The organism is Streptomyces sp. RG80 (assembly GCF_040446465.1).
In the GTDB taxonomy this organism is placed as follows: domain Bacteria; phylum Actinomycetota; class Actinomycetes; order Streptomycetales; family Streptomycetaceae; genus Streptomyces.
Map to the genome: position 1 here is coordinate 1 of NZ_JBEAAJ010000005.1, position 110,137 is coordinate 110,137.

109 protein-coding genes and 13 pseudogenes (1 of these 122 cut by a window edge) are annotated in these 110,137 nt (G+C 70.9%); 64 read left to right on the plus strand and 58 right to left on the minus strand.

Translation table 11 applies throughout. From position 1 onward, the window contains the following. Positions 1-179: 179 nt before the first annotated feature. The 3 genes and pseudogenes from ABKA17_RS17590 to ABKA17_RS17600 form a co-directional block, all read right to left on the minus strand. A pseudogene (locus ABKA17_RS17590) lies at positions 180-530 on the minus strand (GNAT family N-acetyltransferase); the annotation flags it as partial. Between the two features lie 22 nt (positions 531-552). After that, positions 553-1,080: an aspartate carbamoyltransferase gene (locus tag ABKA17_RS17595; protein WP_353693027.1), complete on the minus strand. Its 528-nt coding sequence runs from the start codon at positions 1,078-1,080 to the stop codon at positions 553-555. Positions 1,081-1,250: 170 nt separating this feature from the next. Continuing rightward, the gene (locus ABKA17_RS17600; RefSeq protein ID WP_353693028.1) at positions 1,251-2,648 is read right to left on the minus strand and encodes an MFS transporter; all 1,398 of its coding nucleotides are present in this window, start codon (positions 2,646-2,648) and stop codon (positions 1,251-1,253) included. A gap of 105 nt (positions 2,649-2,753) precedes the next feature. Here ABKA17_RS17600 and ABKA17_RS17605 point away from each other — a divergent pair, with 105 nt between their 5' ends. After that, positions 2,754-3,371, plus strand: a complete 618-nt coding sequence (locus tag ABKA17_RS17605) for a TetR/AcrR family transcriptional regulator (RefSeq protein ID WP_353693029.1) — start codon at positions 2,754-2,756, stop codon at positions 3,369-3,371. A gap of 324 nt (positions 3,372-3,695) precedes the next feature. Further along, positions 3,696-4,652 carry a hypothetical protein gene (locus ABKA17_RS17610; RefSeq protein ID WP_353693030.1) on the plus strand — a complete coding sequence of 319 codons (957 nt, stop codon included), beginning with the start codon at positions 3,696-3,698 and terminating at the stop codon, positions 4,650-4,652. 15 nt (positions 4,653-4,667) lie between these two features. Here ABKA17_RS17610 and ABKA17_RS17615 read toward each other — a convergent pair whose 3' ends face one another. Next, on the minus strand, positions 4,668-5,030 hold the full coding sequence (locus ABKA17_RS17615; RefSeq protein WP_353693031.1) for a hypothetical protein: 363 nt from the start codon (positions 5,028-5,030) through the stop codon (positions 4,668-4,670). A gap of 117 nt (positions 5,031-5,147) precedes the next feature. Here ABKA17_RS17615 and ABKA17_RS17620 point away from each other — a divergent pair, with 117 nt between their 5' ends. After that, positions 5,148-5,333 (plus strand): KOW domain-containing RNA-binding protein, encoded by a 186-nt coding sequence (locus tag ABKA17_RS17620; RefSeq protein ID WP_353693032.1) that lies wholly within the window; start codon positions 5,148-5,150, stop codon positions 5,331-5,333. 84 nt (positions 5,334-5,417) lie between these two features. Here the strand turns inward: ABKA17_RS17620 and ABKA17_RS17625 are convergent, their stop codons facing one another. From ABKA17_RS17625 to ABKA17_RS17640, 4 genes are all read right to left on the minus strand, one after another. Next, complete coding sequence (locus ABKA17_RS17625) at positions 5,418-5,813, minus strand: ATP/GTP-binding protein (protein WP_353693033.1); 396 nt, start codon at positions 5,811-5,813, stop codon at positions 5,418-5,420. Between the two features lie 135 nt (positions 5,814-5,948). Further along, positions 5,949-6,434, minus strand: coding sequence for a GNAT family N-acetyltransferase (locus ABKA17_RS17630; RefSeq protein WP_353693606.1), 486 nt, complete (start codon positions 6,432-6,434; stop codon positions 5,949-5,951). Positions 6,435-6,566: 132 nt separating this feature from the next. Continuing rightward, positions 6,567-7,016: a hypothetical protein gene (locus ABKA17_RS17635; RefSeq protein ID WP_353693034.1), complete on the minus strand. Its 450-nt coding sequence runs from the start codon at positions 7,014-7,016 to the stop codon at positions 6,567-6,569. A gap of 118 nt (positions 7,017-7,134) precedes the next feature. Beyond that, on the minus strand, positions 7,135-7,368 hold the full coding sequence (locus ABKA17_RS17640; RefSeq protein WP_502994305.1) for a transposase: 234 nt from the start codon (positions 7,366-7,368) through the stop codon (positions 7,135-7,137). A gap of 184 nt (positions 7,369-7,552) precedes the next feature. On the opposite strand from ABKA17_RS17640, the pseudogene ABKA17_RS17645 reads away from it, so the two are divergent. Continuing rightward, positions 7,553-7,984, plus strand: a pseudogene (locus ABKA17_RS17645) (transposase); the annotation flags it as partial. On the opposite strand, the gene ABKA17_RS17650 reads toward ABKA17_RS17645, so the two are convergent. Continuing rightward, complete coding sequence (locus ABKA17_RS17650) at positions 7,968-8,630, minus strand: HAD family hydrolase (RefSeq protein ID WP_353693035.1); 663 nt, start codon at positions 8,628-8,630, stop codon at positions 7,968-7,970. The pseudogene ABKA17_RS17645 and the gene ABKA17_RS17650 overlap by 17 nt on opposite strands. 180 nt (positions 8,631-8,810) lie before the next feature. Here ABKA17_RS17650 and ABKA17_RS17655 point away from each other — a divergent pair. Beyond that, positions 8,811-9,121: pseudogene (locus tag ABKA17_RS17655) on the plus strand (transposase); the annotation flags it as partial. A 167-nt stretch (positions 9,122-9,288) separates the two neighbouring features. Here ABKA17_RS17655 and ABKA17_RS17660 read toward each other — a convergent pair. Beyond that, a complete protein-coding gene (locus ABKA17_RS17660; protein ID WP_502994272.1) occupies positions 9,289-10,119 on the minus strand; it encodes a helix-turn-helix transcriptional regulator in 831 nt (276 codons plus the stop codon). 227 nt (positions 10,120-10,346) lie between these two features. Here ABKA17_RS17660 and ABKA17_RS17665 point away from each other — a divergent pair, with 227 nt between their 5' ends. The 4 genes from ABKA17_RS17665 (at position 10,347) to ABKA17_RS17680 (ending at position 13,692) form a co-directional block, all read left to right on the plus strand. Continuing rightward, a complete protein-coding gene (locus tag ABKA17_RS17665) occupies positions 10,347-10,631 on the plus strand; it encodes an Atu4866 domain-containing protein (RefSeq protein WP_353693036.1) in 285 nt (94 codons plus the stop codon). A 210-nt stretch (positions 10,632-10,841) separates the two neighbouring features. After that, positions 10,842-11,891 carry an aldo/keto reductase gene (locus ABKA17_RS17670; protein ID WP_353693037.1) on the plus strand — a complete coding sequence of 350 codons (1,050 nt, stop codon included), beginning with the start codon at positions 10,842-10,844 and terminating at the stop codon, positions 11,889-11,891. A gap of 301 nt (positions 11,892-12,192) precedes the next feature. Further along, a complete protein-coding gene (locus ABKA17_RS17675; protein ID WP_353693038.1) occupies positions 12,193-13,176 on the plus strand; it encodes an SMP-30/gluconolactonase/LRE family protein in 984 nt (327 codons plus the stop codon). 195 nt (positions 13,177-13,371) lie between these two features. After that, entirely contained in the window at positions 13,372-13,692 is a 321-nt protein-coding gene (locus ABKA17_RS17680) for a transposase (RefSeq protein ID WP_353693039.1), read from the plus strand. 195 nt (positions 13,693-13,887) lie between these two features. Here the strand turns inward: ABKA17_RS17680 and ABKA17_RS17685 are convergent, their stop codons facing one another. Further along, complete coding sequence (locus tag ABKA17_RS17685; protein ID WP_353693040.1) at positions 13,888-14,013, minus strand: hypothetical protein; 126 nt, start codon at positions 14,011-14,013, stop codon at positions 13,888-13,890. Between the two features lie 124 nt (positions 14,014-14,137). Next, entirely contained in the window at positions 14,138-14,557 is a 420-nt protein-coding gene (locus tag ABKA17_RS17690) for a hypothetical protein (RefSeq protein WP_353693041.1), read from the minus strand. Between the two features lie 115 nt (positions 14,558-14,672). Between ABKA17_RS17690 and ABKA17_RS17695 the strand changes: the two genes are divergently transcribed. The 6 genes and pseudogenes from ABKA17_RS17695 to ABKA17_RS17720 all read left to right on the plus strand — a co-directional run bounded on the left by ABKA17_RS17695 (position 14,673) and on the right by ABKA17_RS17720 (position 20,783). Continuing rightward, a complete protein-coding gene (locus tag ABKA17_RS17695) occupies positions 14,673-15,728 on the plus strand; it encodes a protein TolB (protein WP_353693042.1) in 1,056 nt (351 codons plus the stop codon). Beyond that, entirely contained in the window at positions 15,728-17,779 is a 2,052-nt protein-coding gene (locus ABKA17_RS17700) for a hypothetical protein (protein ID WP_353693043.1), read from the plus strand. The genes ABKA17_RS17695 and ABKA17_RS17700 overlap by 1 nt, the downstream gene beginning before the upstream one ends. Positions 17,780-18,024: 245 nt before the next feature. Beyond that, positions 18,025-18,531: pseudogene (locus ABKA17_RS17705) on the plus strand (hypothetical protein); the annotation flags it as partial. Further along, a complete protein-coding gene (locus ABKA17_RS17710; RefSeq protein WP_353693044.1) occupies positions 18,528-18,878 on the plus strand; it encodes an ASCH domain-containing protein in 351 nt (116 codons plus the stop codon). The pseudogene ABKA17_RS17705 and the gene ABKA17_RS17710, both read left to right, overlap by 4 nt. Before the next feature lie 307 nt (positions 18,879-19,185). Next, a complete protein-coding gene (locus tag ABKA17_RS17715; protein WP_353693045.1) occupies positions 19,186-19,809 on the plus strand; it encodes a hypothetical protein in 624 nt (207 codons plus the stop codon). 371 nt (positions 19,810-20,180) lie between these two features. Further along, on the plus strand, positions 20,181-20,783 hold the full coding sequence (locus tag ABKA17_RS17720) for a hypothetical protein (protein WP_353693046.1): 603 nt from the start codon (positions 20,181-20,183) through the stop codon (positions 20,781-20,783). Positions 20,784-20,818: 35 nt separating this feature from the next. On the opposite strand, the gene ABKA17_RS17725 is transcribed toward ABKA17_RS17720, so the two are convergent. Beyond that, complete coding sequence (locus ABKA17_RS17725; RefSeq protein WP_353693047.1) at positions 20,819-22,024, minus strand: hypothetical protein; 1,206 nt, start codon at positions 22,022-22,024, stop codon at positions 20,819-20,821. 717 nt (positions 22,025-22,741) lie between these two features. On the opposite strand from ABKA17_RS17725, the gene ABKA17_RS17730 reads away from it, so the two are divergent. Further along, a complete protein-coding gene (locus ABKA17_RS17730) occupies positions 22,742-23,422 on the plus strand; it encodes a hypothetical protein (protein ID WP_353693048.1) in 681 nt (226 codons plus the stop codon). A gap of 301 nt (positions 23,423-23,723) precedes the next feature. On the opposite strand, the gene ABKA17_RS17735 is transcribed toward ABKA17_RS17730, so the two are convergent. From ABKA17_RS17735 to ABKA17_RS17750, 4 genes and pseudogenes are all read right to left on the minus strand, one after another. Continuing rightward, positions 23,724-23,972, minus strand: a complete 249-nt coding sequence (locus ABKA17_RS17735; protein WP_353693049.1) for a hypothetical protein — start codon at positions 23,970-23,972, stop codon at positions 23,724-23,726. A gap of 142 nt (positions 23,973-24,114) precedes the next feature. Continuing rightward, positions 24,115-24,336, minus strand: a complete 222-nt coding sequence (locus ABKA17_RS17740) for an integrase core domain-containing protein (protein ID WP_353693050.1) — start codon at positions 24,334-24,336, stop codon at positions 24,115-24,117. A 43-nt stretch (positions 24,337-24,379) separates the two neighbouring features. After that, the gene (locus tag ABKA17_RS17745; protein WP_353693051.1) at positions 24,380-25,012 is read right to left on the minus strand and encodes an HAD-IA family hydrolase; all 633 of its coding nucleotides are present in this window, start codon (positions 25,010-25,012) and stop codon (positions 24,380-24,382) included. Positions 25,013-25,220: 208 nt separating this feature from the next. Further along, positions 25,221-25,385: pseudogene (locus tag ABKA17_RS17750) on the minus strand (maleylpyruvate isomerase N-terminal domain-containing protein); the annotation flags it as partial. Positions 25,386-25,539: 154 nt separating this feature from the next. On the opposite strand from ABKA17_RS17750, the gene ABKA17_RS17755 reads away from it, so the two are divergent. Next, positions 25,540-26,442, plus strand: a complete 903-nt coding sequence (locus ABKA17_RS17755) for a hypothetical protein (protein WP_353693052.1) — start codon at positions 25,540-25,542, stop codon at positions 26,440-26,442. Between the two features lie 216 nt (positions 26,443-26,658). On the opposite strand, the gene ABKA17_RS17760 is transcribed toward ABKA17_RS17755, so the two are convergent. From ABKA17_RS17760 to ABKA17_RS17775, 4 genes are all read right to left on the minus strand, one after another. Further along, positions 26,659-27,549 (minus strand): MerR family transcriptional regulator, encoded by an 891-nt coding sequence (locus ABKA17_RS17760; protein ID WP_353693053.1) that lies wholly within the window; start codon positions 27,547-27,549, stop codon positions 26,659-26,661. 274 nt (positions 27,550-27,823) lie between these two features. After that, entirely contained in the window at positions 27,824-29,224 is a 1,401-nt protein-coding gene (locus ABKA17_RS17765; protein WP_353693054.1) for an NUDIX domain-containing protein, read from the minus strand. 79 nt (positions 29,225-29,303) lie between these two features. Beyond that, the gene (locus ABKA17_RS17770; protein ID WP_353693055.1) at positions 29,304-29,954 is read right to left on the minus strand and encodes a methyltransferase family protein; all 651 of its coding nucleotides are present in this window, start codon (positions 29,952-29,954) and stop codon (positions 29,304-29,306) included. 323 nt (positions 29,955-30,277) lie between these two features. Then, positions 30,278-30,556, minus strand: coding sequence for a hypothetical protein (locus tag ABKA17_RS17775; RefSeq protein ID WP_353693056.1), 279 nt, complete (start codon positions 30,554-30,556; stop codon positions 30,278-30,280). 187 nt (positions 30,557-30,743) lie between these two features. Here ABKA17_RS17775 and ABKA17_RS17780 point away from each other — a divergent pair, with 187 nt between their 5' ends. The 5 genes and pseudogenes from ABKA17_RS17780 (at position 30,744) to ABKA17_RS17800 (ending at position 35,414) form a co-directional block, all read left to right on the plus strand. Further along, positions 30,744-31,079, plus strand: a complete 336-nt coding sequence (locus tag ABKA17_RS17780; protein WP_353693057.1) for a hypothetical protein — start codon at positions 30,744-30,746, stop codon at positions 31,077-31,079. 181 nt (positions 31,080-31,260) lie between these two features. Beyond that, positions 31,261-32,523, plus strand: a pseudogene (locus ABKA17_RS17785) (IS701 family transposase). 328 nt (positions 32,524-32,851) lie between these two features. Beyond that, positions 32,852-33,367: an NfeD C-terminal domain-containing protein gene (locus tag ABKA17_RS17790; protein ID WP_353693058.1), complete on the plus strand. Its 516-nt coding sequence runs from the start codon at positions 32,852-32,854 to the stop codon at positions 33,365-33,367. A gap of 109 nt (positions 33,368-33,476) precedes the next feature. Next, the gene (locus ABKA17_RS17795) at positions 33,477-34,910 is read left to right on the plus strand and encodes a flotillin family protein (protein ID WP_353693059.1); all 1,434 of its coding nucleotides are present in this window, start codon (positions 33,477-33,479) and stop codon (positions 34,908-34,910) included. 150 nt (positions 34,911-35,060) lie between these two features. Further along, positions 35,061-35,414 carry a hypothetical protein gene (locus ABKA17_RS17800; RefSeq protein WP_353693060.1) on the plus strand — a complete coding sequence of 118 codons (354 nt, stop codon included), beginning with the start codon at positions 35,061-35,063 and terminating at the stop codon, positions 35,412-35,414. 208 nt (positions 35,415-35,622) lie between these two features. On the opposite strand, the gene ABKA17_RS17805 is transcribed toward ABKA17_RS17800, so the two are convergent. Further along, complete coding sequence (locus tag ABKA17_RS17805) at positions 35,623-35,955, minus strand: STAS domain-containing protein (protein ID WP_353693061.1); 333 nt, start codon at positions 35,953-35,955, stop codon at positions 35,623-35,625. Positions 35,956-36,235: 280 nt separating this feature from the next. Between ABKA17_RS17805 and ABKA17_RS17810 the strand changes: the two genes are divergently transcribed. The 5 genes from ABKA17_RS17810 (at position 36,236) to ABKA17_RS17830 (ending at position 40,704) form a co-directional block, all read left to right on the plus strand. Continuing rightward, the gene (locus ABKA17_RS17810; protein WP_353693062.1) at positions 36,236-37,318 is read left to right on the plus strand and encodes a PucR family transcriptional regulator; all 1,083 of its coding nucleotides are present in this window, start codon (positions 36,236-36,238) and stop codon (positions 37,316-37,318) included. 258 nt (positions 37,319-37,576) lie between these two features. Then, complete coding sequence (locus tag ABKA17_RS17815) at positions 37,577-38,326, plus strand: transposase family protein (RefSeq protein WP_353693063.1); 750 nt, start codon at positions 37,577-37,579, stop codon at positions 38,324-38,326. A gap of 92 nt (positions 38,327-38,418) precedes the next feature. Beyond that, positions 38,419-39,735 carry a Na+/H+ antiporter NhaA gene (gene nhaA / locus ABKA17_RS17820; RefSeq protein WP_353693064.1) on the plus strand — a complete coding sequence of 439 codons (1,317 nt, stop codon included), beginning with the start codon at positions 38,419-38,421 and terminating at the stop codon, positions 39,733-39,735. A gap of 79 nt (positions 39,736-39,814) precedes the next feature. After that, positions 39,815-40,051 carry a hypothetical protein gene (locus ABKA17_RS17825; RefSeq protein ID WP_353693065.1) on the plus strand — a complete coding sequence of 79 codons (237 nt, stop codon included), beginning with the start codon at positions 39,815-39,817 and terminating at the stop codon, positions 40,049-40,051. 446 nt (positions 40,052-40,497) lie between these two features. After that, positions 40,498-40,704 carry a hypothetical protein gene (locus ABKA17_RS17830; protein WP_353693066.1) on the plus strand — a complete coding sequence of 69 codons (207 nt, stop codon included), beginning with the start codon at positions 40,498-40,500 and terminating at the stop codon, positions 40,702-40,704. 39 nt (positions 40,705-40,743) lie between these two features. On the opposite strand, the pseudogene ABKA17_RS17835 reads toward ABKA17_RS17830, so the two are convergent. The 3 genes and pseudogenes from ABKA17_RS17835 to ABKA17_RS17845 form a co-directional block, all read right to left on the minus strand. After that, positions 40,744-41,996: pseudogene (locus ABKA17_RS17835) on the minus strand (cation:proton antiporter). A gap of 6 nt (positions 41,997-42,002) precedes the next feature. Then, positions 42,003-42,488 (minus strand): cation:proton antiporter regulatory subunit, encoded by a 486-nt coding sequence (locus ABKA17_RS17840; protein ID WP_353693067.1) that lies wholly within the window; start codon positions 42,486-42,488, stop codon positions 42,003-42,005. Between the two features lie 450 nt (positions 42,489-42,938). After that, positions 42,939-43,340 carry a MerR family transcriptional regulator gene (locus ABKA17_RS17845; RefSeq protein ID WP_353693608.1) on the minus strand — a complete coding sequence of 134 codons (402 nt, stop codon included), beginning with the start codon at positions 43,338-43,340 and terminating at the stop codon, positions 42,939-42,941. A gap of 459 nt (positions 43,341-43,799) precedes the next feature. Here ABKA17_RS17845 and ABKA17_RS17850 point away from each other — a divergent pair, with 459 nt between their 5' ends. The 3 genes from ABKA17_RS17850 (at position 43,800) to ABKA17_RS17860 (ending at position 46,855) form a co-directional block, all read left to right on the plus strand. Continuing rightward, positions 43,800-45,290 (plus strand): SulP family inorganic anion transporter, encoded by a 1,491-nt coding sequence (locus tag ABKA17_RS17850; protein WP_353693609.1) that lies wholly within the window; start codon positions 43,800-43,802, stop codon positions 45,288-45,290. 628 nt (positions 45,291-45,918) lie between these two features. Continuing rightward, positions 45,919-46,188, plus strand: coding sequence for a hypothetical protein (locus tag ABKA17_RS17855; protein WP_353693068.1), 270 nt, complete (start codon positions 45,919-45,921; stop codon positions 46,186-46,188). Positions 46,189-46,375: 187 nt separating this feature from the next. Then, positions 46,376-46,855, plus strand: a complete 480-nt coding sequence (locus tag ABKA17_RS17860) for a hypothetical protein (protein WP_353693069.1) — start codon at positions 46,376-46,378, stop codon at positions 46,853-46,855. 185 nt (positions 46,856-47,040) lie between these two features. On the opposite strand, the pseudogene ABKA17_RS17865 reads toward ABKA17_RS17860, so the two are convergent. The 5 genes and pseudogenes from ABKA17_RS17865 to ABKA17_RS17890 form a co-directional block, all read right to left on the minus strand. Next, positions 47,041-48,150, minus strand: a pseudogene (locus ABKA17_RS17865) (SPFH domain-containing protein). 29 nt (positions 48,151-48,179) lie between these two features. After that, a pseudogene (locus ABKA17_RS17870) lies at positions 48,180-48,407 on the minus strand (NfeD family protein); the annotation flags it as partial. Positions 48,408-49,081: 674 nt separating this feature from the next. Beyond that, positions 49,082-49,450: pseudogene (locus ABKA17_RS17880) on the minus strand (transposase); the annotation flags it as partial. Between the two features lie 4 nt (positions 49,451-49,454). After that, positions 49,455-49,859: a helix-turn-helix domain-containing protein gene (locus tag ABKA17_RS17885; protein ID WP_353693070.1), complete on the minus strand. Its 405-nt coding sequence runs from the start codon at positions 49,857-49,859 to the stop codon at positions 49,455-49,457. Between the two features lie 471 nt (positions 49,860-50,330). Continuing rightward, a complete protein-coding gene (locus ABKA17_RS17890) occupies positions 50,331-50,924 on the minus strand; it encodes a rhodanese-like domain-containing protein (RefSeq protein WP_353693071.1) in 594 nt (197 codons plus the stop codon). Positions 50,925-51,005: 81 nt separating this feature from the next. Here ABKA17_RS17890 and ABKA17_RS17895 point away from each other — a divergent pair, with 81 nt between their 5' ends. Beyond that, the gene (locus ABKA17_RS17895; protein ID WP_353693072.1) at positions 51,006-51,293 is read left to right on the plus strand and encodes a metal-sensitive transcriptional regulator; all 288 of its coding nucleotides are present in this window, start codon (positions 51,006-51,008) and stop codon (positions 51,291-51,293) included. 21 nt (positions 51,294-51,314) lie between these two features. Here the strand turns inward: ABKA17_RS17895 and ABKA17_RS17900 are convergent, their stop codons facing one another. The 3 genes from ABKA17_RS17900 to ABKA17_RS17910 form a co-directional block, all read right to left on the minus strand. Further along, on the minus strand, positions 51,315-52,061 hold the full coding sequence (locus ABKA17_RS17900) for a sulfite exporter TauE/SafE family protein (protein WP_353693073.1): 747 nt from the start codon (positions 52,059-52,061) through the stop codon (positions 51,315-51,317). Then, positions 52,058-52,447: a rhodanese-like domain-containing protein gene (locus ABKA17_RS17905; protein ID WP_353693074.1), complete on the minus strand. Its 390-nt coding sequence runs from the start codon at positions 52,445-52,447 to the stop codon at positions 52,058-52,060. The genes ABKA17_RS17900 and ABKA17_RS17905 overlap by 4 nt, the downstream gene beginning before the upstream one ends. Positions 52,448-52,516: 69 nt before the next feature. Next, entirely contained in the window at positions 52,517-53,884 is a 1,368-nt protein-coding gene (locus ABKA17_RS17910) for an MBL fold metallo-hydrolase (protein ID WP_353693075.1), read from the minus strand. A 175-nt stretch (positions 53,885-54,059) separates the two neighbouring features. Between ABKA17_RS17910 and ABKA17_RS17915 the strand changes: the two genes are divergently transcribed. Beyond that, positions 54,060-54,464: a DUF302 domain-containing protein gene (locus ABKA17_RS17915; protein WP_353693076.1), complete on the plus strand. Its 405-nt coding sequence runs from the start codon at positions 54,060-54,062 to the stop codon at positions 54,462-54,464. Positions 54,465-54,743: 279 nt separating this feature from the next. Here ABKA17_RS17915 and ABKA17_RS17920 read toward each other — a convergent pair whose 3' ends face one another. Then, the gene (locus ABKA17_RS17920) at positions 54,744-56,252 is read right to left on the minus strand and encodes a sensor histidine kinase (RefSeq protein ID WP_353693077.1); all 1,509 of its coding nucleotides are present in this window, start codon (positions 56,250-56,252) and stop codon (positions 54,744-54,746) included. After that, complete coding sequence (locus ABKA17_RS17925) at positions 56,249-56,998, minus strand: response regulator transcription factor (protein ID WP_353693078.1); 750 nt, start codon at positions 56,996-56,998, stop codon at positions 56,249-56,251. The genes ABKA17_RS17920 and ABKA17_RS17925 overlap by 4 nt, the downstream gene beginning before the upstream one ends. Before the next feature lie 231 nt (positions 56,999-57,229). Here ABKA17_RS17925 and ABKA17_RS17930 point away from each other — a divergent pair, with 231 nt between their 5' ends. The 3 genes from ABKA17_RS17930 to ABKA17_RS17940 all read left to right on the plus strand — a co-directional run bounded on the left by ABKA17_RS17930 (position 57,230) and on the right by ABKA17_RS17940 (position 59,291). Continuing rightward, the gene (locus ABKA17_RS17930; protein ID WP_353693079.1) at positions 57,230-58,582 is read left to right on the plus strand and encodes a ferredoxin reductase family protein; all 1,353 of its coding nucleotides are present in this window, start codon (positions 57,230-57,232) and stop codon (positions 58,580-58,582) included. Between the two features lie 7 nt (positions 58,583-58,589). Then, complete coding sequence (locus tag ABKA17_RS17935) at positions 58,590-59,045, plus strand: FMN-binding protein (protein ID WP_353693080.1); 456 nt, start codon at positions 58,590-58,592, stop codon at positions 59,043-59,045. Between the two features lie 123 nt (positions 59,046-59,168). Continuing rightward, on the plus strand, positions 59,169-59,291 hold the full coding sequence (locus ABKA17_RS17940; RefSeq protein ID WP_353693645.1) for a hypothetical protein: 123 nt from the start codon (positions 59,169-59,171) through the stop codon (positions 59,289-59,291). Here ABKA17_RS17940 and ABKA17_RS17945 read toward each other — a convergent pair. The 5 genes and pseudogenes from ABKA17_RS17945 to ABKA17_RS17965 form a co-directional block, all read right to left on the minus strand. Continuing rightward, a pseudogene (locus ABKA17_RS17945) lies at positions 59,253-59,417 on the minus strand (glyceraldehyde 3-phosphate dehydrogenase NAD-binding domain-containing protein); the annotation flags it as partial. The gene ABKA17_RS17940 and the pseudogene ABKA17_RS17945 overlap by 39 nt on opposite strands. Before the next feature lie 321 nt (positions 59,418-59,738). After that, positions 59,739-60,725, minus strand: coding sequence for an ATP-grasp domain-containing protein (locus tag ABKA17_RS17950; RefSeq protein ID WP_353693081.1), 987 nt, complete (start codon positions 60,723-60,725; stop codon positions 59,739-59,741). A 408-nt stretch (positions 60,726-61,133) separates the two neighbouring features. Then, positions 61,134-62,027 (minus strand): universal stress protein, encoded by an 894-nt coding sequence (locus ABKA17_RS17955; RefSeq protein WP_353693082.1) that lies wholly within the window; start codon positions 62,025-62,027, stop codon positions 61,134-61,136. 42 nt (positions 62,028-62,069) lie between these two features. After that, entirely contained in the window at positions 62,070-62,312 is a 243-nt protein-coding gene (locus tag ABKA17_RS17960) for a hypothetical protein (RefSeq protein WP_353693083.1), read from the minus strand. 643 nt (positions 62,313-62,955) lie between these two features. Further along, positions 62,956-63,855 carry a universal stress protein gene (locus ABKA17_RS17965; protein WP_353693084.1) on the minus strand — a complete coding sequence of 300 codons (900 nt, stop codon included), beginning with the start codon at positions 63,853-63,855 and terminating at the stop codon, positions 62,956-62,958. Positions 63,856-64,037: 182 nt separating this feature from the next. Between ABKA17_RS17965 and ABKA17_RS17970 the strand changes: the two genes are divergently transcribed. From ABKA17_RS17970 to hypE, 12 genes are all read left to right on the plus strand, one after another. Then, complete coding sequence (locus ABKA17_RS17970; protein ID WP_353693085.1) at positions 64,038-64,865, plus strand: universal stress protein; 828 nt, start codon at positions 64,038-64,040, stop codon at positions 64,863-64,865. A 110-nt stretch (positions 64,866-64,975) separates the two neighbouring features. After that, complete coding sequence (locus ABKA17_RS17975) at positions 64,976-65,470, plus strand: hydrogenase maturation protease (RefSeq protein WP_353693086.1); 495 nt, start codon at positions 64,976-64,978, stop codon at positions 65,468-65,470. Further along, complete coding sequence (hypF, locus tag ABKA17_RS17980) at positions 65,467-67,755, plus strand: carbamoyltransferase HypF (protein ID WP_353693087.1); 2,289 nt, start codon at positions 65,467-65,469, stop codon at positions 67,753-67,755. The genes ABKA17_RS17975 and hypF overlap by 4 nt, the downstream gene beginning before the upstream one ends. Before the next feature lie 6 nt (positions 67,756-67,761). Then, positions 67,762-68,019 carry a HypC/HybG/HupF family hydrogenase formation chaperone gene (locus tag ABKA17_RS17985; RefSeq protein WP_353693088.1) on the plus strand — a complete coding sequence of 86 codons (258 nt, stop codon included), beginning with the start codon at positions 67,762-67,764 and terminating at the stop codon, positions 68,017-68,019. 123 nt (positions 68,020-68,142) lie between these two features. After that, positions 68,143-69,279, plus strand: a complete 1,137-nt coding sequence (locus ABKA17_RS17990; protein WP_353693089.1) for a 4Fe-4S dicluster domain-containing protein — start codon at positions 68,143-68,145, stop codon at positions 69,277-69,279. Next, entirely contained in the window at positions 69,279-69,743 is a 465-nt protein-coding gene (locus tag ABKA17_RS17995; RefSeq protein ID WP_353693090.1) for a Crp/Fnr family transcriptional regulator, read from the plus strand. Before ABKA17_RS17990 ends, ABKA17_RS17995 begins: the two co-directional genes overlap by 1 nt. Beyond that, a complete protein-coding gene (locus ABKA17_RS18000) occupies positions 69,740-70,546 on the plus strand; it encodes an FAD/NAD(P)-binding protein (RefSeq protein ID WP_353693091.1) in 807 nt (268 codons plus the stop codon). The genes ABKA17_RS17995 and ABKA17_RS18000 overlap by 4 nt, the downstream gene beginning before the upstream one ends. A gap of 1 nt (position 70,547) precedes the next feature. Next, on the plus strand, positions 70,548-71,315 hold the full coding sequence (locus tag ABKA17_RS18005; protein ID WP_353693092.1) for an NADH-quinone oxidoreductase subunit B family protein: 768 nt from the start codon (positions 70,548-70,550) through the stop codon (positions 71,313-71,315). Then, a complete protein-coding gene (locus tag ABKA17_RS18010) occupies positions 71,312-72,673 on the plus strand; it encodes a Ni/Fe hydrogenase subunit alpha (protein ID WP_353693093.1) in 1,362 nt (453 codons plus the stop codon). Before ABKA17_RS18005 ends, ABKA17_RS18010 begins: the two co-directional genes overlap by 4 nt. Next, positions 72,666-73,304, plus strand: a complete 639-nt coding sequence (locus ABKA17_RS18015) for a CBS domain-containing protein (RefSeq protein ID WP_353693094.1) — start codon at positions 72,666-72,668, stop codon at positions 73,302-73,304. The genes ABKA17_RS18010 and ABKA17_RS18015 overlap by 8 nt, the downstream gene beginning before the upstream one ends. Further along, entirely contained in the window at positions 73,301-74,404 is a 1,104-nt protein-coding gene (gene hypD / locus ABKA17_RS18020; protein WP_353693095.1) for a hydrogenase formation protein HypD, read from the plus strand. The genes ABKA17_RS18015 and hypD overlap by 4 nt, the downstream gene beginning before the upstream one ends. Continuing rightward, on the plus strand, positions 74,401-75,444 hold the full coding sequence (gene hypE, locus ABKA17_RS18025; protein ID WP_353693096.1) for a hydrogenase expression/formation protein HypE: 1,044 nt from the start codon (positions 74,401-74,403) through the stop codon (positions 75,442-75,444). The genes hypD and hypE overlap by 4 nt, the downstream gene beginning before the upstream one ends. Before the next feature lie 244 nt (positions 75,445-75,688). Here the strand turns inward: hypE and ABKA17_RS18030 are convergent, their stop codons facing one another. From ABKA17_RS18030 to ABKA17_RS18075, 10 genes are all read right to left on the minus strand, one after another. After that, the gene (locus tag ABKA17_RS18030) at positions 75,689-76,111 is read right to left on the minus strand and encodes an Hsp20/alpha crystallin family protein (RefSeq protein WP_353693097.1); all 423 of its coding nucleotides are present in this window, start codon (positions 76,109-76,111) and stop codon (positions 75,689-75,691) included. 120 nt (positions 76,112-76,231) lie between these two features. Beyond that, positions 76,232-76,807 (minus strand): Rv1733c family protein, encoded by a 576-nt coding sequence (locus tag ABKA17_RS18035; RefSeq protein WP_353693098.1) that lies wholly within the window; start codon positions 76,805-76,807, stop codon positions 76,232-76,234. Continuing rightward, positions 76,804-77,802 carry an Acg family FMN-binding oxidoreductase gene (locus tag ABKA17_RS18040; protein ID WP_353693099.1) on the minus strand — a complete coding sequence of 333 codons (999 nt, stop codon included), beginning with the start codon at positions 77,800-77,802 and terminating at the stop codon, positions 76,804-76,806. The genes ABKA17_RS18035 and ABKA17_RS18040 overlap by 4 nt, the downstream gene beginning before the upstream one ends. A gap of 60 nt (positions 77,803-77,862) precedes the next feature. Further along, positions 77,863-78,369: a flavodoxin domain-containing protein gene (locus tag ABKA17_RS18045; RefSeq protein ID WP_353693100.1), complete on the minus strand. Its 507-nt coding sequence runs from the start codon at positions 78,367-78,369 to the stop codon at positions 77,863-77,865. Positions 78,370-78,390: 21 nt separating this feature from the next. Continuing rightward, a complete protein-coding gene (locus ABKA17_RS18050) occupies positions 78,391-79,122 on the minus strand; it encodes a CBS domain-containing protein (RefSeq protein WP_353693101.1) in 732 nt (243 codons plus the stop codon). 12 nt (positions 79,123-79,134) lie between these two features. After that, on the minus strand, positions 79,135-81,834 hold the full coding sequence (locus ABKA17_RS18055) for a bifunctional acetate--CoA ligase family protein/GNAT family N-acetyltransferase (RefSeq protein ID WP_353693102.1): 2,700 nt from the start codon (positions 81,832-81,834) through the stop codon (positions 79,135-79,137). A gap of 707 nt (positions 81,835-82,541) precedes the next feature. Further along, entirely contained in the window at positions 82,542-83,531 is a 990-nt protein-coding gene (locus tag ABKA17_RS18060) for an Acg family FMN-binding oxidoreductase (RefSeq protein ID WP_502994307.1), read from the minus strand. Positions 83,532-83,594: 63 nt separating this feature from the next. Further along, a complete protein-coding gene (locus ABKA17_RS18065) occupies positions 83,595-83,876 on the minus strand; it encodes an SHOCT domain-containing protein (RefSeq protein WP_353693104.1) in 282 nt (93 codons plus the stop codon). Positions 83,877-84,011: 135 nt separating this feature from the next. Next, positions 84,012-86,381, minus strand: a complete 2,370-nt coding sequence (locus tag ABKA17_RS18070) for a glycoside hydrolase family 65 protein (RefSeq protein ID WP_353693105.1) — start codon at positions 86,379-86,381, stop codon at positions 84,012-84,014. Further along, positions 86,378-87,154, minus strand: a complete 777-nt coding sequence (locus ABKA17_RS18075) for an HAD family hydrolase (RefSeq protein WP_353693610.1) — start codon at positions 87,152-87,154, stop codon at positions 86,378-86,380. Before ABKA17_RS18075 ends, ABKA17_RS18070 begins: the two co-directional genes overlap by 4 nt. 298 nt (positions 87,155-87,452) lie before the next feature. Here ABKA17_RS18075 and ABKA17_RS18080 point away from each other — a divergent pair, with 298 nt between their 5' ends. Both ABKA17_RS18080 and ABKA17_RS18085 read left to right on the plus strand, forming a co-directional pair. Further along, positions 87,453-87,674: a hypothetical protein gene (locus tag ABKA17_RS18080; protein ID WP_353693106.1), complete on the plus strand. Its 222-nt coding sequence runs from the start codon at positions 87,453-87,455 to the stop codon at positions 87,672-87,674. Between the two features lie 133 nt (positions 87,675-87,807). Continuing rightward, positions 87,808-88,185 (plus strand): hypothetical protein, encoded by a 378-nt coding sequence (locus ABKA17_RS18085; RefSeq protein WP_353693107.1) that lies wholly within the window; start codon positions 87,808-87,810, stop codon positions 88,183-88,185. Between the two features lie 148 nt (positions 88,186-88,333). On the opposite strand, the gene ABKA17_RS18090 is transcribed toward ABKA17_RS18085, so the two are convergent. Then, positions 88,334-88,531, minus strand: coding sequence for a hypothetical protein (locus ABKA17_RS18090; RefSeq protein ID WP_353693108.1), 198 nt, complete (start codon positions 88,529-88,531; stop codon positions 88,334-88,336). 462 nt (positions 88,532-88,993) lie between these two features. Here ABKA17_RS18090 and ABKA17_RS18095 point away from each other — a divergent pair, with 462 nt between their 5' ends. Beyond that, entirely contained in the window at positions 88,994-89,971 is a 978-nt protein-coding gene (locus tag ABKA17_RS18095) for a GerMN domain-containing protein (RefSeq protein ID WP_353693109.1), read from the plus strand. A 117-nt stretch (positions 89,972-90,088) separates the two neighbouring features. Here ABKA17_RS18095 and ABKA17_RS18100 read toward each other — a convergent pair whose 3' ends face one another. From ABKA17_RS18100 to ABKA17_RS18110, 3 genes and pseudogenes are all read right to left on the minus strand, one after another. Continuing rightward, positions 90,089-91,243, minus strand: a complete 1,155-nt coding sequence (locus tag ABKA17_RS18100) for an acyltransferase family protein (protein ID WP_353693611.1) — start codon at positions 91,241-91,243, stop codon at positions 90,089-90,091. Between the two features lie 87 nt (positions 91,244-91,330). Next, positions 91,331-93,478, minus strand: a pseudogene (locus ABKA17_RS18105) (bifunctional polysaccharide deacetylase/glycosyltransferase family 2 protein); the annotation flags it as partial. Between the two features lie 2 nt (positions 93,479-93,480). Continuing rightward, positions 93,481-94,191 (minus strand): hypothetical protein, encoded by a 711-nt coding sequence (locus tag ABKA17_RS18110; protein ID WP_353693110.1) that lies wholly within the window; start codon positions 94,189-94,191, stop codon positions 93,481-93,483. A gap of 155 nt (positions 94,192-94,346) precedes the next feature. On the opposite strand from ABKA17_RS18110, the gene ABKA17_RS18115 reads away from it, so the two are divergent. From ABKA17_RS18115 to ABKA17_RS18150, 8 genes are all read left to right on the plus strand, one after another. Then, positions 94,347-95,465, plus strand: coding sequence for an ABC transporter ATP-binding protein (locus ABKA17_RS18115; protein WP_353693111.1), 1,119 nt, complete (start codon positions 94,347-94,349; stop codon positions 95,463-95,465). Positions 95,466-95,629: 164 nt separating this feature from the next. Beyond that, positions 95,630-96,304: a DUF4389 domain-containing protein gene (locus tag ABKA17_RS18120; protein WP_353693112.1), complete on the plus strand. Its 675-nt coding sequence runs from the start codon at positions 95,630-95,632 to the stop codon at positions 96,302-96,304. Positions 96,305-96,542: 238 nt separating this feature from the next. After that, the gene (locus ABKA17_RS18125) at positions 96,543-97,028 is read left to right on the plus strand and encodes a CoA-binding protein (RefSeq protein ID WP_353693113.1); all 486 of its coding nucleotides are present in this window, start codon (positions 96,543-96,545) and stop codon (positions 97,026-97,028) included. Next, on the plus strand, positions 97,028-97,504 hold the full coding sequence (locus tag ABKA17_RS18130; protein ID WP_353693114.1) for a nitroreductase/quinone reductase family protein: 477 nt from the start codon (positions 97,028-97,030) through the stop codon (positions 97,502-97,504). Before ABKA17_RS18125 ends, ABKA17_RS18130 begins: the two co-directional genes overlap by 1 nt. A gap of 124 nt (positions 97,505-97,628) precedes the next feature. Next, complete coding sequence (locus ABKA17_RS18135) at positions 97,629-98,540, plus strand: ABC transporter ATP-binding protein (RefSeq protein WP_353693115.1); 912 nt, start codon at positions 97,629-97,631, stop codon at positions 98,538-98,540. Further along, a complete protein-coding gene (locus ABKA17_RS18140) occupies positions 98,537-100,129 on the plus strand; it encodes an ABC transporter permease (protein ID WP_353693116.1) in 1,593 nt (530 codons plus the stop codon). The genes ABKA17_RS18135 and ABKA17_RS18140 overlap by 4 nt, the downstream gene beginning before the upstream one ends. Before the next feature lie 115 nt (positions 100,130-100,244). Continuing rightward, the gene (locus ABKA17_RS18145; RefSeq protein ID WP_353693117.1) at positions 100,245-100,757 is read left to right on the plus strand and encodes a universal stress protein; all 513 of its coding nucleotides are present in this window, start codon (positions 100,245-100,247) and stop codon (positions 100,755-100,757) included. A 33-nt stretch (positions 100,758-100,790) separates the two neighbouring features. Next, positions 100,791-101,300 carry a flavodoxin domain-containing protein gene (locus ABKA17_RS18150; RefSeq protein ID WP_353693118.1) on the plus strand — a complete coding sequence of 170 codons (510 nt, stop codon included), beginning with the start codon at positions 100,791-100,793 and terminating at the stop codon, positions 101,298-101,300. Between the two features lie 81 nt (positions 101,301-101,381). On the opposite strand, the gene ABKA17_RS18155 is transcribed toward ABKA17_RS18150, so the two are convergent. From ABKA17_RS18155 to ABKA17_RS47960, 4 genes and pseudogenes are all read right to left on the minus strand, one after another. After that, entirely contained in the window at positions 101,382-102,257 is an 876-nt protein-coding gene (locus tag ABKA17_RS18155; RefSeq protein ID WP_353693119.1) for a universal stress protein, read from the minus strand. Positions 102,258-102,380: 123 nt separating this feature from the next. Continuing rightward, positions 102,381-102,578 (minus strand): hypothetical protein, encoded by a 198-nt coding sequence (locus tag ABKA17_RS18160; RefSeq protein ID WP_353693120.1) that lies wholly within the window; start codon positions 102,576-102,578, stop codon positions 102,381-102,383. 134 nt (positions 102,579-102,712) lie between these two features. After that, positions 102,713-104,134, minus strand: a complete 1,422-nt coding sequence (locus ABKA17_RS18165) for an MBL fold metallo-hydrolase RNA specificity domain-containing protein (RefSeq protein ID WP_353693121.1) — start codon at positions 104,132-104,134, stop codon at positions 102,713-102,715. Positions 104,135-104,461: 327 nt separating this feature from the next. Beyond that, positions 104,462-104,754: pseudogene (locus ABKA17_RS47960) on the minus strand (respiratory nitrate reductase subunit gamma); the annotation flags it as partial. A gap of 60 nt (positions 104,755-104,814) precedes the next feature. Here ABKA17_RS47960 and ABKA17_RS18175 point away from each other — a divergent pair. The 6 genes from ABKA17_RS18175 to ABKA17_RS18200 all read left to right on the plus strand — a co-directional run. After that, the gene (locus ABKA17_RS18175) at positions 104,815-105,339 is read left to right on the plus strand and encodes an MFS transporter (RefSeq protein ID WP_502994308.1); all 525 of its coding nucleotides are present in this window, start codon (positions 104,815-104,817) and stop codon (positions 105,337-105,339) included. Positions 105,340-105,477: 138 nt separating this feature from the next. Beyond that, entirely contained in the window at positions 105,478-106,371 is an 894-nt protein-coding gene (locus tag ABKA17_RS18180; protein WP_353693122.1) for a universal stress protein, read from the plus strand. 160 nt (positions 106,372-106,531) lie between these two features. After that, positions 106,532-107,107, plus strand: coding sequence for a 2-oxoacid:acceptor oxidoreductase family protein (locus ABKA17_RS18185; protein WP_353693123.1), 576 nt, complete (start codon positions 106,532-106,534; stop codon positions 107,105-107,107). After that, complete coding sequence (locus ABKA17_RS18190; RefSeq protein ID WP_353693124.1) at positions 107,091-108,332, plus strand: transketolase C-terminal domain-containing protein; 1,242 nt, start codon at positions 107,091-107,093, stop codon at positions 108,330-108,332. The genes ABKA17_RS18185 and ABKA17_RS18190 overlap by 17 nt, the downstream gene beginning before the upstream one ends. Beyond that, positions 108,329-109,336, plus strand: a complete 1,008-nt coding sequence (locus tag ABKA17_RS18195) for a thiamine pyrophosphate-dependent enzyme (RefSeq protein WP_353693125.1) — start codon at positions 108,329-108,331, stop codon at positions 109,334-109,336. The genes ABKA17_RS18190 and ABKA17_RS18195 overlap by 4 nt, the downstream gene beginning before the upstream one ends. Continuing rightward, positions 109,333-110,137: the start of an NAD(P)-binding protein gene (locus ABKA17_RS18200; protein ID WP_353693126.1), read on the plus strand. 836 nt of this gene lie beyond the right edge of the window; 805 of the gene's 1,641 nt are visible here — the first part of the coding sequence; the start codon lies at positions 109,333-109,335; its stop codon lies beyond the right edge, outside the window. Before ABKA17_RS18195 ends, ABKA17_RS18200 begins: the two co-directional genes overlap by 4 nt.

The window sequence follows — 110,137 nt, forward strand, 5'->3', positions numbered from 1 at the left end:
GCGACGCCGCCACCTGCAGAAGGACGGTATTTGCCTGGCTGGCCCGCTACAACACCCGCCGTCGACACTCCGCCAACGGCCACCTCAGCCCCAACGAATACGAACACCGACACCACACGGCTAAGCTCACGCTCGCCGCGTGATCAACGAAGCGTGTCCACCATCACGGGGGAAGGCCCGTAGGCGGTGGCGGGTGCCCGGCGCTCCAGTTCCTCGGTGAGGGCGGCCATAATGCGTTTACCGAGGCCGCGTCCCTGGTGTGCGGGGTGAATGCAGACGTCGACAATCTGGAACACCGTACCGCCGTCACCGATTACCCGCCCCATACCGACGGGCTCCCCTTCGTGGTGAACGACCACGCCGTGCCAGGTGTTGGGCAGGGCGAGTGCGACTGCTTCTGGGGCTTTGTCCGAGAGGCCGGCGTCGGTGCGCAGGCGGCGGAAGACCTCGACGGTGGGTACGCCCACGCTCAGCTCGTACGCGTCGTCCAAGCGTTCCACTCCGATCGTGTGTGTTGCGCCTGATGGCATGGCGTGCTGCTGGTGTCGTTGATCAGTGGCCTGGTTCGGCGTGGTCGCCATGGTCGCTGAGCTGTGCTTCGAACCAGTCGTGCAGGGCGTCGACCAGGGCAGGTTCTTCGGTCTCATAGGTGAGGGTGGCGCCGTCGGGCCGTTGCCGGTAGCGGACCTCGATGCGTTTGTAGCCGCCCTCCAGTTCCGTCAACCCCGGCATGCTGTCGCCGTGGATCTGCGCGGGGTCGCCGAAGTCTCCCTGGCTGAACGCTTTGGCCTCCTGCTGGAGGTGGGTGCGTATGAGGTTGACCTGCGTGGCATCGTCGGACTGGTCGGCGACGACGTCCTGGACGCCGCCCGTCTCGGTGGGGGTGAAGTGGTGGGTGGTCTGTTCGAGGTCGAAGGGCATCACGGTCCGACCGCGCTCGGCGACTGCCTCCTGCCGCCCTGTCCTTGCCTCGCCTCCGCCCTGCTGGGGGCCGCCGATCAGGAGGGCTGCGCCCAGTGCCGCGCCTACACCTGCCGCGGTGATGCCGACCGTCAGCAGCCGACGCTTGCCGTACTTCATCCAGTGCCTCCGTGAGCACGTCGAGGGCGTGCGGTACGCCCGTTTCCGTTGTGGGGATCGTTGTGATGCCGTGGCCGGCAGGGGTGCATGGGGCGGGTCTTCGGCTTCGGCTGCGCCGCGGCTGTTGACGCGCTGGGCGCGCCGACCCCTGCCGGCCTTTGGGCGTGGGCCTACTGCTGCTTGGCGGGGATCAGCCACATGACGATGACCGCGGAGACCGCGGCCATGCCGGTGGCGACGAGGAACGCGTCGTCGAAGCCGGAGGCACGCCGGGCACCGGTGTGGGCGGCGATGCTCGTAGCGGCGGCGCTGGAGACGGCCGCGGCGCCGGCCGAGGCACCGAACTCATGGAAGGTGCTGACGATGCCCGACGCCACACCGGCTTCATGGGGGGCAACGCTGGCGAGTGCGGTGGCGGAGGCGACGACGAACAGGGCGCCCAGTCCCGCCGCGGCGACGCTCATGCCGGTGACCATCGCCGCCGTTCCGGCCCACAGCACCGGAACAAGGAACCCGACGGCCGCGACGGCCAGGGCGAGCACAGCCAGCGGCCGAGCTCCCCAACGGCCGATCACGCGGCCGGAGGCTGCTGCAGCGGCCATGGTCAGCAGCGCCACCGGCAGGAACAACACGCCCGTCATCAGGGCACCATGGCCCTGGCGGTTCTGGAGGTAGAACGAGCCGAGGAAGAAGGCCCCCACCATCAGCGCCGTGGTGACGGCGATCACGAAAGTGCCCGCCATCACCGGGCGTCGGCCCAGCAGACGCAGATCCATCAGCGGTGCCGCCGCCCGGCGCTGCCAGAGAGCGAAAGCCGCATAGGCGGCTGCCGACGCGGAGACCAGAGCAACGGTGACGAAGTTCAGCCAGCCGTGGTCGCCGGCACGGATCAGAGCGTAAATCAGGGCGCCCGTCGCGGCGGCGACCAGAGCAGCACCGGGTACGTCGAGGGAGCCGGTGCCCGCGCGGGGCAGGCTCGGCAGGATCCGGGCGAGCGAGACGAGGACGGCCAGGCCGACGGGGACGTTGACGAAGAAGACCCAGGCCCAGCCCGGACCTGCAGTGATTAGCCCGCCCAGCAGTACGCCGAGGGCGGCGCCGCCGCCCCCGAGCGCCGACCAGATGCCCAGCGCGCGGTTGCGCTCGTCGCCGTCGAACAGCCGCACCACCACGGACAGCGCGGCGGGCGAGAGCATCGCGGCGCCCACCCCCTGGGCGATCCGTGCCGCCAGCAGCAGCGGGGCGCCGGTGGCGAGTCCAGCAGCCAGGGACGCGGTGGTGAATACCGCGAGCCCGGCCAGGACGACCCGCTTGGGGCCGAATAGGTCCGCGGCCCGGCCGCCGAGCAGCATCAGGCTGCCGAACGTAAGGGCGTATCCGCTGACCACCCAGGTCAAGGCCGCGCGGCCCAGGTCCAATTCGGCACCCATGTCGGGGAGGGCGATCGCGACGACGGTGATGTCGAGGATCAGCATCAGCTGGGCCAGCCCCAGCAGCCCCAGGGCTGTCCAGCGCAGCGGATGCGGTGCCTCCGCTGCGCGTGTCGTGGCGGTTTCCGTGTCGCTCATGACGCTCACCCCTCGCTCACTAAGTCGTACAAGGATGTTCACGTTATACGCCCGGGGGGTATAAACCAAACAGTGTTGTACGACTTGCTGGTGTACTGTGGGCGCATGGGCAGCAAGAACTCCACGGCGACCAAGCGCGCTGACGCGCTGCGCAGCATTGACGCGATCGTGCAGGCAGCGGCCGAATGCCTCGGACGCAACCCGGAGGCGAGCCTGAGCGAGATCGCGCGGGCTGCGGGCGTGGGCCGGGTGACGCTGTATGCGCACTTCAGCTCCCGGGCAGAGGTCGTCGACGCGGCGATGAGCCGCGCCATCGACCGGGGCAACGAAGTACTGGACGCGGTCGACCTGACCGGTGATCCGCTGCTCGCTCTGGCCCAGTACATCGAGGCCGGCTGGCACCTGGTGGACCAGGCACGCGCCCTGCTCGCCGCCGCTCAACGCGAACTTCCCGCAGGGCGCATCCGCGAACTGCATGCCGGGCCCGCCGCCCGGGTCGAGACGCTGGTCGCCCGAGGCCGCGCCGAGGCAGCCTTCCGTACGGACCTGCCGATCGCGTGGATGGTCAATGTCCTGCACACGGTCATGCACAGTGCGGCAGAGGAAATCCGCGCCGGCCGCCTCACCTCCGAGCACGCTAGCCACCACATCACCGCCACAGTGCTCGCCGCCTTCACACCCCCGGGCACACCGGTACCCGAGACCGACGGCGCCCCCCAGTAGCCACCGGACACGAGGATCTGCAACGCGCCGACGCCCAGATGCGTGATCAGGCGCTACGTCGCACAGTGGAATTGAGACAACTCACACCGCCGTCTCTTTAGGACCTCTCGAGCGTGGGTGCACCCGTGTGCGCTGCGAGGTGATTGCCAGCGCTGCCTCGGACGCCCCGCCGTTGAGCCTCCGGCGCACTGTGCGACGTGCGCGCACTTCGCGTGCCTGCCCCTACGCGCCCCCTGTCCCGCGCTGCCGTACGCGCCCTGCGGTGGCCGTGCTGTTGCGCAAGCAACCTCGCCGACTTCAGGAATTCAGGAAGGTCGAGCGCACATGAGTGCCTTTCCCAAACCCGTCATCGATGCCATGGCCGACCGCGCCATGCGCCTGCACCACATGCTGTGGCACCTGACACGGGACTCGTGGGCAGTTCTGACTCCGGCGGAGAAAGAAGTCTTCAGCGACCACGGCTGGGTGCCGCCCCGCGCGTCCCGCGGACCGAGGGACCCGGCAACCGGGAACAGGCCGGTGGAGCTCGACAACGGCTCGGGCGAGGACTTCCTGTACATGCATCGGGAGATGATCGCCGAGGTCAACCACATCCTGGCCGAGACGGGCGACCCTCAGCACCCCCATGTGCAGGGCTGGGCGACGATCCCGGCCTCCGGCGACCCCGCCTTTCCGGTCCCGCCGGCGTACGAGCTGCCGGGCGGCCCCGGCAGCACCCAGGGTCTCCTGGACGTCAAGTCGCAGGCGGGGTACGACCAGATCCACGCAGTGGAGACCCAGGTCACCGACCCGGCGGTCTTGCGCCAGATCACGCTCGGCCGCCTCGGCGCCGCCGTGGAGTTCTTCATCCACAACGCGCTGCACATGCGCTGGTCGGCACAGATGCCCGAATACCGGCCCGGCGGGGACGCGTTCAACGTCAATCCGAAATGGGACGACTCCGCCTACAACTGGCTCGGCGACACCTACTCCTCCCACGTGAACCCGCTCTTCTGGAACATCCACGGTTGGGTGGACGCCCGGATCGACGACTGGATGGCCGCCAACGACCTGCAGGGGCCGGTGCCATGGAGCTTCGACCCGCCCTGGAGCGGACCAGAGGGCGGGCACGGCCACGGACATCACCCCGTGGTCCATCTCGCGCTGCGGGCCCGGCCGGGCAGTGCTGAGGCCGATGAGTTGCAATCGAGTCTGAGTGCCATGGAGTCGACGGTCGAGGATCTGAAGCGGGCGGGCGTCCGGGAACCGGCCCGCTTCCCGATCCATCACGGCGAGCTCTGACCGCTCGGCGCCGGGTCAGGCGTCCCGCTTCACCGCGAGGAAACCGGCCGTCTGACCCGCCCGGGCCAAGCTGGCACCACTGCCGTGGTCCGCCGCGCGCAGCACGGTCCCGGCGAGCGTCATCCGCTGGTTGATGCCGTTCTCCCAGTGACGCAGAACCCTGCCGTCGTACTCATAGTGGGAGTCGGCGATGGAGGTGCCGGGCCGGCCTTTGCCGGTAGGAGTCAGCGTCACCGGCGAGTCACCCGACACCTGCCCGACCATGTCCATGCTCAAGGAGTTGGTGAACACCAACTCACCGCTGATCTCCCCATCGGCGCCGACCTCGAGCCTCAACTCCAGCTCCGCGAACTTCAGCTTGTTGAAATCCCCAACCATTTCTTGAGAACCGCACCCATCGCAGCCTGCCCCCAGCCCGCTCGGTGCTTACCGCCGAAGGTAGGTTGGCTTCTGTCAGCAATGGCTGATCGAAGTAGCAGTGCAAAGGGGGCTGGTGTGTCGCACGAGATGGACATCCAGGTCGGGACTGACGTGCGGATTACCGGGGGACCGTTCACAGATTTCACGAGCCCTGTCGTGGCTGTTGACCATGTTCGGGGCCGTGTCGAGTTGACGGTGGACATCTTCGGCGACGCGACCAGGATCGATATCCCCTTGACGGATGTCGTGAAGGTCACCTGATCTTGCTCCTCACGGTCTGATCCGGTCGCGTTCGCTCCCCGACCCGGGCCGGGGACGGTTGTGACCGTGGCTGGCGAACCGGGCTCAGGAGGTGAGGGCTTGGGCCTCGCCGACGGCGATGGTCTGCTCGCTGGTACGGGTCTCGGTCCACTCGCCCTGGTCGGTGATGGCGCCTTCGGCTTGCCAGGTGATGGTCCAGGTGGACGTCGCGGTCACGGTGTAGCGGTGGGAGGGCTCGCTGGTGGACGGGTGCTGGTAGAGGTGACCGCAGTCCGGGGACGCCGTTATGCCCAGGGAGGGCTGGTAGCCGGTGCCGGGGCCGTGGCAGACCACGGGGGCCTGACCGTCGCCCATGTCCCAGCGGATGGAGGTCACTTCGGCGGTGGCGGTGACTGTGACCGCGCCTGCGGTGGCCGTGGCGGTGGCCGGCCCGTAGGTGGTCTCGGTGGGCTCCACCCACATCCACGTCGGCATACCCACCACGTAGGTCCCTACGGGGCACGGACTGGCGACCTTCGGGCCGGTGAGTTTCATGGAGACCTGCGGTCCCGTTGCGGTCGACCAGGTCCGATGGGTTACGTGTCCGGTCGCATTCAGGCGACCGGAACGTGCCCCTTACGGCAGGGAGCGAGTGAGCCACACCAGTTCGCCACGGTCATCCGCCGAGACATGGTCGCGCTCGAACCCGAGCTTTTCGAGGACGCGAAACGATGGCGCGTTCCAGGGACGCACTGTCGACCAGAGCCGCCCCCGCCCAGTCGCGATCGCGGCGTCGAGCACGGCGGAGGCCGCCTCCGTTGCATAGCCCTGTCCGTGAACGCGCCGGAACAACTCGTACGCGATCTCGGGCTCGTCGACGGAAGCCCGACCGACGGTGAGCCCGCAATACCCGATGAAGTCGCCCCCATTGCGGCGGATGACGGCCAGCAGAGCAATTCCTGTCAGTGTTGACGCAGTGCGCTGCTCTTCGATCATCCGCCGGTTGTGCTCGATCGATGGCATGCCATCGCCCCGTTCGGAGACGAGCGTGCGATGGGCATCGACATCGGACTCGGTCCACGGCCGCAACGTCAATCGAGCGGTTTCGAGTTGGAGCGGCATCGGCGAGTACGGCACGGCAACACTCTATCGACGCTCTGCCCGCGCCCTCGAGTGACATCGAAACTCGGCTCTGGCACAGATCTTGGAGAGCGGTCGCGGAGCGTCACAAGGCAGGTCGCTTCGCGGCCGTGATCACACCTGCTCTTGGTAGACCCGGATTTCCCGGGGGTGAAAGTTGCGGACGATCGGCCAGAATTCCTGGCGGCCAAGGCAGACTGCCCAGGCGTCGAGTTCGTCGTCCGTGTCGTGGAAGAACCAGGTCTCGAAGTGTCCCAGAGCCCGAAGTTGAGGGACTGGCTCGTACCGCAGTTCGCAGTGGAGCTGGATGTAATGATCATGCTCGCCGGATGCGTCGTTGATCTCGAACTGTCGGACCAGGTCCAGCGTGAAGACCGGTGGTCCCTCAAAGGCGTGAGTCCCGTACTGGAAGAGAAGGCCATCAGCGTCCGGTGTGTCCGCGGTGTCGAAGCGCTGGGAGCCGAAGCGCACGAACCTGAGCCACACCTCGTCCAAGTCCATCTCGGTGAGGGGCTGCTGTCCACGGCTCAGCTCATGTTGAAGTCGCTCCTCGGCCCGGTCCATGGGCGCTCTCTCCGACATTTTATCCTTCGCGGCAGATGGAGTCTGTGGTCTCGCGATGATCTTCTCAGCCCACCACACTCGCTGACGTGACCAGGGGGCTGAAGAGTCGGGGCGCGACCTATTGGAGCAGAGTCATCTTGCGGAGCAATTCGAATCCGGCACGGCCGTAGACCTGCCTCTTGATCTTCTTGATGCGGTTCACGGCGCCCTCCGTGCCACCGGAGCTCCAGTGCAGGGTGAGTCCGGCGGTCACCGCATCAAGGTCTCGGAGCAGGTGGAGGGCAAAGTTGGTGAGGCCGGGCAGTTGGCTGGCATCGACGGCCTCGATCCATGCGGGGAGCGTGGGCCCCAGCCGGTGACCCGCCGCACGGTTGGCGGCGGGGGTGGTGCCTGCGGCGGTGCGGCGCGCAGGGTGGCAATGTAGGCGCGGACCATCTGATAGGTGACGGGCGCGTTCTCAGCGATCAGCTCGCGATGCAGGCGGGTGACGTTCGTGCATCCCGCAGCGAACCGACGCTTCAGATAGGGCTTGTAGGGCCGTCGAGCAGCGGCGAAAGCCCATGTCGATCGTCATCACCGCGGGGCAGCGAGGTGACTCCCCGCAGTTCGAGGTCGTCCTGGGTCGTGTCCGGGTTCCTCGCCTGGGGCCGGGCAGGCCCCGCTCCCGGCCGCTGCGGGTCCGTGCGGGCAGGGCGTACTCCTCCCGCGCCAACCGCGCCGACCTGCGGCGACGCGGCATCCTCTGCACCATCCCAGACAAGGCCGACCAGGCCCGCAACCGCAAGAAGCGCGGCTCCCGCGGCGGTCGGCCGCCGAAGTTCGACGCGGTCGACTACCGTGAGCGGCACGCGTTCGAATGCGGCATCAACCGTCTCAAAAGGCACCAGTCCGTGGCTACGAGGTACGACAAGTTCGCGGTTCGCTACGAAGCGACCGTCCTTGTCGCGGCCATCAACGAGTGGCTGTGACCAGGCGACTCAAGATGGGAAGCACGCCCCGCAAGTCGTCGTCGTCCACCGTGACGGTCGCCGCCTCGCGCGCTCCTGCCGATGCGTTGAACGCCACGCTCAACCCGACGGATGCGAACAGTGGCAGGTCGGAGCGGCTGTCTCCGACTGCCCCGCACGAGCGGGGAACCAGCCCCAGCTCTCGCGCCTGCGCGAGGGCGAAATCTCGTTTGCCGTACTCGTCGAAGTGACGGGCGACCCGCCCCGTGAACCGGCCGCCGACGGTCTCCAGCCGAGGTCCGCTGAACGCGTGGAAGCCGAAGCGGTCAGTGAGGTAGCTGCCAACTGGCGACCAGGCGAGGGTTGCCAGTACGGGCACCAACCCGTTTTGCCAGCACCAGGCCACGGTCTCCGTGATGCCCGAGACCAAGGGAAGACCGTCGAGCCAGCCAGAAACCTGGGCCTCGTGAACCCCGGCCCAGCCCGCAGCATCCAGCTCGGAGACCTGCCGATTGTCCACGGCGCCGGAGGCGTAGGCGTCCTCCGCCTTGGCCAACTCATCCCGATGGCCAAGGAAGCCAGCCAGATAGACCGACGAACTCGTACCTGGGACGAGGGTGCCATCGACATCAAAGAACACGGCGCCCGCATGATCGGATGAGAACACCGGCCAAGGATGCCACTACCGCGCGAAACGCCAGATCGGGGCGCCCCGCCTGCTTCCGCTACACGCCCTAGGAATCCCAGGTCAAGGAGTTCGTAGAGCAACCGGCAGGCACTCGCACACCTCACGGCCGCAGCCTGGACGGTGATTGGGCCCGGGTCAGGTTCGACATCGTGCTGCCCCCAGCTCGACACCGTCGCCGACATGCTCGGGCAGCCGTTTCCCAAGGTCAAAGCAACGCTGCTGGAGGCGAAGGAGGACCTCACCGCGTTCGCGGCTTCCCGCCCCGGCACTGGAAGAAGATCCGGTCGACGAACCCACTGGAACGGATCAACCGCGAGATCAAGTGCCGCACTGACGTCGTCCAGGGTCTTCCCCGACGACGACGCACTCCTGCTCCTTGTCACCGCCGTGCTCGTCGAGATGCACGATGAATGGATCGCCTTCCTCGCCGCTACGTCCCCGAAGGCAGCATGGACAAGCTCTACACCGAGCCCCCGAATGCGCCCCTGCGCTACCCAACACCACGCACGAGTCCGCCAGTTGATCCCCATCACCACGACGAGGGACACCATCTATGCACCTGGCTCGTACGCCTGCGCGTGGGGCTCGCGGAGGCGAGGCGGGCGGCCGTGCGGTCGTTCTGGAGATGACGGGCGGATCAGTTGGAGATCCAGCTGCCAATCAGTCGCAGCGCGTCGGCGGACGGGGAGCCGGGCTGGGCCGAGTAGGCGATCAGCTTCCAGTTGCCCGTCCCGGCCACGTCCACGGCCTCGTAGTGCAGGTCGAGCGGTCCTACCAGCGGGTGGTCGAGCCGGTAGCGGCCGTGCGACTTGTCGTTGACGTCCTGCTGCGCCCATAACTGGCGGAACTCCTGGCTGCGCAGGGACAACGTGCCGATGAGTTCGATGAGCTGCGGGTCGTCGGCGTGCCGGCCGGCGTTCAGGCGCAGGTAGGCGACGCTGTCGGCACACTTGCGCGGCAGGCTCTGCCCGAACAGCTGGCGGAAGGTCTGGTCGAGGAAGACCAGCCGGGCGGCGTTGCGTTCGGCTGCCGGCAGCGTGGGGAAGTCGGCGAACACGCCCCTGGCCAGGTCGTTCCAGGCGAGGAACTCCGCGCGCGGTCCCACGATGTAGGCCGGTCCGGCCAGGGTGTCAAGGAGCATCCGTAACGAGGCACGTACGCCGGCCACTGGCTCCTTCTGGACGCGGCTGCGCTCGGGACGGGCCAGGTTGCGCAGGTGGCGGGTCTCGTCGGCGCTGAGCCGCAGGGCCCGGGCGATCGCGTCGAGCACGTGCTCGGACACGTGGGGATTGCGTCCCTGCTCCAGTCGTACATAGTGATCGACGCTCACCCCGGCGAGGTGGGCGAGCTCCTCTCTGCGCAGGCCCGGCACCCGGCGCCGGCCGTGTGTGGCCAGCCCGACCTCCTGCGGCGTCACCCGGTCCCGCCGCGAGCGCAGGAACATGCTCAGCTCTGTCCGTCGATCCACACCCTCATTATGGGCGGATACCACCCCGCCAGGGTGGGGAGCTTTTCCCCAGGATGGGCCTGCCCTGGTACGGCTCGCGCGGCCCGGCCGACAGTGGTCGGCGTGAAGCACAAAGCCGTCGTGATCGCCGTCTTCATCGCCCTCACGGCCTGCAGCGCCGAGACCGGGACCCCGAGGGACGCGGCCACCCGGCCCCGACGTCAGCGGGCACGCCCGCGCAGAGCATCTTGGGCACGCCCCCGCGGAGCACCTCGGGCACGCCGGGGAGCAAGGGCATACCCGCCGCGCTTGTCGGCGCCTGGGCCAGTACGGACGGCGACCTCGTCCTGCGGCTCGACCGTGACCGCGCCTTCGAGGAGGACCTCAACGGCACCCGGGCGGCCTATAAGGGCAGTTATGTGGTCCGCGAGAAGAGCTTCCACCTGAGCGTCGACAACGGCGCCAAGGCCGAAGGCGGCATCGTCGGCAACTTTCATTACCTGGAACTCAGCGGCTACCAGCTGTGGCGCTGACGCGCTGCCAGCCGCACCTGCCACCCGGCCAGGTGCGGGCGCTCGGCGCCGAGGGCGGAGCGCTTGCCGTAACCGGGGTGGAACCACGTGTCATTCATCCGTCAGAGGGCGCGAGAACGCGGTCCAGGTCATGTGGCCGATCCGGCTGGAAGCCGTCCGGCATGCCGGGAATCCGCGGCCGTCCACTGCCGTGGAAAGAGAAGGAGAGCCATGCTTGCCAAGCAAACGCTGGGCCGTACCGGGATGGAGATCACCCGGGTGGGGTTCGGATCCTGGGTGGTGGCCGGGTCCGGCTGGAGGTTCAGCTGGGGCGACACCGACGACGTCGAGTCGATCGCGGCTGTCCGGCACGCGATCGCCTCGGGCGTGAACTGGATCGACACCGCCGCCGTGTACGGCCTCGGCCACGCGGAGGAGCTGGTCGGAAAGGCGATCGCGAACCTTTCCGAGAAGCCCTACGTCTTCACCAAGGCCGGCCTGGTGTGGGACCGGGACAACCCGTCGGCCGCGCCCCGGCGGATCATGAAGCCCGCCAGCTTGCGCCGCGAGGTCGAGGACTCGCTGCGGCGGCTGGGCGTGGAGCGGATCGACCTGTATCAAGTGCACTGGCCCGACACCGGCGAGTCCCTGGAGTACGCGGGGGACGGCTCCGGCGCGGTATCGCCCAACGCCACTGCGCTGGAGGAGTACTGGCAGGTCATGGCCGACCTGAAGGCCGAAGGCAAGGTCGGTGCGATCGGCCTGTCCAACCACGACGTGGCGCAGTTGGAGGCGGCCGAGAAGATCGCGCACGTGGACGCGATCCAGCCGCCGTTCTCGGCGATCAACCGGTCGGCCGCGCCCGAAGTCGCATGGGCAGCCGCCAACGGCACCGGCGTGATCGCCTACTCGCCGATGCAGTCCGGACTGCTGAGCGGCGCGTTCACCGCCGAGCGGGCGGCGTCGCTGGGCACCGAAGACTGGCGGTCCGCGCATGCCGACTTCACCACCGGGCTGGCCGCCAACCTCCAGCTCGCCGGCGCGCTGAGGCCGATCGCCGCGCGACACGGGGTGAGCGTGGCCGAGGTCGCCATTGCCTGGGTACTGGCCTGGCCGGGCATCAGCGGCGCCATCGTGGGCGCGCGCACGGCCTCCCAGGTCGACGGTTGGATCGGTGCGGGGGATCTGGAGGTGACCGCCGCCGACCTGGACGAGATCGGCGCCGCCATCACCGCCACCGGTGCGGGAACCGGCCCGGCCAAGGTTCGAAATGCAGGGTGAACCGCGCCTGTCGCACTGCCGGCGTCGGCCATCGGCGCCCTCGCCGACGCCATCGACACACCGGGGTCGAGGCGGCGGGGAAACTTCCGCGATCTCCGTCACCTACATGTCGTTCACTCTCCTATCAAGTCCCCTGGAACGACGGGGCGTCGGAGCCCCGCCGCCCGCCGGGCCATGACGACCTGGCCCCCACCGGCCGGCCACGAGCGTGCCCGGCCCCGACGAGACGGAGCATCTGATGGGACAACACCCTGTGTCACGGCGGAGGATGCTGACCGCCGCTTTCGGCACCGCAGCCGCGATGTCCGCAACGGCTTGGACCCGGACGTCGCCGACCAACGCGGCGGCCGGCGGCAGCGCGCCGCCCGGTCCCGGCCGGCTGCCGGCAAAGTACGTCCTTCCCGGGGACCGGGCCTTCCCCAGCGGACATGCCTACGACGCGCGCACCGGACACCTCTATGTCGGCAGCGCCGCGGACGGCACCCTCTACCGCGGTCACCTGACCCAGCCCGCGCTGCGCCCGTGGTCGGCCCATGGCACCGATGGCCGCAGCACCACGTCCGGGATGGCGATCGACTCCGCCCTACGACTCATCGTCGGCGGAGCGGACACCGCCACCGTGCGGGTGTACGACACCGAGCGCGGCGCACTGTTGGCCCTGCTGCACGGCATGGACGGCGGCTTCGTCAACGAGATCGCCGTCGCGCCGGACGGCAGCGCGTACGTCACCGACTCCTTCCGGCCCGTCGTCTACCGACTCACCGATTCCAGCAGCGGCCCACACCTCGAACGCTGGCTCGACGTCACCGCGACCCCCGTCGAATGGATCGCGGGCAAGCACAACCTCAACGGCATCACCTGCGTCGGCGGCCACTTACTGACCGTCAACAGCTCCACCGGACAGCTGTGGCGCATCGACCGGCACACCCGGCAGGCACTCCAGGTCGACCTCGGCGGCCACCGCCTCCCCAACGGCGACGGGCTGGCCTACCGCGACGGGCGGCTGTATGTGGTCCAGGGCAACATCAACAACATCCCCGGCCTCACCCCCCAGGTCACCATCGTCGCCATGTCCCCCAACCTGACCCAGGGCCGCTACACGAGCCGGCTGCTCGCACCCGGCGGCTTCTACCACCCAAGCTCCATCTCCCTCGCCCGTGACCGGGCACTGGTCGTCAACAGCCAGTACAACCGCTGGATCAACGGACTCCCGCCCGAGATACTCCCCTTCACCCTCTCCGCCGTGCCACTGAACGCAGCCGTCCCCGCCGAGCGGAACCCTTAACTCGACCCTGCCAGTGATCTTGGAGTCCTCCGGTGCGCCGCGGTGATCGGTGGGCGCGTGCTGGGGGTGTTCCACGAGCCCGTGCAGACGTCGAGGTGCCCGTTGTCGCTCCATCCTCGTTCCGGTGAGCAGGTCCCACTCCAGACAGTGCAGAGCGCACGGCTGGGCAACCCGGGTAGTACGACGGCGATGTGAGTGAGGGACCGCCTGGACGGGTTGCGGAGCGACGAGGACTTCGCCGGCTGCTACCCGCGCAACGGGCGCCCGGCCCTCTCGCCCGGCCAGCCCGTCACCGTGTGCGTGCCGCAGTTCATGCTCGGGCTGTCGGACCGGCAGGCCGCCGAGGCGGTGCGGGCCAGAATCGACTTCAAGTACGCCATGACCATGGAACTGGACGACCCCGGCTTCCACCACAGCGTGCTGGCCGACTTCCGCGACCGTCTCACCGAGGACAACCGGGCCGACCCCGCAGGTGCGGGAAGCAGGGCGACGTGGGGTACCGGGTCGGTGCCATAGGAAGGAACACGCCCCCCCGCGCGGGGGTGTTTCCAACCAAGCCCGCAAACGTCCCAAGAGAAGCCACCGCTCCCCACGCCCGCGAGGGTGGAACTCGGCGATATCCCGCAACCCGCACGCACCGCCGAGGATCTCGCCGTCCACCCGCACCCGCCGGCCACCGTCCCTCGTCGGGCGGATACACGACTACGGGCATCACAGAACCATCCGGCCCACGGCCTGCCCGTCCATCGCCGCCCGGTAGCGGGCGAGCAGCCCGGGGTCGTCCAGCAGCGGCAGGTCGCGCCGCCAGTCCTCGTGCGGGAGCAGCTGCTCGGACACCCACGTCATCAGGTCGGTCGCGGTGTGGGTCTGTAGTCCGCAGTTGACGTGTAGGGAACGGGTGCCCTGGTCGGCAGAGACCGCGTGCCACAACGGCGCGCGGCACGTACAGGACGTCGCCCGGTCACAGGACCAGGTCGGCGACCGGCTCGGTGGGCGCCTCGCCCGGGTCCTCGATGTCCCGGTAGAGCGGGAACGGGCGGGTAGTGCCGTAGATCCGCCACCGCTTGGCGCCGTCCAGCTGGACGATGACGGTGTCGTGGTCGCTGCTGCAGTGACGCTCTGCGACCGCTCCCCAAGATCTGTGCCAGAACCCACCAAGTACCGGCAGAACCAGCGCTACGACACCACCGAGGCCTGCTGGGTCCCGATGCCCGCCGACGACAGCCCGGAAGCCGACTGGCGAGCCGGTCCGGCGGCTCGACGAGATGCCCGCGTACCCCGGGTGGGACGGGTTGCGGACGATTCTCGGCCACGTACGGGCGTTCCTGGACGAGCCTCTTCTCGCGGACGCGTGACCTTCCGTCCGGGTTGTACGCAACAAGGCCGATTGACCCTGTGGTAGTTGGTGCGTTTGCCTCGAAGGGAGCCCTCGGCGCGGGGCCGGGGGTCATGCGTCAACGGGGAACACAAGGGGGAACATGTCCAAGGCTTCAGCCATGTCCGGCAGAGCTGTGACCGTGTCCGGCATTTCCTTATCGACGTCGCTGCTGCTCGCGTTCACCGGAACGACCGCCGGTGCCGCGCAGCACGCGCCCCGGGCGGAGCGGGTCAGCACCGCCGCCGACGGCACCCAGGGCGACGGCGCCTCCAGTGCGGTTGTCACCACGCCGAACGGCCGCTACATCGCGTTCCGTTCGTCGGCCACCAACCTGGTGCCCGAGGGGGTCAGCCGCCCGGGCACCTACTCCTACATCCGTGACCTGACAACCGGCGAGGTCACCAAGATCGAGAAGGCGCTGAGCACGCCCCGGCTCAGCGCCGACGGCCGCTGGGCCACGTACACCGACTGGGGCAGCCGCAACATCAACGTCTTTCTGTCCGACCTGAGCACGGGCACCAGAATCCGGGTCGGGGCCCCCGACGGCCGGGACACCGCGTCCTCGCCGACCATCAGCGAGGACGGTCGCTACATCGCCTACCGGTGGCTCGGGCACCCTGACTTCCCGACCCGCATCGACCTCTACGACCGTCTGACCGGCACCCGTGAGACCGTCAGCGCGGGCCCGCAGGACTCCAACCGGGACATGGACAGACCGTCGATCAGCGGCGACGGCCGCCGGGTCGCCTACCAGGACAACGGCACCGGTGACGTGTGGGTCGTCAACCGCGTCACCGGCGCGCAGACCGAGGCCGACGACGGCACGCCCTCGACCGTGGTCCAGCTGAGCGCCAACGGCCGAATCCTGGCGATGGATTCGGCCGACGGCTCCTATGTTCGGGACCTGCGCACGGGCCGCGTCCGGCACTTCCCCGGCGTCCGCGTCCTGGCCGTCAGCCCGGACGGGCAGCGACTGTTGACGCGGGACGCGGACGCGAACCTGACCCTGCGTGGCCTGCGCGGCGGACACGAGATCCCCGTCGGACACGGCAGCGCCACCGCGGGCTCGGTCTCCGCCCACGGCCGCTCCGTCGTCTACTCCACGGAGGACGCGGACGTCGTCCCCGATGACACCAACGGTCAGTACGACGTCTTCCAGTGGAGGTCACGCTGATGTTCCGCGCCTCAAGAGCCGTGCTCGGCACGGCAGTCGTGATCGCGCTCGCCTGGACGCCGACGGCCGCCGCACAGGACCGGCGTCACCAGGGGCCCGACGAGCCCCGTACCGTGCGGGTGAGCACGGCCGCCGACGGCGCTCAGGCCGACGGACCGTCGAGCGGGGCCTCGATCAGCGCCGACGGCCGCCAAGTCGCGTTCACGTCCACCGCGCCGAGCCTCGGCTGCGAGCGCCTCTCGCCGTGCCTGTTCCTGAAGGACCTGACCGACGGCGGCCTGACCAGGATCAACCTCGGCAGCGGCCACACCTACGACGCGCCGCTGTCCAGCGCCGACGGGAGCCGTGTCGCCTTCTCCGCCGGCACCCGCTTCCAGGCTCCTTACCTGTACGACAGCGCCACCGGCCGTTCGGAGCGGCTGTGGCCCCAAGACCCGCCCGGCTCCGCCGAGTTGGGCCGCGCCCAGTCGATCAGCCCCGACGGCAAGCACGTCGCGTACACCGTCGGCGGCCGCAACGGAGGGCAGACCGCGCGGCTGCTGTACGTCCGGGACACGCAGACCGGCACCGAGGAGCTGATCTCGACCGCCGACGAGGGCAACAAGAACAAGGCCTCGGTGAGCGGTGACGGCAATCGGGTCGCCTACTCGGTCCAGGGGGACGTCGAGGGCGACGACCCGAACGACGTCTTCGTCAAGGACCGGGCGACAGGCCAGCGCATCCACGTCGACGCGGACCTCGGTGTCGCCCACCTGATCCGGATCACGGCGGACGGCCGCCGGGTCCTCCTCAACGCCAACACCGGGGTGTACGTCCACGACCTGAGCACGGGCACATCGCGACGGGTGGCCGACGGAACCGCCTCCTCGGCCACGGCGGACGGCCGGTACGCCGTCGTCACGGGCACGGACGGCGTGCGGGTGCGTGACCTGCGGACGGGGCTGCGAGGGGCCACCCTCTCGTGGACCGCCACGGTGATGGGCGACTCGCTGGCCGCCAAGGGACGTGTGGTGGCGTTCAGTTCGACGGAGTCCCACCTGGTGCCGGGCGACACCAACCGGCAGTCGGACGTGTTCGCCTTCTCGGGCGGCCTCCGGAAGAACCCGGCCCCGATGCCGTCCGTCACCGAACGGCTCGGCGGATCGGCCGGGGCGTCCCACGACCCGGTGATGGGAGAGAACAAGGTCGTCACCTTCACCTCGGAGGGAGACGTCTTCATCAACGCGGCTGTCCGCGTCGTCCCGGTCAACTCCGACACGGAGAAGCCGTCGTCGGAGAGCACCCCCTGTTACAGCGGACGCATGGTGGGCTATATGGTCCCGTCCGTCGCCGACGGCGCCCCGGAGATCCACATCCGCAACCGCTCCGTCGGCAAGGTCACCACGCTGGACTCCTACCAGGGCGTCCGCTTCACCTGGATGGGGCGGCCCCAGATCAGCCCCACCTGCCAATGGATCACCTACGCGGCGACCCTGCCCGCCACCGACGCCGACCCGGACCCGCAACCCCGCGTCTACCGCTTCAAGTTCGACGGCGGCACCACGGACGTGGTCAGCGCGCCCTCGGGCAGTCCGGCGGGCAACCCGTCCATCGACTACGACGGCCGGTACATCGCCTTCGAGCAGGGCGGCGACCTCTACGTCCGTGACCTGGACACCGGCGACCTCTCGAAGGTCGCGGACAACGCCTCAGCCCCCTCCCTCAGCGCGAACGGCCGCACGATCGCCTTCCAGCAGGGCCGATACGTCTCTGTACGGGACCTCGACACCGGCACCACCACGGCCCGGATCAGGGGCACCGAGCCCTCGATCTCAGGGCACGGCACAGAGTTCGCCTACACCTCGGGCCGTTCCGTGTACCTCCTCGACATCGCCACGGGGAAGAGGCAGTTGGTCAGCGTCGATCGCAGGGGCGGCCGCAACGACCTCCCGGCCGAGCACCCCTCGGTCAACGCCGACGGCACGGTCGTCGCGTTCGAGTCGGTCTCACCCGATCTAGTGGAAGGGGACACGAACGGGGTGACGGACATCTTCCTGCGGACAGTGCAGTAGCAGGCCACAACCACCACGAACAACACGCAACACCACCACGGGGGACCACCATGCACAACACCAAGCGAGTCACCGCGCGCACGCGCACGCCAGTGAGGGCCCGCCGTCCTGATTTCTGCTGGTCGGCGGGGCTGGTGTGCCGTCTCGTTGGGGTATTCGTGCTGGACAGGGTAGAAACCGTAAGCACGTGATCATCCGTCAGGGGCGTGTTCTGGGCTTCCCGGGTGCGGGCCGCCCTGCGCCGTGCCGCAGTCTGCCTGCACCACGGCCCCTACCAGACCACCATCACCCCCACCTCCGGCCCCTACCTCGACCTGGCCACCCTGTACCGCAACCTCGTCAAGGAACTCGCCCTGACCAACCCCAAAGAAGGCGGCACCCTGCACGTCATGGTCAAAAGCGGCGACTGGGTCTTCGGCTCCCTCCTCATCGACGAAGCCCTCCAAGCCGCCCGCCTCGCCCGCACCCAGCTCCCCGCCCGCCTGTTCTGCCCCCAGATCGTCACCGACACCGGCGCGAAACTCTCCAAATCCCTCATCCGCGAAGGCCGCGCCACCTTGCCGGCAGGCGCTGCGCCCTGGATGCTCGACACCCGGCAATGGCCCGGCACCATCACCGACTACACCGACCAGCTACTGGCCCTGACCGCGATCGTGCTGTCCGACCCCCGCCACTTCTTCCGCTCGTACTCGGCCACCGAAATCAGCCGCCTCATGACCGCACCAGCCCCCAGGAGCGTTCCCTCCCCATGACCGACGCCCCCACCCGCGTCCGCCAACTCCACCTGTACCGCCAGTACTTCGACCTCGTCGCCGCCGGCACCAAAACCATCGAAGTCCGGGGGAAATACCCGCACCTCGCCGACCTCGGCCCGGGCGACACCATCCGCTTCCGCATCAAAGGCACCGACGAAACCTGCGACGTGACCGTCCTCCGGGTCACCGAATACACCGACTTCGAGACCCTCCTCGACAGCGAAGGAGCAGCCAACATCAACCCCACCGCCGCCCGCGACGAACAACTCGCCAACATCCGTGCCATCTACCCACCCGACAAGGAAACCCTCGGCGCCCTCGCCATCGAAATCGCGCTGCCCTAACTTGCGAGAGAAGAGCAGCCGGCTGGCCTGGATGGCCCGCCGGTGCGCCGTCGGGCTGTCGCACGCGCGGCTGCAGCGACGGGGCGGAAGCATCCGGCGGGGCGTGATCTCCCGGGCTGTGGCCGGTGGTCCTCCTCGCGAGCGCAGAGCAGGTACAGGTCGGCGGGCTGCGAGGATGCCACTTCCGCTCAACCCACAAGGGCCGGACGTCCTTCGACTGTCGCTGGACCCGCATCCTGATCGGCCAGCAACCGTGATCGCAAAATGCCGAAGCCCGTGGCCCCGAGCCGTTGTACTGTCAGGCGCCGTGAGTACGGACATCCACGGCGGTATCGAGTTTCGCCATCCCGGCGTCGGCACCGACTACTACGAGGGCGAACCCTGGGTCGGCGCCATGGATCTGTGGCCCCTGTACGACGAGACCGACTACGCGTCCTTCGGATGCCTCTTCGGGGTGCGAAACTACGCGGGCTACCCGCCCCTGGCCGCAGAACGCGGCTTGCCCGCCGACTTGTCGAGCGCCCTACGCGAGCGGCTGCAGCCTTGGGTGGCAGACGGCCACCTGACAGAGGCCACCTGGGTCAGCTGGGCCGAGATCGCGGGAATGGATCCAGCGACTGCTCCGGAACACTACATTGGCCGGCTCACGTGGTCGTCCCGGGCGCAGCCGGCACTGCTGCATCAGCAACTCGTGCCCGCCGATTGGCCCCCGGAGCTGGTTGCAGCGGTGGGTCCACGCCCGCGCGAACTGGAAGGACGCGACCACTACGTCGAGTGGCAGACCGGAGAGCTGCATTACCAGTACGAGTCCTTGACGGCGGGTTCCATCCTGGGCCCCAGGTCCCACTGGCCACACGTATTTGCCGTCATGAAAGCTCTGGCGGACCGTTTCGGTGAAGACGCCGTCCGACTCGTCGTGGCCTTCGACTGACCAAAAAACCCTCAACTGGTCGATCACGGAACTGCAGTCAAAACCAGTTGCACCGCCCAGCCCCACGGGCTCGTCATCATCGACGAAGCCCAGCGTAGGGCCACGCCGGACGACAGACTGGCTCCTGCCCTGGCCGAGGTCCTGCGCAAGGTGCCGCTGGTCGTGGTGTTCCTGATTGAACGCCAGATCATCCGTCCCGGCGAGGGCACCACCGTGGATGAACTGCGCGACCACGGAGTCAACCGTCCCGGCGCCTCCTCATGAGGTGCCGGGACCGCACGCCTCCCCTGTGCCGCGACGGGTTCGTTGCCTGCGCCGGACCGTCCTCGTCACACGGTACGGTCGCTCGTGATCGACAAAGGGGAGAACAGATGACCATCCAGAGGCCGGGACTGCCCGAGGATCTTCCGGCGCCCGAGATGTTGTGGGCCCGGTGGTCGCTCACAGCTGTTGTTTCGGCGACCACCAAGGCCGAGGAGGATACCGGTCACCGCGGCGGTACCTGGATCGACGACGAGGGACTGCACCTCGACGACGGCGGCTGCACCTGGTGGACGTTCTCCCGCTTGGGTCACGGCCGGTACGTGCTGTACGGCGAGGACGAGTCGAGCGGCTGCAAGTGGTACGAACCGCCGGTCGACATGCTGGCCGACGGCCCTGACTGGCTCCCCTACAAGGAGCTGCGCGACCGCCTCGCGGGCAACGAGCTGGGCTGCGTCTACTGGTACGACAACGGCGCCTGGGGCCGCGCCCGGTACCCCGAGGACCTGCAAGACGACGGCCTGGACTGCGGGATGAGCCGGTTCGTGGACCCGGACGAGGCCCGCAGGCTGCTGGACGAGTACGTCGGGTACGGCAAGCCCGGGCGTGCGGTCCTCATGGAGCACGCCGAGGGCGCCGTCGGCTCACACCTGAGCTGCTTGAGGAGCACGTCTCCCCGCTGGGCGGGGGCGCCCCGGACCTGCCGGCGATGACCAGGGCGCTGCGCCAAACAGGGCTGGATGCCGAGCTACAGCGGTAGGCGTCGAAGGTCTGTCTGAACTCCGGCTCCTGGCACCGCCGTCGGCCGTTCGGCCGCACCGCGCCTCACGACTCGTGTCGAGGCCGCGGCTTCGGTGGACGAAGTCGCCCTCGTCAGGCGGACGTGCGTCAGCAGCTCTCGTCGTCCTTGACCGCGTACAAAGTCACCGGCGTGTCGGTGGGATGCGTGCCGGCTTCGGGCTCCTGGCTGCACACCGTCCAGTTGCGGTCGTAGACCTGGAGGCGGCCCCGGGCAGGTGCGGCACAGCGGCCAGTCGAGGCAGGCCGGGCACAGATCCTCGCCGGGGGCGGTGCCGGGCCGGCCGCAGCCGGTGCATTCGACGAGCGCCCGGTACGTCAGGGCCTGGGTCACGCTGCGGGTGACGGATGGCGTGAAGGTCCGCGCGTCCGGCGGCGCCCACGACGCTGGTGCGTCGGGGACATCGTCGTGCCGGTGGTCGGCCGCGAGAGCGGGCGGCGGGTAGGCCTGGGCGGCGCGCAGGCGGGCGGCGATGATCGCGCCCACGGAGGTACGCACCGGCTGCGGCAAGGACCGTCCGGTGATGACGTGCCGCAGCTGCTCGCGGCTCCAACCGGCCTCCATCATCACCGTGCAGATGCGGCCCTGATCGGGCAACGCGTTCCCGGTCAGCAGGAGTTCGGGACAGCTCGCTGCGATCTCCAGCAGCAGGCGGATGCCGGCATGGAGTTCATCCCCCGGCAGAACGGGGGCGGGCGCGTCCGAGCCCGGTGTTCCGCTGGGGGTTCGTGCGGCGTCGCCGGGCTCGCACGGACGGAGGGGGCTGGTGTTCTGCTGAGTGGTCTTCTTTGGGTTGGTGTTCTTAGTGCGGCGATTACCCGACGTCGGATAATCCACTGGTGGAAAACCCGACATCGGTTGCGACCTGCTGCTTTCCAGGCCCGGCAGGTCCGTGATGACGTACGCGACCGGACCGAGGGTGCCGTCCTCGTTGCGGGCCCGTTCCCGCAGCAGAAAGCCATGCTGCTCCAGCTCCTTGAGGCCGCTTTTCACCGCCGCATCTCCGTCGCGGCCGCGGCGCGTCAGGTCCGTCACGGTCACCTGCCAGCCGTCCCGGTGCGTGCTGATCAGACCGAACAGCCCTTTCGCCTTGAACGACAGCCGCTCGTCACGGAAGAGAGCATTGGCGATCTGCGTGAACTGATCCGCCGCCATCACCCCACGCCGGATCCCCGCCCCGACGCGGCTCATCGCGATGCCTCAAGCGCCGTGCATCCGCGGCCGACGACGCTCCGTGGCCTATACGAGGGGGCACAGCGAACAGGGGCGTCGATTGAACAAACGGCGTGGGCTAGATCCATGCCGCAAGCTCACCCAGCGCCCCCGACCAGACGGCCGACCACCAGCCCCGACCAACGGTCACGATCCGACAACTCGCGCTGTGGACGGGCGTGGTACGGCCCATGGTCGGGCCGTACCACGCGTGTCGGCGTGGCTGCGCAATCCGTGCGCACGACCGACTGCGCAGCCGTGACCGGCGTCCTGCGCACCGGTGCGCAGATCCTGCGCAATCGGCGTGGGCGGGTGACTGCGCAGCCCGACCCGCGTCCTGCGCAGTCGGCTGCGCACTCCGCGAAGCGGTGCGCAGCCGGTCCGGTGTGGGGGCGCGCTCCTGATTGGCCGACTGCTTCGGATGGCTGCGCAGTGCGCATCTGCCGTCCCGGCAACCGCGTGCCGCCCCCTTCCGCGAGGCAGGGTGCCCGGTGCCGAAATGTCGTGGTCGGGTCTGTGGTCGGGGCGTACCACAGGCCAGACCACGGCTTCGTGTCCCTTTCGTGATCGTGGTCGGGCCTTCGTGGTCTGGGGTGCGGTCTGGGGCGGCGGGTTGTCTCGGGTCACAAGCAACGACTGACTCTGACCTGGGAGTTCGCAATGTCTCGTGCCAAACAGATGGCGCAGGAGCAGGCTGTTCCTGCGACTGCTGCGGGGGTTCGGCTGCAGCAGATGCGGCGCAGGGTCCGCCTGAGCCGGCTGAGCGTGTGGGCTGTGATGGCGGCCGGGCCTGTCGCACTGGCCGTGGCCGTGGCCAGTCCCGCAACCGTGGTCCGTGCCGTCCCCGCGACGAAGCCGACCCCCGTGAAGACGGCCGTGCCGGGCAACCCGGCCGGCTACGCCTCGGTGCTCCTGAATGCGTGGCTGCGCAGCCGCGCAGGCGATGAGAGCAGTGCGCAGGCCCGGCTTGCGCGGTCGATGGCCCCCGATGTTGATCTTCCCGAGGTGTCGGCTGCGCAGCCCGGGCCGCGGTCGGTCGTGGCGGTGCGCAGTGCGCAGCAGGCCGCGGATTCGTGGTCGGTGACGCTGGCTGCGCAGTACGCCGACGGACGCTTGCGCTACTTCGCGGTGCCGGTCCTCGCCGATCGCGCAGGGGCCTCGTTCACGGTGCCGACGGGCGGCGAGGTGTCGTCGACGGCCGGGGAGTTCCTTGCCACGCATTTGACCGGTGCCGGGGAGGTCGACCAGCTGGTCCTCGTGCTCCCTGCTCAGTCCCCAGTTGTGCCGGTCGATGAACGCGACAGGCCCCGAAGCTTGATGACCCGGTCTTCCGGCTCGTAGTCGTCGTCAGGCACTTCTTCGTACTCATCGTCGCTGCCTCGGGAGACGGGTCCGCTTAGCTCCCAGAACATGCCGTTGGCGACCTAGTTCATGCGCCGGGCATCCCGGTCGTAGGGCACGTAGCAGTACGCGGTGACGGGGTACAGGCTGCTCAGGAACTCGTGCCGGTTCGCCGACTCCGCTGCCACCGAGTGGTCAGGATCTGGTGCTGGGTGACGAACCGCCAGCCGATGGCCTTGATGTCAATCGCCAAGGCCATCCTCACGCTGGAGCGACAACGCTGAATAAGCTCAATGCTCTTCTACGTGTTGTTGATGGCGTGGACCAGAGCCCAGACGGATCCGTACAGGGCAAGACTCAAGTAGCCGGTGGCGCACAGGGCCAGCACACCCCACTTTTTGAAGCTCGGCTCCCCTGCCTTTTTGATCAGCCACGCGTTGTACGCAAACGCGACAATCCCGAAGAGCAGGAATCCGCCGGTGAGCCACACATGGGAGAAGGTGATGTCGTCCGGTCTTATGACTTCTTTTGCGTGCGAGCTAGCCATCATGGCCTCTCCCCCGTCAGCGGTCGCGCAGATCGATCGTCCACGTTGTTCCCCAGAAGGTCAGACCGTAGCCGGACCTGAACGGCTCCGGGTTCAGTGGAGGCTCCGGACTGCCCCGAGTTGGGTGGAGTCGAGTTGCTTGGTTTCAGGCTACTGGCGGGTTGCGAAGTTCGTACTCCACCGGGCTGAGCATGCCCAGCGCGGAGTGTCTGCGCTGTCGGTTATGGAAGATCTCCAGGCGCTCGAAGAGCGCGGTGGACAGCTCCAGCCGAGTCCGCCACCGTCTGCGGTTGAGTAGTTTGATCTGGACGCGTGCCCAGAAGGACTCCATCATCGCCTTGTCCACGCAGTCCCTGATGGAGCCCATTGAGGGCAGTCGACCCGCCCGAGCCCGCTCTATCTGCAGCGGCCTACGAACCAAGCAGGGGCGCGAGCGCCGTGTGCAGCTCCTCGAGCTGGCGGTAGTGCAGCGCCGCCATCCCCGCCTCGCGTGCGGCCGTGACATTGGCGACCGTGTCATCGACGAACAGACAGCGCTCAGCCGCGGCCCCGACACGTTCGGCGGCGATCCGGTAGACCTGCGGGTCGGGTTTCGCCACACCGATACGGGCAGTGTTCACCACGGCATCGGCGACACCGTCCAGACCCTGGCGGGCAAGGTCCTCTTCCAGCCGGGTCGTTCCGTTGGACACCAGAGCCACAGATACAACAGTACGGACCTGGACAAGCAGGGCCACCAATTCCCGGTTCACGACCGGGACAAGTGTCGACCAGGCGGTCACGGCAGCGCGGGCGCGTTCCTGCGATCCGCAGGAGACGGCGAGGTCGCAGGCCACTGCGGACCGCCACTGCTCATCGGTGATCTGCCCGGTGACGGCGGGGTGAACGCGGGCCGGGGCAAAGGCCGCAGCTGCGAGAGCACCGACGGGCAGCCCGTGAGCGTGCTCGATCTCATCGGCAGCCGGCCAGTGCCGCAGAACACCGTCAACGTCGCAGAGCACAGCCGCATACGGCAGGGAAGAGCGCGCGGAATGCTGGTCCATGTCCGCAGTCTGCAGCCCCAGACGGTGCAGGGAAGGCCCAACCGGCCAAAATGACGCCGCCAACGCGTGCATCATCCCGTTTCCGTGCGCCAGGGCTGCAGTGGTTGCAGGTCAGGAACGCCTGCGGGTCTTCGTAGGCCTGGAGGCGGGGGTTGGCGAGCAGCGCGCGTGGTTCGCGTTTGCCGAGGCAGGTCCCCGCGGAGCGGTCCTCCTGGGCACCGTCGTCGACGAAGGGGCCCGGCGACACCAGCGCCTTCTCCACCAGGACGTGGAAGGCGTCCGTGTCGGTCGCGGCCAGCAGCGCCGAATGGTCCGTCCAGGAGAGGTGCGCGATCTGGTGGGCGACGCTCCAGCCGTGCGCCGGGGTAGCGAGCGTATGGCAGCGCCGAATAGAACAAGCAAGCATGCTTGCATAATTGCGGCCGTTCGGTGTGCGACCCGGGGCGAGTGCTGCGCGGACCCTGTGTGCTCAATACACTCGGCGATCGCGCCCATCGGGCGCACACGCGCATATCGGGGGACGCACGATGAGCAACTGGAACCCGGGCGGACAGCCGCCCCAGGGACCGCAGCCCTACCAGCCGCAGCCACCTCAGCCCTATCCGCCCCAGCCCTACGTGCCGCCCCAGCCCCAGCCGCCCTACCCGGGGCCGCCGGGGCCGCCGCCGGGCGGGCCGATCACCCGGCTGCGGCGCCGGATCGGCCCCATCCACACCGCGCGCAGGGTCTTCACCCCGTCACGGCCGGGCATCGTCTCGGATCCTGAGGTGGCGCGGATGCGGAAGATCAGGACCCTGGTCGGCGTGGGCGCGTTCCTGTGGATGTCCTACGCCTACAAGCTCGCCCCCAAGCTCAGCGATGCGGCGGACGAGCAGGTCGACAAGTCGTGGACCAGCGCCCTCGTGCTGGCGGCGACCCTCCCCGTCGTCGTCGGCATCCTGTACGGCCTGGCCGCTCCGGCGGCGCGAGGGGACCTGCTGCGCCGGGCGGGGCGGTGCTTCGGCGCGATCGCGGCCATGATGGCGGCGGCCTCCGTCTTCCCGATCATCGTCCTCTCAGGGTTCTTCGAGGGCCAGGAACCCCTCGTGGAGGGCCACTTCACCGTGACGAAGGGCCTCATCCTCGCGTTCACCCTCTTCGTCCTCTTCTGGGTGACGCCGTTCGTCGTCTGGGGCGTGGGACTCGCCGTCCAGCACGTGTTCCGCACCGCGGACATCCACGAGACCGTACCGCCGCTGCTGATCATGGCGTTGGCATGGGAGACGGCACTGATCGACATGTTCACCGGCGCCCACCAGGGCGTGCCGACAGTGATCCGGTACGTGTTCATCCTGGGCGCCCCGCTCTCCGTCACGGCAGTGGGCCTGTGGGAGCTGCACCGGCTGCGCGTGCACTACGGGCTCGGGATGCGCGGACTGCTCATGCGCTAGAAACGGCGCCGCGCAGGATCTACCGGTGATCTGGTTTTGCCATCGTGGGTCGCCACGCGAGGCGTCCCCTCTGTCAGATCGCGGCTTCTGCTGCGGCGGGTCGCGCGCTCGCGCTGCGGAGGGGCGATACCCGGCTGGAACCTGTCGTGTTGCCGGAGGCCGAGCTGCTGACGCCGGAGAGCTGGGCCAAGCGCCGCTCCCCCAGGGCACAGGCGATCAGCTGTCCGCGGAGTGGGCGTCGGCAAGGGCCTCCCCGAAGAGCCATCCGGCGAGTTCCATACAGCGCGTCCGGGCAGGAGAGAAGTCGTAAGGCATCTTGGTGATCGCTGCGGCGGCACTCATCTCTGTGCCCTCCCCTCCTTTCAGGTCGGCATCGTAGATCTCGAAGATTTTCTCCTCGCCAGCGTCGAGACCAGCTGCCTCGATGGCCTGATTCAGGACCATCAGGTGAGCGCATCGCTGTACGGCGAGCTCTTCGACGCGCGGGTCGTCGGGTTCGACGCCGTCGTCGAGGGCGGCCTCGGCCGCCTCAAGACGGTCCTCCTCGGCCCGCAGGTCGGGGTGGGTGGCCAGCACGATGAACGTGCCGGCCTGAATGGCGGCGCCCAGCGGCCCGAAGATCCGTTCCGTGACCAGCAGGGCGTCCAGATCGGAGGGGCGCAACGCGCCCGGGGGCAGGTGGCTGAGCCGGTCCGTGACCAGTTCGGAGAGCAGCCCCAGCGGGCTGCCCACCGCCTGCAGGCGCTGGACAGCCGCACGCCGACGTTTAATGGCCGCCTCCTGCGCCGCCAAGGTTTCCTCGAGCCTGCTCAGGACCGACTCCATATCCGGGGCTTGGTCCAGGGCTTCGTCTACAGCTTCGTCCCGGGCTTCGCAGAAGGCGGTCCGCATGTCGTCCAGGCTGATACCGGCATCAGCCATCTTGCGGATCCACAGCAGGCGGGTCATGTCGTCATAGCCGTAGCGGCGGCGGCCGTCCCCGCCGCGCTCGGGCTCCGGCAGCAGACCGATCTCGTGGTAGTGGCGGATGGCGCGTGGGGTGATCCCGGCGAACGCAGCGGCATCACCGATCTTGACCTGCCGGGGAGGCGTGAGGGAGGGGTACATCGCAGACAGAGCCTTTCGTGCTGTGGTGCCCCGACCCCACCACATGCCGCTACGGCATGTGCAACAACCCCATCCGGGAGTGCAAATCTGACGGCCCTGTCTCACCCGTTCTCCAGGCCCGTCGGCGACCCAGAGAACGAAGGGACAGCTCCTGGCCCTGTGCCGCCTGGCGCCGCGCGTCGAGGGCGGGCTGAAGATGGGGGGATCACCTCACCCCGGTCCACCAAAAGTCCCCGGCCATCGCGGCGGGGCCCGATCCGCCCACCAGGTCCACTCAGGACAACGTTTCGCACAGCTGGTCCAAGCTGTCGACGAAGCGCAGCGCCCGATCCGTGAAATCGTCGGTGAAGTCACCGGCGTCGAACCCATTCATACGCGGGATGTCGTTCCAGCACGTGAGTACGGTCCTCTGGGCGTCGGAGAGCGGGGCGTTCTCGATGGTGCCGTCGAGTTCCGCCAGGGCGGCGCAGATGTCGCGGCGTACCTTTTCGACGATGTCGTACTCCGCCAGCAGTTCGTGATACCTCCTCTCTGCTGTGGGTTCGGTCCGGCGGGCGAGTAGGTCCTCCAGTTCCTTTCGATCCGGATACTCGGCGGCAAGCTTGAGTGTGCAGTAACTGTGCACCCCAGCGCGGAAGTCGCGGAATTCCTTCCGATCGATGTCGTAGTAATCGTTGACCATCTGGCTGGACGGGATCACCGCGCGGTGCATGGCGTACAGGAAGTCGGCCATGAAATCCTGCCCGGTTTCCCGGAGTCCGGCCGCCCACGCCACACCCATGATGTTGTTCCGTTTGACGCAGTTGTCGAAGTAGCCGGGGATGTCCAGGTGATCCCCGGCGAATCTCTTGGCCTGGGCACGGCTGAAGGTGAGGAGAGCGTCGGACATTGTTTCCGCATACGCGTCTCCGTACCTCTTGGCGAGGTCCTTGCGCAGCGACTCGACGGCTCCGGAAATGAGGGCAGTGACATACGGACGGCCGAAGTAGCGGTGTGCGGTTGGGAATCCATAGCGCTCATCGCGGGAGTCTCCGATGTCATCGATCATGGTGCAGAGTGCGATATATATTTCTCCGACCAGCGCGAATTCTCTGGCCCGATCACTCCTGTCCGACATGAGAAATGGAATAACTGATTTGAATTTACGCAGGGGAGTGCTCCTGATCAGCCAGGAGAAATCTGAAAGGTTCTCGATATTCAGCGTCTCGAGTACGGGGTCGAGATAGGAGTAGAACAGGTTGGAGAAGAGGTTGTCGACGATCGCCGAATACTCACTGACGCCCAGCTTCGCCGGGTTCTTCAGCCGGTGGTACGCAAGGGCCATGCCCGCTTCCAGCACGGTTCGCTCGGGAACCTCGTCGAGGGCGAAGAACCGGCACTCGACAATGCCCTTGTCGATACCCTGCTGGACCTGCCCGCCCACCGCTTGGGCCCGGTAGGCGGTGGCCCGTAGCCCCTTCCTGTTGACACTGCCGAACGGCGACTCGACGACGACCTCCAGACCGGTTTCACCCAGGACCTTCCGCACCACCGCCTCACGATCGGACTCCCCCGGCCGGAGCGCGCCACCCGGCAGCGACCAGAGGCCGGCCATGTGGTCGACGTGATCGGCCCGGCGCACCATCAGGACACGGTCGCGCGTGTCCATCACCATTCCGCCGACGAAATTCAGCATGATGGATCCTTCTGCGTTGTGGTTCGCTGAGAATTTGCGTTCTGCTCACCTGGCGTGCACTGATCAAAATGCCCGGAGGCTACGACTCGGTACTGACCTGACGGCCGGAGGTGTACCGGTCGTCTGCGTGCCTCAGTCGCCCCACGCCGGGGACGAAGCGCCCGACCTTGTCGGCGTAGCGGATGTACTCCTCCCCATGCATGGCAACCAGATAGGGCTCCTCGACCAGACGCACCGTGACCTGCACGGAAACGACCGAACTGACAAACCCGGCGAGAGAGAAAATGTTCGGCACCATTAACGCCATGCCTGCACTCCCGGCCGCGAACCCGACGAAAATGGGGTTTCGGACACATGCGAAGAACCCGCCGACCACCAGCGATGTATGTTCCTCCCGGTCCACGCCTACGCGCCAGGAATCACCCATGTGGAATTGTGCCGCCACGGTGAAAGCGAGGGCGGCCACGGTGATAACCACTCCGGAAACATTCAGCGCCGTGTGATCGAGACTGGGAAGCGAGGAGAGCCCGAAAAGAGCCGCTATCGGCCCTGCGGCGACCAGAAAATTATTGAGGAGCACCAGTTGGTGGGACCACCACTGTGCGGAAAAGCGCGGCGCCGGATCGTGTCGGTGCCCAGTATCTCGGGTGCGTTTCCATTGAACCCATGTGCGTAGCCCGAGCGTCAAAGCCGTACCTATGATGAACAGTGCTATCGCAGATATGACCATAGCGTGTAAGGTACTGACGCAAGGCGCTCGTCCGCCAGGATGGGATACTAGATGTTGAGCCTTTTTCGACCTCGATTCGAGCGTATTGAAACTCAGCCCAGATGCGCAGCCGCGAACATCGGCAGCGCAACAGGGAGCATGACCACCGAAGAAATGTCCCGTGAGCGATCGTCCTCCCGGTCGGTGTGCGTCCTGACGTCGCGGGGACCGGGCGCCTATCCGGCGAGCATGAGGTAGTACATGCAGGTAACGCCGGATATCGCATAGTGGACGCCGTCACCTGCGTAGGACTTGTCCGGCCGATCATGTCGGGCTGCTCGGTTTTACGGCTCGGGGATGACGGTCAGCCGAAGGTGATCGACGCCGTCGGAGTCCTCTGCCTGGACTTCGACGGCTGTGGTGTCGAAGCGAAGGTTGAAGCAGGGGTCCGCGGCGATGAACTGTTTCAGGTTCTCACGGACGCCGTGGTCGAGAGGGGGCGAGAACACTGCGTCCCACTCACCCATGTTGGCGGTGGCCGTCGCTCTGATCGGGATTCGAGCCAGGCAGGTGGATGGGTTGGCCCACCACTCCAGATGCGCCGCCTTCTCGTAGCGGTCCATTTGCCGAGCGTAGTACTCCAGCCGTAGAGCATGATCGGACCGTAGCCTGACGGTAGTGGTGGCTGGCCTGGGAGCGGGCCAGGGCCGGTGTCCGTTCCGGTGCTTGTTGGGGCGGTGAACAGCCTGTTCGGAGGGGTGCAGAGTGGCGGGGTCGGTTTCGAGGGCGGCGGCTACGTCGGCTGATGTGATGCAAGCGCGAGCCGAGGCCAAGATGGGCCTTCCGGCTCCGCTGGTGGCTCTGTGGAGTGTGAGGGACGGCCTGCTCACCGAGTCCGGCGTCTGCGTGTACTCGGCAGGAAGCATTGGCGAACGCAACGCCACTTACGAAGTCGCGCAGTACGCACCGGGTTTCGTCCTCATCGGCGATGACAGTGGTGGCCGCGGGTTTCTACTGCGGGCCGATGATCTGGACTCCGCCGTTTTCTCCTCCGGTCTGGGCGATCTGGATCCCGCGGACTTCGAGGTCGTGTCCGCGGACTTCAAGTCCTGGATCGAGTCGCTCTGTCCTGGCCTCATGTACTGACGGGGGCGCCCTGGGGTTTGCGTGCAGGACGTGGGCTGAACGAGTCGGCCGTGCTGGCACGGCTGGTGCGCAGGTGGATGCGGCCACCGCTGATCATCGGTGTGTGAAGACTGAAGATCTCGCGGTGGCCGCGGGTCACAGCGTAATCCCTGCCCGCTGGCAGGAGACGTTCGAGGTCATGATGGGCCGGACAGCGGGCCGGTTCGCGCGGGTTGAGCCCCGGCGTCGGGTGCGGGACTTGGTGCGGGGGCTGCTGTCGGACCTGCCGCGCAAAAACTGCTGGACCATCGCGGAGTGGGGCCGGTGAGGCGAGTCCGGACGGCATGCAGCACCTGCTCGGCCGGGCCAGGTGGGACGCCGACCGCGTGCGTGATGACGTGCGCCAGTACGTGCTGGAGCATCTGCACGACGAGGACGCGGTGCTGGTGGTCGACGAGACCGGGGACGTGAAGAAGGGCACGCACACCGTCGGTGTCCAGCGCCAGTACACCGGCACCGCCGGCAGGATAGAAAACTCCCAGGTCGCCGTCTACCTCGTCTATGCGGGGCTGCGTGGGCACGCGGCGGTGGACCGGGAGCTGTACATCCCGCGCTCATGGACACGTGCCCCGGACCGCTGCCGGGCCGCGGGCCTGGGCGAGGACACCGTCTTCGCGACCAAGCCGGAGCTGGCCGCCCGCATGATCGGCCGGTTCCTCGACGCCGGGCACCGCATGAGCTGGATCGCAGGCGACGAGGTCTACGGCGGCAACCCGAAACTGCGGTGCGCGCTGGAAGAGCGCGGGGTCGGCTACGTGTTCGCTGTCGCCTGCTCGGCTGAAGTCACCACCGGTGCGGGGAAGATCCGCGCGGACACCCTGGCCTCGAAGGTGCCCAGCCGGGTCTGGCAGAAGCTGTCGGCAGGAGCCGGCGCCAAGGGGCACCGCTTCTACGACTGGGCCGTCATCGATCTGGCCGAACCCCGCCCGGCAGCCACCAGCTGTTGATCCGCCGCAACCGCAGCACCGGTGAACTCGCCTACTACCGCTGCTTCTCGCCTGTCCCGGCGCCCCTGGCCACCCTGGTCCGCGTCGCCGGATCGAGATGGCGGGTGGAAGAGACCTTCCAGGCCGGAAAAGGCCTGGCCGGACTGGACGAGCACCAACTCCGCCGCTACACCTCCTGGGTCCGCTGGGTCACACTGGCCATGCTGGCCCACGCCTTCCTCGCCGTCGTCCGTGCCGACGAACGCGCCCGCCACCCGGCCCCGGATGTGCTGGTCCCGCTCACCTGCAACGAGATCCAGCGACTCTTCATCACCCTCGTTGTCCAGCCCGTGCACGACGTAGCCCACCGGCTCCACTGGTCCGACTGGCGACGCCGCCACCAGGCCATCGCCCGCCACCGCCACTACCAGCACCGCACGCACCCCGATCGGGTGAGTCACGAACTACCGCCGCCCTGACGGGACATCAGCCAATTTGCACTCCAAAAGAGCCACCTGACCAGGGCATATGAACCACTGGCGACGACCCGGCAGGGGCTCGCCGAACTCCTCGGTCGCCATCCCAGGCCGGCCGACCCCGCCACGCCCTGGACCTGATGTGGCGTTTCCCGACTGTCCTTCGAGGCCGCCGTCGGCCGGTTCCTCACCGCGCTCCGGCCAAGCTGCGGGAAGGACGACATCAAGAGAGCGTAAAGATTGCCGGAACCCGGCAGTGTTTTCGTCGGGGTCTACGTGTGAGTATTGCGGTCACCAGCGCGGTGACAGTGGGGAGAGGTGGTGAACGCGGGTGGCCTGGTTTCTGGGTCTCGGCATCGCAGGAGTCGTACTCCTCGCACTGTCCCTCGTCTTCGACGGTGCCCTTGAGGGCCTCTTCGGCGGCGTCGACGCGCTCGACGGTCTTTTCGACGGCTGGCTGTCGCTTCCGGTCATCGCCGGCTTCGTGTCCATGCTCGGCTTCTCCGGCGCGATCGTCCTGGGCACCACCGGGCTCGGCACGGTCGGCGCCACCGCGGTCGGAGTACCCGCCGGAGCTGCCACGGGCTGGCTCGCCTACCGCCTCAGCCGGGCGCTGTTGAACGACCGGTCAAGCGCTGCCCCGCGCGGCGACGACCTGATCGGCGCCGCGGGCTCCGTGGTGACGGCCATTCCGGACGGCGGCTACGGCGAGGTGCTGGTCCACCTGGCCGGGCAACCGGTGAAGCTCGCGGCGAAGAGTCCGAGCCCGGTGCCGCGAGGCGCCGAGATCTGGGTGGAGCAGGCTCTGTCGCAGACAGCGGTCTCCGTACGCCCGGTCGAACGCTGATCCGTAGCCCGGTTTTCCCATCGGGCGCCGCTGCATCGGCGCCGCCCTTTCACCCGCATGAACCCGCATCGATCTGCCGTCCCCTGGGAGGGCTGAGGGGAAGGACATCATGAGTCCAGTCGTCACCGCCGTGATAGGAGTCGTCGTACTCCTTGTCCTGCTCGGCCTCGTCGTGGTCACCCGCTACAAGGTGGCGGGCCCGAGCGAGGCGTTCATCGTCACCGGCCGGCGCGGCAAGCAGGCCACCGACCCAGAGACCGGGCGGGTGTTCACCGACAACAGCGGCCAGAAGGTCGTGGTCGGCGGCGGGGTGTTCGTCGTGCCGTTCGTGCAGCAGAAGTTCACCCTGGACCTGTCCTCGCGGCACATCCCCATCGCGGTACGCGGCGCGGTCACCCTCCGCGGTGTCAAGGCGAACCTCGAAGGCGTCGCCATCGTCAAGGTTGGCGGCACCGAGGACTCCATCCGCGCCGCCGCCCAGCGGTTCCTGATGCAGCAGGACGGCATCGTCGGCTTCACCCAGGAAGTGCTCTCCGGCGCACTGCGCGCCATCGTCGGCCGAATGTCCGTGGAGGACATCATCCGCGACCGCGCCGCGTTCGCCAGTCAGGTTGCCGAGGAGGCCGAGGCCAGCCTCTCCGGGCAGGGCCTGGTGCTGGACGCCTTCCAGATCCAGGACATCACCACCGAGGGCTCCTACCTGGAGGACCTCGGCCGCCCGGAGGCCGCCCGCGCCAAGCAGGAGGCCGACATCGCCGAGGCCGTCGCCCGGCGCGCCGCAGAGCAGGCCCGGCTGAAGGCGGAGGAGGAAATCGCCATCGCCCAGCGGACCTTCGCGCTGAAGCAGGCCGAGATCAAGGCCGAGACCGACGAGGCAGCCGCCCGCGCCGCCGCAGCCGGACCGCTCGCCGAGGCAGCCCGGCAGCAGGAAGTGCTCAGCGAGCAGGAGAAGGTCGCCGAACGCCAGGCCGCGCTGACCGACCGGGAGCTGGACACCAAGGTCCGCAAGCCCGCCGACGCCGCCCGCTACCAGGCCGAGCAAGAGGCCGAGGCCCGCCGCATCGCGCTGGTCAAGGAGGCCGAGGCAACTGCCGAGCGGGCGAGGCTGACCGGTGAGGGCGAGAAGGCGCAGCGCGCCGCGCTCGCCGACGCCGTCCGCCTCGAGGGCGAGGCGGAGGCCGACGCCATCGGCGCCAAGGGTGCCGCCGAGGCCGACGCCATGCAGAAGAAGGCCGACGCCTTCGCCCAGTACGGCGACGCGGCTGTCCTGCAGATGCTGGTGGAGGTGCTGCCGCAGGTCGTCGCCAAGGCGTCCGAGCCGCTCAGCGCGATCGACAAGATGACGGTCATCTCCACCGACGGCGCCAGTCAGCTCTCGCGCACGGTCGCCGACAACGTCGCACAGGGCCTCGAACTGCTCGGTTCCACCACCGGAGTCGACCTCGCCGAGCTGCTGAAGGGCATCACCGGCCGGGTCGGCGGCGCGCAGCCCGCGACGACGGCACCCGCCGAGGCCAACGGGAAGGTCGAAATCACCGGCTGACGCCGACACCGACCAGACGTACGAGCCCGGGTGGTCCTGGAACCGCCCTGGCTCGTACGTGAAGACACTTTCGCGGTCTGGCATCGCCAGCACGGTGAGTGCGCTGGTCTTTCCGCCGCTGGGACGGTTTTCCGCAAGGAGGTACGAGCGATGTTTCTGTGGCTCTGGCTGCTGGGCTGGTCGGCCTTCGCACTGCCTGTGGCCGTGGCCTCGTTGCGGGGCTGGGCGCCGAAACGAATCCGCAGCCGTACGACCCCATGGGCCATTCGCGTCCGGGGCGTCGCACTGCTGGTGATATGGCTCGGCGGGCTGACCGGCCCGCTCCTGCGGTGGAGCGACCTGGACACCGAGGACGCCAGTTTTTTCGCCTCCGTGGTGCAGGGCGGGCTCCTGGTGTTCGCGGGAGGGCTCGTGGCCGGATCGCAGCTGGGCGAGTGGTTCTACCGGCGCGCAGTGCGAGCACGGACTGTCGATCAGGCACAGGGCATCGGCGGTCGGCTGTGATGACCCTGGCCGGCCGGATGGAGGGTCGGACTTCGTCGCCCCGCCGGGTCTCGCTGATCAACTGGTCGGATCAGCCGGCCTTTCTCCCCCACCGCGTGTCGATCCGCTCCCCTTCCACGGCCCGCTGCTCCAAACGCCGTCAGGTGTTCGGCAGCGAGGTGCCCGTTCTTGTCGATCCCCCGGCATGGCGCGCTGCGCGGGACGTGCTTCACCCGGTTCCCGTGTCCCCATGCGTCAAAGCGCGGGTCAGGCCGATCTCCCGCATGGCTGCCTGAGCCTGGGCGCTGGGGTGCGTGATGATCAGTCGGGTGCCGCGCGCCCGGGCGGCCCGGAGGGCAATGAAGAGCGCCGCGCACCCGTCAGGGCTGAGGTGCTGCAACTCAGTCAGGTCCACCTCCAGAACATCCGGCCCTGTTTCGATCACCCGCAGGAGACGCCGGCATGTCGTGTCGGCGCTGCGCGTGTCGAGGTCGCCGCGCAGCCGGACCACCTCACGGCCGGACGGTGGGACTGGAGCAGAGCGGCGGCGGAAGAGGGGCATCAGAGCCTCCGGGCAGACGGATGTGTCCGCCGACCAGGCTTCCCGGCACACCTAGGCGCAGCGTACGGGTGATGACCATCGCCCGCCCGTTATGTGCCTCCATGCGCTGACCAGACGGCGTCCACGCCCCTCGGTACGGCAGTGGCACCTTGCCCGTAGTCGGCATGTCCCCGCCGCTAAAAATTGCCGGAGACAGGCAACGACCCCGCTTGTGCCGGTTCATGCTCGCGCCCGTGCGCTAGAAGGACGTCAACAACGCATCAAACGTCGGGGGACCCACATGACGGGGCGGGACGTGTCCGAGGACTACGAGGAGTACCTGGAGGGGTACGCCCGCATCCTCGCGGACGCCTCGGCGACCGGTCGCCGACTGACCCGGGACGAACTCGACTCCCGCCGTACGTTGGGTGAGCAGGCCGCGGAGGCCGGCCTCGGACTGCGCGCCCTCGTCGGCGCCCACATGGCAGCCACCCGGGCGCACTGGCCGACCGGGGACAGTGTTTCCGTGGACGACGCGCTAGGCGCCGCGGCACAGGCCCTGGACGCGTTCGCCGAAGGCTATGAGCGGGCGCAGCGGCTCGCCGTACGCCAGGAAGAAGCCGCTCGCCGCGAGTTCATCGACGACCTGCTGTACGGCCGCAGCGACCTCGGCCGACTGGCCCAGCGCGCCGAGCGCTACGGGCTGCGGCTGTCGTACGAGCACGCCGTCGCCGTGGCCCGCGGGACGGTCACGTACGAAGAGGGGGATGCGGTTCTGCGGGAGGTGGAGCGCGCGCTGATCGGCCGGTTCGGCGACCGCAGCATCCTGCTCACCACTAAAGACGGACGGCTGGTGTACATCGCCCCGGGTGACCAGAGCGACGTACTCGCCCACTTCGCCAAGCAGGCGTTCGCCGCCACCGGCGGCGGCCAGGTGGGAATCGGCCGCCCGCAGCCCGGCGCGGCCGGCGTCGTCCAGTCCTACGAGGAGGCCCTCAACGCCCTCGACCTGGGCGAGCGCCTCGAACTCGACGAACCCGTGCTGCACGCCGCCGACCTCCTCGTCTACCCCGTCCTCACCCGCGACCGGCAGGCCATGGCCGACCTGGTCGAAGGCGCGCTCGGCCCGCTACGCGGAGCCCGCGGCGGCCCTCAGCCGCTCCTCGACACCCTCACCGCCTATTTCGACTCCGGCTGTGTGTCCGCGGAGGCGGCGCGGCGGCTGTCACTGAGCGTGCGCGCCTTCACCTACCGCCTGGAACGCATCCACAAGTTCACCGGTGCCGACCCGTCCGAACCGGTGCACCGCTACACCCTCCAGACCGCCGTGATCGGCGCCCGATTGTTGGACTGGCCGTCGAGGCCATCGCAGGTTCGCAAATAGGCCCCGGCTCTGCTCGCGCAAGGTGTAGGGCATCGAGCTCCGCCCGCTGGCCGTGACAACGATCACAGCAGGTCGCCGTAGGTCGCGGCGCCCACGGCGCATACACGCGGCAGCCCCGGATAGGGTGTAAAGAACGCGTCAATGAGCTTCTTCGATGTGGCACCGATCGGGTGACGGTCCGTGAAGCGCAACAAGCGAGGCCCCCGGGCTGTTGATCGAGATGTCTGACGTCTCAATCACGTTGCTCGGGGGGCCTCGTTGGTCATCCATCCTGCCGCACTCGACCTGCCGCATGCACTCGTGGAGTGGGTCACCATGCTGATCGTCACCCGTGAGGGCGACCGGCGTTGCAAGCTCCGCCCGTCACAGCGCGCGATGGTGGCACTGGTGTACCTGCGCGAACACACCACCCTGGCGAAGATTGCCGCCGGGTTCGGGATCAGCGAGTCCACCGCCCATGCCTACACCCGCGCGGTCATCGACCTTCTTGCCGCCCGTGCACCGGGCCTGCTCAAGACGCTGCGCGACCACGAACCCGACTTCATCCTGCTCGACGGCACTCTCGCCGAATGCGACCGGGTCGGCGACGGTCGGGCCGACTACTCCCACAAACACCGACGCCACGGCGTGAACGTGCAGATCGTCACCGACCCCTACGGCCAGCTGCTGTGGCTCTCTCCCGCCCTGCCGGGCCGCACCCACGACCTGACCGCTGCCCGCACCCACCGGATCATCCGGATCTGCGAGCGTCAAGGCGTCCCAATCGTGGCCGATCTCGCCTACCAGGGCGCCGGTCCGTGGCTGACCACGGGCATCAAACGCAAGCCCCTGCAGGAACTGACCCCCACCGACAAGACCCGCAACCGTGCCCTGGCCGCAGCACGCGCACCTGTCGAACGTGGCGTCGCCCGCCTGAAGTCCTGGCGGATCTTCCGCAGGTCCCGTTGCAGCCCCAACCGCATGACGTCAATCGCCAAGGCCGTCCTCACCCTTGAGCTGCAACGCTGAAGGAGCTCAATGACGCGGGGTGTGCCGGGAAGTCTGGTCGGCGTCGAAGGGGCACGTGTGCCCTCAATCCGATGCTGTGGAGGTTCTCCCGGATGCGTGACGGCCGGCGTGAGCGTTCTGTGTTCCTCGGTCTGCTGCCCTGGCCGGAGCGAGTGCGGGTGGCCCGGGCCCTGCGCACGGAGACGGTCGGCGGGCTGGTGCTGCTGGCGGCGGCCGTGGTGGCGCTCGTGTGGGCGAACACCCCATGGAGCGGCGCGTACGAGCACGTACGCGATTTCCATTTCGGGATACCCGCACTCGGCCTGAATCTGTCGGTGGAGCACTGGACCGCGGACGGGCTGCTGACAATCTTCTTCCTGGTCGCCGGTATTGAGCTGAAACGCGAACTGGTCGTCGGCGAGCTGCGTACCCCGGCTACGGCTGCGCTGCCCGTGGTCGCCGCCCTGTGCGGCATGGTGGTCCCCGCCGGCGTCTACCTGGCCACCGTCGGAATCGGCGGGGGCAGCCCACGGGGGTGGGCGGTGCCGATGGCCACCGACATCGCCTTCGCGCTCGCCGTCCTCGCGGTTCTCTCCACCCATCTGCCCTCCGCCCTTCGGGCCTTCCTGCTGACCCTGGCGGTGGTCGACGATCTCGGCGCGATCCTGGTGATCGCCGTCTTCTTCACCAGCGACCTGAACCCCGCCGCCCTCGCCGGAGCCGTGGCCGGACTGTTCGTGTTCTACCTGATGCAGCGGTTCCGGGTGCGCGGCTGGTGGTGGTACGTGCCGCTGGGCGTGGTGATCTGGGCGCTGATGTACAACGGCGGCGTGCACGCCACGGTGGCCGGTGTGGCGATGGGCCTGATCCTGCGGACCGTCCGCGATGACGACGAGGACGCCTCCCCGGGGGAGCGGACCGAGCATCTGCTGCGGCCGGTGTCGGCCGGTGTGGCAGTGCCGCTGTTCGCGCTGTTCGCCGCCGGGGTAAGCGTGTCGGTCGGAGTGCTGGGAGAGGTTTTCACGCGCCCGGAGCCCCTGGGAGTGGTGCTGGGCCTGGTTGTGGGCAAGACGGTGGGAATCTTCGCGGGTACCTATCTGGCGGCCCGCTTCACCCGGGCCCGCCTCAACCCGGACCTGGCCTGGGCGGATGTGTTCGCTCTGGCGGTCCTGGCCGGGATCGGCTTCACCGTCGCCCTGCTGATCGGTGAACTCGCCTTCACCGATCCGGCCGACGTCGAGCACATCAAGGCCGCTGTCCTGCTCGGCTCACTGCTCGCCGCGGCCGTCGCGGCACTGCTGATCAAGCGCCGCAACGGGATCTACCGCCGCCTGTGGGAGGACGAGACCCGGGACGAGGACGCCGACGGCATCCCCGACATCTACCAGCGCACCGCCTCCGGCCGCGACGGTGCCGAGGGCGCGAGCTGAAACAGTGCCTCCTACTCAGCCCGCACCTGGGTGATCACTTTCGTGGGGTCACCACTTCACGCGACGACACTGTGACGACATGAACTGCACGACAAGGGGGCCGAAGGTGCAGAACCCGTTGAGGCGAGGCGGTGTGGTCGACATCGCGATGGGATGGCTCGCGGTGCTGGCTTCGGCTTCTCTGCTTTTGAAGGCGATAGAGCTGACCAGACATGGCGCTTCGCCTTCGTGGCCGATGATCGCGGGCGCGCTGGTCGCACTCAGCCTGCATCGCCTGTACCGGATCCGCCGGGACAGTCCCCAGAGCAGGCCGTGAGTGTTCCCTTGCAGCTCAGTCACTGCGGAGCGTTCGGGACCAGGAACAGCCGAGGCGACATCGCGCACAGTGTCACGACATCCTTCACGCAGATGGAGAAGAAATGCCGGGAAGCGTGATAATGACAGCTGCCCCTGGGGGGATCATCGACTTCCTTCATCTGACGTGGAAGGGAACCTTTGGAATCGCCGGATTCCTCCTCGCTCTTAATGTCGGCGACTCTGCCCACAGAATCTACGAGTTCGCCACGCATCGCGGACCATTCGCTCCCGGTCCCGGCTTCAGCCCGCTCGCCATCCGGATCGTCGGATCCCTCATAGGTGGCGTATCGACCTGGTCGTTCGTGCAGGGCCTGACTTCCTAGCATGCGAGATGCCGGATACAGGCGTTACCCGTCAGCAAACATCCTGGCTGAAGAGTGCAAGACCAGGGAGAAAGGAGGGTGAATGATCCCACTGATCTTCGGGGTTTCCCTGATTGGGTTCGGCATATGTCTGATCGCTGACCTCGGAGGTGTCGCGCACCGCATCTTCGACTTCTATGCATCCTTCATGAACCCCGGACGTGCCACTGTCAATGCATTCCGATTGGTTGGGGTTTTCGGAGTGCTGGTGGGATCTATGTGGGTCGCCGCCTCGTTCTCTGTGAAATGAAGGGCTGGAGTCTGCTGCCTGCGGCCCGGGCGGGATCGGTCACGTGTGTCCGACGGCATTCTGATCGCTGACGGTCTCGCGCATGTCCGTCGGCGGTAGCGCGGTGTTGTCGCGCTTGAGGGCGGGACGCCGGCGGTGATGACTGAGCAGGCGTGTGGCCAGTGGTTCGGTGTAGCGGGCGGTGAGAGGGCCCAGGAGGACGAGGATCAGGACGTACGCGGTGGCCAGCGGGCCGAGGGAGGGTTCGACGCCGGCGGCGACGGCGAGTCCAGCGATCACGATGGAGAACTCGCCGCGGGCGACGAGGGCGCCGCCGGCTCGCCAGCGGCCTTTGGCGGCGGTACCGGCCCGCTTGGCGGCCCAGTAGCCAGTGGCGATCTCGTGCAGGCGGTGACGGCGGCCAGGGCGAGGGCAGGCAGGAGGACGGGCGGGATGCTGACGGGGTCGGTGTTCAGACCGAAGAAGACGAAGAACACGGCGGCGAACAAGTCCCGCAGCGGGGCAAGAAGGCTGTGCGCGCCATCGGCGACCTCGCCGGACAGCGCGATGCCGACGAGGAAGGCACCCACGGCGGCGGATACGTTCAGCTGCTGGGCGAGCCCGGCGATCAGCAGGGTCAGGCCCAAGACCACGAGGAGGAGCTTCTCGGGGTCGTCGCTGGACACGAAGCGGGAGATGTGGCGGCCGTAGCGGACCGCGAGAACCAGGACGCCGGCGGCTGCGCCGAGGGCGATGACGAGGGTGACACTGCCTGCCGCCAGGCCGGCCCCGGCCAGCAGGGCCGTGAGGATCGGTAGGTAGACCGCCATGGAGAGGTCTTCGAGGACGAGGATGCTCAGGACGGTCGGGGTTTCGCGGTTGCCCAGGCGGCCCAAGTCGCCGAGGACCTTCGCGATGACACCGGAGGAGGAGACCCAGGTGACGCCTGCCAGGACGACGGCGGCGACCGGGCCCCAGCCCATCAACAGCGCGAGTGCCGCGCCGGGCAGGGCGTTGAGGAGGGCGTCGACGAGACCGGCGGAGTAGTGGGTCTTGAGGTTGGTGACCAGGTCGCTGGCGGTGTATTCCAGGCCCAGCATGAGCAGCAGCAGGATGACGCCGATCTCGGCGCCGACGGCCACGAACTCCTCGCTGGAACCCAGCGGCAGCAGCCCACCGTTGCCGAAGGCGAGTCCGGCCAGCAGGTACAGGGGAATCGGGGAGAACCGGAAGCGCCCGGCGAACCGGCCGAGCAGCCCGAGAACCAGGATGATGCAGCCGAACTCGATCAGGAAAACGGCGGAGGAATGCATGACGGGCTACTCCCGCCCGAGTATCGCGGCGGCCGTCTCCACGCCTTCGCGGGTGCCGATGACGATGAGGGTGTCACCGCCGGCGAGCCGGAAGTCGGGGGTGGGGGAGGGAATGGCCTCGGCCCGGCGCAGCACGGCCACGATCGAGGCGCCGGTCTCGGTGCGCATCCGGGTCTCGCCCAGGAGGCGTCCGTTCCAGCGCGATGCGGCGGTCAGTTCGATGCGCTCGGCCACAAGCCCCAGGTCGGTGGTGGACAGCAGGTTGGGATTGTGGTGGGTGGGCATCAACGCGTCGATGAGGGTGGCCGCCTCCTCTGCGGTCAGCCGTACGGACAGGGCGCACGCGTCGGGGTCGTCCTCCCGATACGCGCTGAGCGTGCGCGGCCCGTCCCGGTGGGCGATCACGGAGAGACGGCGGTGCTCCCGTGTTGTCAGGTCGTAGCGGACACCGATTCCCGGCAACGGTGTGCTGCTCAGGCGTGGCGCGCCCATGGCTGTCCCCCTCTTCTGTCGGCGTGAGCGTTGGTCTCCGTGGCTCGCATGCGGGGGCCACCCTGACGAGCGCCCAGATCAGATGCGGATTGTGAGGCTCATCCTATGATCCGTAGGTGGACGGCGCCCCGGAGCGGCTGGAGCTGCCGAGCCGTCAGCGATGGCCGGAGCGGACCTGGCCGCTTGGCCGTTCCATGCGTTCTCACGTTCCGCGAGACGGCGCGCTGAAGTTGGTGGGATCCGGTGGCGGCCCATCAGGACACCGGTCCTCAGCCACGGTCTGGGCACCGGTGTCCTGATGGGCCGGCGGTTCGCCGAACGGGCCATGTCCATCCGGTAAGCCCACCTCGACCAGCTCCTCGGCCACGTTCCGTAGGGGCGAGCCTGCGAGCTGATGACGAGGCTGACGAGTGGCGGCGGTGATAGCCGAGCCCTGCTGATTCTGATCGTCTATAGCGTCCGGGTCGGTGCGACGGTCCGCGGGAGGCGCTGGCGCAGTGTGGCCGCGAACTCCTCCGCCCGGGCCAGCTGGGCGCGCAGGTCGGCCACGCGCTGCTGCGCGGCCTCTTCGAAGCCCCGCAGCCGGTCCAGGAGTTCTTCACGCTCTCTGGGTCGCAGTTCCTTGCCGGAGTCGAGGCGGTCGGTGGCCTCCAGCAGGGCGCGCATCTCGTCGAGGGTGAAGCCGAGGGGCTTCATGCGGCGGATGACCATCAGGCGCGCGACGTCGGCCTCGGTGTAGAGGCGGAAGCCACCCTGGGAGCGGGCCGAGGGGGCGACGAGGCCGGTCTCCTCGTAGTGCCGGATGGTGCGCAGGGACAGCTCGGTTCGCGCGGCGACCTCACCGATCTGCATGTGCTTGCCGTCCACGTCCCCGACCTGGCCTTTCTCGTTGTCGACGGCGCTGCGTGCCATCCAGCCGCCGATCTCTACTCTAACGTTAGGGTAGAGTCTCCGTGGTGAGGGCGAGGCTGAGCGCCGTCCTACCTCTGCGTGCGGTGCGGGTCTCCAGCCCAGCCGTTTCCGTGTCGGGGCCGATGCCGCCCCCGGCGAAGAATCCGAGTCTTGCAGGAGAAACGCGTGCGCGAGTCCGTGGTGCCTGGCGCTGCCGCCTGTCCGCCGTGACCCTTCGCCTCTGACCAGAGCCTGACGCACACGCGATCGCGCCGTCGGCTCTCCTCGACTTCCGGCCCGAGAGCGGGCCGACCGCGGAATGCCAGCCCCCGGCCTTCCTCGCCGTCTTCTGCGCGCCCCGTCCTGCCCCAAGGGTGTGCCCGAGCACGACAGGTAGCTGCTTCGTTGACTTCTCCCGTACTGTCTCCCGCCGCGCGGCTGCGTGTTCTCAAGCCCGGCTGGCTGCGTGATCCGAAAGTCTGGCGCACCGAGGTACTGGCCGGCCTGGTGGTCGCGCTCGCGCTGATCCCCGAGGCGATCTCCTTTTCCATCATCGCCGGTGTCGACCCGGCCATCGGCCTGTTCGCCTCGTTCATGATGGCCGTCACCATCGCCGTCGTCGGCGGCCGACGAGCGATGATCTCGGCCGCCACCGGCGCCGTCGCCCTCGTGATCGCACCTCTGAACCGCGAGCACGGCCTGGGCTACCTCGTCGCCGCGGTCATTCTCGCCGGGGTCTTCCAGGTGATCCTCGGGGTGCTCGGGGTGGCCAAACTGATGCGGTTCATCCCCCGCAGCGTGATGGTCGGGTTCGTCAACTCCCTCGCCATCCTGATCTTCATGGCCCAGGTCCCGGAGATGACGAGCGTGCCGTGGCCGGTCTATCCGCTGATCGCAGCCGGCCTGGCGCTGATGGTGTTCTTTCCGAAGGTCACCACGGTCATCCCGGCACCGCTGGTCTCCATCGTCATCCTGACCGTGATCACGGTCGCCGCGGGGATCGCCGTGCCTACCGTGGGCGACAAGGGCGCCCTGCCGTCCTCCCTGCCCGCCCCCGGTCTGCCCGACGTGCCCTTCACCCTGGACACCCTCACGACGATCGCCCCGTACGCCTTCGCGATGGCTCTGGTCGGCCTGATGGAGTCGCTGATGACGGCCAAGCTGGTCGACGACATCACCGACACCCACTCCTCCAAGACCCGCGAGTCGATCGGCCAGGGCATCGCCAACATCGTCACCGGCTTCTTCGGCGGCATGGGCGGCTGCGCCATGATCGGCCAGACAATGATCAACGTGAAGGTGTCCGGAGCCCGTACCCGACTGTCCACGTTCCTGGCCGGCGCGTTCCTGATGGTGCTGTGCGTCGTCTTCGGCCCGGTCGTCTCCGACATCCCCATGGCCGCCCTGGTCGCGGTGATGGTCATGGTGTCGTTCGCGACGTTCGACTGGCACTCCATCGCCCCGAAGACGCTTCGCCGGATGCCGACTGGGGAGATCACCGTCATGGTGACCACCGTCGCGTGCGTGGTCGCCACCCACAACCTCGCCATCGGCGTCGTGGTCGGCTCGGTCACCGCCATGGTCGTCTTCGCCAAGCGCGTCGCGCACCTCGCCGAGGTCACCTCCGTCATCGACCCGGACGGCAGCACGGTTGTCTACCGGGTCACCGGCGAGCTGTTCTTCGCCTCCTCCAACGACCTCGTCGGCCAGTTCGACTACGCCACCGACCCGAAGAGGGTCGTCATCGACCTGTCCTCGGCCCACGTCTGGGACGCCTCCTCCGTCGCCGCCCTGGACGCCATCGAGGCCAAATACGCCCAGCGCGGCAAGCAGGTCGAGATCACCGGCCTGAACGAACCCAGCGCCCACCTTCACGGCAAGCTCAGCGGCGAGCTGTCAGCCAGCCACTGACACACTCGCCGCCACAGCCGCTCCTTGGCCTGGGTCGGCCGGAGGCGCCGTATCGATCAGCCGGAGCGCGGCCGTGGGCCGGGGGCCGGGGCCTGCAAGCGAGTACCAGCCGCGTACCGGGCCGACCGCTGTGTCGTCCGCTGCGGCGCCGCCGACACAGCCGGTGCACTTCTCGCCCCGTGGGAGACGTGGGTCATGGCCGTAGAGGCGTCCGGGCGAGAGGGAGGCCGCTGCCGGTAGCGGTCTTTGCTGTGATCGCGCCTGCGTCGGCGGGCTGTCCCGCATGATCGCGAGACGGACCGGCCAGGGGTGAGCGTGTCTGCGGGGCCATGGCCCACACCGTTCCTTGCAGGGCTGTTTGGGGACGCGGACAGCAGATAGAGTGCAAAGAACACGTCAAGGGACGTGAGGTGTGCCGGGAAGTCTGGTCGGCGTGAAGGGGCCTTGTGCCCGTCGCCATTGCCCGGAGGTGTGCCGTCGTGGCCCCAAACCCACGATTCCGCTCACCGTTCACCAGAGAGTTCCCTCTCCCGGTGTGGCAGGCCGTGGCTCAGGCTCCGCAGGCAGAAGCGGCCGACGGCCCGATGGTCGCCGTGATGACGGCCCGACCTGACGGGATGTCCGTCTGATGGCCACGGAGACCTCTCTCCTGGCCCCCGCCATCATCATCGCCGCCTTGGTGGTCAGAACGGCACTCGGCGAACTCCGGCACCGAGCAACCGCCCGTGAGCAGTGGGCGTTTGCCACCGACCATCGTGCTGTAGCCGCCGGAGGGACGACAGCAGGGGCCGTCATCCTGCTGGGCTGGCACCAGGCAGGCCCCGCAGCTGTGGCCTGGGCCCTGCTCATCGGTGCGCTCACCGCCCACCTCGTCCACCGGGACGAGGACCGACCGTGATCGATCGTCATCAGGCACATCCGGATCGACCCGGCGGTTACGCGCTCTGCCGGCCTATGCCTGTCGGCGCGCTCCATCCGCGCTCAACGCTGCCCAGCCGAACGCAGCCGACCGCCGACGCCATCGTGATCGGAAGCCGCCCCGTGCCTCCGTCGGCCCGCCGTTCTCCACAGGAGTCCTCGCACGCATGATCTGGCACTGGACCGGCCTCGTCTTCTTCTCCCTCACCCTGCTCCCGGCCGGACTGGCCCTGGTCAGCGGCCGCATACCGCGCCAGCTGAGGCACCGGCTCGCGCCGTTGCGCCCCCGCGGCCTGGCCCTGCTCGCCCTCTACGCCGTCGCACCCCTCAACACGGTGCCGCGCCTGGCCGAGGCGCCGCCCGTTATCACCCTGGTGGCTACGGCCACCGCGGCCATCGTGGCCGCGGTGGGCTGCATGTACGCAGCCCTTGCGCCACGCAGAGACGGGAAGGCCACCCCCGTGACCAGTCGACGGCGAGTACGGCGGCTCGCAGTTTCCGTCATCGTCTGGTGGGCGCTGATCGCTCTCGTCCTCTGGCTCGTGGGCAAGGCGCTCGACCAGCCCGCCACGCTCGCCCGGTGCATCGCCTCGGCCGCGTTCCTCGCCGCGATCGGGGAGACCGGCGACTGGCTGCGGCGACGCTGAAGGGCCGACCCGCTCACCAAGCGGCGCAGGCCGGCACCGGCACGACACCAACCGCCGCCCGGCGGCCGGATGCCAGACACCTGCCGGTGCCCGGCATTCAGACCTCGCCAGGAAGACATCGAGAGAGCGGGAGCGTCGTCAGGCCGCCTCCTCTGCGTCGAGTGAAGGGGCTCGCGGAAGTGGGCTCAATCGTCGGACGTCCGCGTGCGGTGCGGCATCTGGGGCGACTTCGCGGCCTCGGCCTCCGCCTTGGCGTCGCTCACCGCTGCGGCAGCTTGCTTCATGGCCTCGTCCGCAGCCGCAGCGGCGTCGAGGGAAACCGTCGAGCCTGCCTCGAGCCGCGGAATCCGGCTTCCGTCCGACGTGTCGTGATCGTCGGCGGTGGCCGCTTCCTCGGACTACCCGGGCGTGGGAGGGCCCTCCGACGCCTGATCGCCGAACGCGCGGGTAACGGTCCGGACTGCCTCTGTCAGCTCGCCCGGGATCACCCAGAACGTGTTGTTGTCGCTGCTCGCCAGGTGCGGGAGCGTCTCCAGGTACTTGTAGGCGAGGACCTTGGGGTCGGCGTTGTTGCGATGGACGGCCTGGAAGACGAGCTCCACCGCCTTGGCCTCGCCGTCCGCCCGCAGGATCATGGCTTGCTGAGCGCCCTGGGCCTCCAGGATGTCCTTCTGCTTCGTGCCTTCCGCGGTGAGGATCTTGGCCTGCCGCTCACCTTCGGCGTGCAGGATGGCCGCGCGCTTGTCCCGCTCGGCCCGCATCTGCTTCTCCATCGCCTCCTTGATGCTGGCCGGGGGGTCGATGGCCTTGATCTCCACGCGGTTGACCCGGATGCCCCACTTGCCGGTGGCGTCGTCGAGGACGGCACGAAGCCGGGAGTTGATCTCCTCGCGCGAGGTGAGCGTCTCCTCCAGGTCCATGCTGCCGATGACGTTGCGCAGCGTGGTCACGGTGAGCTGGTCGATCGCCTGGAGGTAGTCGGCGACTTCGTAGGCCGCCGCCCGCGGGTCGGTGATCTGGTAGTAGAGGACGGTGTCGATGTTCACCACGAGGTTGTCCTCGGTGATCACCGGCCTGGGGTCCGACGAATAGACCTGCTCGCGCACGTCGAGCTTGGTGTTGATCCGGTCCGCCACCGGCAGGACCAGGTTCAGACCGGGTTGCAGCGTCCGGCGGTACCGGCCGAAACGCTCGATGTTGTAGCGGCGCGCCTGCGGGACGATCCGCACAGTGGAGGCTACGAGGAAAACCACGACAAGGACCGCCACGAGAAGGGGGATGACAACTGGATCCACAGTGCCTCCGTTGCTGCGTGTTCAGCCGATCACGGAAGGAGTTCGCGGGGGTAGACGATGGCCGTGGCACCCTCGATCTCCATGACGTCCACCCACGCTCCCAGCGGGATGACAAGGCTCTCGTCTAGGGCGCGGGCGGACCATTCCTCACCAGAGAGCTTGATCAGGCCACGGGTCGCCGTGACCTCCCGCAAGACCTCGGCCCGCTTGCCGATCAGGGCATCACTGCCGTCTCGTGTGAGTGGCTGCTGCTCCATGTGCCCCATCAGCGCGTACAACGCACCCCAGAGCGCTGGCACGCCGCGCCGGACAACCGTGTGCGGTCGCAATGCCCCCCACTCAGTCAACCTTCTAGGCGGAGCCAGGCCAGCCCCGCGGGGACCAGACGGCCACCCCCTCCCCCACTTCTCGCCGTCGTGCCCATAGCGTGCCCATAAGAGCGGACAACCACGGTCAACACCGGTGCGATCCACCCCTCACGACCACCTCAAGAAGAGGACATCTGCGCAGGTCAGAGACGTGGCGCTCACCCAAGCGCCGTCGCTTTCCAAGCTGAGAGCGCGAGTTCGATTCTCGTCCCCCGCTCCATATATAACCCCCAGGTCGAGGACCCAGGGGTTCCTCCTCGACCAGTGGACGAACAGGCGGACGTGAGGGTGATGGCGGCGAATTCCGCACCCGAGTCCGACGCAAGTGACGCCGCCGCCGGCCACGGCGGTGACCGCGGTCCATGTCGGGACGATCCGGCGGTCCGGCTGGGGGACGGCTCCCAGCGGTCTGCACAGGCAGGCCCCGCCGCGTCGGCGTCTTGGGGAGGTCTCCCAGCACACCAACATCAAGCTGCGCAACGTCGCCGAACTGATCCTGATCTGGGGCCGCCAGGGCCGCTCCAGCTCGTCGCTCTCACCGCCCGGCGCAGTCCCCGGCCCGTCGCGCGCGAAACCCAGCCGGCCAGCGTGGTCTCGTTGATGCCCAGGTCCTCGGCCACCTCGGTGTTCGGCTTCCCTGTCTCTGCCACGATTCGTACCGCCCCTTCAAGAAACTCCGGATCGAACTTCCACCGCTCCTCCGCCATGACTCCCGACTCCCTCTGCAGCGGGTTGTCCGGGTTCACGTGCCGGTCCCGGCTGAAGCGGAGGTGGTCGAGGCGGGCGGGGAAGAGAGTGAGTTGTCCCGGCATCTTCCAGGTCACGGGGGTGGGCTGAAGGACGGGTGGTTTGCGGGGCTGTCCGCGGGCGCGACGTGGGCCGAGCGGGAAGACGAGGAACAGCTGCCAGGCGACCAGTTCGACGTCGGGCATCACCTCACGGACCGCCGATCTCCGGCCCGTGCAGGGCGTCCCCGGTCCACAACTCGTTGCCGCAGGTGGCCTCGAACCGGCCGAAGACGCTCGTCCCGCCCCCGCCGGTGCCGGTGCCGGTCAGTCCGGCGGTCACGAAGTGCCGCTGGAGCGTGCGCTGGGTCGGCGACCAGCCCTGCGTCGTGCGCAGGATCCGCTGGATCTGCGCGGCCGTGCGGCCGGGTTGCTCCCGCTTCAGCGCGGCCGCCAGTTCCAGCACTTCCGGCGGCGTCCTGGGAACCGCCTTGCGCAGCTCGGGGACCAGGGCAGCGAACCCGCCGCGACGGTAGTCGCGGGTCCACCGGTCGATCGTGCCCCGGGACACCTTGACCTGCCGGCCGAACGGGTCCGTGTGTTCCTTGGCTGCCAACCCCCGTGCCAGACGACCGCGTTCACGGTGGTCAGCGTGTTGTCCAGCAGGTCCTGGAACAAGAAATAGCGGAACAGACCGACCTGCCGGGCCTTCTCCGCCCGGCGGCGGTCCTCGTCCTCGCTCGATGCCATGCGCGGACTCTCCTCGCATTTCGATCAGCGTCCGCCCCAGCCTGGGACGGACACGATCAAGACTCACCTCGCCTCCGATCGCTGCCCAGGGGCGGCCCGTGTTGATCAACTAGCTGAAGGAGTGCAGGTCAGCTCCCGGCCGTCTATCGCACTGCCGGCGAAGGATCACCGCGACACGTCGAGGGCTGCGTCCACGAGGCGACGGGCGCTTCTGGCCGACTGCGGCTGTCGCGCCAGGTCTTTGTGTGCCGGGCCGCCGCGGCTTTGTCCTGATGCCTGGCGTTCATAGACCCACGCCTGGTTCTCTCCGGTGTGTCTGCGTGAGCCGTCCGCGGGTTCAGCGGTTGCGCAGCGCGGCCAGCGCGGCGTCGAGATCGGCCGCGCGCGGGCGGTTGTGCGGCAGCTTGCCGAGCACGGCCGCCATGCCACAGGTGTTCGTGAGGGCGGAGAAGACCAGACCGCCCGCGATACCGGCCGAGATCAGCAGGAGAGCCGGGTGCACGAGCAGACCGAGGAGGAGGCCCAGGAGCACCACCGTGCCGGCGGTGAAGCGCACTTGACGCTCCATGCTCCAGCCGGTCCGCGTGTCGCGTGCGGCCGGGGTGTGCAGGTCCTGTCCCTCGGCGGCCCAGGCGCCGGTGCCACCGAAGAGAGTGGCGGTCGGTATGCCCTGCTCGGCCAGGAGCTTGCAGGCGTTCTCCGAGCGGGCGCCGGAGGCGCAGACGACGAGGACGTCACCCTGCTCGGAAGCGTGGCGTATCTCCGGCAGGGCGCGGTTGACATGGTCCAGGGGGATGTTCAGGGCGCCTGGGAGATGGCCGGAGGCGTACTCGGCGGGTGTGCGCACGTCGATGACGGTGAGTTCGTGCAGCCGGGTGCGGGCCTGCTCGGTGACGAGGGTGACGGGGATGGGGACGGGAGAGCTAGTCATGGCAGGTGTGATCCTTAGTGGTCGACGCAGTCCCGAACCGGGACGTACAGTACCCCTAGGGGTATTTTTTGAGGAGTGATCGTGGAACTGGAGCTTGAGGGTGCGGACCTGAAGTCCGTGCTGAACCGGCTGCGTCGGGCGCAGGGTCAGATCTCCGGTGTGATCCGGATGATCGAGGAGGGGCGCGACTGCGAGGACGTGGTCACGCAGCTGGCCGCCGCTTCGCGCGCGCTCGACCGCGCCGGTTTCGCGATCATCGCGACCGGCATGCAGCAGTGCATGACCAACATCGAATCCGGCCGCAAGAACGGCGAGGACGCCCAGCAGATGCGCGCCCGTCTGGAGAAGCTGTTCCTGTCCCTGGCGTGAGGGCTCTCGACACGGCGACCGTCACAGCAGCGCATCGATCAGCATGAAGGCCGCCACCATCAGCAGCACCAGCGCGAAGACCCGCTGGAGCGTGTGCCCGGAGACCTTCGCGGACAGCCGTTTCCCGTCCCAGGCACCGAGGATCGCGGCCCCGACGAACGGCCCGACGACCTCCCAGTCCAGCCCCTCGACCGTACCGGCGCGGGTCGCCAGCGCGGCCAGCGAGTTGACGGTGATGACCAACAGGCTGGTACCCACCGCGTTCCCCATCCGCAGCCCCAGCACCCCCACCAGCGCAGGGACAGCGAGGAAGCCGCCGCCGACGCCGAGGACACCGGTGACCGCGCCGAGCCCGCCACCGACTGCCGCTACCCGTCCCGGCCGCACCGGTACAGCGCCCTCCGCGGCCAGCCGGGACCGCAGCATACGCAGGGCAGCCTCTCCCGCGACCACGGCGAAGGCCGCTGTCAGCACGGCCGCCGGGATACGTCCGGCAAGCGCGCCACCCAGCATCGCCGGGCCGATCCCGGCCGCGGCGAAGAGCAGCCCGGTCCGCCAGCGGACGTTCCCGTCACGGGCGTGCGCGACCATCGCGGTGACCGAGGTGAGCGTGACGATGACCAGACTCGCGGTCGTCGCCCCGACCGGGCTGAAACCGAGCAGATACATCAGGGCGGGGACGGCAAGCACACTGCCGCCGCCCCCGAGCGCACCGAGCGCGAGACCGATGACCGCGCCGGCGCCCAGGGCGAGTATGAGAGTGCTCACGCGATGGTGCCGTTCCCGCCGCGCGGATCCACCACCGGCAGCCCCGCTCCCGCCCAGTCGCGCATCCCACCGATCACGTCCACGGCCTCCGCGCCGCGCGTGGCCAGCAGTTCCGCGGCCTGCCGGGAGCGGTTGCCGGAGCGGCAGATCACGACCAAGGGCCGCGCCTGCGCGTGAGCCGGTAGCCCCGCCCCGGCGGCCAGCGCCGACAGTGGCAGGTGCACGGCGCGCGGCGCGTGACCCGCCTGCCACTCGTGCGGCTCGCGCACATCCAGCAGCACGGCGTCACCGCCGCTGCCGGCGGCGTTGCCGTGCCCGGTGCGTACGGCCGCCTCCTGGACGCTCACGCGGCCGGGGCCGCCCCGTTCTCGCCGGAAGATACTCATGTCGGTTTCTCGCTCCTGTTTCCGTGTAGGCGGTGAAGATCGGTGGGACGCCTACGGCATCCGATGTCGTCAGGGCGTCCGTACGGTGAGTCCCGCCTTCTCGGCCGCATCGAAGGAGTCGTCCACGGCGAGGACCTCGCGTCCGGCCGCGTCCAGCAGGGAGGCGGCGATCGCGGCACGCATCCCACCCGCGCAATGCACCCACACCTCCCCGGCGGGAACTTCCCCGAGGCGGCGGTGCAGGGCGTGGACCGGGATGTGCACCGAGCCCTCGATGTACCCAGCCGCCCGCTCCGAGCGGCGTCGCACATCGAGGACGACGACACCCTCGAGGGGACGCCGAACCGCGAGGCCAGCGAACGTCGCACGCCGGAAGGAAGCCGGTGCCGCGCCCTCGGGCACCCACTCGGCCGGCCCGCCGGTGGCCGCGGCGGCCGGGCGGTCGATGCCCACCCGGACCAGCTCGCGCTGGGCGGCGGCGAGCTGCGCCGGCGACTCGGCAAGCAGGGTCACGGGCTTGCCCCACGGGATCAGCCAGGACAGATACGTGGCGAGTTGCCCCTCAGCCTCGAAGTTGTACGAGCCGGACACGTGCCCTTCGGCGAAGGCGACGCGGTTGCGCAGGTCCACCACCCACTCCCCTGCCGCCAGCCGGGCGGCGATCTCCTCGGCGTCGGCTACGGCGGGCGGGGTCAGGTCGACGGGCGCAGGTCCCGCGGCGTTGGCCGGGCCCATGTGTGTGTAGTAGGCGGGGATGTCGTCCAGGCCGGCCAGCATGCCCGCGACGAAGTCGTCCACGTCCCGGGTGAGGGCCTCGTTGGACGCCCTTTCCTTGCCGATGGTCGTGTCGCTGCCCTCTGCCTGGGAGGACGAGCAGAAGCTGCCGAATCCGTGGGTGGGCAGTACCGCGGTCTCGTCCGGCAGTTCGGCGGCGAGACGGTGTGCGGAGGCGTGCTGGGCGCGGGCGAGCTGCTCGGTCAGCCGAGGCTCCACAAGATCCGGGCGGCCCACCGTGCCGATCAGCAACGAGCCGCCGGTGAACACCGCCACCACCGTGCCGCTCTGCTCCAGCACGTAGGAAGTGTGGTGCGGGGTGTGACCGGGCGTCGCCACGGCGCGCAGGGTCAGGCCGGCCTCGGCGTCGATCTCCGTGCGGTCGCCGTCTTGTACCGGTATCCGTGCGAAGGAGACCCTGGCCCCGGCAGGGACGAGATAGGCCGCACCTGTGATCCGGGCCAGTTCCAGGCCTCCGGTGACGTAGTCGTTGTGGACATGGGTCTCGACGACGTGCGAGATCCGCACACCCCGCCGCGCCGCTGCCGCGATCACCTGGTCGACATCGCGGGGCGGGTCGACCGCCACCGCCGTCCGCTCACCGCCCGCGAGATAGCTGCGGTTGCCGAGCCCTGACACCTCGATCGTGTCGACGAAGAACACGCGGTACTCCCTTCCAACGACGAATTACCCCGGGGGGTATGCTTACGACCGTAACACTAGTACCCCGGGGGGTATTTCCTAGGGCAGGGAAAGTCCAGGAAACGCTTCCCGAGTGCCTCGCGCAGGGCCGGACACCCGTCCCGCGCCACGCGAGCCGACCAGAAGGGCCACCGCCATGCGTTACGACCGCACCGTGCACCTTGACACCGACTTCGCCACCGCCGTCAGCCGCACCCGCGAGGCCCTCGCCGCCCAGGGCTTCGGCATCCTCACCGAGATCGACGTCACCGCCACGCTCAAGGCGAAGCTCGACCACGACATGGAGGACTACGTGATCCTCGGCGCCTGCAACCCGCCCCTGGCCCACCGCGCCCTGGAGACCGACCGTTCCATCGGTCTGCTGCTGCCCTGCAACGTCGTCGTCCGCCGCGACGGAGACCACACCGCCGTACAGGCCCTCGATCCCAACACCATGGTCGCGCTCACCGAGATCGACGCCCTGCGCCCGGTCGCCGAAGAGGCCGCCCGCCGCCTCGACGCAGCCCTCGCCGCCCTCACCGCGGGCGAGGAAAAAGTCTGAGCACACGATGAACCCGACGCCGACCCTACGGTAGGCGCCCCTGAGGGCACCGAAGCGCCTAGGCTGCCTGAGCTGCGAGTTCCTGTAGACGGCAGGGAGAAGCCACATGGTTCGCCGACCGACGGCCGTGCGGTGCTCGCGGCCCTCAAGCCGCCGCCCCGACCGTCAGGGGTGCGGCCCCATAGGCGTTGCCCGTGTGCTTCCCCGAGGAGCGACGAGTCGCCATCGTGACGTGCTCGACCCAGCCGGGGCCGGCCGGAAGAGTGCAACGGTTGGTGATCACCCGTTGCCCGTGGGCAGTCGCACGGTGAAGGTGGTCGAGCCCGGGCCGCTTTCGAGAGTGACGCTTCCCTTGTGTGCTTCCGCCACCGCTGCCACGATCGACAGACCGAGCCCGGTGCCCGTGCCCCCCACCATGCCTTCGACACGTCGACGGTCCGCGCGGGTGAAGCGTTCGAAGACCTTCGTGCGAACGTCCGCAGCGACGCCGGGTCCGTCGTCATGGACCGTCAGCACCGCTGTCCCGTCACTGTCGCCGGTCTCCAACGAGATCGTGACCGTGCTACCGACGGGTGTGTGCAGGCGGGCGTTGGCAAGCAGGTTGGCCAGCAGCTGATGGAGCCGATGAGCGTCGCCCCGCACGGTCACCGGCTCCTCGGACAGCTCCAGCAACCAGTGGTGTCCAGGTCCCACGGTCTGCGCGTCCGTCGCCGCGTCCAGGACCAGACGGGTCAGGTCGACCGGAAGACGTTCCAGAGGCCGCCCCGCATCCAGACGGGCCAGGAGCAGAAGGTCGTCAACCATCTCGCCCATCCGGGCCGCTTCGGCCTCGATCCGCTCCAGCGCCCGTGCGACCTTCTGCGGTACCGGGCCGGGGTACAGCAGCGCCAGTTCCGCGTGACCACGGATCGAGGCCACGGGCGTGCGCAGCTCGTGGCTGGCGTCCGCGGCGAAAGTGCGCAGCCGTTCCTCACTCGCGTGCCGTTTGGTGAGCGCGTCCTCGACATGGCCGAGCATCGCGTTGAAGGCACCGGCGACGCGCCCCACCTCGCTGCGCGGATCGCTCTCGGGCGCTCGGGGCGGAAGCTCCACCTCGCCGCTGGAGAGCGGCAGTTCACTGACCCTGGTGGCGGTCGCCGCCACCCTGCTGAGCGGCCGCAGCGACCAGCGCACCCATAGCGCTCCCGCAACCCCGGCGACGGCGAGCGCAGCGCCGAAGACGACCGCGGCCACCAGTTCCAGCCGGTGGACGGTGGCCTCCACGGACTCCATGGGCAGCCCGGTGATCAGCACGTCGCCGTCCCTGCCCTCGGTCGCCATCATGCGGTAATCGCCCAACGACGAGAGTTCGGTCGTGTGCCCTTCTCCATCGGCCGCGAGGTCGGCGAGCCTTGCCCTGTCCCTCGTCCCGAGCGGCACGGTCACCGTGCCCGTGCCCATGCCGGACGCCACCACCGCGGCATTGGTGACCGTGTCACCCACAAGCCTGGCGCCGAAGGTACCAGCGGCCTGGCGACGGGTGTCGCCGTCCTCGTCACCGTCGTGGTCGGACGGCAGCGTCCCGCCGTGCTCCAGACTCGCCGGGAACTGTACCCCCGTCTCGCGCAGCTGCTGGTCGAGACGCCCAGTGAGAAAGCCGTTCAGCTCCGCCACCGCCGCCACCCCGACGGCCGCGCAGCTGACCGCGAGCAGCACGACGAGGCCGGCGGTGAGCCGCGCCCGCAGAGTGCGCGGCCGAGGTAGACGCCGCAGCCACCGGCGTGGCCCACGGCCTGTCCGTCTCCTCATCGAACCACCGGCTTGAGGACGTAACCGGCGCCCCGCACCGTATGGATCATGGGCAGACGGCCCGCGTCCACCTTCTTACGCAGGTAGGAGATATACAGCTCGACGACGTGGGCCTGCCCGCCGAAGTCGTAGGACCACACACGGTCGAGGATCTGCGCCTTGCTGAGCACGCGTCGCGGGTTGCGCATGAGGAAACGCAGCAGCTCGAACTCTGTCGGGGACAGTTCGACGGGTTCGCCACCGCGAACGACCTCGCGGGCCTCCTCGTACATGACCAGGTCGCCGACGGTCAGCCGCGGCCCTGCCTCCGTCTGCCGGGCCATGCCGGCCCGGCGCAGCAGTCCGCGCAGACGGGCGACCACCTCGTCCAGACTGAACGGTTTTGTCACGTAATCGTCACCACCCGCCGTGATGCCCGCGATGCGGTCCTCGACCGCATCGCGGGCGGTCAGGAAGAGTACACACACGTCGGGACGTACGGCGTGCAGCGAGCGCAGCACGGCGAAGCCGTCGGTGTCCGGGAGCATGACGTCGAGGACGACGGCGTCGGGCAGCAGTTCGCGTGCCTGCGCGACAGCCGAGACTCCGTCGGCGGCCGTGCGGACTTCCCAGCCCTCGTAGCGCAGGGCGCCGACGAGGACCTCCGACAGGTCGGGATCGTCGTCGACGACGAGGACCCGGAGCGGGGCGCCGTCGATCCGGGTCAGGGCGGGGCGGCCGGAGCCGCAAGGGCGGGGAGTGTTCATCTCAGCTACAAGGATGCGCTCTCGCCGCGCTCTGCTGCGCTCTCCCAAGCTCTGAGTTCGCTCTGAGTCCGCCGCGCATCCAGTCGGCTCCGACCGTCCGGCGGCCCTTGGCCCCCAGGGCGTTAGGCCTCACCAGCCACCGCGCGCTCAGAGCAGGCTCAGAAGTTGGATCGTCACAGTGTCGTCACCCGACCGCCGATTGAGCCTACGAACAGCCGAAGGGACATGCCGATGACGACGGCTTACGCTCACCGAGGGGTTGCCCCCGCGCCTCCCTCGCGACGGCGATCCCCCGCCGTCCCCGTGCTCGCGGCTCTGTGGGGCGGGGCTGCCGCCGTGATCGCCCTGTGGTGGCACGACACGAGCTCAGTCGTGGGTACGGCGGGTTGGCTGACCGAGGCCGGGCGGATCGCGGGACTGCTCAGCGGATACGCCTCAGCCGTCCTCGTCGGACTGATGGCCCGCGTGCCGCTCCTGGAACAGCGGATCGGGGCGGACCGGGTGACACGTTGGCACGCGATGGCAGGCCGCTACACGATCTGCCTGCTGGCCGCCCACGTCGTACTGATCCTGCTCGGGTACGCCGCCCAGGACGGCTCCTCCTTCGTGGACGAGACGCTCACGGTGGTCCTGGACTACCCAGAGATGCTCAAGGCGACCGCCGGCACCCTCATCCTGTTGGCGGTCGGGCTCGTCTCAGCGCGCGCGGTGCGCCTTCGGGTGAGCCACGAGTTCTGGTACTACGTGCACCTGCTCACGTATGCCGCGGTCTTCCTCTCCTTCGGCCACCAACTCGCCCTGGGCTCCCACTTCACCGGCAACCTGCCCGCCCGAGCTGCCTGGTACACGCTGTACGGCGGCGTAGCGACCCTGGTGGTGTGGTTCCGGATCCTCACGCCGGTACGGCTCAACCTTCGTCACCGCCTGCGGGTCGACCGCGTGCACCACGAGGCGCCCGGCGTGTACTCCGTCGTCATACGTGGCCGACGCCTGGACGAGATGGGTGCACGCCCGGGCCAGTTCCTGCGCTGGCGGTTCCTCACCGAGGGCATGCGCTGGACGTCCGTGCCGTACTCCCTGTCGGCCCCGCCCCGCCCGGACCTGCTGCGCATCACCGTCAAGGCACGCGGAGACCACAGCTCCGCCGCCGCTCTGCTGCGGCCAGGCACCCGAGTATGGGCCGAGGGTCCCTATGGTGCGCTGACGTCCGACCGGCAGACCGCACACAAGTCCCTGCTGGTCGCGGGCGGTGCTGGTATCACTCCGCTGCGGGCCCTGTTCGAGACGCTGCCCGGTGCGGTCACTCTCCTCTATCGCGCCCGCACCGCCGAGGACCTGGCCCTGGCCGGTGAGCTGGAGGCTGTCGCACGCCGACGCGGAGCGAAGGTGCTGTACGCGCTCAACGGGCCGCAGGGTCGGCGCCCGCCCCTCACGGCCCACTCCCTACGCGCGGCCGTACCCGACCTGGAGGCCCACGACGTGTACGTGTGCGGACCCCTCGGCTTCGCCCAGGAGCTGTACGAGGCACTGCGCACCGCCGGCGTCCCGGACCGCCGAATCCACCATGAGTCCTTCGAGCTGTGAGGCCGTCTTGCACACGTTGAGGAAGAACCGTCCGCTGCGCCGGATCGTGCTGTCGAGCGCCGCGACCGTCTCCGGCATGGTCCTGCTGCTGTCGCTGAAGCCGCACACGGCACCGACCGTCGCCGGATTGGCGTCCTCTCCCGCGCCATCCACCAGTTCCAGCACGTCGAGCGGGTCGGTCACGGGCACCCGGACCCTCACCGGGGACTCCGTCCAGACCCGCTATGGCCCTGTCCAGGTACGCATCACGCTCAGGAACGGGAAACTCACCGACGTCACCGCGCTCACCTACCCTCAGGAGAACCCGAGGGATCAGCAGATCAGCGCCTACGCCGTCCCGCAGTTGACCAGAGAGGCGCTCTCCGCCCAGGGCGCCGACATCGACACGGTCTCCGGGGCCACGTACACCAGCGACGGCTACCGTCAGTCACTCCAGTCGGCGCTGGACTCCGCCAACCACTGATGTCTGCCGTCGGCAGCCCGCTCGCCCACCCCTGAGGATCCGGGCAAGGAGAAGACAGCGGCACATTGGCCCGGAGCCGGGATGGCGGTCGAACTCCGGCGGAGGCCCGAGGTGTAACACGCCGTGGTGATCGGCACGGGAATCCTCGCCGCTCTGGCTCCCGCTGCGCACGCCGCCGGGTCCGGGCTGCTGATCGGTCTGGCGGTCGCTGCCGTACGCCAGCAGATGGGCCAGCGCCGCGGGTGACGTGAGGTCGTTGACCGCCACGACCTCCACCGGGGCACCTGCGGCGCTCTACGCCCTCTCCAGCACCAGCCGCAGGTAGTTGCGGCCGATCCGGCCGAAGCCGTTGATGCCCACACGCACGCTCATGTCCTCACCCTTCCGATCGGTGTCCGGACGTCTCCACCCTCCAACGGGCGGACACTTCGCGGCTTGGGCCGGTCGGGGTGCGGTAGGGGTCTTACGGTCCCGCTCTGTGCGCGCCGGAGGTCGGTGGGACCCCGTCGGGTCGGCTGTGGGGCGGGGCGGGGGCGTGCTCGCGCGGTATCCCGACCGCGCGAGCCTGCGGCCGCCGACCCACGGACAGCCGCAGCCCTTGGGGGACGCCCCCTGGCGCGGGCACCGCCTCCGGTCGGGGACGGGGGAGCCCCTTGCGGATTCCGTGGCCGGTGCTCTCGCCTGATTCCATGGTCACTCCGTGACGGCGGGTGCGAGAGGGACCAGGGTCCCGTAGCCAGAGCCCTGCGGCCCCTTGTGCGCGTCGAGGTGTGCCTGGATGTACGGGACGGCCACCGTGCGGAGTTCGCCCTCGACGAAGGCCGGCTGGACGTTGACCTCGAAGACGACGCCGCCGTTCTCGACGGCCAGGTCGACGCCGGCGAAGGGCAGACCGACCGACACGGTGGCGGCGACGGCGAGTTCGGCGAGCCGCGCGGGCAGTTCCTCGGGGGTGAGATGGACCGGGGTGGCGCCCTGACAGGTGTTGCAGGGCGTGTCGAGGGCGGGCTGGATGTGCTCCCTGGCATGCACGACCCGGCCGTCCAAAACGAAGACCCGGAACTGGTGGCGGTGGCCCTCCGTGGTGAAGTTGCCCGCGTCGCGGGACAGCATCCAGTCGGTGCCGAGTCCGGCGTAGTAGGTGACGGCCCGCCGCAGGGCCTCGCGGGTGGTGATGTGGAAGGTCTCGTCGCCGCCGGTGCCGATGACGGGCCGGGCCCACACGTCCCGTCCGAGCCGGTCGAAGGCGGCGGACGCTTCCTCGGGGCCGGGCCCGTACAGAACGACCGTCTCCATCTGGGCGACTCCGTCCCGGGCGAGGCGCGCAACGGTCAGGTTCTTCTCGGTCGCCGTGCGCCAGGAGGCGGGGTCGGCGGCCAGGGTCACCACGCCGTGGCGCGCGAGGAGTTGCTGGAACGCGGCGAGGGAACGTCGGCGGTGCGGCGGGATCTCGTAGAGGACGACGATGTCGGCGAGCACGTCCGTGCCCTGTTCGGGGACGTGCAGACGTAAGCGTCCCCGTTCCGGGATCCCGCGCCCGGACCCGCCGGCGGCGAAGTGCCGGGAGTCGATCCGCACCGCCGGTGCGCCGGTGAGGAGCCGGACGGCTTCGGCGAGGTACTCGCGGCATCCCTCGGGCGAGGTGGGGTCGGCGATCAGGGCGACGCGGGGTCCGGACACAGCTGCCTCCACGGGGCTGTCGACGCAGGCTCGTGCCGCGGGCTCCCGGTTGCGCGGCCGAGCGGACTCAGGGGGTGGTTCCTGTCGCGCGCGTGGTCACGGTGGGCGCCTCGCCCGCGAAGCCGCCGTGCCGCGTTCGTCCGGGGTCCGTGGCGGACCCGTTCGGCGAACGTGCCGGACGGCCGGTGACCACAGGAGGTGCCGCCCTGCCGTATCACTGTCACAGGGTCGTGCCGTGAGGGTAGGCGCCTGGCAGGAGGCCGCACCAGGGCGCACGCGGGGTCCGGCGTCTGCTCCCGGTCCTGCGCCGTCCGCCCCGTGCGTGCGCCCTGGCGGGACGGGCACGGAACGGGGCGGAGCCAGAGGGAAAGGGCATGTCGACGGATGCCCGGACGGTCCAGTGACGGGTCAGGTCTGCTGGGGCACGACGGCGACCGGGCAGGCGGAGTGGTGCAGCACCGCGTGGGTGATCCGGCCGAGTTGGAGTCCGAGGTGACCGTGTCGGCGCCGGGCGCCGATGACCAGGAGGTCGGCGTGGCGCGAGGCGTCCTCCAGCACCCGGTGGGCGTGGCCCTCGGCGGTGCGCCGCCGCAGGTCGAGCTCCGCCGGGGCGTCCTCCAGGGCGGCCTCCAGTTCCCGCACGGCCTGCTCCTCGTGCGGCCGGGCGGTGGTGCCGCCCATCAAGGGGTTGTCGGTGGTCTCGTGCGCGGGGCGCCGCCAGGCCCGTACGGCCTCCAACGGCACACCCCGGATCCGTGCCTCGTCGTAGGCGAAGCGGACGGCCGCCGAACCCTTGGCGTCCGCGCCCACACCGAGGAGGACCCGCCGGTGGATCCCGGCCTGCGCCTGGTTGTCGTGGCTGCCGCGCACGACAATCACCGGGCACTGCGCGTGGGCGGCCACGGTCAGGCTCACGGAGCCCAGCAGTGCCTCGGCGACCCCGCTGCGGCCGCGTGTGCCCACCACCAGCGCACGGGCCCGGAGGCTCTCTTGCAGCAGTACGGTCTCCGGTCCGTCGGGCAGCACTTCGCCCGTCACCTGCAGACCCGGCCTGCGTTCGCGGGCCCGCTGTGCGGCGGCCTCGACGATGTGCTCCCCGCGGATCTCCTCGAACGGCCTGCCGAAATCCGCGGCGAGTCCCTCACCTTCGTAGTGCTCCCACATCGAGGCGTACACCAGCCGCAACGGCACTCCGCGCAGCGCGGCCTCGTCGGCCGCCCAGTCGGTGGCCCGCAGGCTGGGCTCGGAGCCGTCCACGCCGACGGTCAGGGGTGCGTCGGGCAATCGTTCGTCGAGGCCCATGGCTGTGTCTCCTCGTCCTCGTCGGGATGCGGTCCGGTGTCCCTAGACGGCGAGGGACTGCGGCGGGTGGTGAGCGGGACACGCCTCCGGTGACGGGAACGGCGTCGACTCGGGGGCGTTCGGGGTCGCCGGGGACTCGGTCGGCGGACCGAGGTCTCCGCAGGCGCTGCGCCGCACTCGGCGCAGCCGCAGCGCATCCCGGAGCGCGGTCAGGGCGAAGGTGATGCCCGTCGCCGTGAACAGCAGGAGCAGGAACCGCTCCCACAGTGGCGGTGTGTGGCTCATGTCCACGTTCCTCGCCCCCTCGGTCGACGTCGGCCCCCTCCGTACGCCCAGCCAACCGCGTGGCGAACGGCTGCGCATGGGCCGAAGGGCCCTGTCATCGGACCTGTCCGGCCTGACCGATCCGCCCGACCGCCCGCGCTTGCGGTCACCGCTCGCGCGCCGCCGCGTCCGACGCCCAGTTCCTGCGGACGGCATCCTCGTGCTCGTTGTGTTCGAGTGCGGTGTCCGCCAGGGCCAGGACGGTCTCCACCGGGGGATCCAGTGCCGCCGCAGGGCCCGCACCCGCAGCCGGGTGGCGAGCACCTCGTCCCCGACAGCACGGGCGGCGGTGCCGGCGACGGCGTAGGCGGCGGCCGCGCGTATGACGTCCGCGTAGGCGGTCTCCGCGTGGAGCAACGCGGTGGCGGCGGGCGCCGACTGGTCCGGGTCCCGCTCCGGGAGGGTGCAGGAGGCGGTGCCGGGATGGCGTACGCCCATCGTGGCCGTCCAGGTGACCTGCACTCTCGCGGGGTGTGTGGGGGCCTCCGATGTACTCGGCCCGCAGGAGTTCCTCGTGGCGAGTGCGCAGGACGCGCAGCTTCTGGTCGAGCCGATCGGCCCCGCGCCGTGCGACGTCGCATCCGGCTCGCCCGGCCCGGGCCCTTCACTCGTGGGGTACGACGGCAACCGGGCAGCCGACATGATGGATGGCGGCGTGGGCGACGGGACCGGTGCGCGGGCCCGCCGGGCGTTCGGTGATGCGGCGGCCCACGACGAGCAGGCTCGCCCCGGAGGCCGCGCGCACCAGTACGGACTGGGCCCGTCCCTCGGTGACCGTCTCGGTGACCTCGACGCCGGAGTACTTCTCGCGCCAGACCTGGAGGACGGCCGTCATGAAGCCGAGCCACTCCTCCGCCTGCCGTGACTCGTCCACCAGGCCGATGTCGCCGGGGCCCAGGGAGATCGGGGAGGGCGGCTGCCAGGCGTGGACGACTTTCAGACGCGCTCCGCGGGTGCGGGCGGCCTCGAAGGCGAACTCGATCACCTCGTCGCAGGGGTCTCCCAGGTCCAGGCCCAGGACGACGTCGCGGTAGGGGGTGCGGGTCGACGCGCCGCCGTCCTCCGCGAGGACGTGCTCGTCCGCGGCCTCTTCGCCCGCCCGGACCAGCACGACCGGGCGTTCGGCCCGTGCTACGACGCCGAGCGCCACCGAGCCGACGAGGAATCCGGTGAACCCGCTCAGGCCGCGTGAGCCGAGCACGAGGACGTCGGCCTCGTCGGCGGCGCCGAGCAGCGCCGCGGTGGCCGGGCCCTCGACCTGTGCGTCGTCGAGGGCCACACCGGGACAGGACCGGCGGATGCGGTCCTCGGCCTGGCGCAGAGCACGCCGGGCCAGATGCCGCTGGGCGGCGGTGGCCGGTTCGCCGTCCTGCCGGGGATGCCAGTTCCAGACGTGCACCAGACGCAGTGGCCGCTCCCGGCGCACGGCTTCACGCGCGGCCCAGTCGGCCGCGGCCAGGCTCTCGGCGGATCCGTCGACGCCGACGATAACGGGGCGAAGCATGACAGGCACCTCCCGCGCTCGGTCTGCTCCTCGATGCCAGCGTCCCGCCGTGGCCCTCCGGCCGGTATGGGCCGCCAGGTCTCCTGCCGGGACCGTTCGGCCCCCTGTCCACGGGCGGTCCGGGCGGGGAGGGTGGAGCAGGCCGTGGGCATGCCGATGTCCGGGCCGGAAGGCGGCACACCATGGAACGAGTGATCATCTCCGGCGTCGACCGCTCGGCACGCAGCCGCGTCGCGGCCGACTGGGCCGCCCACGAGGCACTGCTGCGCGAACTGCCGCTACGCGTGGCCCACGTCCAGGCACCGCACGGGCCCGTCGCGCTCGGCCGGTCCGCCGAGCGGCCCGAGTCGGTGGCGACGCACGTCGTGGCCCAACTCCGCGAACGACACCCCGGGCTGAAGGCCGACGCCCTCACCCTCACCGGCGCCCCGACGCCGGCCCTGCGCGAGGCGGCCGCGGACGCGGAACTGCTCATCCTCGGTCTGCGCGGCGAGGGCGGACACGCCGGGATGACCCTCGGCTCGACCGCCGCCGCGCTCGCGGCCCGGTGCCCCCGGCCCCTGGTACTGGTCCCCGGCACCCACACCGGCGACGGACCGGCGGGCCGTGCCGACACCGTGACCCTGGGCATCGACGCCCGGAACCCTGCCGAAGACGCCCTCGGCCTCGCCTTCACCACGGCCTCGCTGCACGGAACCCGGCTGCACGCGGTGCACACCTGGACCCTCCCCGAGAAGGAGGCGGCCCGGCACCCCTTCCCCGTCCTGGAGGAGGACCGCGCCACCTGGGAGGACCAGGAGGTACAGCTGCTGGCCGACGCGCTCAAGCCGTGGCGCGGGACGTACCCGGACGTCGACGTCCTGGAGGACGTCGTCCTGCTCGACCCCGCCGTCGCACTCGCCCACACCTCCGAGAGCTCCGGGCTGGTCGTCGTCGGGCGCCGCTCGGGCGGGACCGCGCTCGCCCTGCTGCCGCACACCCGGTGCCCGGTCGCCGTCGTACCGGCGTAGTCCCGGGCGGCCCGCGCGGTCCCCGGCGGCTCCGGGCGGTTCCCGTCGGCCCTGCCGATGGGGTCGTTCGGCCCCTGTGGAGCGAGGCCGCCGCGCATCAACGTTGAGACATGAGGACGCGGGGTCGTATCGCCGTGATCGGCGTCGGGAACGAGTTCCGGCGCGACGACGGCGTGGGCTGGGCCGTACTGGCCGGCCTGCACGAGCGGCCGCTGCCCCCGGAGACCGAACTCGCCACCTGCGACGCCGACCCCGGGCGGCTGATCGGACTGTGGGAGGGCGCCCGACTCGCCGTGGTCGTCGACGCGGCCCATGCCCACCCGGGCCGTCCCGGCCGGGTGCACCGTCTCGAACTCGACTCGGGGTTCCTGGACCAGCCTCCGACGACCAGCTCGCACGGGCTCGGGCTCGGCGAGGCCGTCGAACTCGCGCGGGTCCTGGACCTGCTGCCCGAACGCCTGGTCGTGTACGCCGTGGAGGGCGCCGACAGCTCGCTGGGCGCCGGGCTCTCCCCCGCCGTCGCCGACGCCGTGGACCCCCTGGTGGCGACCGTGGCGGACGAGATCGCCCGGTACCGCGACACCGCGGCGGGGAGGCCCGCATGATCGCGCGCCGCTTCCATGTCGAGGGGATCGTCCAGGGCGTCGGCTTCCGGCCGTTCGTCTACCGCACCGCGGCCGAACTGGGTCTGGACGGCTGGGTCGCCAACGTCAACGGGCATGTGGAGGGCGAGGTCGTCGGTCCGCCGCGGGCTGTCGAGGAGTTCGCCGCCCGGCTCGGCACCGCCGCGCCGGCCCTCGCCCGGGTGCGGCGCGTACGGCTGACCGGCGGCACCCCGCGGCCCACGCACCGCCACGGCTTCGAGGTACGGCACAGCCCGCACGGCGACGGGGACCCGGCACCGCGCGAGATCCCGCCCGACGCGGCGATCTGCGCGGCCTGTCTGCACGAACTACGCGACCCGGGCGACCGCCGCCACCGCTACCCGTTCATCAACTGCACGGACTGCGGACCGCGCGCCACCATCATCGAGGACCTCCCCTACGACCGGATCCGCACGACCATGCGCCGCTTCCCGCTGTGCGCGGCCTGCGCGGCGGAGTACGCCGACCCCGGCGACCGGCGCTTCCACGCCGAGCCGGTGGCCTGCCCAACCTGCGGGCCCTGCCTCGCCTGGGAGGATCTGCGCGGCGAGACGGCGCTCCAGGCGGCGGTGAAGACGGTCGCGGGCGGCGGGATCGTCGCGCTGAAAGGGCTGGGCGGCTACCAACTGGTGTGCGACGCCGGCGATCCGGCGGCGGTGGCGGAGCTGCGCCGACGCAAGCGGCGCCCGACGAAACCGTTCGCCGTGATGGTCGGGGACCTGCGCGCCGCGGACCGTCTCGCCCGGATCGGCGCCACCGAGCGCGCGGTACTGACCTCTCCGGAGCGGCCTGTGGTGCTGCTAGCCCGGCGCCGGCGCGGCGCCGCCGCTCCGCTCGCCCCGGAGGTGCATCCCGGGCTGCACCGGATCGGCCTGTTCCTGCCCACCACCGGCCTGCACCACCTCCTCCTGGACGAGCTGGCCCGGCCGCTCGTGGTCACCAGCGGCAACCTCAGCGACGAGCCCATCGCCGTCGACGACACCGAGGCCGCCCGCGCCCTCGCCCCGGTCGCCGACGGCTTCCTCACCCACGACCGGCCGATCCGCTCCCGGTACGACGACTCCGTGGTGCAGCTGACCGGACGTACCCGCATCACGGTCCGCCGGGCGCGCGGGCTGGCCCCCGCCCCGCTGCCGCTGACCGTGTCCCGGCCGGTCGTCGGGGCCGGTGCCCAGCTCAAGCACACCTTCACGCTGGCCGCCGACGGACGGGCCCACCTCGGCCCGCACACCGGGGACCTGTCCGACCTGGCGGCCTACGACGCCTTCCACGCCTCCTACGACCACCTCAGGCGGCTCACCGGTATCGAGCCGGAGGTCGTGGCCCACGACCTGCACCCCGGTTATCTGTCCACGCAGTGGGCGACGGCGCAGTCGCTGCGGCGGATCCCGGTGCAGCACCATCACGCGCACGTGGCGGCCTGCGCGGCCGAGCACGGGGTGCGGGGTCGGTTCCTGGGGGTGGCCTACGACGGACTGGGGCTCGGCGACGACGGCACCCTGTGGGGCGGCGAGATCCTCGTCGCCGATCTGAGCGGCTACCGCCGCGTGGGCAGGTTCGCGACCGCGCCCCTGCCCGGCGGCGACGCGGCGGTACGCCACCCCGCCCGCACCGCGCTGGGCCATCTCCTGGGCAGCGAACCCCTGGGCTTCCCGCGCCCCTACCCCTGGCTGACCCGGCGCTTCCGCGACCGGCTCGACCCGGTCGAGGTCGCCGCCGTGCGCACCATGATCGAGCGGGACGTCAACTGCCCGCGCGCCTCCAGCGCCGGACGGCTCTTCGACACCGTGGCCGCGCTGCTGGGGCTCTGTGACCGGGCGAGTTACGAGGGTGAGGCCGCCGTCCTGCTGGAAGCGGCTGCGGGCGACGAGCACGCCGTACCGCTCGCCCACCGTGTCGTACGGGAAGGGGGCCTGTGGGTGTACGACCCGGCGCCCACCCTCGCCGACCTCCTAAAGCGCTCGCTCGACGGGGAGCCGGTGAGCCGGCTGGCGGCCGCCTTCCACGGCACGCTCGCGGTCGTCACCGCGCAGCTCGTCGCACGGGCCGTCGCCGAGGGTGCGCCGCACACGGTATGCCTGGGCGGCGGCTGCTTCGTCAACCGCCGACTGCTCACCGAGGTCCGACGCCGCCTGCACGCGCAGGGTCTGCGGGTGCTCGTCGGCGGCCAGGTCCCGGTCGGGGACGGCGGCATCAGCTACGGCCAGGCGGCGGTCGCGGCCGCGCGGCTGGCCGGGGAGAGGTGAGCGTCCATGTGCCTGGGCATCCCGGGACGGGTCCTGGAGATCCACGACGACGCCGGACTGCGCATGGCGACCGTCGACTTCGGCGGCGTCCGCCGCGAGGTGTGCCTGAGCTGCACGCCTCAGGCGGAGGTCGGGGCGTACGTCATCGTGCACGTCGGGTTCGCGATCACGCTGGTGGACGAGGCGGAGGCACACCGGACGCTGGCGGTGCTGCGGGCGATGGCGGGCGCGGTCGAGGGTGAGCTGGGCGAGCCCTTGCCCTGAGCGGTGCGGTGCGGTGGTGCCCGGTCGGCCCGCGCATGGGGCCGGTCAGCCCCTGCCGTACGGGCGCCCGGGGTCCGAACCTGAGGGTGGAGAGCACGGAGCCACTCGACGAGGAGGACCGTCATGAGCGTCGCCGCAGCCCCCGCCGTACTGGACCGGGACGGGTTGGACGCGCTGGTCGCGGCGCTGGTGGCGCGGGGGCGGACCGTGATCGGGCCGACCGTGCGGGACGGGGCGATCGTGCTCGCCGAGCTGGACTCGGCCGACGAGCTTCCGTTCGGCTGGGGCGTCGAGCTGGACGCCGGGCGCTACCGGCTGGTCCGCCGCGACGACCAGGCCGCCTTCGCGCACAGCGCGGGTCCGCAGTCCTGGAAGAACTTCCTGCACCCGTCCCGCGAGCGGCTCTGGAGTGCCGACCGTACGCCCGAGGGCGAGGTGTCGTTCACCGCCGAGGAGCCGGCCGCGCCGTCGTACGCCTTTCTCGGGGTCCGGCCCTGTGATCTGCGGGCCATCGCGATCCAGGACCGGGTCCTGACCGGTGGACGGTACGCGGACACCGGGTACGGCAGGCGCCGCGACCGGGCCCTGCTGATCGCCGCGGAGTGCACCGAGCCCGGTGCGACCTGCTTCTGCGTGTCCACGGGCGGTGGCCCGGCCGCCGACGCCGGGTACGACCTGGCGCTCACCGAGGTGGACGGGCGCTTCCTCGTGCGGGTCGGCAGCGAGGAGGGCGCCGAGCTGCTGGAGCAGCTGCCGCACCAGGCCGCCGATCCGGGCATCGAGAGCGCGGGCCACGCCGCCGTCGACGCCGCCCGGGACCGGATGGGGCGTTCGCTGCCCGTGGTCGACCTGCGCGACCTGATGGGCGCGAGCCTGGACGCCGACCGCTGGGACGACGTCGCCGCCCGCTGTCTGACCTGCGGCAACTGCACGATGGTCTGCCCCACCTGCTTCTGCACCACCACCGAGGAGGTCACCGACCTGACCGGTGACCACACCGAGCGCTGGCAGCGCTGGGACTCCTGCTTCGACCTCGACTTCTCGTATCTGCACGGCGGACCGGTGCGCGCCTCGGCCCGTGGCCGCTACCGCCAGTGGCTCACCCACAAACTCTCCACCTGGCACGACCAGTTCGACACCTCCGGCTGTGTGGGCTGCGGGCGCTGCATCGCCTGGTGCCCGGCCGGCATCGACATCACGGAGGAAGTGGCCGCGCTGCACGCCGAACAGGTGGCGGACCCTGGAACGGAGACGGACTGATGCCTCCCTCGATCTCCCTGCGCGTGAACCACGCCCTGCCCCCCGAGCACCGTGACCGGCTGCTGCGGGTGGCCCGCGAGAGGGACTTCCCGCCGGGGTCCCGGCTGTTCGAGGAGGGCGCGCACGCCGACCGCTTCTGGATCGTCCGGGACGGCACGGCGGCCCTGGACATGCACGTGCCCGGACGCCGGCCCCCGGTCGTCGAGACGCTCGGCATCGGTGACCTGGTCGGCTGGTCGTGGTTGTACGAGCCGTTCGTCTGGCAGCTGGGCGCCGAGACCGTGACCCGGGTCCGGGCCCACGAGTTCGACGCCGTCGCCGTACGGCTGATGTGCCTGGACGACCCCGAGTTCGGCCGGGCGATCGAGCACTGGGTGGGCCGGGTGCTGGCACACCGGCTGAACGCGGCCCGCGCCCGGCTGATCGACCTGTACGGGATCTACGAGACGAAGGAGGAGCGATGACCGCCGTGCCGGTCCCCCATCGCGTGGTCGCCCGTCGTCCGGAGACCCCGGACACGGTCACGCTCCGGCTGGAACCGGTCGGCGCCGCGCTTGCCGACTTCGCGCCGGGACAGTTCGCGATGGTGCACTCCTTCGGCCGCGGGGAGATCCCGGTGTCGGTGAGTTCCGTGCAGGCCACGGGCGGCCTCGCCCACACGATCCGTTCCGTCGGCGCGGTCTCCGACGGACTGTGCGCGACCCGGGTGGGCGAGGTCGTCGGCCTCCGGGGGCCGTACGGCACGAGCTGGGAGCTGGAGCGGGCGCACGGCTCCGATGTGCTGATCGTGGCCGGTGGTATCGGGCTCGCGCCGCTGCGGCCGCTGATCCTGCGCGCGCTGGCCGAACCGGAGGCCTACGGTCGTGTCGACGTCCTGATCGGGGCACGCACGCCGGCCGATCTGATCGGCCGTGAAGAGGTGGCGGGCTGGCCCACGGCGTTCACCGGGGTGAGCGTCGACCAGCCCGACAAGGACTGGCGCGGGGACGTCGGCGTGGTCACCCAGCTACTGGACCGCGCGGACTTCGACCCGGACGCCACCTGGGCGTTCATCTGCGGGCCCGAACCGATGATCCGGGCCACGGCACGGGACCTGTCCTTCCGGGGCATGCCCCGGGAGCGGATCCGCGTCTCGCTGGAGCGCAACATGCGCTGTGCGACGGGGCATTGCGGGCACTGCCAGCTCGGACCGCTGCTGCTGTGCCAGGCCGGGCCGGTCGTCGACTGGGTGCAGGCCGAACCCCTGCTGTCCGTAAGGGAGTTGTGAGATGTCCGCGCCAACACCCAAGCCTTCCCTCGCGGTGTTCAAACTGGCCTCCTGCGACGGCTGCCAGCTGACCCTGCTGGACTGCGAGGACGAACTGCTCGCCCTGGCCGGCGAGGTGGAGATCGCCCACTTCCTGGAGGCGTCCAGCGCGGTCGCGCCCGGCCCCTACGACCTGTCGCTGGTCGAGGGCTCGGTCACCACACCCGGGGACGCCGAACGGATCCGGGCGATCCGGGCGGCCTCCCGCCACCTGGTGACCATCGGGGCGTGCGCGACGGCCGGCGGCATCCAGGCGCTGCGGAACTTCGCCGACGTCGAGGAGTACCGGCGGGTGGTCTACGCGCACCCCGAGTACATCGACACCCTCGCGACCTCCACGCCCGTCTCCGCCCATGTCGACGTCGACTTCGAGCTGCGCGGCTGTCCGATCGACAAACGGCAGCTCATCGAGGTGATCACCGCGTTCCTCGCCGGACGCAGGCCGGATGTGCCCGACCACAGCGTGTGCTTCGAGTGCAAGCGGCGCGGCACAGTCTGCGTCACCGTCGCACACGGCACGCCCTGCCTCGGCCCGGTCACCCACGCCGGGTGCGGGGCGCTGTGCCCGGCGTACCAGCGGGGCTGCTTCGGCTGCTTCGGCCCGTCGAGGTCGGTGAACCTGCCCGCGCTGATCCCGCTGCTGCGCCGCGACGGCCTCGACGAGGACGCCGTGGAGCGGTTCCTGCACACGTTCAACGCCCGTTCCTTCGCTGAGGAGTTGGAGAAGTGACACACCGCGGATCCCGTGTTCTGCACGTCGGCTCGCTGTCCCGGGTCGAGGGCGAGGGCGCGCTGCGCCTGCGGGTGCACGACGGCACGGTCACCGAGGCACGGCTGGAGATCTACGAACCGCCGCGCTTCTTCGAGGCGTTCCTGCGCGGCCGCTCCTACACCGAGCCGCCCGACATCACGGCACGGGTGTGCGGGATCTGCCCGGTGGCGTACCAGATGAGCGCGTGCGCGGCGATCGAGGACGCCTGTGGGGTGGAGGTTCCTCCGGTGATCCGGGAGCTGCGGCGGCTGCTGTACTGCGGGGAGTGGATCGAGAGCCAGGTTCTGCACATCTATCTGCTGCACGCCCCCAACTTCCTGGGCCGCCCGAGCGCGATCGAGCTGGCCCGCACGCACCGGGCCGAGGTGGAGCGGGGGCTGAGGCTGAAGAAGGCCGGCAACGCGCTGATGGAGCTGCTCGGCGGGCGGGCCGTGCACCCCGTGAACGTCCGTCTCGGCGGCTTCCACCGGGCCCCGACGCGCGCCGAACTACGGCCGCTCACCGAGGAGTTGAAGCAGGCTCGGGACGACGCCTGGGACACCGTGCGCTGGGTCGCGGGCTTCGAGTTCCCGGACGCCCACGCGGCGGCGGATCTGCTGGCGCTGGCCGAGCCGGACACGTACGCCATCGAATGCGGCACGCCGACCATGCTGCGCGCGGACGGGACCCGGTCGTCCTTCCCCGTGCGGGACTTCACCGAGCATGTGGCCGAGACCCATGTGCCGCACTCCACCGCGCTGCACTCCCGCCTCGACGGGCGGCTCCATCTCACCGGCTCCCTCGCCCGGTTCGCGATCAGCGGGGCCCGGCTGTCCCCGGTGGCGCTCCAGGCCGCCGTGGCGGCCGGGCTGGGCGATCCGCGCGAGGGGGCCGTGTGCCGCAATCCGTTCCGGTCGATCCTGGTGCGGGCGGTGGAGACGGTGTACGCCGTCGACGAGGCGCTGCGCATCATCGCGGCGTACGAGCCGCCCGAGCGGCCTTTCGTGGAGGTGCCGCCGGTCGCGGGCGTCGGACACGGCGCCACCGAGGCTCCTCGCGGGGTGCTCTACCACCGCTACGCCCTGGACGCCGACGGCATCGTCACCGACGCGCTGCTCGTGCCGCCGACCGCGCAGAACCAGGGCGCGATCGAGGACGACCTGCGGCGGCTCACCCAGCGGGCCCTCGGTGAACACGACGTGGACGACGCCGAGTTGACGGCGTTGTGCGAGCGGGCGATCCGCAACCACGACCCGTGCATCTCGTGCTCCACCCATTTCCTCGACCTGACCGTCGTCCGCACCCAGGGGGAACCGCCGGGAGGCTGTGATGTCTGAATCCCCGTACACCGTGAGCGATGTGATGACACACACCGTCGTCGCCGTCGGCAGTGAGGCGCCCTTCAAGGAGATCGTCGCGCTGCTCGACCAGTGGAAGGTCAGCGCCGTGCCGGTGCTGGCCGGTGAGGGCCGGGTCGTCGGGGTGGTCTCCGAGGCCGACCTGCTGTCCAAGGAGGAGTACCGCGACAACGACGAGCCCCCGCTCCTGGACCCCGCCGAACTCCTCAAGCACGCCAAGGCCGACGCGGTGACCGCGGGCGAGCTGATGAGCGCACCCGCGGTGACCGTGCACGCCGACGCCTCCGTCGCGGAGGCCGCCCGGATAATGGCCCGTCGGCATGTGAAGCGGCTGCCCGTGGTGGACGCGGTCGGCATGCTCCAGGGCGTGGTCAGCCGCAGCGACCTGCTGAAGGTCTTCCTGCGGCCGGACGAGGAGATCGCCGCCGAGATACGGCAGACCGTGTTGGAGCGGATGCCGGTGACCACACCGCTGTCGGTGACCGTCTCCGACGGCGTCGCCACGCTGGCCGGCTCCGCCTCCGAACGCACCTATCTGCCCATCGTGGCCCGGGCCGTCCACTCGGTCGAAGGGGTCGTCGACGTCCGGCTCGATCTCACGCACCGATGAAGTACCTCGACGAGTACCGCGACCCCGCGCTCGCCCGGCGCCTGCTGGACGAGCTGCGGCGGACCGCCACCCGCCCGTGGCGGATCATGGAGGTGTGCGGCGGCCAGACCCACACCCTGGTCCGCCAGGGCATCGACGAGTTGCTGCCCGCCGGGATGCGGATGATCCACGGCCCGGGCTGCCCGGTCTGCGTGACCCCCCTGGAGACCCTGGACCGGGCCATGGCCGTCGCGGCCCGCCCCGGTGTGATCCTCACCAGCTTCGGCGACATGCTGCGCGTCCCCGGCACCGACACCGACCTGCTGTCGCTGCGGGCCCGGGGCGCGGACGTCCGGGTGGTGTACGCCCCGATGGACGCCGTACGGCTGGCCGCCGAGCACCCGGAGCGGCAGGTCGTCTTCCTCGCGGTCGGCTTCGAGACCACCGCCCCCGCCAACGCCACGGCCGTCCTGCACGCCGCCCGGCTCGGACTGACCAACTTCTCGATGCTGGTCAGCCATGTCCTGGTACCGCCCGCGATGACCGCGCTGCTCGACGACCCGGACTGCGAGGTGCAGGCCTTCCTCGCCGCCGGGCATGTGTGCGCGGTGATGGGCTGGCGCGAGTACGAGCCGATCGCCGAGCGCTACCGGGTGCCGATCGTCGTGACCGGCTTCGAGCCGCTGGACCTGCTGGAGGGCATCCTGATGGCGGTACGGCAGCTGGAGTCCGGCCGGTCCGCGGTGGAGAACCAGTACGTGCGGGCGGTACGCCGGTCCGGCAACACCGAGGCGCGGGACACCGTCGCCGAGGTCTTCCAGGTCACCGACCGGGCCTGGCGCGGCATCGGGGCGCTGCCCGCCAGCGGGCTCGAACTGGCGGAGAAGTACCGGGAGTTCGACGCCGCCCGGCGCTTCGACGTGGGCGGACTGTGTCCGGTCGAGGACCCCGAGTGCATCGCCGGCGCGATCCTGACCGGGGCGAAGCTGCCCACCGACTGCACCGCGTACGGCACCCGCTGCACGCCCCGCCATCCCCTCGGCGCCCCGATGGTGTCGTCCGAGGGCACCTGTGCCGCCTTCCACGCGGCGGGACGCATCCCGACGAGGAGCACGCCATGACCGTCCAGTGCCCCACCCCACACCACGACGACGAGGTCGTGCTGCTCGGCCACGGCGCCGGCGGCCGGCTCACCGCCGAACTGCTCGAACAGCTCGTCCTGCCCGCCCTGGACGGGGAACCGGGGCCGCTGGAGGACGCGGCGCTGCTGCCGGGCTACCGGGAGCTGGTGATCAGCACCGACAGTTTCGTGGTCAGTCCGCTGTTCTTCCCGGGCGGGGACATCGGCTCCCTGGCCGTACACGGCACCGTCAACGACCTGGCGATGCGGGGCGCCTGGCCGATCGCGCTGTCCGTCTCCCTGATCGTCGAGGAGGGGCTGCCTCTGAGCGAACTCCGGGCGGTCCTGGGCTCGTTGGGGAAGGCGGCGCAGGCTGTCGGGGTGCCCGTGGTGACCGGGGACACCAAGGTCGTGGGCCGGGGCGCGGCCGACCGGCTGTTCGTCAACACCACCGGCGTCGGGCAGCGGCACGGCTCCCTGCATCCGTCCGCCGCGCTGGCCCGGCCCGGCGACGCGGTGCTGCTGTCCGGGCCCATCGGGCTGCACGGCACGACCGTGCTCAGCACCCGTGAGGGCCTCGGTTTCGAGAGCGACATCGCCTCCGACACGCGGCCCCTGCACCGGCTGGTGCGCGCGCTGACCCCGCTCGGCGCGGATGTCCACGTCCTGCGCGACCCGACCCGGGGCGGGCTCGCGGCGGCGCTCAACGAGATCGCCCGGGACTCCTCCGTCGCCGTCGAGATCGAGGAAGGCGCCGTGCCGGTGCCCGGGGCGGTCGCCGCGGCCTGCGACCTGCTCGGTCTGGACCCGCTGATCGTCGCCAACGAGGGCTGCCTGGTGGCGTTCGTCGCCGCGGGCTCGGCCGAGGAGGCGCTCGGCGCGATGCGGTCGGTGGCCGAGGGCGTGGCCGCGGTGCGGATCGGCGAGGTGTTGCCGGAGGGGTCGGGCGGACCGGGCGGCCGGGTGACGCTGCGGACGCTGGTGGGGGCACGCCGGATCGTGGAGATGCCGCTCGGCGAGCAACTGCCCAGGATCTGCTGACGGTCTTCCAGGGCGTCCTGCGAGGCTTGAGGGACGCGGAGTGGGGGGACAGCCGTCGTCCAGAGGCGGGGCTGTGGCGACGGGGCGGCCTGCACTGCGTAAGTGGCGGCCGCGGCTGAGAGCCGACCTCTACCCGGACGCGAAGCCTGCTCCCGCTGAGGAGCGGCTTTGCCGGCAGACGGCATGCGTACGTCCGCCGCCCGGCCTTCCTTCCGGGCGGCGGACTGGTGCGGTGGCTTCGTGGTCAGCCCTGGCGCACCTTGATGGTGGTGGTTCCCGCCTTCTTCTCGGGCACCGGGACCGTGATGGTCAGGACACCGTCCTTGTAGTCGGCGGTCGCCTCGTCGCCCTGTGCGCCGGCCGGCAGCCGGACGGAGCGGGCGAAGGTGCCGTAGCGGAACTCGGTGCGGTACTTCTCCTTGCTCTCCTCACCACGCTCCGCGCGCAGTGTCAGTACGCCCTCCGCGATGGTGATCTCGACGTCCTTGGCGGGGTCGATGCCAGGAAGCTCGGCCCGCAGGACGTACGTTCCGTCCGTCACGTGTTCCTCGACGCGTATGCCATGCAGCCCCGGGACACCGTGCGTCCCTGGGAAGCCGGCCTCCACCCAGCCGAACAGGTCGGGCAGCGTCGGCCAGCCCGGCAGCCGCTCGATCATGCCCGTCATGTCTCCTCCCTTCACCAGCGTGCTTTCTCGGTCCACTTTCCAGCCTCCTCCGGAGCGGTGCGCGTGCCGAGTGCCGTTCGGCCCGGGGCCCGAGCCGGTCGGACCCTGGCGGGGCGTCGCTCAGCCGGTCTTCCATCCCTTGCGCGGGTCGATGTCGGCCCACTCCTTGTCCCACTGCGCCAGGCGCCGCCGACCCAGGCGGGCACAGCCGCCCCAGCCGGCGAACGCCACCAGCGCCCCCGCGCCCACGGCGGCGGCCATGCCGAGCACCGTCCCCTGGAGCTCGGCCTGCTCGGGCGTCGCGGGCTCGGGCACGAGACGCTCACGCTCGTCCAGCCACACCTCGGTCCTGCCGCCGGCCTTGCCGCCGGCCTCGACCCGGGCGACACCCGTGCGGACCTTGCCGTCCCGGCCGGTCCAGCGCACGGTGGCCCACGCCTGGTCCATGTCGGTTCCCTCGGTCGCGGACGGCGAGCGTTCGGCGTCCTCGGTGAGCACGGCCGTCACGGCGTGCCGCTGCGCCCGCAGGCGGTTGACGTCGTCTTCGACCACGTCGGCGGCCAGGACACCGGCGACGACTGCCACCACCACGGCCAGCAGCCAGGTGGACAGCAGCAGCCAGCCTTCGATCAGGTCACTCCTGCGGCGCAGCGGGTTGCGCCGAAAGCGCCACCACAGGCGCCGGGTCCCGTTCACGGCCACCACCTGCTTGAGGCATCGGCGCGGGTCAGCAGATCGGCCGCCCGAAGTCGGGGGGTGCGCCACAGCTCGGTCGTCCGGCCCAGGCGCAGGATCACCTGCGGGTACTGGCCGCCGGTGATAAGCGTCCGTATTCGCGTGCGCAGGGCGGGGAGTTCGAGGGGCTGGGTGTGGAAGGCCGCCATGACCTGGTGGCCGGCCGCGTGCAGCAGGAGGCGCTGGAGCGCCTGCCCGGAGCGCAGCCAGTCCTGGCGACTGTCGTGCCGACTGGTGAGCAGCGCCACGGTGCCCGTTCTCGGGCTCCACCGTTCGGGGCGGCGCACGTACCGCCAGGGCGCCTGACGCAGGTAGTCACGGCCGACCAGGAGTGTGCCGTCGGGATGGTTCCGGCAGGCCTGGGCCGGTATGCCGTACGGGCCCACGTACCGCCTCAGTTCGGCGGCGTGCCGGATGTCCGTGCGGTGCGCCTCCTCGCCCACGCGCACCAGCCCCGCGAGCAGCCGGAGCGTCTCCGGCTCGTCGACCAGCTGGAGGGCGATGCCCTCGGCCAGGGCGGCGGCCCGCAGCTCGTCGAGGACCGGGTCCGGGACCGGGCCGTCGGTGAACGGGCCGCGGTGGGTGTGCCGTTGCGGCATCACGGCGGCCAGCCGTGCCTCTTCGCAGGTGGCCGGGGCGTGGATGCCGTAGCCCACGCGGGCCAGACAGGTCGGATGCCCGGGGTCGGGGAGCAGGTCGACGGCGGGCCGGAACCCCATGCGGCGTACGGCCAGGCGGACGTTGAACAGGGCCGCTCCGCAGGCGATGACCGCTTCCCGGCCGCCCGGGTCCGTCAGGGGCATCCGGCGTGCGTCGTCCAGGTGCAGCTGGAAGCCCTGGTCGTGGCCCTCCTCGACGAAGGACCACGGCTGGCTGTTGTGCGGTGAGGGCGCGAGCGAGGCGGCACGGGCCAGATGGAGAGCCGCGTGGCCGTGGCTCTCGTACGTCAGGGACATGGCTCCTCCGCCCTTCGTGAGGTTCCTGGCCCGTGGGCCTTCCTCGGTGTCAGCGCGCGATCAGCCCTCGCGCGCGGCCACGAGTTCCTGGGCGATCCGCCGTGCCCAGTCCTCGATCTGCCCGAAGTCCCGGAAGTCACCTCCCTTGCCGTTGCGCACGATCATCCGGGCAACCCAGCCCTTGGCGCCTTCCTCCAGGCAGCCGCCGAAGGTGATGTGTTCCCGGGCGTCGAGGCGGATCATGGCCTTCCGCACGCCCGGCACCGGCGGGATGTCCCGATGGGCGGCCGAGGGGTCGAGGGGGCCGCTGCTGAACAGCCACAGCGGACGCCCGGCCAGGTCCCGGCGGTGCCGCCGCAGGAACCGGCGGGCGTCACGGTGCCAGCGTCCGGCGTACAGTCCACCGCCCAGGACGACGGCGTCGTAGTTCCGCACGTCGCCGACGGACGCGGCCGGCCGGGCCCAGGCCGTGATCCCCTCCTTGTTCAGAATCTCGGCCACGGTCTCGGCGATCCGGGCGGTGGATCCGTTCGTGGTCCCGTAGGCGACCAGCACACCACCAGTCATGGCGGTACGCCTCCTCTCGGTTCAGATCTTGCGCAGCCAGTCGTCCGCGACTCCGTGCAGTGACTGCTCGTCGACCCGCAGGTTCGCGTCGTCCAGTCGCCAGGTCAGCTTGTCGACGACGTCGACGACACCGTCGATCTGCCGGGTCATGGAGACGGCGATCTCCGTTTCGCTCTTGCGTTCCATGCGACCGGCGAGGGTGATCACGCCCTCCGTGACCGACACGTCGATGCTGCGGGGCGGGAGCCACAGGGCGCGCACGAGCACCTCGTCGATGACCTCGCGCCGGATGTCCGCATCGGGCCGCAGGAAGACCTGAAGCAGGTCGCGGCGGGTGACGATGCCGACCAGACGCTGTTCCTCGTCGAGGACGGGCAGCCGTTCGATGCGGTGCTGGGCCATGGTGCGAGCGGCCTCGACGATGGTGTCGTCGGCGTGCACCGTCACAGGCGGCTGCGTCATCAGCCGTCCCGCGGTACGCGCCTTGGCCTTCACCCTCCGTGCCCGGTTCCGGCGGGTCAGCCCGCCCAGGGAGAAGCGCTTCTTCGGCGCGTAGGGGTCGGGCATCTCGGCCTGCCGGACCATCAGGTCGGTCTCGGATATGACGCCGACGACCTTCTCGTCCTCGTCGACCACCGGCAGTCCGCTGATGCGGTGCTCGCCGAGCAGTCGGGCCACTTCCTTGAACGGGGTTGCGTACTCGGCGCGGACGACGTCCGTGGTCATCACGGAGCCGACCTTGTTGTGCTTCATGGTTGTCCCTCCTCAGCGGAGACGGCGCAGGTACGGGTCGTGGGGCCGACGCGGCAGCAGGCGCACGCGCACGTCGAGTGCGCTGACCGAGCCCGGTGTCGCGAGTACGGGGTTGAGGTCGGCTTCGGCGAGCTGCGGCAGGTCGCTCGCCATACGGGACAGCCGCAGCAGCAGCTGTTCGAGGCCTTCGAGGTCGACGGGCCTGGCCCCGTTCGCCCCGAACAGCAGCGGGGCGCAGCGCGGGGCCGTGATCAGGTCGTGCACGTCGTGGTCGGTGAGCGGGGCGAGCCGGGCGGCGTGGTCGGCGAGGACCTCGGTCGCGGTGCCGCCGAGTCCGAACAGCACCAGCGGTCCGAAGACCTGGTCCTGGACGACGCCGGCGAACAGTTCGGTGCCCCGGTCGGCGAGCGGCTGGATCACGACGCCCTCCAACAGGCCTGCGAACCGGGTCTCCAGGTCCCGGAAGGCTGCCCGCACCTGGGAGTCACCGCGCAGGTCGAGATGGACGGCGTGCTCGGCGCTCTTGTGCACCAGGCCCGTCCAGTGGCCCTTCATGACGACGCGCCCGTCCGCGCCGCGCAGCCGTTCGGCGCCCCGCACGGCGTCGTCCTCGGTCTCGGCCCATGCCCACCGCGGTTGCGGGATGCCGTAGCAACCAAGGAGTTCGGCGCAGGTGCGCGGGTCGAGCCAGCCGCCGTCCGGGTGCGTGTCGAGGTAGGTGTCCACGACGGTGCGGGCGCGGTCCGTCTCCACCTCGTCGAGCGCGGGGACCGTCCCGGCCGGCCGGGCGAGCCAGGCCGCGCGGTGGGCGGCGTGGGCCAACGCCCGGGCGGCCGCCTGGGGTTCGGCGTACGACGGGACTGTGCCGCCGTCGGACGCGGGCAACAGCTCGACGGGCAGGGCCTGTTCGAGCCGTACCACGGCGACGGGCTTGGCCCGGCGTCCGGGGGCACCGGTGAGGGCGCGGACCAGGTCGTCGCCGGTCGCCGCGGCGACCGCGGTGGGGACCAGGGCCACGAGGACGGCGTCGATCCCGCCGTACCGCATGATCCGGTCCACACCGTCCATGAGCTGCCCCTCCGAGACGGCCGCGGTGGCGTCGACGGGGTTGCCGACGGCGGCGCCGTCCGGGAGGACGGCAAGCAGGTCGTCGACGAGTTCGGGGGTGGGCGCCGGGAGTGCCAGCCCGGCCTCGGCGCAGGCGTCGGCGGCGAGGACACCGGCGCCGCCCGCGTTGGTGACGATCAGGACCCGAGGTCCGGCGGGCAGCGGCTGGGAGTGCAGCAGGGCGGCCGTTTCGAGGAGTTCGCCGACCGAGCGGGTGGCGGTGATGCCGGCCTGGGTGAACAGGGCGCCGCGGGTCATGGTCCGGGTGGCGGCGGCCGCGGTGTGCGAGGCGGCGGCGCGGCGGCCGGCCTCGGTGCGGCCCGCGTCGACGGTGAGCACCGGCAGGCGGCGGGTGACGCGGCGGGCGGTACGGGAGAAGGCGCGCGGACTGCCGAAGGACTCCAGGTGCAACAGGGCGAGGTCGGTGCGGCCGTCGCTCTCCCACCACTGGAGCATGTCGTTGCCGCTGACGTCGTACTTGTCGCCGAGGGAGGCGAAGGAGGAGACGCCGATGCCGAGCCGGGACATGCCGTCCAGCAGGGCGATGCCGACCCCGCCGGACTGCACGGCGACGCCCGCGCTGCCGGGGCGGGGGTGACCGGCGGCGAAGGTGGCGTCGAGGCTCACGTCCGGGTCGGTGTGGGAGATGCCGAGGCAGTTGGGGCCGACCATGCGCATGCCGTGTTCACGGCATGCCGCCAGCAGGGCCTGGGCCTGGTCGGCGTCCAGCCCGGCGGTCACGACGAGGAGGGCCCGCACGCCCGCCTTGCCGCACTCCTCGGCGGCCGGTGGGATCGCGGCGGCGGGTACGGCGAGGACGGCGAGGTCGGGGGTGAGCGGCAGGGCGCTGAGGGAGGCGTGGCAGGGGACGCCGAGGATCGAGTGTGCGGCGGGGTTCACGGCGAACAGACGGCCCGTGTAGCCGCCGCTCTTCAGCTGGTGCAGGATCGCCCGGCCCACCGAGCCCGCCTTGCGTCCGGCGCCGACGACGGCGACCGACCTCGGGCGCAGCAGGGGGCGCAGGCTGGCGACGTCGGCGGCGCGGCCGCGCTCCTCGACAGCGGTGAGGTAGGCATCGTCCTCGTCGAGGGCGATGGCGCAGCGCACCTCGGGGCCTTCGAAGCTCCGGGTGGTGCGCAGGCCCAGGTCGGCGAAGAGGCGCAGCACCTCGTGGTTCTCGCTGAGCGCGTCGGCGGTGAAGGTGGTGACGCCCCCGGCGCGGGCCGCGGAGACCAGGTGCTCGACCAGCAGGGTGCCCACGCCCCGGTGATGCAGCCCGTCGGCGACGGCGATGGAGATCTCGGCCTCGGTGGCGGGGCCGGGTCCGCCCGTGTCGTACTCCGCCAGTCCGACGAGCCTCCCCTCCGTCTCGGCCAGCAGGGCGAGGTATCCGGAGTGTTCCGGGGCACAGGCGCGGTCGGCGGCCATCTCTGCGGAGCGGCGGCTGGCGGCGAAGAACCGCAGCCGCAGGTTCTCCGGCGACATCTCCTCGTACAGCCCCTGCACCTGATCGTGGTCCGACCGTCGTACGGGACGGATGCACACGGTGGTGCCGTCCGCGAGCAGGGCGTGGACGGTGGGTCGGCTCAGCGCGTCGTCCGTCATTGCGGTTCTCCTCAGGTCGTCTCGTCACTTAGAGCGTCCAGCGGAACGGGCGCCGGTCCCATGGGCTGTCCGGGCGGAGCAAGGGGGCCGGTCGGCCCCGATACCCGGGACCGCCGGGCGGGTGGGCGAGCGCGATGTCGTGCGGGCGGGTCCCGGGGCCGAGGGGGCGGGCCGGAGGTCCCGGGTGCCAGCGCTCGGCGCCGGAGGGCGGATCCCTCGGGCCGAGGGCTGTGGCTGGGCAGGGGGCTCGGCGGGCCTGCCAGGTTCGGGAAACCTGGGCCGAGAGGCAGCCTTGGGACTGACCAGCCGGGTCAGGGGGCCGGAAAGCCAGAGGTCCGCGGCCGGCTAGGAGGCCCGGGAGCGGCGACCGGTGATCCGGGGCTGCGGCGTCGGGCCGGACGGCGCGGGACTTGCCCGCACAGGCCGGGGCCTCCGGCCCGTGCCCCGGACCTCGTGCCCCGGGTCGCAGGCCTCGTGCCTTGGACCTCGGGTCCCGCGCCTCAGCCCGCAACTCTCAGGCCCCCGGCCCCCGGGCCACAGGCGGCCGGGGTCGCAGGCTTCCGCACCTTGGACCTCAAGCCTCAGGCCCCGGACGCCGGACCCCGGGCGCCGGCCCTCGGGCCACACGCCGAGTGGCGAGCCGGGTGCCGGTGCCCAGGCCCCTGCACCGCAGCGCCCCATGGCGGGGCGGCGCGGGCAGGTGGTGCTCACACGATCTCCAGGACCTGTTCCAGCGGGCGGCGCGGTGTCGTGGCGCCGGTGGGGCCGTAGCCGAGGCGGAGGACCATCTGGACGAATCCCATGGTCGAGCCCGGGTCGCGGGCCAGTTCGCGCAGGTCCTTGTGTTCCAGCGCGTGGGAGGTGAGGGAGGTGGCCAGGCCGTGGTGGGTGGCCAGCAGCAGGACGCGTTCCATGGCCTGGCCGGCGCGCAGCCAGTCGGCGGGGTGGTCGGCGGCCGTGCCCAGCAGGGCGAGGCGCGGGGCGTTCTCGAAGACCGCGGCGGGACGGCCCGGCACGGCCCGGCGGCCGGCGAAGTCCCGGACCGGGGCCCGGCCGCCCTGCTTGCGGGGCCCGAAGGCCGTGTCCAGGATGCCGTCGACGGCCGCCTCCGACTCCTCACGCCCGATGCGGGTCCACCGGCGAACGTCCTCGAGCCGGTCGGCGTCGAGCAGATCGCGTCCTTCCACGTCCCGGACATGGTCGAGCAGTGATTCCACGTGCCACGGGTCGGGGAACAGCAGCCGGGCGCCCTCCAGTTCGGCCGCCTCGCGCAGCTCGGTCTCGATCGCGACGGGAATCGATCGCTGCTCGAAGGGGTGCCGGCTGGTGTGCCGACGGGCGACGGCTGGGAAGAGCCGGGCCAGGTCGTGGTCGGGTGCGTCGGTGTCCGTGAGACGCACCGTGGCGAGCAGCACGGGCTCCGCCGGGTCGGGAAGCAGACGCGTGTCGGCGCGCTCACCGAAGTGGGCGCCCGCGACACGGAGGTTGAACAGCGCCGCCCCGCAGCCCAGATGGAGCGCTCGCCCGTCGGGGTCGGTGCGCGGCATCGCCCGGTCCAGGTCTGCCCGCAGTTCGACGGAGCGGTCGGCGCCGCGGTAACGGAACCTCCACGGTTGGGAGTTGTGCAGCGAGGGCGCCGCCGTGGCGGCGGCGATCAGGGCCGTGGCGTGCGTGGGTTCGTGGGGTCGCACCGTCATCATGGGGCGCACCTCCCTCGTCGGGGGCCGGGGGCGGGTGGTGGCACGGCCGTCCGGCCGCGGTCAGGGTGTGCCGAGGCCCGCGTCCTCCGCCCGCAGCACGGCCAGCCGGCGGCGGTACTCCTCCTCGTCGATCTCCCCGCGGGCGAAGCGTTCGGCGAGCAGTCGCTCGGGGACCGCGGTGGCACGGGAGCGGGAGGCGTCGGGGTAAGACGGGTCCGGCACACGGGTCAGCGCGCGGAACACGAGCACCGCGACCGCGATCAGGAGGGTCCACAGCAGGACCGTGCCGACCGACATCGCGAACCAGTCCCAGCCGTTCATGTCATGGCGGTTCCAGTACATGGCGAGCACCTCCGGTCCTCGGACCTCTCAAGGACCAGCTTCGGTCCGCGCCGGCACGGCGAGGATGGGCCACCAGGTCCCTGTCCGGGGACCGATCGGCCTCGATGCCCGCGGGCCCCCTCCCCCTGCCGCGGGTCAGTCCGGCAGTAGCAGCCGGCCCGTCTCCCCCGGCTTCAGGCTCACCGTCCGGTCCGGCAGCCGTACGTCGATCGGTGAGGCGTCGGAGGACGGCACCGTGATCTCCAGTCGGCCGCGTTCCAGGCGCAGCCCGACGCCCCAGTGGCCCTGGTAGCGCAGGGTGAAGCCGTAAGAGGACAGCTCGGGCAGCGGCACCGGGTCGAGCCACAGGGCGCCGCCCCGGGTCTCCAGTCCGGTGAGGCCGCGCTGGACCAGGTCGAGGGTGCCGGCCATGGCGCCGAGGTGGATGCCCTCGCCGGTGGTGCCGCCCTGGAGGTCGGCGATGTCGCCCTGGAGTGCCTCCTGGCAGAACTTCCAGGCCTCCGCGCGCCGGGCCCGGGCCAGCACCCAGCCGTGCACGAGGCCGCTGAGGGTGGAGCCGTGGCTGGTGCGGTGCAGGTAGTGGTCGACGGTGCGGTGCCAGGTGTCCTCGTCGAGCCGGTAGCCCAACCGGCCGAACAGGGAACGGAGTTCGGCGGGCGCGAAGAGATAGCCGAGCATCAGGACGTCGGCCTGTTTGGAGGCCTGGTAGCGGTTGACGGTGTCGCCCTCGGCCTCCAGGATCCGGTCCAGGCGCCGGATGTCGCCGTAGCGTGCGCGGTAGCCGTCCCAGTCGAGTTCGGCGAGGTCGCCGTAGCCCTCGAACTGGCTGATGACACCCTCGTGGAAGGGGACGTGCAGACTGCGGGAGACGTCCTCCCACAGTTCGAGTTCGCCGCCGTCCAGTCCGGTGCGCTCGACGAGTTCACGGCGGCGTGGCGCGGGGAGGGTGTCGAGCAGTTCCAGGGTGCGGGAGAGCACCCAGCAGGCGGTGACGTTGGTGTACGCGTTGTCGTCGAGGCCGGGTTCGCTCGCGTCGGGGTAGGCCTCGTGGTACTCGTCGGGGCCGACCACGCCCTTGATGCGGTGCCGGCGCAGAGTCTCGTCCCAGACGGCGGAGTCGGCCCAGAAGCGGGCGATCTCAAGCAGCATCTCGGCGCCCTTGGTGTCCCGGAACTCGGTGTCGCCGCTCGCCTCGCAGTATTGCCACACGTTGTAGGCGATCGCCGAGCCGACGTGGTGCTGGAGATGGGAGTGGTCGGGCAGCCAGCGTCCCGAGCGCGGGTTGAGATGCAGCTGCTGGGTCTCCTCACGGCCGTCGCTGCCGCTCTGCCAGGGGTACATCGCGCCCCTGCGGCCCACCGACCGGGCGGCGGTGCGGGCCTGTTCCAGGCGCCGGTGGCGGTAGCGCAGCAGGGCCCGGGAGACCTCGGGGAAGTGCAGGTCGAGGTAGGGCAGGACGAACAGCTCGTCCCAGAAGACATGGCCGCGGTACGCCTCGCCGTGCAGGCCCCGCGCGGGTACCCCGACGTCGAGGTCGGCGGTGTGCGGGGAGAGGGTCTGCAGGACGTGGAAGAGGTGCAGGCGCAGGATCCGGCCCGCCTCCCCGGCCACCTCCAGGTCGGCGCGCCGCCACAGCTGGTCCCAGGCCGTCAGATGCGATTCCACCAGCTCGTCGAAGCCGGGCGCGCGGCCGACCCGGTCGATCGCGGCGTACAGCGGGTCGCTGATCGCCGGGTCGCGAGAGGTGTGCAGGGCGACCGTCTTGTCGACGGTCACGGTGCGGCCGGGCGCCAGGTCGAGGGTGACCCGCTGGACGGCGTACGGGAGTTCGTGGTGGTCGGTGACGGGCGCGTCGGCGGTCAGGCGGGCCGCCATGCCGACGCGGATGTCCGAGGTGCGGGTGCGGCAGCGCAGCCACACGGTGTCCGGGGCGGCGGTGCCGGTGTGCACATGGGTGAGGTGGCGGCCGTCGAGGTCCCGGTAGCGCGGGACGCCCGCGTTGGTTACCCCGCCGTCGAGGGCCGCCTCGACCTCCAGCGAGCCGGAGAATCCCACGGCCGTGAACTCGGTGCGCAGCGCGGCCAGATGGGGATCGGCCATGTGCACAAGTCGCTCCTGACGCAGGATCAGTTCGCGCCCCTCGCCCAGGTCGTAGTGTGTCCGGCGCTCCAACAGCCCCGCGGACAGGTGCAGTCGCTGCCGGTGGTCGAGGACGGTCGCGGTGTCAGGGGCGAGCCAGGGGCCGCCGGGCAGCCGGTAGCGCAGGGGGAGCCAGTTGGGGACGTTGACCATGTCCTCGTTCTCGACCTGCCGCCCGGCCACCTCCGAGGTGAGCCGGTTGTAGCAGCCGGCCACATAGGTGCCCGGGTAGTGCACCTCGTCGGTGGCGCACTCGGGCAGCGCCCCGCGCGTGGCGAGGTAGCCGTTGCCCAGGGTGCACAGCGACTCCCGCAGCCGCTCGTCGGCGGGCGTGTACCCCTCGTACTCCCAGCTCCAGCCCGTCACCGCGGTGCTCCTTCCACGACCAGTTCCGCGAGATCCCGTACGACGAGGTCGGCGCCGTGCCGCAGCAGCCGCGCCCCGGTGTCCGGTCCGGCGGCCCGGTCCACGCCGATCACCAGGGCGAACCCGCCGCGCCGGCCGGCCTCGACACCCGCGAGGGCGTCCTCGACGACGGCCGCCTCGCCGGCGGGGACGTCGAGTCGCCGGACCGCCTCCAGGAACAGGTCGGGTTCCGGTTTGCCCCCGAGGCCCAGCCGGGCGGCCTCGCCGCCGTCCACGAGGAGGTCGAAGAGGTCGAGCACCCCGGCCCGGAAGAGCAGTTCCCCGGCATGCCGGGACGCGGACGCCGCCGCGCATCCCACTCCGGCGCGGCGCAGGGCCAGCACCAGCCGTACCGTCCCCGGATACGCGTCGACACCATGGGTGCGCAGCCTCTCGGTGAAGAGGCGCTCCTTCTCCTCCGCGACGGCTCGCACGGTCCGGTCGGAGGTGTCGAGGCCGCGGGAGGCCAGGAAGGCGGCGGCGCCGTCGAGACGGGCCTTGCCGTCCACGAGGCGCAGGTAGTCGTCCTGTACGTCGAAGGGGCGGCGCAGGGCCGGGTCCGCGGGCGGGTGGGCCCTGAGGTGGGCGTCGAAGGCCGTCTTCCACGCGGCGGCATGGACGCGGGCCGAGTCGGTGATGACGCCGTCGGTGTCGAAGACGACGGCACGGATGTCCCGCAGGGCTGAGGCGAGCGAGTCGCGGGCGGGCTCCGGGGTGCGTTCGGGGCCGTCCATACCCACGACCGGGGGCAGCACCATCGTCTCCACCGCCTTCCGTCGGACGGCGCCGCCGCGCGACGCCACCAGTGTCCTTCTCCACGGTCGCACCACCCGCACGTACTCCGCAGAGGCGGTTGGTCCCCGGGCCGGGACGTTCGGCCCCTGGGGCGGCGGGCCGCCGCGCCGGACGCTGAAACCGGGGCCCGCACGGGACGGGGCTCATCCCGTCCGGTCGCCCGGCCCTCCAAGTCCGGCCGGGCCACGGTCACGACCGGTTCCGGCGTGGTGAGCAGACTCCCCGGGGAGGGCAGTCATGGTTCCTCTCATCCTGATCGGTGCGGCCGTCGTGGGCGCATGCCTGGTGTTCGGCTACAGCTCCTTCGTCGTCGGCTTCGTCCTCATGATCGTCGGCATCATCGGTCTCATCACCTTCATGTCCACCGTCGGCATGGTCCAGCGCCCCGGTGAAAAGGGGACGGTCATCGAGGAGCGCCACTACATCGGCGACTACCCCCGCGACCACCACCGGCCGTAACGGCCTCTTGCCGGGGGTGCGCCTGCGGGTGCACGCGCCCCGGCGTCCACCCGCCGTCCGGGCGCGGCCGACGCTCGACCGGAGTCCGGCCTCGGCCCTGTCCCGGACGGCGACCAACCGGAGGCACACCGCCATGACCACCGCACTCGTCTCGGTCTTCCTCTTCGTCCACGGCTTCGTCCATCTGCCGGTCTGGCTGGCCCGGGCCAAGCTGGACGAGCCCTTCGACCCACGGCACTCCTGGGCGCTCGCCGCGGCCGGGGTGTCCGGTCCCCGTATTCCCGGCACGCTCGCGGTCAGCCTGGCCTCCGTCACCACCATGCTTTACGTCATGGCGGGCGCGGCGGCGGCGGCACAGGCAGAGGGCTGGGCCACCGCGGCGCTCCTGGCCGCGGCCACGGGGCTGTTCCTCAAGGCCCTGTGGTTCAACCCCTGGCTGTCGTTCGGGGTGGTGCTCGACATCGGTGTCATCGCGGCCGTCCTGGCAGGCTGGCCGGCTTCGCTGTACTGAACGGTCGTGCACGGTCTGTGGTCGTCCCCGCATGGAAACGGGTGCCGGACACGGGCGACGGTCACATGGAACGCCCCCTGCCACTCGGTGCAGGGGGCGTCCTACCGCTGTGCGGGGGCCCGGGGGGTGCGGTGCGCAGGTGGACGGCTCACAGGTGGACGGCGGCGCGCCGGTGCGTGCCGACCGCCCGGGGCGGTGCCTGCGGGACCCGCCCGCGCCCGCAGCGGCGTGCCATGCGCAGATACAGCTCGTCCGCGGCGGCGGCCAGCGCGACCGTCAGGGCCATGGCGGCCACCAGCAGTACGGCGAACCGCTCCCAGAACTCCGGCGTCAGACTCGTACCCATGATCACCACTCCCCTCGGACGTGCCGGTTTGTCGTCCCTGACATCGAACAGCGATCCACGGCACCCGGCGTGAGCCGACCGGCCCGGACCCGGGCCCGCGACAGGCCCCTCGCACCGGACTCTCCGGGGCCGGTCGGCCCATACGACGAGGGTCGGTCGCCTCATGGCGCGGCGCCGCCACCAGGAGAAGGCTTCAGTCACACACGGTGCCGATCGCAGAGGCACCCCCGTCCCGGAAGGTTCCGGAGGTGACGATCATGAAGCGGATCCACGCGACCAGGCGCCCCACAACCCCACGACGGCCGGCACCGCCGGACCTGCGCACTCCGTCCGGGCGACCGATGCCGTACTGAGGTACGAGTTCTCCCTGGCGCAACGGCCGTTAGACCCGCGACGGTGCCCGTCCGGCACTGGGGAACGAGGCCGCGAAGCGCTTCGCTGGAAGTGTCGGAGGAGGATGCCATGTCCAGCGCTCCATCGCCCGCCCGCCGCATCCACCCCACCGTGCTGACGGCGGCGCTGACGCTTTCCCTGCTGACGGTCGCAGCGTGCGGCAGCGGTTCAGCTACCTCGCAGGGCACCGAGCCGCCCCAGTCCCCCGCGGAGAGTTCGGGGACGTCCGGCGGCGCTTCGAGTGAACCCACCCCGTCCGCGCCCACGACAGCGGCCCCGACCCCGGAGACGACCACCCCGACCCCGGCCGACGGGTCCGGCGACACAGCGGCCAAGAAGATCCGTACGGCCGTCTACTTCCTGCACGGCGAGAAGGTCTCGGCCGCCCCGCGTACCGTCGCTACACCCGCGACCGCCGCCTCGGCGCTGCGTGCCCTGCTGGCCGGCCCCAGCCGCACCGAGGGCCGCAGCGCCCGCACCACGGCCATCCCGTCCGGCACCGCGCTGCGCTCCGTCGTCATCCGCGACCACATCGCGACGGTCGACCTGTCCGACCGCTACGACGACGGCGGCGGCAGCCTGTCCATGCGGGCCCGCCTGGCTCAGGTCGTGTTCACCGTCACCCGCTTCCCGAGCGTGCACAAGGTCTCCTTCGAGATCGAGGGCGCGCCCGTGAAGCACCTGGGCGGCGAGGGCGTCGTCCTGAACGGGCCGGTCGGCCGGGCCGACTTCGAGGACCTGACCCCCGCGGTCCTCGTCGAGTCCCCGATGCTCGGCGACACCGTCCGCAGCCGGTTGCGCGTGTGGGGTACCGCCGACACCTTCGAGGCCGAGTTCCGGCTGAAGGTCACCGACGTCACCGGCCGCACGGCCGCCGACGTCCAGGTGCGGGCGACGTCGGGCACGGGCCAGCGCGGCACCTTCGACGTCACCTTCCCCTACAAGGCCGTCCGCTCCGGGCCGGGCCTGCTCACGGCGTACTACGTGTCGCCCGAGGACGGCCGACCCGTGACCGTCGACACCGTGCCGCTGACCGTGAACCGCTGACACCGGTCCGCGACACGCGAGAACCCCGGCGCGGGGCCCGCGCCGGGGGTCGTCCATGTCCGGGCCGAGGGGCGAGTCCCTCACGGCGGACAAGTCCAGCACCACAGGCGGGCGGGATCAGGGCTCACCTCGTACGACGGTGCGGCCGGAGCCGGTCGGCCTCGGCAGGTCCGGCCGCGGCCACAGCCGTACCGGGCGCTCGGCCGCCCGGTCCTCCGACCAGCCGGTCAGCAGCACGGCCACACCGAGCAGCGGCCAGGCCAGGGCGTAGAGCAGACCCGCCGAGTCGAGCGGCAGGAGCCGCTCCAGCGCGGGCACCCGCCACATCAGGTCGATGAGGAGGACTCCGGCCACCAGCGCCACCTCGTGCCAGAGGTACATCGTCACGGCGCGGGCGTTGAGCAGGACCACGGCGGAGTGGACCGGCCGGACCCGGGTCACCCAGTCACCACGGCTCGGACCGAACCGCAGCAGCGCGAGGACGAAGCCGAAGGACCACAGCGCCTGGCCGAGCGGGATGGATCCGAGGTCGTACCCCTCCTCGGTGGGATGGGTCAGGGCGAACCAGCCGCCCACGGCCATCACGCCGGCCGCGACCGCCACGGCCCGGCCCACCGGCAGCCGGCGTACCAGGCCGTCGTGATGGGCGAAGCCGAGCAGCCAGCAGGCCCCGAACGTGACCAGGTCGGTGACCGGGGCTTCGACGCGGGTGGGCAGGGGCACCCCTCCGCTCTGTGCCAGGGCCGCCAGGGCCAGGAAGGCCGCCGTCGAGGTCCACGGCGCCTTGCGGAACACCCGCAGCAGCGCCGGCGAGAGGATCACGAACAGGACGTAGGCCCGGATGTACCACAGGGGTGCGGCGATCTGCCGGGCCCAGTCGGTGTCGGCGAGGGGCGGCTCGTCCACCGGCACGATCCAGAACACCATCCGGGCCCAGTCGGCGCCGGGGCGCCACCCTCGCCACACCATCGCGGCGACCATGACGAGGCCGAACAGCCACACCGGCGGCAGCAGCCGGCGCATCCGGGCCCGGATCACCGCGCGTCCGGTGCGGTCGCCCCGGTCGAGCGAACGGGCCATCAGGGAACCGGCCAGGGCGAACATGACGCCCAGGGCGGGGAAGGCGAGGGTGAGCCAGGCCCAGTTGAAGGTGTGGTAAGTGACCACGCGCACCAGGGCGACGGCACGCAGGAAGTCCAGGTAGAGATTGCGGCCTCGGGCACGGCGGACGGGCGGTACGACGGGAGGCGCGGGCCGTTCGGCCGGGGGCATGGCAACGATCGGCGCGGGCCGTCCGAGGCGCAGCGTCGCTTCGTCCGGAACCTGCCGCGGCACCACGGTCACCGACGGCACGGACGTCACCCGGCCCGTGCGCCGCAGCTTGTGCCAGCGCAGCCGGGCCCCGGTGAGCGCCGTGGTGACGGACTGCAACAGGACCGTGTAGAGGAACTGACGGTAGAAGAGCTGCTGGAACGGCAGCGCCCACAGCGTGCGCAGCTTCTCGCCGTCGAGCCGCAACGCGTAGGCGGCGCACAGGAGTTGCACGCCGATCAGCGCGCCCCAGGCGAGGGCGGTGCGGGCGGGGTCCTGGAAGAGCAGCCCGTACAGCAGGAACAGGTCGATGAGCGGGGCCAGCAGCGGCAGGAGGACGGTGAACAGCACCACCAGCGCGAGCCCGTACCGCCCGAAGTGCCCCGCGTGCCCCCGTTCGACGACGGCGTGGCGGTGCTTCCACATCGCCTGGAGCGTGCCGTAGCTCCACCGGTAGCGCTGCCGCCACAGCTGGCCGACGGTCGCGGGCGCCTCGGTCCAGCCGCGGGCGTGCTCCTCGTAGACCACCCGCCAGCCGCCCCGGTGCAGGGCCATGGTGAGGTCGGTGTCCTCGGCGAGGGTGTCGCCGCTCAGGCCGCCGACGTGCCTCAGGGCACGACGTCGGTAGGCGCCGACGGCCCCCGGCACGGTGGGAATGCAGCCCAGCTCGTCGTACATGCGCCGGTCGAGGTTGAGGCCCATGACGTACTCGAGGTGTTGCCAGGTGCCCAGCAGCCGACCGCGGTTGCCGACCTTGGTGTTGCCCGAGACCGCGCCGACGCGCGGGTCGGCGAACGGCTGCACGAGGTGGTGCACGGTGCCGGGTTCGAAGACGGTGTCCCCGTCCAGCATGACGACGAGCGGGTGGGAGGCGTACGCCAGACCGGTGTTGAGCGCGGCGGGCTTGCCCCGGTTGGGCTGCCGTACGACGGTGACGTGCGGCAGGGAGAGGGACGCGACGGTCGCGGCCGTGCCGTTGGTGGAGCCGTCGTCCACCACGATGATGTCCACCGGGTGGGTGCTCGCGGCCACGGACAGCACGGTCCGGGAGATGCAGGCACGCTCGTTGTAGGCGGGGATCACCACGCTGACGGGCTCGGTGACCTCCGCCCCCCAGCGGAAGCCGGGCTCCCGGCGCCGCCGCGCGTGCCGGTGGGCGAGGGCCACCATGGCCGCGAACCGGGCGAGCGTCAGGGCGCCGACCGCCGCCAGTGTCCAGGCGAGGACGGGCACCAGCCGGTCGCCGACGACCACGGCGGCCACGAAGACCCGTCCGCTCCACAAGTCCGCCCCGCTGACCGGCCGGTGGGCGTCGGTGCCGCCGAGCGCGCCGGTGACGGTGGTGAACCGGTAGCCGCGGTCGCGGAGCTCGGGGATGACGAGATCGAGGGCGCGGACGGTCTGCGAGCGGTCGCCGCCAGAGTCGTGGAGCAGCACCACCGCGCCCTGCCCGGTGAGCGCCTCGGTCACGCGGGAAGCGATGGCGGACGCGCCCGGGCGGCGCCAGTCCTCGGTGTCGACGTCGACGAACGCGGTGAGGTAGCCCTTCTCCCCCAGACGCTTCACCACCGCCCACGACCGGTCGTCCAGGTCGGCGGCGTGCGCCGAGTAGGGCGGGCGCACGAGTGAGCTGTGGATGCCCGCCGCGCCCGCCAACGCCAGCTGGCTCTGGGCCAGTTCACGGTCCGTCTTGGCCTGCGACGCGTATCCGAGGTCGGCGTGGGTGAAGGTGTGCAGGCCGACTTCGTGTCCGGCGGCCACCATGCGCCGTATCAGGCCTGGTTCGCGGGCGGTCGCCGCACCGGTGACGAAGAAGGTGCCCTTGACTGCGTGGTGTTCGAGCACGTCGAGCACCTTCGGGGTCCAGTCCGGGTCCGGGCCGTCGTCGAAGGTCAGCGCGACGGTGCGGTCCGGGAGGGTGTGGCTGCGCCGGCCGGAGCCGATGGCCTCGATCACCGGCCCGCCCCGCAGCACGTCCTCGGGCACGTGGCTCGCCGACACCGGCGGGTGGACGCGGTGGTCCTCGGCGAACTCCCCGTGCACATAGCCGTGCAGGAGCAGTACGCCCGACAGCACGGCCAGGACGAGGAGCAGCAGGACCACCCGGGGCCGGGCGGCGGTGCGCCGGGCGCGGACGGTGCCGGCGGGGCCGGCGGCCTGTCGCCCGGTGCCCCTTCTCGGCGGTCGCCCGGGCATGGTCAGAGTCCTGCGGTGGGGTCGGCGGGGGCGGTCTCACCCGGACCGGGTGAGGAGGACCCGGTCGGGTCGTCCACGGAGGTCTCCGGGGCGGGCTCCGACGTCTGAGCCGGGCTCGTGTTCTGCGTCCCCTCCGGCGACTCGGTCGGCGTGGGCGTTCCCGTGCCGCCCGAATCGGTGGGTGTGCCGGTGCCGGTGGGTGTCGGGGTGTCCGTCGGCGTACCGGAATCGGTGGGCGTGCCGGTGCCGGACGGGGTGCCGGTGCCCGTCAGGGTCGACGGGTTCTGGCTCGTCGTCGGGGCCGGGGGCGCACCGGAGTCCGTGGGCGTGAGCGAGGGCACCGGGATGTCCGACGGGGAGACGGACGGGACGGCGGAGGGCACGGGCGTGGCCGGCGGGTTGTCCGGTGTCCCGTCCTCCACGGATCCCGGCTCCCCGGACGGCAGGCCCGGCACGGGCAGCACGCTTCTCGGGGCGAACGGTGTCGCGCCCCAGAAACTCAGGGCCAGCACCAGGGTGTATCCGGCGCACAGCGCGCCGAAGGCGTACGTGAGACGCCGGACGCGACGGCTCCGGCGCCCGCTGGGGTCGACGAAGACAGGGGCGGAGTCGTCCTCCGCCGCCGCCCGGCGCGCGGCCACCGCACTGATCAACCGCATGGTCCCGGTGCGCGTGCGCTTCGGCTTGGGCGGCCTGACACGGAACGACAGCATGGTTCCCCCCTCCCGCCCACCGTCTCCAGCCTCGGGGACCGGCATCGCGGCCCCAAGGGGCCGACCGGCACGCAGGACGGGTCCTCCGGGTCCTGTCGCGGGAACCGCCGACGGCTCCAGCCTGGGGGCGGAAACGCTTCAGGGAGGGGAAGATCATGGCGTCCGTCACCTTCGACAAGGCGACCCGGTGCTTCCCGGGCATGGCTCATCCGGCCGTGTGCGATCTCGATCTGGCCATCGCCGACGGCGAGTTCATGGTGCTGGTGGGGCCCTCCGGCTGCGGCAAGTCGACCAGCCTGCGGATGCTCGCCGGGCTGGAGGAGGTCGACAGGGGATCGATCCGTATCGGTGACCAGGAGGTCACCCATCTCCCGCCCAAGGACCGGGACATCGCGATGGTGTTCCAGAACTACGCGCTCTACCCGCATATGACGACGGCCGCGAACATGGGCTTCGCCCTCAAGATGGCGCGCATGCCCAAGGACCGGATGCGGGAGCGGGTCCGGGAGGCCGCGGCCATCCTCGACCTCCAGGACTATCTGGACCGCAAGCCCAAGTCCCTTTCGGGCGGGCAGCGTCAGCGGGTCGCGATGGGCCGGGCGATCGTCCGTGAGCCGCAGGTGTTCCTGATGGACGAGCCGCTGTCCAACCTGGACGCCAAACTGCGCGTCCAGACCCGCACCCAGATCGCCGTGCTCCAGCGCCGTCTGGGTACCACCACCGTCTACGTCACCCACGACCAGGTCGAGGCCATGACCATGGGCGACCGGCTGGCCGTGATGAAGGACGGGCTGCTCCAGCAGGTGGGCACGCCGAAGGAGGTGTTCGCGCACCCGGCCAACACCTTCGTGGCCGGCTTCATCGGCTCACCGGCGATGAACCTCTTCCGGCTGCCGATCACCGCCGACGGTGTCCGACTCGGCTCCCTGACCCTTGCGCTGCCCCACGACACGCTGCGGGCCGCCGGCACCGGGGGCGCGACGGAGCTCACGCTCGGCGTCCGGCCCGAGCGGTTCGAGGCCCTCTCACCCGAGGACCTGGAGACTCCCGGCCTGGACCTCGTGGTGGACGCCGTGGAGGACACCGGCTCCGTCGCCTACCTCCACACCACCGCCAAGCTCGGCCAGGACCTCGTCCCGGTCGTGGTCCGGCTGCCGGGCCGGCCCACGCACGGCAAGGGCGACGCGCTGCGGGTCGCCGTGCGTCCGGACGCCGTGCACTGCTTCTCGGCCGCGACGGGCTTGCGCCTGCCCGACACCGCACCGGCGGAGTGAGGGCCCGGCGCTCCTCGGGCACCCGGGACCCTTGGCCTGCCGGGTGCCCCCGGTCGGCCCTCGTACCGTGGGCGGTGGGGCGGTCACGCTGGTAGCGGGCCCTGCCCCCGGTGTGCGGCGCCCTGCCCCACGGGGAGCGTTGCGGCCCGAAGGAGTTGATCGTCGTGACAACCCTGACGTCCCTGCCGGACCGACCGGTCCGGGTCAACGCGGTACTGGACGCGCCGCTGTCGCGCTGGTTGTGGCTGGTGAAGTGGATCCTGGTGATCCCGCACTACGTGGTGCTGTTCTTCCTCTGGATCGCCTTCACCGTGGTGAGCGTGATCGCGTTCTTCTCGATCCTGTTCACCGAGCGCTACCCCCGCGGCCTGTTCGACTTCAACCTGGGCGTGCTGCGCTGGAGCTGGCGGGTCGCCTACTACTCGTACGGCGCCCTGGGCACCGACCGCTACCCGCCGTTCAGCCTCCGTGAGGAGGCCGACTACCCGGCCCGGCTGGACATCGCCTACCCGATGCGGCTCTCCCGGCGTCTGGTGCTGGTGAAGTGGTGGTTGCTGGCCATCCCGCACTACCTCGTCGTCGGCTTCTTCCTCGGCGGCTGGCACCTCGGCTGGTGGGACGGCGGACTCGTCGCCGTGCTGGCGCTGATCGCCGCCGTGACCCTGGCCTTCACCGAGAAGTACCCCCGGAGCCTGTTCGACCTGATCCTCGGCCTCAACCGCTGGGTCCTCCGGGTCGCCGCCTACGCCGCCCTGATGACCGACGCCTATCCGCCGTTCCGCCTCGACATGGGCGGCACGGAGCCGGGTGACGCACCGCAGGACCGGCTGACGCCGTAGCCGGGCCGGCGCATCTGCGTGACGCGGCTGCCGGCCGCTCCGACAGCGACTCGGTGTACCGCACGACAGGCCGCAGGGGCCACAGCGAGGGGAAGCGAGCCGGGCCCCGAGGGATGGCTCGACTCCCGAGGGGCCGAGGGTCCCGTATCCGGGACCTGACCGTCCCTGGCCGTGGCGGGGTGTCGCGGGGTTGGCTGGGAGACGGTGGAGGACTCCGTCCCGAATGAGGGAGGCAACCGTGGTCACCGTCAAAGAGGCCGCCGCAGAGTTCCTGGCCAAGAAGCGCATCGCGGTCACCGGAGTGTCCCGCGCGCCGCAGACGCACGCCGCCAACGCGGTCTACCGGTGGCTGCGGGAGCGCGGCTACGAGGTGTTCGCCGTCAACCCGAACGCCGAGGAGGTGGAGGGCGACCGGTGCCGGCCCGACCTTAAGTCCGTTCCCGGTGGGGTCGAGGCGGTCGTGATCGGCACCCGGCCGGAGGCCGCCGAGGGGACCCTCCGCGAATGTGCCGACCTCGGCATCCGCCTTGTGTGGATGCACCGGCTGTACGGCACCGGCAGCGTCTCGGAGCAGGCCGCGGCGTACGGCCGGGAGCACGGGATCACCGTGATCGAGGGTGGCTGCCCACTGATGTTCGGGCCGACCGCCGACACCGGTCACCGGATCATGCGGATGGCGCTCACCCCGGCGGGCCGGCTGCCCAGGCGGGTGGAGGTGCCCTGATGGCCGGGTCCGGCGGACTGCACCGGCTCGACCGGTGGATGTACGGCGGCGGCCGCCCCAACCGGGTGGCACGCGCTCTGAACCGGCTCGCGGCGGCCCAGTACGCCGTCGGGCTCGCCCCGCGGTACTGCGTGACGCTGGAGGTGCCGGGGCGGCGTACCGGCCGTTACGTCTCCTTCCCGCTCGTCGTCGCGGAGCACGAGGGCGAGCGCTACCTCGTGGCGATGCTGGGCGAGAAGGCGAACTGGGTGCGCAACGTCCGTGCGGCCGGCGGCCGGGTGACGCTGCGGCGCGGACGCCGTACGGAGGTCCGGCTCGTCGAGGTGGACCCCGCCGACCGTGCGCCGGTGCTGAAGGCCTACCTCCGGCGGGCGCCGGGTGCCCGGGCCCATGTCCCGGTGGACCGGCTGGCCCCGGTCGAGGAGTTCGCGCGGGTCGCGGACCGGTTCCCGGTCTTCCGCGTCACACACGGGTGAGGCCGTGCGCGGCGCGACCGTACGGCCGCCGCCCGGGACCTTCGGCCCCTGCCGCGCCGGCCCCGCGGTGCGCGAAGGTCGAAGAAGATCCGCAGCGAAGGACGAACCGGGCCAGGAGGAACTCATGTCCGTCGTCTCCGTGTCGGGGCTGGTGAAGAGGTTCGGTCGGTTCCGTGCCCTGGACGGGCTGGACCTGACCGTGACGACCGGGGAGGTGCACGGGTTCCTCGGGCCCAACGGCTCGGGCAAGACCACCACCCTGCGGGTCGTGCTCGGGCTGTTGCGGGCCGACGCGGGCGAGGTCCGGCTGCTGGACGGGGACCCGTGGCGTGACGCGGTGCGGCTGCACCGGCGGCTGGCCTATGTGCCGGGCGATGTGAGCCTGTGGCCGAAGCTGACCGGCGGCGAGATCATCGACGTCTTCGGGCGACTGCGCGGCGACCTCGATCCCGTCCGGCGGGACGAACTGCTGGAGCGGTTCGAGCTCGACCCGGCCAAGAAGGCCCGCACCTACTCCAAGGGCAACCGGCAGAAGGTCGGCCTGGTGGCCGCGCTGGCCTCCCGGGCCGAGCTGCTGCTCCTGGACGAACCCACCTCGGGCCTCGACCCGCTGATGGAGAGCGTCTTCCAGGAGTGCGTCCGCGAGGCGACGGCCGAGGGCCGCACGGTCCTGCTGTCGAGCCACATCCTGGCCGAGGTGGAGGCCCTGTGCGACCGGGTGAGCATCATCCGGTCGGGCCGCACGGTGGAGACCGGCACCCTCGCCGACCTGCGGCATCTGACGCGGACGTCGATCGACGCGGTGACGATGCGCACGCCCACCGGGCTCGGCGCCCTGTCCGGCGTGCACGACCTGCGCGCCGAGGACCACCGGGTCCGCTTCGACGTCGACACCGACCGCCTCGACGAGGCCGTACGCCTCCTCGGCGGCTTCGGCATCCGCACCCTGACCAGTAAACCGCCCACGCTGGAGGAGCTGTTCCTGCGCCACTACGGCGACGAGGGGGACGCACCCGAGGACGGCGACCGGCGATGAGCGCCTCCTCCGACCTCACCGGCACCGCCGTCCTCACCCGGCTCGTCCTGCGCCGCGAACGGATCCGCATCCTCGTCTGGATCGTCGCCGTGCCCCTGCTGGTGCTGCTGACGACGGCCAGCGTGAAGGGCCTCTACCCCACCCAGCACGATCTCGACGTGGCGGCCGAGGCCGGCGAGGACAACGCGGCGGCCATCGCCTTCAACGGTCCCGCCCAGGGCCTCGACACCCTGGGCGGCCAGGTCGCCTTCCAGGTGGGCACCTTCGGGCTGGTCCTGGTGGCGCTGATGAGCATGTTCCTGACGGGCCGGCAGACCCGGGCCGAGGAGGAGGCGGGCCGCGCCGAACTGATCGGAGCCCTCCCGGTCGGCCACCACGCGAACGCCACCGCCACCCTGCTCGTCGTGGCGGGCATGAACGTCACCGTCGGCACGCTGGTGACGCTGGGTCTGATCGGCATGGACCTGCCCACCACGGGCTCGGTCGTCTTCGGCGTCTCCTTCTGCGCGCTCGGACTCGTCTTCGCCACGATCACCCTCGTCGTCGCCCAGATCTCGGAGAACACCCGGGTGGTGCACGGCAGTACCGGTGCCGTGCTGGGGCTGGCGTTCGTCCTGCGCGCCGCGGGGGACATCGGGGACGGCACGCTGTCGTGGCTCTCGCCGATCGGCTGGGTCCAGAAGACGCGGCCGTTCGCGGGTGAACGCTGGTGGCCGCTGCTCGTCCCGCTTCTGTTCGCCGTGGCCGCCGTGTTCGCGGCCCACGCGCTCTCCGACCGGCGCGACCTGGGCGCGGGCCTCGTACCGCCCCGACCGGGCCCGCCCCGGGCGGCACCGGGTCTCGGCCGTCCCCTGGGGCTGGCCCTGCGGCTCCAGCGGGGCAGCCTCGTCGGCTGGTCCTGCGGTGTGTTCCTGACCGGTCTCGCCTACGGCTGGGTCGCCGACGACGTCGAGGACTTCGTCGCCGACAACGAGGCCATGGCGGACCTGCTCACGGGGTACGCCGGGGCGAGCCTCACCGACTCCTACCTGTCCCAGTCCCTGCTCGTCGTGGCCCTCCTCGGCGCCGGGTTCACCGTGCAGTCCGTACTGCGGCTGCACGGCGAGGAGAGCGCGCTGCGGGCCGAGCCGGTGCTCGCCACCCCGGTCTCACGGGGCCGGTGGCTGGCCAGTCACCTCACGGTCGCGCTGGCCGGAAGCGTCGTGGTCCTCGCCGCCGCGGGCCTGGGCACAGGGCTCGCCTACGGCCTCACCCGCGGCGACCTGGGCCAGGTGCCCCGGCTGGTCGGCGCCGCGCTCGTCTACACCCCGGCGCTCTGGCTGCTCGCGGGGTTCGCCGTCGCACTGTTCGGGTTCGCCCCGCGTACCGCGACCGCCGCATGGGCCGCCCTCGTCGCCTGCTTCGTCATCGGCCTGCTGGCCCAGGCCCTCGACCTGCCCGAACGGGCCCGCGACCTCTCCCCCTTCCAGCACATACCCCACCTGCCCGCGACCGACCTGACCTTCACCGCTCCGATCCTGCTCCTGGCGGTCGCCGCCGCTCTCACCGCGGCCGGATGGGCGGGCCTGCGCCGAAGGGACGTCGGCTGACAAGTCCCTCGTGGCGAAAGGACGTTCGGCGCGCACTCGGGGCCGCTCGGCCCACGCCTCGCCCACCCGGCACCGCTCACTGTGGGAGCAGGAGGCGTTCTCCGGGGAGGCAGTCATGACCGAACAGGCCGAGGACAACGGCATCGTGGTGGGTGTCGACGGATCCGAGGCGTCCCTGGCGGCACTGCGCTGGGCCGAAGGCCAGGCGCGTGCCCTTCGTACGCGGGTCGTGGCCGTGCACGTGTGGGAACCGGCCGCGGCCCGGCTGGCGCCCTACGCCCCGGCGGCCGCCCGGCCCACCCCCGAGGAGGAGCGGGAACAGGCCGCCGGAGTCCTGGCCGCCGCCGTCCGTGAGGTGTTCGGACCGCGCGAGGCCACCGCCGTGCGCGCCGTCGTGGCGCAGGGGCCGCCGGCCCGGGTACTGCTCCGGTACGCCGACGGCGCGCTCCTGCTCGCGCTGGGGCGCAAGGCGCACAGGCAGTGGGAGGCGCCGGCGGTCGGCGCGGTGGGCCACGCCTGTCTGCGGCACGCGACGGTGCCCGTGGTGACCGTCCCCGCCGCCGAGCGGTCCGAGCCGGCGCTCAGGTCCGTCGAGGCACCCGGACGCGTGCACAGCGGTGCCGCGTAGCCGCACGCGACCGACGTACAGCGAGGTGACGTCATGGACATCCTGGTCGGGTACACGAGCGCGCACGGTTCCACCGGTGAGATCGCGGCCCATATGGCCGAACGGTTCAGCGCCGCGGGGTTCAAGGCCGAGGCGAGGGCGTTGGAGACGGTGGAGGACGCCGACGCCTACCGGGCGTTCGTCCTCGGCAGCGCCGTGCATGGGCAGCGCTGGCTCGATCCGGCGTACGCCTTCCTCGACGCCAACTCCGGCCTGCTGGGCGACCGGCCGTTGTGGATCTTCAGCGTCGGCATGCCGGGCGCGCTGCGCGGGCCGTGGAAGCGTCTCGCGTTCAAGGAGGTCCCGGTGATCCTGGACAGCCTCCCCGGTGACCTGCCGCATCGCGACCACCGGCTCTTCGCCGGGGTCGTGACCACCCGTCAGCTGCCCTTCGCCGGACGCCTGTTGTTCCGGCTGATGGGCGGCCGCTTCGGGGATCTCCGTGACTGGCCCGCGATCGACGCGTGGACCGACGCGATCGCCGCGGAACTCGCCGCCGGCTGAATCGAGCCCCCTCCCGATCAGCGCAGGCGCGAACCCGGCGGCGCCCCGTGTCCCGTCGGGCACGGGGCGCCGTCCTCGCGATCAGCTCCGTTCGGGCACGATCGCCACCGGGCAGTCCGCGTGGTGCAGCAGTACGTGTCCCACGGGCCCCAGCTGGAGTCCGTAATGGCCGTGCCGGCGCCGGGCGCCGATGACCACGAGGTCCGCCGCGGCGGTCCGGCTCAGCAGCACCTTGCGGGCCGGTCCCTCGACCGTGTCCTCGCGGACGCGGACCTCCGGGTGCTCGGCCTGCGCCTCCCGGAGCAGGGTGTCGAGCAGGGCGGAGGCCTGAGCCTCGTGCTGGTGCGCCGGATCCTCGGCGAGCATCGGGTGGTCGGCGGTCTCGTGGGCCGGGCAGCGCCAGGTGCGGACGGCGTCCAGGACACAGCCTCGGGAGGCCGCCTCGCGGAACGCGAACCGCACCGCCTCGTCGCCGGTCGCGGGGTCGCCCGCGCCGAGCACGACCCGTTCGTGGGTGCCCGCGAGGCCGGCCTTGTCGCCCCGCACCACGATGACCGGGCAGTCCGCACGGGCCGCCACGGCCAGGCTCACCGAACCGAGCAGCAGACCCGTCAGCTCACCGCGGCCACGGGACCCGGTCACCAGGGCCGAGGCGTTCCGGCCCTCGCGCAGCAGCACGGCCACCGCCTCCTGGCCCACCACCTCACCGGTGACCTTCACGTCCTGGTTGCGACGCCGGGCCCGCTCCACCGCGGAGCCGAGCACGTTCTCCGCCAGCACCCGCCCGGACGGGCGCTCCAGGCCGCCCGGCAGGGCGGCCTCTTCGTAGCGCTCCCACATCGAGGCGTGGACCAGCCGCAGCGGCAGGGCCAGGCGGGCGGCCTCGTCCACCGCCCAGTCGACCGCCACGAGGCTCGGTTCGGATCCGTCGACGCCCACGACCAGGGGCAGCTCCATCGTCCCCACCGCCTTTCGTCAGGTTGCTGCGCATCGGGCAGCAGTCAGGGGTCACCGTCACCGTGGCACGCCGGTCCGCCGGGCGGCAGGGGCGGTTCGGCCCTTGTGCGGGCCGATCGGCCTTCAGCTGTGAACGGCCGTGTGGTGGCGGTCGAACTGGTGCCGGGCCCGCTTCGGTGGCGGTGTCCAGCCCGCGCGCCGGCGCAGCACCCGCACGGCGAGGGCGTCGACGGCCGCCACGAGGACGATCGTCACTCCGACCGCCGCGACCAGCAGGACCGCGAAGCGCTCCCAGAACTCCGGTGTCAAGCTCGTGCCCACCGTGCTCGCCCCCTTTCGGGCCGGGGGATGTCTCCCCATACCACCAGCCAACTCCGTTACGGGGCACGGCGCTTGAGCCGACGGTCCCGGGCAGGAGTCTCATCCGGCCCTTGCGCGACGCCGCCGGCGGTGGGTCAGCGCACGAGGACGCGCTCACCGGAGCGCGGGACGACGGCCGTCCAGCCCAGGGCGTGGTCGATGCGGTCGCGCAGCGCGGCGGCCGCGTCGGGCTCGCCGTGCACGAGGTAGGTGGTGTGGGGAGCCGGGGCGCCGCGCAGCCACTCGATGATCTGCCCGGCGTCGGCGTGCGCGGAGAAGTGCGGTACGTCGGCCACCTGGGCGCGCACCGGGACGTACTCGCCGAACATCTTCAGCGCCTTGGCGCCGTCGACGAGGTCGCGGGCCCGGGTGCCCCGGGCCGCGAAGCCGACCACGACCACGGTGTTGCGCGGGTCGGGCAGCAGGCGCCGCAGATGATGCAGGACGCGGCCGCCGGTGGCCATGCCGGACGCCGACACGATGACGGCGGGACCGCCGGCCCGGCCGATCTCGACGGACTCCTGGATGGAACGGGCGGCGAGGAACGGCTCGGGGCTCAGCGCGGCGGTGCCGGCGGCGCTGATCTCGGGGCGCAGCTCGGGCGCCCGGGTCAGCAGGGCGTCCCGGTAGACGTCGAGGGCGGCGAGCGCCATCGGGCTGTCGACGTAGACGGGCACCGATGCCGGGAGGCGTCCGGCGCGGCGCAGTTCGGCGAGTTCGTGCAGGACGATCTCGGTGCGGTCGAGGGCGAACGCGGGGATGACGACGGTGCCGCCGCGGGCGAGGGTGCGGGTGAGCACGCTCGCGAAGTGGGCGCGTCCGGCGTCCTCCTCGTGGCGCCGGTTGCCGTAGGTCGACTCCATCAGCAGCACGTCCGCCCCGGAGAACGGCTCCGGGGGGCGCAGCAGGGGATGGCCGGGGCGGCCGAGGTCGCCGCTCACGGCGAGGGTGTGGCCGTCCTCCAGCGTGAGCCGGGCCCAGGCGGAGCCGAGGATGTGGCCCGCGGAGTGGAGGGTGACGGTGGTTCCGGTGGCGATCTCGGCCTCGACGCCGATCGGTACGGGGTCGAGGAGTTTCATGGTGCGGTCCACGTCCGAGTCGTCGTAGAGCGGCTGTGCGGGGCGGTGCTTGGACCAGCCGTGCTCGTTGGCGTGGTGGGCCGCCTCCATCTGGAGCTTGGCGCTGTCGCGCAGGACGATCTCCATGAGCCGGGCGGTGAAGTCGGTGGCCACCACGCGGCCCCGGAAGCCGTGCCGGACCAGCCGGGGCAGATAGCCGCAGTGGTCCAGGTGGGCGTGGGTGATCACGACCGACTCGATGTCGGCGCCGTCGCAGGGCAGGCCGCGCCAGTTGCGCCGGCGCAGGTCGGCCAGGCCCTGGAAGAGACCGCAGTCGATGAGGACACGGGCGTGGTCGGTCTCGACCAGGAACTTGCTGCCGGTGACCGTGCCCACCGCGCCCAGGAAGCTCAGCAGTGCGGGTCGGGACGGTGCGGGGGCCGGTCCGATGACGGTCATGACGTTCCTCTCCTCATCGGTCGGGGCCGATCGGCCCTGGCGGACGCGCCGCCGGTGTGTTGTGCTGGAGGTGTCGGGAAGGGACCCGGAAAGACGCGGAGAAGCGGCCGGCGGCCGTGCACCGCGCAATCAGGATCCGCGAGAAGCGGGTAGGGCCCTTCCCGTCCTCGCTGTCCGGGCCCGCGGGCCCCGCGACATCTCCAGCCTCCGCCATGACCGCCTCCGCGGCATGGGCCGACCGGCCCTGATCAGCTCTCCGTTCGGGCAGCCTCGCGGCCGCCGTACGGATCGCCGGTGCCGCGTCCGCGCCCCGCCGGCAGACCGACAGGGGCGGGCCAGCCAGCCCACCGGCACGCTCCATACATGGACGAGGCGGGTGAAGGGCAGGCCGCGAAGAGCAGACAGGCCGTGAGGGCGCGGAGCTGGAAGAGCAGCGGGGCGTCCGCGATGGCCTCGGGCCGCGGCTGGAGCGTGAACAGGCCCCGGAACCAGACAGAGATGGTGGAGCTGTAGTCGTAGCCGGCGCCGAAGACGTTGTGGGCGGCGGTGGCGGCGATGCCGAGCAGGACGGTGGCGGACAGCCGCGGGAAGAGCAGCTTGTCGCTGCGGTCGGCGCCGAGGTGCTCAGTGGCCGGCTGTGGCAGGCGTCCGCCCTGTACGCGGTGGCGTTCGGCGGCTATGTGGCGTTCTCCGTCTACCTGCCCACCTGTCTCAAGACCGGCTACGGCCTCACCCAGTGCGACGCCGCGAACCGGATGGCGGGGTTCGTGCTGCTCGCGGTGGCGATGCGGCCGGTCGGCGGCTGGCTGTCGGACCGGATCGGCCCCGTGCGGGTGCTGTCCGGGTCGCTGGCCGTGGTGGTCGTGGGCGCGCTGGTCCAGTCGGCCACTCCGTCACTGGCCCCGCTGGGCACGGTCGCGTTCCTGGCGATGGCGGCCTCGCTGAGTGCGGCCAGCGGGGCGACCTTCGCCTTCGTGGCGCTGCCGGCCCGGAGCGGACCGGTTCGGTCACCGGTGTGGTCGGCGCCGGGCGGACTGGGCGGCTTCGTACCGCCGCTGGTGATGGGCGCGCTCTACGGCACGTATGGCTCGTACGCGCTCGGCCTGCTGCTGCTCGCCGTGGTGGCGGGCGCGGCCCTGGTCTACACCGGGACCGGTGTCCAGCGGGCGGCCGTCCCGCCCGTTCCCGCCGTGAAGCCTCACTGACCAGTGCCAAAGGGCCGTTCGGCCCTCGGCGGGGGCCGCTGTGGCCCCTGCCGTCGGCACGGTCCACGACGAGATCCTGAGAGTGCAGCGCCCCGCGCAGCAGAGTGCGGGCGCCGTCGATCCGGGGAGGTGTCGGCCGTGCTTCGTCCCGTTGTCGTAGGGCTGGACGGTTCACATGAAAGCCTCGCGGCCGCCGACTGGGCGGCCCGGGAGGCGCTGCGGCGCGGACTGCCGCTGCGGCTGGTCCACGCGTGGGAGGGCGGCGCCTCGCCCGAAGTGACGGATCTGCCCGAGCTGGAGGCGCCGCGCCACTGGGCGAAGCGGATCCTGCGCGGTGCGATGGACCAGATCAACGAGCGCTATCCGCAGGTGTACATGAGCGCGGACCAGATCTCCCGGCCGGCGGCCGAGGCCCTGGTCGCCGCGGGTGACGAGGCGGAGCTGCTGGTCCTGGGCAGCCGGGCGTTCAGCGGGTTCGGCGGCTTCATGGCCGGATCCGTGGCGCTGGCGACCGTGGCCCATGTGGCGCGGCCCGTGGTCCTCGTACGGGCCGACCAGACTCCGGACGACGAGCACGCGCCGGACGCCGAGGGACGCGCCTCGGCGCGCACGCCGTACCGCGTCGTCGTGGTCGGCGTCGATCCGGCCTCACCGTGCGAGGAGTTGCTGAACTTCGCCTTCGAGAGCGCGGCGCTGCGATCCGCCGCGCTGCGCGTGGTGCACGGCTGGCGCCTGCCGTACGTGCCCGCCGCTCTGGAGGCCAAGGCGCGCCGGGAGGTGGGGGCAGCCGCCGAGCGGACGCTCGGCGTGGTGCTCGCGCCGTGGCGGGAGAAGTTCCCCACGGTCGAGGTCCACGAGATGGTCGAGGAGGGACGTCCGGCACAACTGCTCCTCCAGGTCACCGAGGACGCCGGTCTGCTGGCCGTCGGCCGCAGGATCCGCCCGTCCCGGATCGGCACCCACACCGGGCCGATCGCGCACGCCGTGATGCACCACGTCCGCTGCCCCGTCGTCATCGTCCCGCACGCATGAGCCACCACCCGGGGTGAGCGTCCCTCCCGGTCCGATCACAGGGCGCCGGACCGGGAGGGACCCCGACCTGTCCGGGCCCGCGCGCAGGACGAGTGACCTGGGGAGCCCCCGCTCCCCCATCGCCACGACCGATCCGGAACCCGCTCACCAGGAGGGTGCCGTGTTCCAGGTACGTATTCACGGCCGCGGCGGTCAGGGTGCCGTCACGGCCGCGGAGTTGTTGTCGGTGGCGGCCTTCCTGGAAGGCCGCCACGCACAGGCGTTCCCGAGTTTCGGCTCGGAGCGCACCGGGGCGCCCGTCATGGCGTTCTGCCGGATCGACGACCGGCCGATCCGGGTCCGTGAGCCCGTCACGCTGCCCGACGCCCTGGTGATCCAGGACGCGACGCTGCTGCACCAGGTCAACGTCCTCGAAGGGCTCCGCCCCGGTGGCGCGGTCCTGATCAACGCGACGCGCGGACCGGACGACCTGGGCCTGGAGACCCTCACGGGCCCGGTGCTCACGGTCCCCGCCACCGCGCTCGCCCTGCGCCACGTCGGCCGCCCGCTGCCCGGCGCCGCCCTGCTCGGCGGTCTGGCCGCGCTCACCGGCTGTGTGACGCTCGACTCCCTCGCGACGGCCGTGCGGGATCGTTTCCCCGGCCGGCTGGGCGTGGCCAACGCCGACGCCGCGCGGGAGGCGTACGAGCACGTCGAGCTCGCGTTGAAGGAGCTGTCCCATGCTCAAGCAGACTGAGGGCTCGCGCGCGGTCGCCGAGACCGTCGCCTACTGCCGCCCCGAGGTGATCGCCGCCTATCCGATCTCGCCGCAGACGCACATCGTGGAGGAGCTCAGCCGGCTGGTGAAGTCCGGCGCGCTCGACCCTTGCGAGTACGTCAACGTCGAGTCGGAGTTCGCGGCGATGTCCTTGTGCATCGGCGCCTCGGCGGCCGGTGCCCGTGCCTATACGGCGACCGCAAGCCAGGGCCTGCTGTACATGGTGGAGGCCCTCTACAACGCGTCCGGGCTCGGGCTGCCGATCGTGATGACGGTGGCGAACCGGGCGATCGGCGCGCCCATCAACATCTGGAACGACCACAGCGACTCCATGTCCCAGCGGGACTCGGGCTGGATCCAGCTCTACGCGCGCGACAACCAGGAGGCCGCCGACCTGCACCCGCAGGCGTTCCGGCTGGCCGAGGAGCTGTCGCTGCCGGTGATGGTGTGCATGGACGGCTTCGTCCTCACCCACGCCTGGGAGCGGATCGAGGTGCCCGAGCAGGCGCAGGTGGACGCGTTCCTGCCGCCGTACGAGCCCCGCCAGGTCCTCGACCCCGGCGAGCCGGTGTCGATCGGCGCGATGGTCGGTCCCGAGGCCTTCACCGAGGTGCGGTATCTGGCGCACGCCAAGCAGATGCAGGCGCTGGAAGCCATCCCGGACATCGCACGGGAGTTCCGTGAGGCGTTCGGGCGGGACTCCGGCGGGCTGGTCCATCCCTACCGCTGCGAGTTCGCCGACACCGTCGTGGTGGCCCTCGGCTCGGTGCTGGGCACGGTGTGCGACGTCGTCGACGAGATGCGGGCAGCGGGGGTGCGGATCGGGGTGCTGGGGATCACCTCCTTCCGGCCATTCCCGCTGGAGGAGGTACGCACCGTCCTCGGGAACGCCCGCCGGGTGGTCGTACTGGAAAGGGCGTTGGCAGTCGGCGTCGGCGGGATCGTCGCGCAGAACGTGCGCACCGCGCTGTCCGGGATCCGGCTCGACGGCCACACCGTGATCGCCGGTCTGGGTGGGCGCCCGGTCACCAAGGCGTCGCTGCACCGGCTGTTCGCCGACGCGGTGGCCGGGCGGCTGGGCCAACTGACGTTCCTGGACCTCGACCACGACCTCGTGGCACGGGAGTTGGACCGGATGGCGCGGACCAGGCGGTCCGGGCCGTCGGCGGAGAACATCCTCCGCGACCTGGGGAGCAACCGATGAGCGGCACACAGCAGATCAGGTTCTACCAAGTCGGCAGCTTCGCCGCCGGCAACCGGCTGCTGGGCCCCGAGGCGCAGTCCGACCAGGCCGACCCGGGCCGTTCCAACGCGCTCACCTCGGGCCACCGCGCCTGCCAGGGCTGCGGCGAGGCGCTCGGCGCCCGCTACGTCCTGGACGCGGCCCAGCGCGCGACGGGCGGCCAGGTGATCGCCGTCAACGCCACCGGCTGCCTGGAGGTGTTCTCCACGCCGTACCCGGAGACCTCCTGGCAACTGCCCTGGCTGCACTCCCTGTTCGGCAACGCGCCCGCCGTCGCCGCCGGGGTCACCGCCGCACTGCGCGCCAAGGGCCGCACCGACATACGGGTGGTCGGACAGGGCGGCGACGGCGGCTCCGTCGACATCGGGCTCGGCTGTCTGTCCGGCATGTTCGAGCGTAACGACGACGTTCTGTACGTCTGTTACGACAACGAGGCGTACATGAACACCGGCGTGCAGCGCTCCGGGGCCACTCCCCCGACCGCGCGCACGGCCACCACCCAGGCGGTCGGCGAGGAGCCCGGCGCGCCCTTCGGACAGGGCAAGAACCTGCCGTTGATCGCGATGGCGCACGAGATCCCCTACGTCGCCACGGCCACCGTGGCCGGCCTGCGCGACCTGGAGGCGAAGGTGCACCGGGCGATGGGGATCCGCGGGGCCCGCTATCTGCATGTCCTGGTGCCCTGTCCGCTGGGCTGGGGAACGGCGTCCTGCGACACCGTGCGGATCGCCCGGCTCGCCGAACAGAGCGGTCTCTTCCCGGTGTTCGAGGCCGTCGACGGCGAGGTCACCGACGTGACGCCGATCCGGCGGCGGGTACCGGTCGAGGAGTACCTGCGTCCGCAGAAGCGGTACGCGCACCTCTTCGAGCCGGAGGTCCGCACCGATGTCATCGCCCGCCTCCAGCGGGCCGCCGACCGCAACATCGCCCGCTTCGGGCTGCTGGCGGAGGAGAACGTGTCATGAACGACCGTGTCATGAGGGACAAGCCGTTCGCGATCACCCTGGACGTGGGCTCCAGCCTGGCCAACCGGACCGGCGCCTGGCGCACCGAACGCCCCGAGTACGTCCACCGGCTGCCGCCGTGCAACCAGGCGTGCCCAGCCGGCGAGAACATCCAGCAGTGGCTGTTCCACGCCGAGAGCGGCGACTACGAGGCCGCCTGGCGGCAGTTGATGCGGGACAACCCGCTGCCCGCCGTCATGGGCCGGATCTGCTACCACCCCTGCGAGACCGCCTGCAACCGCGTCCAGGTCGACAACGCCGTCGGCATCAACGCCGTCGAGCGCTTCCTCGGTGACAAGGCCATCGAGGGGGGCTGGACGATCGAGGCCCCGACGGCTGGCTCCGGCAAGCGGGTGCTGGTCGTCGGCAGCGGGCCCGCCGGACTGTCGGCCGCCTACCATCTGCGGCTGCTCGGCCACGAGGTGACGATCCGGGAGGCACAGGAGCGCCCGGGCGGCATGATGCGCTACGGCATCCCGCGCTACCGGCTGCCCCGCGAGGTCCTCGACGCCGAGATCGACCGCGTCCTGGCGCTGGGCATCGCCCTGGAGTGCGGCACCCGGGTCGACGACGTGCTCGCCGCGCAACGGGACGGCGGCTTCGACGCGGTGTTCCTGGCGGTTGGCGCGGGCATCGGCCGGCGTACCTACATCCCGGCCGGGGACAGCGCCCGCATCCTCGACGCGGTCGCGCTGCTGGGCAGCATGGAGGGCGAGGTCCCGCCGCTGCTGGGCCGCAGGGTCGCCGTCTACGGCGGCGGGA

Bases quoted from the DNA above. Each gene is read 5' to 3' on its own strand.
- ABKA17_RS17595 (WP_353693027.1), bottom strand. From the start codon at position 1,080: ATGAAGTACGGCAAGCGTCGGCTGCTGACGGTCGGCATCACCGCGGCA.
- ABKA17_RS17600 (WP_353693028.1), bottom strand. From the start codon at position 2,648: ATGAGCGACACGGAAACCGCCACGACACGCGCAGCGGAGGCACCGCAT.
- ABKA17_RS17605 (WP_353693029.1), top strand. From the start codon at position 2,754: ATGGGCAGCAAGAACTCCACGGCGACCAAGCGCGCTGACGCGCTGCGC.
- ABKA17_RS17610 (WP_353693030.1), top strand. From the start codon at position 3,696: ATGAGTGCCTTTCCCAAACCCGTCATCGATGCCATGGCCGACCGCGCC.
- ABKA17_RS17615 (WP_353693031.1), bottom strand. From the start codon at position 5,030: ATGGTTGGGGATTTCAACAAGCTGAAGTTCGCGGAGCTGGAGTTGAGG.
- ABKA17_RS17630 (WP_353693606.1), bottom strand. From the start codon at position 6,434: ATGCCGCTCCAACTCGAAACCGCTCGATTGACGTTGCGGCCGTGGACC.
- ABKA17_RS17635 (WP_353693034.1), bottom strand. From the start codon at position 7,016: ATGGACCGGGCCGAGGAGCGACTTCAACATGAGCTGAGCCGTGGACAG.
- ABKA17_RS17670 (WP_353693037.1), top strand. From the start codon at position 10,842: ATGCTTGCCAAGCAAACGCTGGGCCGTACCGGGATGGAGATCACCCGG.
- ABKA17_RS17675 (WP_353693038.1), top strand. From the start codon at position 12,193: ATGTCCGCAACGGCTTGGACCCGGACGTCGCCGACCAACGCGGCGGCC.
- ABKA17_RS17695 (WP_353693042.1), top strand. From the start codon at position 14,673: ATGTCCGGCAGAGCTGTGACCGTGTCCGGCATTTCCTTATCGACGTCG.
- ABKA17_RS17700 (WP_353693043.1), top strand. From the start codon at position 15,728: ATGTTCCGCGCCTCAAGAGCCGTGCTCGGCACGGCAGTCGTGATCGCG.
- ABKA17_RS17710 (WP_353693044.1), top strand. From the start codon at position 18,528: ATGACCGACGCCCCCACCCGCGTCCGCCAACTCCACCTGTACCGCCAG.
- ABKA17_RS17720 (WP_353693046.1), top strand. From the start codon at position 20,181: ATGACCATCCAGAGGCCGGGACTGCCCGAGGATCTTCCGGCGCCCGAG.
- ABKA17_RS17725 (WP_353693047.1), bottom strand. From the start codon at position 22,024: ATGGCGGCGGATCAGTTCACGCAGATCGCCAATGCTCTCTTCCGTGAC.
- ABKA17_RS17730 (WP_353693048.1), top strand. From the start codon at position 22,742: ATGTCTCGTGCCAAACAGATGGCGCAGGAGCAGGCTGTTCCTGCGACT.
- ABKA17_RS17735 (WP_353693049.1), bottom strand. From the start codon at position 23,972: ATGATGGCTAGCTCGCACGCAAAAGAAGTCATAAGACCGGACGACATC.
- ABKA17_RS17740 (WP_353693050.1), bottom strand. From the start codon at position 24,336: ATGGGCTCCATCAGGGACTGCGTGGACAAGGCGATGATGGAGTCCTTC.
- ABKA17_RS17745 (WP_353693051.1), bottom strand. From the start codon at position 25,012: ATGGACCAGCATTCCGCGCGCTCTTCCCTGCCGTATGCGGCTGTGCTC.
- ABKA17_RS17755 (WP_353693052.1), top strand. From the start codon at position 25,540: ATGAGCAACTGGAACCCGGGCGGACAGCCGCCCCAGGGACCGCAGCCC.
- ABKA17_RS17760 (WP_353693053.1), bottom strand. From the start codon at position 27,549: ATGTACCCCTCCCTCACGCCTCCCCGGCAGGTCAAGATCGGTGATGCC.
- ABKA17_RS17765 (WP_353693054.1), bottom strand. From the start codon at position 29,224: ATGCTGAATTTCGTCGGCGGAATGGTGATGGACACGCGCGACCGTGTC.
- ABKA17_RS17770 (WP_353693055.1), bottom strand. From the start codon at position 29,954: ATGGTCATATCTGCGATAGCACTGTTCATCATAGGTACGGCTTTGACG.
- ABKA17_RS17775 (WP_353693056.1), bottom strand. From the start codon at position 30,556: ATGGACCGCTACGAGAAGGCGGCGCATCTGGAGTGGTGGGCCAACCCA.
- ABKA17_RS17780 (WP_353693057.1), top strand. From the start codon at position 30,744: ATGCAAGCGCGAGCCGAGGCCAAGATGGGCCTTCCGGCTCCGCTGGTG.
- ABKA17_RS17795 (WP_353693059.1), top strand. From the start codon at position 33,477: ATGAGTCCAGTCGTCACCGCCGTGATAGGAGTCGTCGTACTCCTTGTC.
- ABKA17_RS17800 (WP_353693060.1), top strand. From the start codon at position 35,061: ATGTTTCTGTGGCTCTGGCTGCTGGGCTGGTCGGCCTTCGCACTGCCT.
- ABKA17_RS17805 (WP_353693061.1), bottom strand. From the start codon at position 35,955: ATGCCCCTCTTCCGCCGCCGCTCTGCTCCAGTCCCACCGTCCGGCCGT.
- ABKA17_RS17810 (WP_353693062.1), top strand. From the start codon at position 36,236: ATGACGGGGCGGGACGTGTCCGAGGACTACGAGGAGTACCTGGAGGGG.
- nhaA (WP_353693064.1), top strand. From the start codon at position 38,419: ATGCGTGACGGCCGGCGTGAGCGTTCTGTGTTCCTCGGTCTGCTGCCC.
- ABKA17_RS17825 (WP_353693065.1), top strand. From the start codon at position 39,815: ATGAACTGCACGACAAGGGGGCCGAAGGTGCAGAACCCGTTGAGGCGA.
- ABKA17_RS17830 (WP_353693066.1), top strand. From the start codon at position 40,498: ATGATCCCACTGATCTTCGGGGTTTCCCTGATTGGGTTCGGCATATGT.
- ABKA17_RS17840 (WP_353693067.1), bottom strand. From the start codon at position 42,488: ATGGGCGCGCCACGCCTGAGCAGCACACCGTTGCCGGGAATCGGTGTC.
- ABKA17_RS17845 (WP_353693608.1), bottom strand. From the start codon at position 43,340: ATGCAGATCGGTGAGGTCGCCGCGCGAACCGAGCTGTCCCTGCGCACC.
- ABKA17_RS17855 (WP_353693068.1), top strand. From the start codon at position 45,919: ATGGCCACGGAGACCTCTCTCCTGGCCCCCGCCATCATCATCGCCGCC.
- ABKA17_RS17860 (WP_353693069.1), top strand. From the start codon at position 46,376: ATGATCTGGCACTGGACCGGCCTCGTCTTCTTCTCCCTCACCCTGCTC.
- ABKA17_RS17890 (WP_353693071.1), bottom strand. From the start codon at position 50,924: ATGACTAGCTCTCCCGTCCCCATCCCCGTCACCCTCGTCACCGAGCAG.
- ABKA17_RS17905 (WP_353693074.1), bottom strand. From the start codon at position 52,447: ATGAGTATCTTCCGGCGAGAACGGGGCGGCCCCGGCCGCGTGAGCGTC.
- ABKA17_RS17915 (WP_353693076.1), top strand. From the start codon at position 54,060: ATGCGTTACGACCGCACCGTGCACCTTGACACCGACTTCGCCACCGCC.
- ABKA17_RS17920 (WP_353693077.1), bottom strand. From the start codon at position 56,252: ATGAGGAGACGGACAGGCCGTGGGCCACGCCGGTGGCTGCGGCGTCTA.
- ABKA17_RS17925 (WP_353693078.1), bottom strand. From the start codon at position 56,998: ATGAACACTCCCCGCCCTTGCGGCTCCGGCCGCCCCGCCCTGACCCGG.
- ABKA17_RS17930 (WP_353693079.1), top strand. From the start codon at position 57,230: ATGACGACGGCTTACGCTCACCGAGGGGTTGCCCCCGCGCCTCCCTCG.
- ABKA17_RS17955 (WP_353693082.1), bottom strand. From the start codon at position 62,027: ATGGGCCTCGACGAACGATTGCCCGACGCACCCCTGACCGTCGGCGTG.
- ABKA17_RS17960 (WP_353693083.1), bottom strand. From the start codon at position 62,312: ATGAGCCACACACCGCCACTGTGGGAGCGGTTCCTGCTCCTGCTGTTC.
- ABKA17_RS17965 (WP_353693084.1), bottom strand. From the start codon at position 63,855: ATGCTTCGCCCCGTTATCGTCGGCGTCGACGGATCCGCCGAGAGCCTG.
- ABKA17_RS17970 (WP_353693085.1), top strand. From the start codon at position 64,038: ATGGAACGAGTGATCATCTCCGGCGTCGACCGCTCGGCACGCAGCCGC.
- ABKA17_RS17975 (WP_353693086.1), top strand. From the start codon at position 64,976: ATGAGGACGCGGGGTCGTATCGCCGTGATCGGCGTCGGGAACGAGTTC.
- hypF (WP_353693087.1), top strand. From the start codon at position 65,467: ATGATCGCGCGCCGCTTCCATGTCGAGGGGATCGTCCAGGGCGTCGGC.
- ABKA17_RS17985 (WP_353693088.1), top strand. From the start codon at position 67,762: ATGTGCCTGGGCATCCCGGGACGGGTCCTGGAGATCCACGACGACGCC.
- ABKA17_RS17990 (WP_353693089.1), top strand. From the start codon at position 68,143: ATGAGCGTCGCCGCAGCCCCCGCCGTACTGGACCGGGACGGGTTGGAC.
- ABKA17_RS17995 (WP_353693090.1), top strand. From the start codon at position 69,279: ATGCCTCCCTCGATCTCCCTGCGCGTGAACCACGCCCTGCCCCCCGAG.
- ABKA17_RS18000 (WP_353693091.1), top strand. From the start codon at position 69,740: ATGACCGCCGTGCCGGTCCCCCATCGCGTGGTCGCCCGTCGTCCGGAG.
- ABKA17_RS18005 (WP_353693092.1), top strand. From the start codon at position 70,548: ATGTCCGCGCCAACACCCAAGCCTTCCCTCGCGGTGTTCAAACTGGCC.
- ABKA17_RS18015 (WP_353693094.1), top strand. From the start codon at position 72,666: ATGTCTGAATCCCCGTACACCGTGAGCGATGTGATGACACACACCGTC.
- hypD (WP_353693095.1), top strand. From the start codon at position 73,301: ATGAAGTACCTCGACGAGTACCGCGACCCCGCGCTCGCCCGGCGCCTG.
- hypE (WP_353693096.1), top strand. From the start codon at position 74,401: ATGACCGTCCAGTGCCCCACCCCACACCACGACGACGAGGTCGTGCTG.
- ABKA17_RS18030 (WP_353693097.1), bottom strand. From the start codon at position 76,111: ATGACGGGCATGATCGAGCGGCTGCCGGGCTGGCCGACGCTGCCCGAC.
- ABKA17_RS18040 (WP_353693099.1), bottom strand. From the start codon at position 77,802: ATGTCCCTGACGTACGAGAGCCACGGCCACGCGGCTCTCCATCTGGCC.
- ABKA17_RS18045 (WP_353693100.1), bottom strand. From the start codon at position 78,369: ATGACTGGTGGTGTGCTGGTCGCCTACGGGACCACGAACGGATCCACC.
- ABKA17_RS18050 (WP_353693101.1), bottom strand. From the start codon at position 79,122: ATGAAGCACAACAAGGTCGGCTCCGTGATGACCACGGACGTCGTCCGC.
- ABKA17_RS18055 (WP_353693102.1), bottom strand. From the start codon at position 81,834: ATGACGGACGACGCGCTGAGCCGACCCACCGTCCACGCCCTGCTCGCG.
- ABKA17_RS18060 (WP_502994307.1), bottom strand. From the start codon at position 83,531: ATGACGGTGCGACCCCACGAACCCACGCACGCCACGGCCCTGATCGCC.
- ABKA17_RS18065 (WP_353693104.1), bottom strand. From the start codon at position 83,876: ATGTACTGGAACCGCCATGACATGAACGGCTGGGACTGGTTCGCGATG.
- ABKA17_RS18075 (WP_353693610.1), bottom strand. From the start codon at position 87,154: ATGGACGGCCCCGAACGCACCCCGGAGCCCGCCCGCGACTCGCTCGCC.
- ABKA17_RS18080 (WP_353693106.1), top strand. From the start codon at position 87,453: ATGGTTCCTCTCATCCTGATCGGTGCGGCCGTCGTGGGCGCATGCCTG.
- ABKA17_RS18085 (WP_353693107.1), top strand. From the start codon at position 87,808: ATGACCACCGCACTCGTCTCGGTCTTCCTCTTCGTCCACGGCTTCGTC.
- ABKA17_RS18090 (WP_353693108.1), bottom strand. From the start codon at position 88,531: ATGGGTACGAGTCTGACGCCGGAGTTCTGGGAGCGGTTCGCCGTACTG.
- ABKA17_RS18095 (WP_353693109.1), top strand. From the start codon at position 88,994: ATGTCCAGCGCTCCATCGCCCGCCCGCCGCATCCACCCCACCGTGCTG.
- ABKA17_RS18100 (WP_353693611.1), bottom strand. From the start codon at position 91,243: ATGCCCCCGGCCGAACGGCCCGCGCCTCCCGTCGTACCGCCCGTCCGC.
- ABKA17_RS18110 (WP_353693110.1), bottom strand. From the start codon at position 94,191: ATGCTGTCGTTCCGTGTCAGGCCGCCCAAGCCGAAGCGCACGCGCACC.
- ABKA17_RS18115 (WP_353693111.1), top strand. From the start codon at position 94,347: ATGGCGTCCGTCACCTTCGACAAGGCGACCCGGTGCTTCCCGGGCATG.
- ABKA17_RS18130 (WP_353693114.1), top strand. From the start codon at position 97,028: ATGGCCGGGTCCGGCGGACTGCACCGGCTCGACCGGTGGATGTACGGC.
- ABKA17_RS18135 (WP_353693115.1), top strand. From the start codon at position 97,629: ATGTCCGTCGTCTCCGTGTCGGGGCTGGTGAAGAGGTTCGGTCGGTTC.
- ABKA17_RS18140 (WP_353693116.1), top strand. From the start codon at position 98,537: ATGAGCGCCTCCTCCGACCTCACCGGCACCGCCGTCCTCACCCGGCTC.
- ABKA17_RS18145 (WP_353693117.1), top strand. From the start codon at position 100,245: ATGACCGAACAGGCCGAGGACAACGGCATCGTGGTGGGTGTCGACGGA.
- ABKA17_RS18150 (WP_353693118.1), top strand. From the start codon at position 100,791: ATGGACATCCTGGTCGGGTACACGAGCGCGCACGGTTCCACCGGTGAG.
- ABKA17_RS18155 (WP_353693119.1), bottom strand. From the start codon at position 102,257: ATGGAGCTGCCCCTGGTCGTGGGCGTCGACGGATCCGAACCGAGCCTC.
- ABKA17_RS18165 (WP_353693121.1), bottom strand. From the start codon at position 104,134: ATGACCGTCATCGGACCGGCCCCCGCACCGTCCCGACCCGCACTGCTG.
- ABKA17_RS18190 (WP_353693124.1), top strand. From the start codon at position 107,091: ATGCTCAAGCAGACTGAGGGCTCGCGCGCGGTCGCCGAGACCGTCGCC.
- ABKA17_RS18195 (WP_353693125.1), top strand. From the start codon at position 108,329: ATGAGCGGCACACAGCAGATCAGGTTCTACCAAGTCGGCAGCTTCGCC.